Source organism: Catenulispora sp. GP43, assembly GCF_041260665.1.
In the GTDB taxonomy this organism is placed as follows: domain Bacteria; phylum Actinomycetota; class Actinomycetes; order Streptomycetales; family Catenulisporaceae; genus Catenulispora.
In genome coordinates, this window is the sequence record NZ_JBGCCT010000020.1 from 115343 (window position 1) to 230283 (window position 114941).

General features: G+C 71.6%; 105 protein-coding genes and 1 pseudogene (2 of these 106 running past the window's edge). 65 read left to right on the plus strand and 41 right to left on the minus strand.

Annotation, left to right across the window (positions count from 1 at the left end):
- The 3 genes from ABH926_RS33885 to ABH926_RS33895 form a co-directional block, all read right to left on the minus strand.
- Positions 1–299, minus strand: partial view of a hypothetical protein gene (locus tag ABH926_RS33885; RefSeq protein ID WP_370370025.1) — the 5' portion only. It extends 100 nt beyond the left edge of the window; only the first 299 of its 399 coding nucleotides appear in the window; it begins with the start codon at positions 297–299; its stop codon lies beyond the left edge, outside the window.
- A gap of 4 nt (positions 300–303) precedes the next feature.
- On the minus strand, positions 304–462 hold the full coding sequence (locus ABH926_RS33890) for a hypothetical protein (protein ID WP_370334120.1): 159 nt from the start codon (positions 460–462) through the stop codon (positions 304–306).
- A 103-nt stretch (positions 463–565) separates the two neighbouring features.
- Positions 566–976, minus strand: coding sequence for a cytidine deaminase (locus ABH926_RS33895; protein WP_370370026.1), 411 nt, complete (start codon positions 974–976; stop codon positions 566–568).
- Positions 977–1221: 245 nt separating this feature from the next.
- Here ABH926_RS33895 and ABH926_RS33900 point away from each other — a divergent pair, with 245 nt between their 5' ends.
- On the plus strand, positions 1222–4131 hold the full coding sequence (locus ABH926_RS33900) for a hypothetical protein (RefSeq protein ID WP_370370027.1): 2910 nt from the start codon (positions 1222–1224) through the stop codon (positions 4129–4131).
- A gap of 259 nt (positions 4132–4390) precedes the next feature.
- Here the strand turns inward: ABH926_RS33900 and ABH926_RS33905 are convergent, their stop codons facing one another.
- From ABH926_RS33905 to ABH926_RS33920, 4 genes are read right to left on the minus strand one after another with little or no spacing between them, the layout of a single operon-like run.
- The gene (locus ABH926_RS33905) at positions 4391–6799 is read right to left on the minus strand and encodes a glycoside hydrolase (RefSeq protein WP_370370028.1); all 2409 of its coding nucleotides are present in this window, start codon (positions 6797–6799) and stop codon (positions 4391–4393) included.
- A complete protein-coding gene (locus ABH926_RS33910; RefSeq protein ID WP_370370029.1) occupies positions 6796–7740 on the minus strand; it encodes a carbohydrate ABC transporter permease in 945 nt (314 codons plus the stop codon). Before ABH926_RS33910 ends, ABH926_RS33905 begins: the two co-directional genes overlap by 4 nt.
- A complete protein-coding gene (locus ABH926_RS33915) occupies positions 7737–8627 on the minus strand; it encodes a carbohydrate ABC transporter permease (RefSeq protein WP_370370030.1) in 891 nt (296 codons plus the stop codon). Before ABH926_RS33915 ends, ABH926_RS33910 begins: the two co-directional genes overlap by 4 nt.
- A gap of 5 nt (positions 8628–8632) precedes the next feature.
- Complete coding sequence (locus tag ABH926_RS33920) at positions 8633–9952, minus strand: ABC transporter substrate-binding protein (RefSeq protein WP_370370031.1); 1320 nt, start codon at positions 9950–9952, stop codon at positions 8633–8635.
- Positions 9953–10136: 184 nt separating this feature from the next.
- Here ABH926_RS33920 and ABH926_RS33925 point away from each other — a divergent pair, with 184 nt between their 5' ends.
- The 19 genes from ABH926_RS33925 (at position 10137) to ABH926_RS34015 (ending at position 32851) form a co-directional block, all read left to right on the plus strand.
- Positions 10137–11183: a LacI family DNA-binding transcriptional regulator gene (locus ABH926_RS33925; RefSeq protein WP_370370032.1), complete on the plus strand. Its 1047-nt coding sequence runs from the start codon at positions 10137–10139 to the stop codon at positions 11181–11183.
- A gap of 221 nt (positions 11184–11404) precedes the next feature.
- Positions 11405–14185, plus strand: coding sequence for a hypothetical protein (locus tag ABH926_RS33930; RefSeq protein WP_370370033.1), 2781 nt, complete (start codon positions 11405–11407; stop codon positions 14183–14185).
- Position 14186: 1 nt separating this feature from the next.
- Positions 14187–15707 (plus strand): CocE/NonD family hydrolase, encoded by a 1521-nt coding sequence (locus tag ABH926_RS33935; RefSeq protein WP_370370034.1) that lies wholly within the window; start codon positions 14187–14189, stop codon positions 15705–15707.
- Positions 15708–15729: 22 nt separating this feature from the next.
- Entirely contained in the window at positions 15730–17433 is a 1704-nt protein-coding gene (locus ABH926_RS33940; RefSeq protein ID WP_370370148.1) for a class I mannose-6-phosphate isomerase, read from the plus strand.
- A gap of 29 nt (positions 17434–17462) precedes the next feature.
- Positions 17463–18392 (plus strand): ROK family protein, encoded by a 930-nt coding sequence (locus ABH926_RS33945; protein ID WP_370370149.1) that lies wholly within the window; start codon positions 17463–17465, stop codon positions 18390–18392.
- Positions 18389–19480 (plus strand): mandelate racemase/muconate lactonizing enzyme family protein, encoded by a 1092-nt coding sequence (locus ABH926_RS33950; protein ID WP_370370035.1) that lies wholly within the window; start codon positions 18389–18391, stop codon positions 19478–19480. Before ABH926_RS33945 ends, ABH926_RS33950 begins: the two co-directional genes overlap by 4 nt.
- The gene (locus ABH926_RS33955; protein ID WP_370370036.1) at positions 19452–20063 is read left to right on the plus strand and encodes a TetR/AcrR family transcriptional regulator; all 612 of its coding nucleotides are present in this window, start codon (positions 19452–19454) and stop codon (positions 20061–20063) included. The genes ABH926_RS33950 and ABH926_RS33955 overlap by 29 nt, the downstream gene beginning before the upstream one ends.
- A gap of 17 nt (positions 20064–20080) precedes the next feature.
- Positions 20081–20965: an inositol monophosphatase gene (locus ABH926_RS33960; RefSeq protein WP_370370037.1), complete on the plus strand. Its 885-nt coding sequence runs from the start codon at positions 20081–20083 to the stop codon at positions 20963–20965.
- 73 nt (positions 20966–21038) lie between these two features.
- Positions 21039–21350: a hypothetical protein gene (locus ABH926_RS33965; protein WP_370370038.1), complete on the plus strand. Its 312-nt coding sequence runs from the start codon at positions 21039–21041 to the stop codon at positions 21348–21350.
- 143 nt (positions 21351–21493) lie between these two features.
- Positions 21494–22213: a GTP cyclohydrolase II gene (ribA, locus tag ABH926_RS33970; protein ID WP_370370039.1), complete on the plus strand. Its 720-nt coding sequence runs from the start codon at positions 21494–21496 to the stop codon at positions 22211–22213.
- Between the two features lie 3 nt (positions 22214–22216).
- Complete coding sequence (locus tag ABH926_RS33975) at positions 22217–23911, plus strand: hypothetical protein (protein ID WP_370370040.1); 1695 nt, start codon at positions 22217–22219, stop codon at positions 23909–23911.
- A 56-nt stretch (positions 23912–23967) separates the two neighbouring features.
- Positions 23968–24906, plus strand: a complete 939-nt coding sequence (locus ABH926_RS33980) for a formylglycine-generating enzyme family protein (protein WP_370370150.1) — start codon at positions 23968–23970, stop codon at positions 24904–24906.
- Positions 24903–25964 carry a pyridoxal-phosphate dependent enzyme gene (locus ABH926_RS33985; RefSeq protein ID WP_370370041.1) on the plus strand — a complete coding sequence of 354 codons (1062 nt, stop codon included), beginning with the start codon at positions 24903–24905 and terminating at the stop codon, positions 25962–25964. Before ABH926_RS33980 ends, ABH926_RS33985 begins: the two co-directional genes overlap by 4 nt.
- Complete coding sequence (epsC, locus tag ABH926_RS33990) at positions 25961–26590, plus strand: serine O-acetyltransferase EpsC (RefSeq protein WP_370370042.1); 630 nt, start codon at positions 25961–25963, stop codon at positions 26588–26590. Before ABH926_RS33985 ends, epsC begins: the two co-directional genes overlap by 4 nt.
- The gene (locus ABH926_RS33995) at positions 26587–27900 is read left to right on the plus strand and encodes an acetyl-CoA carboxylase biotin carboxylase subunit family protein (protein ID WP_370370043.1); all 1314 of its coding nucleotides are present in this window, start codon (positions 26587–26589) and stop codon (positions 27898–27900) included. The genes epsC and ABH926_RS33995 overlap by 4 nt, the downstream gene beginning before the upstream one ends.
- The gene (locus ABH926_RS34000) at positions 27866–29176 is read left to right on the plus strand and encodes an NAD(P)H-dependent oxidoreductase (RefSeq protein WP_370370044.1); all 1311 of its coding nucleotides are present in this window, start codon (positions 27866–27868) and stop codon (positions 29174–29176) included. Before ABH926_RS33995 ends, ABH926_RS34000 begins: the two co-directional genes overlap by 35 nt.
- Before the next feature lie 11 nt (positions 29177–29187).
- Positions 29188–30078, plus strand: coding sequence for a xanthine dehydrogenase family protein subunit M (locus ABH926_RS34005; protein WP_370370045.1), 891 nt, complete (start codon positions 29188–29190; stop codon positions 30076–30078).
- A complete protein-coding gene (locus tag ABH926_RS34010; RefSeq protein WP_370370046.1) occupies positions 30063–30608 on the plus strand; it encodes a (2Fe-2S)-binding protein in 546 nt (181 codons plus the stop codon). The genes ABH926_RS34005 and ABH926_RS34010 overlap by 16 nt, the downstream gene beginning before the upstream one ends.
- Positions 30605–32851, plus strand: coding sequence for a xanthine dehydrogenase family protein molybdopterin-binding subunit (locus ABH926_RS34015; protein ID WP_370370047.1), 2247 nt, complete (start codon positions 30605–30607; stop codon positions 32849–32851). The genes ABH926_RS34010 and ABH926_RS34015 overlap by 4 nt, the downstream gene beginning before the upstream one ends.
- On the opposite strand, the gene ABH926_RS34020 is transcribed toward ABH926_RS34015, so the two are convergent.
- Entirely contained in the window at positions 32844–33992 is a 1149-nt protein-coding gene (locus tag ABH926_RS34020; RefSeq protein WP_370370048.1) for a GNAT family N-acetyltransferase, read from the minus strand. The two genes, ABH926_RS34015 and ABH926_RS34020, sit on opposite strands and share 8 nt — an antisense overlap.
- Complete coding sequence (locus ABH926_RS34025; protein WP_370370049.1) at positions 33989–35374, minus strand: MFS transporter; 1386 nt, start codon at positions 35372–35374, stop codon at positions 33989–33991. Before ABH926_RS34025 ends, ABH926_RS34020 begins: the two co-directional genes overlap by 4 nt.
- A 129-nt stretch (positions 35375–35503) precedes the next feature.
- On the opposite strand from ABH926_RS34025, the gene ABH926_RS34030 reads away from it, so the two are divergent.
- The gene (locus tag ABH926_RS34030) at positions 35504–35863 is read left to right on the plus strand and encodes an ArsR/SmtB family transcription factor (RefSeq protein WP_370370050.1); all 360 of its coding nucleotides are present in this window, start codon (positions 35504–35506) and stop codon (positions 35861–35863) included.
- Positions 35864–35894: 31 nt separating this feature from the next.
- Here ABH926_RS34030 and ABH926_RS34035 read toward each other — a convergent pair whose 3' ends face one another.
- From ABH926_RS34035 to ABH926_RS34085, 11 genes are all read right to left on the minus strand, one after another.
- The gene (locus tag ABH926_RS34035; RefSeq protein ID WP_370370052.1) at positions 35895–36428 is read right to left on the minus strand and encodes a hypothetical protein; all 534 of its coding nucleotides are present in this window, start codon (positions 36426–36428) and stop codon (positions 35895–35897) included.
- 144 nt (positions 36429–36572) lie between these two features.
- Entirely contained in the window at positions 36573–36740 is a 168-nt protein-coding gene (locus tag ABH926_RS34040) for a hypothetical protein (RefSeq protein ID WP_370370053.1), read from the minus strand.
- Positions 36741–36807: 67 nt separating this feature from the next.
- Positions 36808–37131, minus strand: a complete 324-nt coding sequence (locus ABH926_RS34045; protein WP_370370055.1) for a hypothetical protein — start codon at positions 37129–37131, stop codon at positions 36808–36810.
- A gap of 93 nt (positions 37132–37224) precedes the next feature.
- Positions 37225–38850, minus strand: coding sequence for a SpoIIE family protein phosphatase (locus ABH926_RS34050; protein ID WP_370370056.1), 1626 nt, complete (start codon positions 38848–38850; stop codon positions 37225–37227).
- Entirely contained in the window at positions 38847–40697 is a 1851-nt protein-coding gene (locus ABH926_RS34055; protein ID WP_370370058.1) for a hybrid sensor histidine kinase/response regulator, read from the minus strand. Before ABH926_RS34055 ends, ABH926_RS34050 begins: the two co-directional genes overlap by 4 nt.
- Positions 40690–41757: an ATP-binding SpoIIE family protein phosphatase gene (locus ABH926_RS34060; protein ID WP_370370060.1), complete on the minus strand. Its 1068-nt coding sequence runs from the start codon at positions 41755–41757 to the stop codon at positions 40690–40692. The genes ABH926_RS34055 and ABH926_RS34060 overlap by 8 nt, the downstream gene beginning before the upstream one ends.
- Positions 41745–42173 carry an anti-sigma regulatory factor gene (locus tag ABH926_RS34065; protein WP_370370062.1) on the minus strand — a complete coding sequence of 143 codons (429 nt, stop codon included), beginning with the start codon at positions 42171–42173 and terminating at the stop codon, positions 41745–41747. Before ABH926_RS34065 ends, ABH926_RS34060 begins: the two co-directional genes overlap by 13 nt.
- Positions 42170–42550 carry an STAS domain-containing protein gene (locus ABH926_RS34070; RefSeq protein WP_370370063.1) on the minus strand — a complete coding sequence of 127 codons (381 nt, stop codon included), beginning with the start codon at positions 42548–42550 and terminating at the stop codon, positions 42170–42172. The genes ABH926_RS34065 and ABH926_RS34070 overlap by 4 nt, the downstream gene beginning before the upstream one ends.
- The gene (locus ABH926_RS34075) at positions 42547–43362 is read right to left on the minus strand and encodes an STAS domain-containing protein (RefSeq protein WP_370370064.1); all 816 of its coding nucleotides are present in this window, start codon (positions 43360–43362) and stop codon (positions 42547–42549) included. The genes ABH926_RS34070 and ABH926_RS34075 overlap by 4 nt, the downstream gene beginning before the upstream one ends.
- 114 nt (positions 43363–43476) lie before the next feature.
- Positions 43477–43920 carry an SRPBCC family protein gene (locus tag ABH926_RS34080; protein ID WP_370370065.1) on the minus strand — a complete coding sequence of 148 codons (444 nt, stop codon included), beginning with the start codon at positions 43918–43920 and terminating at the stop codon, positions 43477–43479.
- A gap of 306 nt (positions 43921–44226) precedes the next feature.
- Positions 44227–45390: a PP2C family protein-serine/threonine phosphatase gene (locus ABH926_RS34085; RefSeq protein ID WP_370370066.1), complete on the minus strand. Its 1164-nt coding sequence runs from the start codon at positions 45388–45390 to the stop codon at positions 44227–44229.
- An 89-nt stretch (positions 45391–45479) separates the two neighbouring features.
- Here ABH926_RS34085 and ABH926_RS34090 point away from each other — a divergent pair, with 89 nt between their 5' ends.
- The 11 genes from ABH926_RS34090 to ABH926_RS34140 all read left to right on the plus strand — a co-directional run bounded on the left by ABH926_RS34090 (position 45480) and on the right by ABH926_RS34140 (position 54661).
- Positions 45480–45971: a MarR family winged helix-turn-helix transcriptional regulator gene (locus ABH926_RS34090; RefSeq protein ID WP_370370068.1), complete on the plus strand. Its 492-nt coding sequence runs from the start codon at positions 45480–45482 to the stop codon at positions 45969–45971.
- 236 nt (positions 45972–46207) lie between these two features.
- Positions 46208–46543: an STAS domain-containing protein gene (locus tag ABH926_RS34095; RefSeq protein ID WP_370370069.1), complete on the plus strand. Its 336-nt coding sequence runs from the start codon at positions 46208–46210 to the stop codon at positions 46541–46543.
- Between the two features lie 1130 nt (positions 46544–47673).
- Complete coding sequence (locus tag ABH926_RS34100) at positions 47674–48273, plus strand: PP2C family protein-serine/threonine phosphatase (protein WP_370370070.1); 600 nt, start codon at positions 47674–47676, stop codon at positions 48271–48273.
- A gap of 89 nt (positions 48274–48362) precedes the next feature.
- Complete coding sequence (locus ABH926_RS34105) at positions 48363–49415, plus strand: B12-binding domain-containing protein (RefSeq protein WP_370370151.1); 1053 nt, start codon at positions 48363–48365, stop codon at positions 49413–49415.
- Positions 49412–50167, plus strand: a complete 756-nt coding sequence (locus ABH926_RS34110) for an STAS domain-containing protein (RefSeq protein WP_370370071.1) — start codon at positions 49412–49414, stop codon at positions 50165–50167. The genes ABH926_RS34105 and ABH926_RS34110 overlap by 4 nt, the downstream gene beginning before the upstream one ends.
- On the plus strand, positions 50167–50592 hold the full coding sequence (locus ABH926_RS34115) for an ATP-binding protein (protein WP_370370072.1): 426 nt from the start codon (positions 50167–50169) through the stop codon (positions 50590–50592). The genes ABH926_RS34110 and ABH926_RS34115 overlap by 1 nt, the downstream gene beginning before the upstream one ends.
- Before the next feature lie 12 nt (positions 50593–50604).
- Positions 50605–51009, plus strand: coding sequence for a hypothetical protein (locus tag ABH926_RS34120; RefSeq protein WP_370370073.1), 405 nt, complete (start codon positions 50605–50607; stop codon positions 51007–51009).
- A gap of 144 nt (positions 51010–51153) precedes the next feature.
- Entirely contained in the window at positions 51154–52014 is an 861-nt protein-coding gene (locus ABH926_RS34125) for a DUF1206 domain-containing protein (protein ID WP_370370074.1), read from the plus strand.
- Between the two features lie 160 nt (positions 52015–52174).
- Complete coding sequence (locus tag ABH926_RS34130) at positions 52175–53518, plus strand: diacylglycerol kinase family protein (protein ID WP_370370075.1); 1344 nt, start codon at positions 52175–52177, stop codon at positions 53516–53518.
- Positions 53515–54081, plus strand: coding sequence for a phosphatase PAP2 family protein (locus ABH926_RS34135; RefSeq protein ID WP_370370077.1), 567 nt, complete (start codon positions 53515–53517; stop codon positions 54079–54081). Before ABH926_RS34130 ends, ABH926_RS34135 begins: the two co-directional genes overlap by 4 nt.
- 40 nt (positions 54082–54121) lie before the next feature.
- Positions 54122–54661 carry a hypothetical protein gene (locus tag ABH926_RS34140; protein ID WP_370370078.1) on the plus strand — a complete coding sequence of 180 codons (540 nt, stop codon included), beginning with the start codon at positions 54122–54124 and terminating at the stop codon, positions 54659–54661.
- Here ABH926_RS34140 and ABH926_RS34145 read toward each other — a convergent pair.
- Positions 54658–54987: an STAS domain-containing protein gene (locus tag ABH926_RS34145; RefSeq protein WP_370370079.1), complete on the minus strand. Its 330-nt coding sequence runs from the start codon at positions 54985–54987 to the stop codon at positions 54658–54660. The two genes, ABH926_RS34140 and ABH926_RS34145, sit on opposite strands and share 4 nt — an antisense overlap.
- Positions 54988–55244: 257 nt before the next feature.
- On the opposite strand from ABH926_RS34145, the gene ABH926_RS34150 reads away from it, so the two are divergent.
- Together ABH926_RS34150 and ABH926_RS34155 are read left to right on the plus strand one after the other, a co-directional pair.
- Positions 55245–55691, plus strand: coding sequence for an ATP-binding protein (locus tag ABH926_RS34150; RefSeq protein ID WP_370370080.1), 447 nt, complete (start codon positions 55245–55247; stop codon positions 55689–55691).
- A gap of 2 nt (positions 55692–55693) precedes the next feature.
- Complete coding sequence (locus tag ABH926_RS34155; RefSeq protein WP_370370081.1) at positions 55694–56482, plus strand: SigB/SigF/SigG family RNA polymerase sigma factor; 789 nt, start codon at positions 55694–55696, stop codon at positions 56480–56482.
- 42 nt (positions 56483–56524) lie between these two features.
- On the opposite strand, the gene ABH926_RS34160 is transcribed toward ABH926_RS34155, so the two are convergent.
- Positions 56525–56893, minus strand: coding sequence for an STAS domain-containing protein (locus ABH926_RS34160; RefSeq protein ID WP_370370082.1), 369 nt, complete (start codon positions 56891–56893; stop codon positions 56525–56527).
- 103 nt (positions 56894–56996) lie between these two features.
- Here ABH926_RS34160 and ABH926_RS34165 point away from each other — a divergent pair, with 103 nt between their 5' ends.
- Both ABH926_RS34165 and ABH926_RS34170 read left to right on the plus strand, forming a co-directional pair.
- Complete coding sequence (locus tag ABH926_RS34165; RefSeq protein ID WP_370370152.1) at positions 56997–61223, plus strand: SpoIIE family protein phosphatase; 4227 nt, start codon at positions 56997–56999, stop codon at positions 61221–61223.
- Positions 61220–61507 (plus strand): STAS domain-containing protein, encoded by a 288-nt coding sequence (locus ABH926_RS34170; protein ID WP_370370084.1) that lies wholly within the window; start codon positions 61220–61222, stop codon positions 61505–61507. Before ABH926_RS34165 ends, ABH926_RS34170 begins: the two co-directional genes overlap by 4 nt.
- Positions 61508–61514: 7 nt before the next feature.
- Here the strand turns inward: ABH926_RS34170 and ABH926_RS34175 are convergent, their stop codons facing one another.
- Entirely contained in the window at positions 61515–62087 is a 573-nt protein-coding gene (locus ABH926_RS34175; protein ID WP_370370085.1) for a TetR/AcrR family transcriptional regulator, read from the minus strand.
- Between the two features lie 71 nt (positions 62088–62158).
- Here ABH926_RS34175 and ABH926_RS34180 point away from each other — a divergent pair, with 71 nt between their 5' ends.
- Positions 62159–62659 carry an FBP domain-containing protein gene (locus ABH926_RS34180; RefSeq protein ID WP_370370086.1) on the plus strand — a complete coding sequence of 167 codons (501 nt, stop codon included), beginning with the start codon at positions 62159–62161 and terminating at the stop codon, positions 62657–62659.
- An 18-nt stretch (positions 62660–62677) separates the two neighbouring features.
- Here the strand turns inward: ABH926_RS34180 and ABH926_RS34185 are convergent, their stop codons facing one another.
- Positions 62678–63478, minus strand: coding sequence for an IclR family transcriptional regulator (locus tag ABH926_RS34185; protein ID WP_370370087.1), 801 nt, complete (start codon positions 63476–63478; stop codon positions 62678–62680).
- Between the two features lie 181 nt (positions 63479–63659).
- Between ABH926_RS34185 and ABH926_RS34190 the strand changes: the two genes are divergently transcribed.
- The 10 genes from ABH926_RS34190 (at position 63660) to ABH926_RS34235 (ending at position 72005) form a co-directional block, all read left to right on the plus strand.
- Positions 63660–63782, plus strand: a complete 123-nt coding sequence (locus ABH926_RS34190; protein WP_370370088.1) for a putative leader peptide — start codon at positions 63660–63662, stop codon at positions 63780–63782.
- Positions 63783–63959: 177 nt separating this feature from the next.
- On the plus strand, positions 63960–64964 hold the full coding sequence (locus ABH926_RS34195; protein ID WP_370370089.1) for an ABC transporter substrate-binding protein: 1005 nt from the start codon (positions 63960–63962) through the stop codon (positions 64962–64964).
- Between the two features lie 50 nt (positions 64965–65014).
- Positions 65015–66052, plus strand: coding sequence for an NrtA/SsuA/CpmA family ABC transporter substrate-binding protein (locus ABH926_RS34200; protein WP_370370090.1), 1038 nt, complete (start codon positions 65015–65017; stop codon positions 66050–66052).
- On the plus strand, positions 66052–67050 hold the full coding sequence (locus ABH926_RS34205) for an ABC transporter permease subunit (protein ID WP_370370091.1): 999 nt from the start codon (positions 66052–66054) through the stop codon (positions 67048–67050). The genes ABH926_RS34200 and ABH926_RS34205 overlap by 1 nt, the downstream gene beginning before the upstream one ends.
- Positions 67047–67775, plus strand: a complete 729-nt coding sequence (locus ABH926_RS34210) for an ABC transporter ATP-binding protein (protein WP_370370092.1) — start codon at positions 67047–67049, stop codon at positions 67773–67775. The genes ABH926_RS34205 and ABH926_RS34210 overlap by 4 nt, the downstream gene beginning before the upstream one ends.
- Before the next feature lie 42 nt (positions 67776–67817).
- Positions 67818–68990 carry a M20 family metallopeptidase gene (locus ABH926_RS34215; protein ID WP_370370153.1) on the plus strand — a complete coding sequence of 391 codons (1173 nt, stop codon included), beginning with the start codon at positions 67818–67820 and terminating at the stop codon, positions 68988–68990.
- Positions 68987–69517, plus strand: coding sequence for an LLM class flavin-dependent oxidoreductase (locus ABH926_RS34220; protein WP_370370093.1), 531 nt, complete (start codon positions 68987–68989; stop codon positions 69515–69517). The genes ABH926_RS34215 and ABH926_RS34220 overlap by 4 nt, the downstream gene beginning before the upstream one ends.
- Positions 69507–70622: an LLM class flavin-dependent oxidoreductase gene (locus ABH926_RS34225; protein WP_370370094.1), complete on the plus strand. Its 1116-nt coding sequence runs from the start codon at positions 69507–69509 to the stop codon at positions 70620–70622. The genes ABH926_RS34220 and ABH926_RS34225 overlap by 11 nt, the downstream gene beginning before the upstream one ends.
- Positions 70619–71533: an ABC transporter substrate-binding protein gene (locus ABH926_RS34230; protein WP_370370095.1), complete on the plus strand. Its 915-nt coding sequence runs from the start codon at positions 70619–70621 to the stop codon at positions 71531–71533. Before ABH926_RS34225 ends, ABH926_RS34230 begins: the two co-directional genes overlap by 4 nt.
- A 169-nt stretch (positions 71534–71702) precedes the next feature.
- On the plus strand, positions 71703–72005 hold the full coding sequence (locus ABH926_RS34235; RefSeq protein WP_370370097.1) for a hypothetical protein: 303 nt from the start codon (positions 71703–71705) through the stop codon (positions 72003–72005).
- Positions 72006–72073: 68 nt separating this feature from the next.
- Here the strand turns inward: ABH926_RS34235 and ABH926_RS34240 are convergent, their stop codons facing one another.
- Positions 72074–72247, minus strand: a complete 174-nt coding sequence (locus ABH926_RS34240; RefSeq protein ID WP_370370098.1) for a hypothetical protein — start codon at positions 72245–72247, stop codon at positions 72074–72076.
- A gap of 353 nt (positions 72248–72600) precedes the next feature.
- Between ABH926_RS34240 and ABH926_RS34245 the strand changes: the two genes are divergently transcribed.
- Positions 72601–73386 (plus strand): hypothetical protein, encoded by a 786-nt coding sequence (locus ABH926_RS34245; RefSeq protein ID WP_370370099.1) that lies wholly within the window; start codon positions 72601–72603, stop codon positions 73384–73386.
- Positions 73387–73479: 93 nt separating this feature from the next.
- Here ABH926_RS34245 and ABH926_RS34250 read toward each other — a convergent pair whose 3' ends face one another.
- Entirely contained in the window at positions 73480–74703 is a 1224-nt protein-coding gene (locus ABH926_RS34250) for an aromatic acid exporter family protein (protein WP_370370100.1), read from the minus strand.
- 39 nt (positions 74704–74742) lie between these two features.
- Positions 74743–76230 carry an MFS transporter gene (locus tag ABH926_RS34255; RefSeq protein WP_370370101.1) on the minus strand — a complete coding sequence of 496 codons (1488 nt, stop codon included), beginning with the start codon at positions 76228–76230 and terminating at the stop codon, positions 74743–74745.
- Positions 76231–76678: 448 nt separating this feature from the next.
- Here ABH926_RS34255 and ABH926_RS34260 point away from each other — a divergent pair, with 448 nt between their 5' ends.
- The 3 genes and pseudogenes from ABH926_RS34260 to ABH926_RS34270 all read left to right on the plus strand — a co-directional run bounded on the left by ABH926_RS34260 (position 76679) and on the right by ABH926_RS34270 (position 79942).
- Positions 76679–78139, plus strand: coding sequence for a trehalose-6-phosphate synthase (locus tag ABH926_RS34260; RefSeq protein ID WP_370370102.1), 1461 nt, complete (start codon positions 76679–76681; stop codon positions 78137–78139).
- A pseudogene (gene otsB, locus ABH926_RS34265) lies at positions 78139–78957 on the plus strand (trehalose-phosphatase); the annotation flags it as partial. The gene ABH926_RS34260 and the pseudogene otsB, both read left to right, overlap by 1 nt.
- 85 nt (positions 78958–79042) lie before the next feature.
- Positions 79043–79942, plus strand: a complete 900-nt coding sequence (locus ABH926_RS34270) for a UTP--glucose-1-phosphate uridylyltransferase (protein WP_370370104.1) — start codon at positions 79043–79045, stop codon at positions 79940–79942.
- A 55-nt stretch (positions 79943–79997) separates the two neighbouring features.
- Here ABH926_RS34270 and ABH926_RS34275 read toward each other — a convergent pair whose 3' ends face one another.
- A complete protein-coding gene (locus ABH926_RS34275) occupies positions 79998–82325 on the minus strand; it encodes a PAS domain S-box protein (RefSeq protein ID WP_370370105.1) in 2328 nt (775 codons plus the stop codon).
- Positions 82326–82540: 215 nt separating this feature from the next.
- Here ABH926_RS34275 and ABH926_RS34280 point away from each other — a divergent pair, with 215 nt between their 5' ends.
- The 4 genes from ABH926_RS34280 to ABH926_RS34295 all read left to right on the plus strand — a co-directional run bounded on the left by ABH926_RS34280 (position 82541) and on the right by ABH926_RS34295 (position 86158).
- Positions 82541–82780 carry a hypothetical protein gene (locus ABH926_RS34280; RefSeq protein ID WP_370370106.1) on the plus strand — a complete coding sequence of 80 codons (240 nt, stop codon included), beginning with the start codon at positions 82541–82543 and terminating at the stop codon, positions 82778–82780.
- Positions 82781–82848: 68 nt separating this feature from the next.
- Positions 82849–83439 carry a carboxymuconolactone decarboxylase family protein gene (locus tag ABH926_RS34285; RefSeq protein WP_370370107.1) on the plus strand — a complete coding sequence of 197 codons (591 nt, stop codon included), beginning with the start codon at positions 82849–82851 and terminating at the stop codon, positions 83437–83439.
- A 12-nt stretch (positions 83440–83451) separates the two neighbouring features.
- The gene (cysC, locus tag ABH926_RS34290; RefSeq protein ID WP_370370108.1) at positions 83452–83988 is read left to right on the plus strand and encodes an adenylyl-sulfate kinase; all 537 of its coding nucleotides are present in this window, start codon (positions 83452–83454) and stop codon (positions 83986–83988) included.
- Between the two features lie 40 nt (positions 83989–84028).
- Positions 84029–86158, plus strand: coding sequence for a S9 family peptidase (locus ABH926_RS34295; protein ID WP_370370109.1), 2130 nt, complete (start codon positions 84029–84031; stop codon positions 86156–86158).
- A gap of 98 nt (positions 86159–86256) precedes the next feature.
- Here the strand turns inward: ABH926_RS34295 and ABH926_RS34300 are convergent, their stop codons facing one another.
- Together ABH926_RS34300 and ABH926_RS34305 are read right to left on the minus strand one after the other, a co-directional pair.
- Positions 86257–86841 (minus strand): flavodoxin family protein, encoded by a 585-nt coding sequence (locus tag ABH926_RS34300; protein ID WP_370370111.1) that lies wholly within the window; start codon positions 86839–86841, stop codon positions 86257–86259.
- A 29-nt stretch (positions 86842–86870) separates the two neighbouring features.
- On the minus strand, positions 86871–87875 hold the full coding sequence (locus ABH926_RS34305) for an aldo/keto reductase (RefSeq protein ID WP_370370112.1): 1005 nt from the start codon (positions 87873–87875) through the stop codon (positions 86871–86873).
- Between the two features lie 39 nt (positions 87876–87914).
- Here ABH926_RS34305 and ABH926_RS34310 point away from each other — a divergent pair, with 39 nt between their 5' ends.
- A complete protein-coding gene (locus ABH926_RS34310; protein WP_370370113.1) occupies positions 87915–88796 on the plus strand; it encodes a TetR/AcrR family transcriptional regulator in 882 nt (293 codons plus the stop codon).
- A 58-nt stretch (positions 88797–88854) separates the two neighbouring features.
- Here the strand turns inward: ABH926_RS34310 and ABH926_RS34315 are convergent, their stop codons facing one another.
- From ABH926_RS34315 to ABH926_RS34325, 3 genes are all read right to left on the minus strand, one after another.
- Entirely contained in the window at positions 88855–89652 is a 798-nt protein-coding gene (locus tag ABH926_RS34315) for a hypothetical protein (RefSeq protein ID WP_370370114.1), read from the minus strand.
- A 67-nt stretch (positions 89653–89719) separates the two neighbouring features.
- Positions 89720–93073 (minus strand): BTAD domain-containing putative transcriptional regulator, encoded by a 3354-nt coding sequence (locus tag ABH926_RS34320; RefSeq protein WP_370370115.1) that lies wholly within the window; start codon positions 93071–93073, stop codon positions 89720–89722.
- Positions 93074–93255: 182 nt separating this feature from the next.
- Positions 93256–95457: a hypothetical protein gene (locus ABH926_RS34325; RefSeq protein ID WP_370370116.1), complete on the minus strand. Its 2202-nt coding sequence runs from the start codon at positions 95455–95457 to the stop codon at positions 93256–93258.
- A gap of 241 nt (positions 95458–95698) precedes the next feature.
- Between ABH926_RS34325 and ABH926_RS34330 the strand changes: the two genes are divergently transcribed.
- Entirely contained in the window at positions 95699–96193 is a 495-nt protein-coding gene (locus tag ABH926_RS34330) for a hypothetical protein (RefSeq protein ID WP_370370117.1), read from the plus strand.
- A gap of 22 nt (positions 96194–96215) precedes the next feature.
- Here the strand turns inward: ABH926_RS34330 and ABH926_RS34335 are convergent, their stop codons facing one another.
- The 3 genes from ABH926_RS34335 to ABH926_RS34345 form a co-directional block, all read right to left on the minus strand.
- Positions 96216–97457: a cytochrome P450 gene (locus ABH926_RS34335; protein WP_370370118.1), complete on the minus strand. Its 1242-nt coding sequence runs from the start codon at positions 97455–97457 to the stop codon at positions 96216–96218.
- The gene (locus ABH926_RS34340; protein ID WP_370370154.1) at positions 97454–98434 is read right to left on the minus strand and encodes a cytochrome P450; all 981 of its coding nucleotides are present in this window, start codon (positions 98432–98434) and stop codon (positions 97454–97456) included. The genes ABH926_RS34335 and ABH926_RS34340 overlap by 4 nt, the downstream gene beginning before the upstream one ends.
- 154 nt (positions 98435–98588) lie before the next feature.
- On the minus strand, positions 98589–98726 hold the full coding sequence (locus ABH926_RS34345) for a tryptorubin family RiPP precursor (RefSeq protein ID WP_370370120.1): 138 nt from the start codon (positions 98724–98726) through the stop codon (positions 98589–98591).
- Positions 98727–98923: 197 nt separating this feature from the next.
- Between ABH926_RS34345 and ABH926_RS34350 the strand changes: the two genes are divergently transcribed.
- The 4 genes from ABH926_RS34350 to ABH926_RS34365 all read left to right on the plus strand — a co-directional run bounded on the left by ABH926_RS34350 (position 98924) and on the right by ABH926_RS34365 (position 104096).
- The gene (locus ABH926_RS34350; protein ID WP_370370121.1) at positions 98924–99658 is read left to right on the plus strand and encodes a hypothetical protein; all 735 of its coding nucleotides are present in this window, start codon (positions 98924–98926) and stop codon (positions 99656–99658) included.
- A gap of 49 nt (positions 99659–99707) precedes the next feature.
- Entirely contained in the window at positions 99708–100580 is an 873-nt protein-coding gene (locus ABH926_RS34355) for an LLM class flavin-dependent oxidoreductase (protein WP_370370122.1), read from the plus strand.
- A gap of 346 nt (positions 100581–100926) precedes the next feature.
- Positions 100927–102636 (plus strand): FAD-dependent oxidoreductase, encoded by a 1710-nt coding sequence (locus tag ABH926_RS34360; RefSeq protein WP_370370123.1) that lies wholly within the window; start codon positions 100927–100929, stop codon positions 102634–102636.
- Positions 102633–104096 carry an ATP-binding protein gene (locus ABH926_RS34365; protein WP_370370124.1) on the plus strand — a complete coding sequence of 488 codons (1464 nt, stop codon included), beginning with the start codon at positions 102633–102635 and terminating at the stop codon, positions 104094–104096. Before ABH926_RS34360 ends, ABH926_RS34365 begins: the two co-directional genes overlap by 4 nt.
- Before the next feature lie 31 nt (positions 104097–104127).
- Here ABH926_RS34365 and ABH926_RS34370 read toward each other — a convergent pair whose 3' ends face one another.
- Positions 104128–105666, minus strand: a complete 1539-nt coding sequence (locus tag ABH926_RS34370; protein ID WP_370370125.1) for a PQQ-binding-like beta-propeller repeat protein — start codon at positions 105664–105666, stop codon at positions 104128–104130.
- Positions 105667–105868: 202 nt separating this feature from the next.
- A complete protein-coding gene (locus ABH926_RS34375; RefSeq protein WP_370370126.1) occupies positions 105869–107092 on the minus strand; it encodes a saccharopine dehydrogenase family protein in 1224 nt (407 codons plus the stop codon).
- Positions 107093–107160: 68 nt separating this feature from the next.
- Between ABH926_RS34375 and ABH926_RS34380 the strand changes: the two genes are divergently transcribed.
- From ABH926_RS34380 to ABH926_RS34390, 3 genes are all read left to right on the plus strand, one after another.
- Positions 107161–107862: a TetR/AcrR family transcriptional regulator gene (locus tag ABH926_RS34380; RefSeq protein WP_370370127.1), complete on the plus strand. Its 702-nt coding sequence runs from the start codon at positions 107161–107163 to the stop codon at positions 107860–107862.
- Between the two features lie 193 nt (positions 107863–108055).
- Positions 108056–109549: an MFS transporter gene (locus ABH926_RS34385; protein WP_370370128.1), complete on the plus strand. Its 1494-nt coding sequence runs from the start codon at positions 108056–108058 to the stop codon at positions 109547–109549.
- Positions 109550–109601: 52 nt separating this feature from the next.
- Positions 109602–110150, plus strand: coding sequence for a GNAT family N-acetyltransferase (locus ABH926_RS34390; protein ID WP_370370130.1), 549 nt, complete (start codon positions 109602–109604; stop codon positions 110148–110150).
- Positions 110151–110221: 71 nt separating this feature from the next.
- On the opposite strand, the gene ABH926_RS34395 is transcribed toward ABH926_RS34390, so the two are convergent.
- Together ABH926_RS34395 and ABH926_RS34400 are read right to left on the minus strand one after the other, a co-directional pair.
- On the minus strand, positions 110222–111451 hold the full coding sequence (locus tag ABH926_RS34395; protein WP_370370131.1) for a hypothetical protein: 1230 nt from the start codon (positions 111449–111451) through the stop codon (positions 110222–110224).
- Between the two features lie 55 nt (positions 111452–111506).
- Complete coding sequence (locus tag ABH926_RS34400) at positions 111507–112421, minus strand: hypothetical protein (protein WP_370370132.1); 915 nt, start codon at positions 112419–112421, stop codon at positions 111507–111509.
- A gap of 219 nt (positions 112422–112640) precedes the next feature.
- Here ABH926_RS34400 and ABH926_RS34405 point away from each other — a divergent pair, with 219 nt between their 5' ends.
- Complete coding sequence (locus ABH926_RS34405; protein WP_370370133.1) at positions 112641–113798, plus strand: anion permease; 1158 nt, start codon at positions 112641–112643, stop codon at positions 113796–113798.
- A gap of 115 nt (positions 113799–113913) precedes the next feature.
- On the opposite strand, the gene ABH926_RS34410 is transcribed toward ABH926_RS34405, so the two are convergent.
- On the minus strand, positions 113914–114941 hold the 3' portion of the coding sequence (locus ABH926_RS34410; protein WP_370370134.1) for an APC family permease. It continues 463 nt past the right edge of the window; the window shows 1028 of its 1491 coding nt (coding positions 464–1491); its start codon lies beyond the right edge, outside the window; the stop codon is at positions 113914–113916.

The window sequence follows — 114941 nt, forward strand, 5'->3', positions numbered from 1 at the left end:
TCGGGGTCCAGGGTGAGGACGATGCCGTCGGCGGCCAGCAGGACGTCGGCGACGCGGATCGCGGTCGCGGTATTGGAGATCTCGAAGGTGCGGTAGCGGATCAGGTCGATGACCAGGTGCACGGCGCGGTCCAGCGGATCGGGGTACTCCAGCTCCCAGGCCCGGGTGCGGGGCGACCACACCACCCCGTACGCGACGGACAGCGCGACCGGGAGGATCGCGGGGTCGCGCGGTCTCCCGTCGCCGCCGCAGACCTGGTTCACGCGGCAGATCTGCTCGGGCGTGAGCCGGAAGGTCACGGCGTCACGACCAGGTCGCCTCGGCCTCGGCGATCGCCTGGTACGCCTCGCCGTTGCGCTCGCCGGAGTCCGCCAGCAGGTCCTCGAACAGCGCGTCGGGCATCGGCTCGGCGCCCAGGAGCGGATCCGGGTCGGGCAGACGGCGCACAGCAGCTTCGGCCATGACGACCACGGTAGCGAAGCGGGAGGCGGCTGTCCCGGGATCGGGGGTGGGATGTTCGGGAAGCGGGGCCCTGCGTCGAAGGTGCCGACGGGGCTTGCGCGACTCAGTCGAGCGGGTCGGGCCATTCGTTGGCGGGCAGCAGTTCGCGCAGCGTCGCCGTCCGCCGGCGTCCAAGGATCACCTCGGTGTCGATGTTGTCCCAGTCGATCTGGCGAATGAATTCCCTGCACCGGCCGCAGGGTGGCAGGACGAACCAGACGCCGTCCTCGTCGCGCCAGACGGCGACGATCCGTGCGATGCGGTACTCGCGGGCCGTGACCATGGCGCTGATGGCGGCGTGTTCGGCGCAGAAGCCGGTTCCGGATCCGGTGTCGATGCAGACGCCCGCGTAGGTGTTCCCGTCTTCGGTGAGCAATGCGGCGCCCACGTCGCCGAACAGGCGGTCGCCCACTTTGTGCGGATGGACGACGGCCTGGGCGGCGGCGATGAGTTCGTCGTTCGACACGGTGATCATGCGACGGAAGGTACCGGTGCCGGCTTGCCGGGGCCAGCCGATTTGCACGGTCCGATTTGCACAGTGGCGATAACGTTGTCTACAGGCTTCTGAGATCATTCTGTAACAATGAAGAGGGTTGACCTGGCTCCGCAAAGCTCTAACGTTGCCCACGCGGATAACGTTATCTCGCCTCTCTCCGAAGGTCCGCCCACAGTGCCCGGCACAGCTCTGCAGGGCACTGCCACCCGAAAGGTCACTCCGCAGTGACAAGTCATCCCCGCTCCAGCCGGCGCCTCGCCGGCTTGCTGGCCGCCGTGCTCACGGCCGCCGGCCTCGTCGCGGTCCAGAGTGCGCCGCCGGCCGACGCGCACGCCTCCGCCGACGCACACACCTCAGCCGACGCGCACACCTCCGCCGACGACCCCACCCCGGCCCAGGCCCTGAGCACCGTCGCGCGCTTCCAGGGCGTCTGGAACTCCCCGCCCACCTCCCTGGCCACCGGCGAGACCGTCGACGCCCCGCTGCTCGGCAACGGCGACGTCGGCGTCGCGGTCGGCGGATCGATCGACGATCAGACCTTTTACCTGGGCAAGAACGACTTCTTCTCCACCGCGACCAACGGCATCGAGCCGCTGGGCCGGATCGTCCTGGCGGTGCCCGGTATGGCCGGTTCGAGCTACCACGTCGTGCAGAACATCGCGCAGGCCCAGGTCGAGGGCACCTACACGCTCGGCGCGAGCACGCTGGCGTCGACCAGCTGGATCTCGGCCGACGAGAACCTCTTCGTCACCACGCTTCGCCTGTCCGGGACCAGCACGCAGGCCGCGACCGTCACGCTCCAGGACGGCCAGGGCAAGACGCCGACCACCTCGAGCCGCGGCGCCGTGCTCGACGCCGATGTCCAGGCCGGCACCACGCCCGCGACCGGCAACCCGCAGGCCCGGGTGGCGACCACTGTCCTGGGCGGGCGCGCCGGTATATCGGGCAACCAGATCAGCCTGACCCTGAAGCCGGGCGTGACCTACACCCTGGCGGCGGCGATCCAGAGCAGCCACGACACCGCCGCGTATCAGACCGCTGCCGATTCGATGGCCTCCTCGCTGACGCCCGGCTCGCTGGCGAAGGTCCGCGCGGCCAGCCAGGCCTGGTGGCGGACGTACTGGTCCCAGTCGTTCGTCCAGATCCCCGACCAGGCGGTGGAGAAGAGCTGGTACGGCTCGCTCTACCTGCTCGGCTCCGTGTCCCGGGCCGGCAAGTACGCGCCCGGGCTCTGGGGGAACTGGATCACCGGCGAGATGAACTGGAACGGCGACTACCACGCCAACTACAACTACGAGGCGGCGTTCTACTCCGCGCTGTCCACCAACCACATCGCCCAGATGGGGTCCTATGACGCCCCGGTGCTGGCCTGGATGCCCAACGGGGAGGCGAAGGCGGCCGCGAACGGGTTCAAGGGCGTGCTCTACCCGGTGGGGATCTCGCCCAACGGCACCAGCGCCGTGGACGATCTCTACAACCAGAAGTCCGACGCCGTGAACCTGGCCAGCGACATGGTCATGGAGTACGAGTACTCGCACAGCGCCGCCTACGCGCAGAAGGTCCTGCCCTACCTCGAGCAGGTCGGCCTGTTCTGGCAGAACTACCTCACCTGGGACGCGGCGACCGGGACCTACCAGATCGAGAATGACGCGCCGCAGGAGGGCGACCCCTACCCGCAGACCAACAGCATCCTGTCCCTGGGCCTGGTCCACCTGCTGTTCCAGGGGCTGATCGATATGAGCTCGTCGCTGAAGGTGAACGCCTCGCTCATCCCCACCTGGCAGAACATCGACAGCAAACTCGCCCCGCTGCCGACCATGACCAGGAACGGGCAGACCGTGTTCAGCGAGGCCTCGCAGGGCGCGGGCTGGGTCAGCGACGGCAACGACATCGCGATCCAGGCGGTCTACCCCGGTATGCAGGTGGGCCTGGACAGCTCGGCCGACCTGCTCCAGACCGCGCGGAACACCGTCACCCAGCTCGACAACTGGAACAGCGACAACTCCCCGGCGACGCTCTACGCCGCCGCGGCCATGGTCGGATACAACCCCAGCACCCTGATGGACGAGCTGCACGACGAGGCGACCAACCAGTCGTACCCGAACATGTCCGTGCACCACTACGGCGGCGGCGTCGAGAACCTCAACGTCACCACCTCCGGGCTCGACGAGATGCTGCTCCAGTCCTTCCAGAAGGACGTGAAGGTCTTCCCGGACTGGCCGGCCGGGTCGAACGCGAAGTTCGGCGACCTGCTCGCCTACGGCGACTTCCTGGTCTCCAGCAGCATCAAGGGCGACTCCGTCCAGTACATCCAGGCCACCAGCCAGGCCGGCGGCGACTTCACCTTCACCAACCCCTGGGCCGGCCACGCCGTCGCCTACTACGCGGACGGCGCCTACCGGGGCACCGTCTCCGGCACCAAGATCACCCTGCCCACCGCGGCCGGCGAGACGATCGACCTCGCCCCGGCCGGCACCGCGCTCGCCACGATCCGCACCGAGCTGGCCCAGCCGGCCCAGAGCTCGACCGCCGCTTCGTTCAGCACCGGCTTCGAGGCCGGTCAGCCCCAGCCGACCTGGACCGACACGGTCGACACCGTCGACGCGAAGGGCGGCGGCGACAACGATGTCAGCGGCCTGTGCTGCGGACTGGCCGGGCCGCAGGCCGGCGTGCGCACCGGCGAGCAGGCGCACAGCGGGACCGCCGCGTTGATGTATTCGGGTTCTGCGAACGGTGGTGCGTACGCGCATGCGTACTTGCAGGTGTACGCCTTCAACGGGTCGCCTCTGACCGTCGGGAAGGACACGACCCTGAGCTACTGGATCTTTCCGCAGTCCAACGCCACCACGCCATGGGTGCCGGCGGGCTCGGACGACAGCTCGTGCGTCGCGGCGGACCTGATCTTCACCGACGGCAGCGACCTGCGCGACACGGCGGCCACCGACCAGTCGGGCAACGGCATCCATCCGGCCGACCAGTGCGGCCACCTGACGCTCGACGCCTGGAACCACGTCACCGTGAACCTGGGCGCGGTCAAGGCGGGGGCGGGGATCAGCAAGATCCTGCTCGGCTACGACCAGCCGGGGGCGAGCGGGGGGTACCGGGGGTACGTCGACGACCTCAGTATCGGCTGAGGTCGGGGGCGGGCGGCCCGGCAGGCTGGTTGACCGGCCTGCCGGGCCACCAGCCTGCCGGGCGGTGAGGCCTGCCGAGCCAAGCACCCAGGATCGTCACTCGTCCGCTGTCATTCTCGGTCCGGTAGACCGCCGTGGTCGGGACGCGGTCCAGTACGATGTTGTAGTTCGGGCCGAGTACCAGGGGGTATGGGATCACCCCGGGTGGTGGTGTCGCTGGACCGAACGGCGCAGCGCCGGCCGCAGTTCTCGTGGTCGGCTACAGCCCGCCTTCCGACGGCGCGCGCCCACCGCCGGTCACCGGCCACGTGAGAAGCGGGCTTCTCAGCATCGCGGCATGCCTCGCGATCTCAGCCGCATCATGCTCGGCCAGGGTCAGGAGTCCGTACCGGAGCTTGACCGGTCCGTTCTGCACCTGCGGGAAGTTGGTGTCCCAGTAGTTGTTCGCGATCCAGCTCAGCAGCAGCGGATCCCGGTCGCGGGGGACGGCGTCCGGCGGCGGGCCGAAGTGGAAGCCGCCGAACTGGACCAGCGGGGCGTCGGGGGTGAGCAGTGCGACGGCGCCGTGGTCGTCCCACATGGCGGCCGAGGACTGCGCCGTCACCCAGCCGCGCGAGGCGCCGGGCAGTTGCTCGTCGTCGAGCAGGACGCTCTGGCCGGCCGTGTCGAAGGCGGCGTGCCATCCCGCGTCCAGGGCCAGGGGGAGCGCGAGGTAGATCCCGGTGGGGGAGGTGTCGCCGGCGAGGTCGACCGCGATGTCGATGTGGATGACCGGGTCGGTGGCGTCGAAGCCGATGCGCTGGATCAGGCTCCTGGTTCCCGGGGCGGCGAAGCGGCGGATGAGGGTCACCCGGCCCGGCCGTTCTTCGACCGAGCAGTCCACCACCCGCTCCGCGGGCGCGTGGCGCGGTGTCCACGCCTGCCAGCACGACTCGTCGAGCATCTCGCGGTCCAGGTTCCGCTGGTAGAACGCGCGCCGGCCGCCCTCGACGAGCTCGTCGGGCTGTTCGCGGACGAAGGACAGCAGGTCCGTGCCGGGCCTGGGGCGCAGCACTTCGCGGCCGGTCGCCCGGTCGACCAGGGAGGTGATCCGGCCGGAGGCCGGGTCGTAGGTCAGGTGGTGGAACGGCGACTCGATGTGCGCGGTGGCCGCCACGCGATCGACGGCGGTGGCGAAGTTGAGCTCGCGGGCCGCCTTCTCATGCCGCACGACCGAGTGCGTGGGCTGATGGGCGAAGACCGGCTCGGGCAGGTCTTCGAGCCCGACGACCCGCCAGCTGCGCGGTGCCAGATCGACCGTTCCGAACCGGCGCCGCGCCTCGTCCGGCTCCGGCGTCCGCCACGGCCGGTTCTCGTAAGCCATCCGGCTGGCCCGGTACGTCCGCTCGGTGGCGGGCGTCGTCGCGGTGAACCAGGGTTCGGGCAGGTCAAGGGCCGTGGTGCGAGGGTGCTCGGTGGGGTTGACCAGCAGCACGCCGCTGATGCCCTTGTCCGCGACCGGGTTCCCGGCCAGCTGTTCCAGCGAGTCCAACACCGCGAACGCCGCCAGCTCGTGCCCTTCGTGCGCGCCGGCCAGTTTCATCGTCTCGATGCCCTGGGCCTGCGGATTGCCCGGATCGCTGTTCCAGTGGCTCCACGTGTGCTCGTCGAACAGATCCACGTGCTCGGCGGCTTCAGCGAGCAGAGCCGGGTCGGCGCCCAACACCTCGGCGGCGGCGAGCAGCGGCTTGGACTGCTGGTTCACCGCCGTCGCGGCCGGGGAGGCGCCTACCCCGAAGCTCCAATAGTCGGTCCAGTCGCCCCGCAGCGTCGGGACCTCTTCGGCCGGGACGCGCAGAACTCGTTCCCGGAGATCGTCGAAGGTCGCGTACCGGATGCGGGGTCCGTGCCCGCCTTCGTTCCACCGGCGTATCAGGTCGGGCAGGAACGGGTTCGGCGGCGCGTTGTCCCACATGACCGGGGAGCAGGTGGACGTCAGGTACACGAACGGCAGCCGGTAGCCGTCGCGGGTCAGCCGGTCCTGGAAGGCGGCCCAGCCCTCGGCCATCCGTTCCACCGAGTCGTCCCAGGCGTTCAGGAGCTGGTCGAACATCGTGTAGTGGCTTCCGTTGAACACCCGCAGCGTCCGCCCCGACGGCGCCCGCCACCGGAACAGCCCGGGCCTGGGCGTCACCGGCGCGCCGAGATGCCGGTTGACGGCCGTGACGAACAGGTCGACGCCGGCGTCCAGCAACTCGTCGGCGATCGGCCAGGGGACGCCGTTCACGTCGTGCTGGCACGCGACCTCGATCCGGCGGCCGACCGCGTCCTCCAGCTCCCGCTTGCCGGCCAGCAGCCGGCGCAGGCCCGGCCGGTCGATGGTGGCGCTGACGTGCCAGCGCAGCGCGGACAGCCCGATCCGGCCCTGGTCGCACAGGTCCTTGAACCGGACGGTCTGCTCGGCCGGGGCGTCTGCCAGCCAGCGGCGCACCGGCTCGGCGGCCTCGCAGGTCCACTTCGGCCGGTGGTCCTCCGGCAGGTCGGCGGTCTGCTCGAGCCAGTCCATGGCCTGCGTGATGTATTCGGACTGCAGGCGCCACAGGATCGGCTGGGAGTGCGTGTATCCGACGTCGAGGTGGCTGTGGTGCAGAACGAGGATCTCCTCGATGCCGGGTACGGCGTCGGTCACTTGGTGGCTCCTGTGGTCAGACCGGCGATGAACTGCTTCTGCAGGGCGAGGTAGCCGGCGACCGGGATGATCGCGGCCAGGAACATCACGCCGAACAGCTGCGCGTAGTTGGTGGAGTACTGGCCCAGCGACAGATACAGACCCGTGGTGATGGTCTGGCCGCGCAGCGGGCCGAGGATGAACTGCGGGTTCATGAAGTCGTTCCAGATCCACAGGGACAGGAAGATCGCGACGGTCGCGGTGGCCGGGCGCATCAGCGGCATGATGATCCGCCACCAGATCCGCAGCATCCCGGCGCCGTCCAGGGCGGCCGCCTCGACGATCTCGCCCGGGACGGCCCGCAGGAACCCGGAGTACACGAACACCGCGAACGACAGGTACCCGCCGCCGACGTTGGACAGGATCAGGCCCGGATAGGTGTGGTCCAGGTGCAGGATCGTCAGGATCCTGATGGTGGGCAGCAGTACCACCGCCGGCGGGATCATCAGCCCGGCGGCGAACGCGGCCAGCACGACGCGGCGGAACACCGCCGAGCGCCGGGTCAGCCAGAAGCTGAACGCCGAGCCGAGCGGGACCACCAGCAGCACCGAAGCCAGGACGGTGACCGCCGAGTTGGTCAGCCCGATCTGGATGATCTTGTCCGAGCGGCCCAGCGCGTCGGTGATGTTGTGCAGCGTCGGCGGCGCGGGAGGCGCCGACGGGTTGCGCACGATCTGGTCCTGGGACTTGAAGGCGTTGATGATCGTCAGGTACAGGGGGCTGACGAAGGCCAGCGTCAGCAGCCCGGCCGCGGTCAGGTGACCCCGGGAGGCCCACGCCCGGCGGCGGGCCGGTGCCGCGGCGGGGGAGCGGGAAGGGCCGGCGGGGTCGGCGGGGTCGGCGGGCCCTGTGGTCCGCGACCGGGCGGCCGCGGTCGACGAGGTCGGAGTCAGGGCGGTCACAGGTCCACCTCTCGGCGTCGGAGCAGCCCGGTCACCGTCAGCGCGATGGCCGCCGACACCACCAGCAGCAGCATGGCCACCGCCGAGGCGTAGCCGAACCGGTCGTCGGTGAAGGCCAGGTTGATGATGTACAGCGCGGTGGACTGCGTGGAGTTCGCAGGTCCGCCGGAGGTCAGGGCGGCGATGATGTCGTACAGCTTCAGGGTCGTGATCAGGGAGATGGTCACGCTGATCGTGGTCCCCGGCGCGACCATCGGCAGGGTGATGCGCCGGAAGCGTGCCCAGCGCCCCGCGCCGTCGACGGTCGCGGCCTGGTACAGCTCGACCGGCACCGACTGCAGCGCGGCCAGGTGCACGACCGTGGTGAACCCGGTCAGCACCCAGGCGGCGACCAGCCCGACGGAGAACATCGCCAGGTGCGGGCTGCCCAGCCAGGTGACCGGCCTGCCGATGAGCCCGGTGCTGAGCAGCAGGTGGTTCAGGACGCCGTCCTGGGCCAGGATGTAGCGCCAGACGAAGCCGACGATGACCCCGGAGAGCACCTGCGGCAGGAAGGCCACGGTGCGCATCACCCGGTAGCTCAGCGAGGTCTTGTTCAGCAGCAGCGCGAACCCGATCCCGGCGGCGTTCGCCACGGCGGTCACCGCCAGGGCGGTGACCAGGGTGAAGGTGAGGCTGGACTTCAGGGCGTCGTCGTGCAGCATGTCCGTGTAGTTGGACACCCCGACGAACCGGGCGTGCGCCAGCAGCGGGTTCTCGTCGGTCAGGCTCTTCCACGCGCTCATGAGCACCGGGGTGACGATGAACAGCGCGTACAGGGCCAGGGCCAGCACGGCGATCGCGCCCAGGGCGCTCTCGCCGCGCTGACGGCGTACTCGGCCGGTCATGCCGCTCACCTGGTCGCCGCGTTCCAGGCGGAGTCGAGCTTGGCCATCTGGCCGGCGACGTCGTCGGAGCTGAACAGGGCCTGGCTGGCCGCGTAGTAGGCGTCGTTCAGGCCCGAGGGCATGGCGTCGTCGTTGGACGCCCACCCGATCGAGGACACCTTCGTGTTCTGGTCCGTCACGTAGGCGTAGGAGTCCTTGAACACCTGGGAGACGGTCACGTTGTAGTCGGCCAGGGTCTTGCCCTTGAGCATCGGGAACGCGCCGTCGCCCTCGATCAGGGCCTTGTAGTTCGCCGGGTCCAGCGACCAGGCCTCGGCGAACGCGGTCGCCTTGTCCGGGGCGGGGGTCTTGGCGCTGATCGCCATCGAGCCGCCGACCGCGAACGGCACGACCAGCGAGCCGTCGTCGGTGGGCGTCATGAACGCGCCGAAGTCGTCGGCGTGGTCCTTGGGGACGGAGCCCAGGAACCAGCTGCCCATCATGTACATCGCGGCCTTGCCGGAGGTGAAGTTGGTGATCGAGTCCGCATACTTCACCCCGAGCGCGCCGTCCTCGAAGTACCCGTTCTTGGCCATGGTGCGGTACTTGGCGACCGCGGTCTCGACGTTGGCGTCGGTGAACTTGACCTTGCCGGCGTAGCGCTCCTGCAGCCAGTTCGGGTCCTTGCCCAGCACGTCGGCGGACAGGATCCCGGTCAGCGGCATCGAGGCGGAGAACGGGTCGCCGCCGCCGAGCTCGATCGGGGTGATGCCGGCCTTCTTCAGCGCGGCGCAGTCGGCCATGAAGTCCGCCCAGGTCTTCGGCGGCTGGGAGAGCCCGGCCTTGCCGAACAGCGTCTTGTTGTAGAAGACCATCGGGATGATCTGCGAGTTGGTCGGCGGGATGTAGACCTTGCCCTTGTAGGCGTTGCCCATCGGCAGCAGGAAGTTGGCGTTCACCCAGCTCTGGTCGTACGGCTTGAGCAGCCCGGCCTGCACGAACGTCGACGGCGTGATCGACTGCAGCAGATCCGGGAACTGCCCGGAGGCCTGCAACTGCTTGGCGTAGGCGTCGCGGTCGGTGCTCGGCGCGATGAGCTTCTTGATGCTCAGGCCCGGGACGGCCTTCTCGCCGTCGGCGATCGAGGTGTCCCAGAACGACGTGGTCAGGCTGGGGGTCTCGAACGTCAGGTAGGACAGCGTGGTCGAGCCGCCGCCCTTGGACCCGGCCGACCCGCTCGATCCGCCGGGGGAGGCCGCCGCCGAACACCCGGCCAGAAGGAGTCCTGCGGCCAGGCCCGCCGCGAGCAGCCGGGTCGATCTTGCCGAGGGGAGCTGGTGCCGCATGAGAGTCTCCAGGGGATGCCAGAGGATGGATAGGCCGATCGAGCCGGCGGGCACGTCTCGACGTCGGGCCGGCTTCGAGATAACGTTATCCGGGAGGATGGCCTCCGGCGCTGAGGCGTGTCAAGGGTTCGACCGGATATCGGCGCTGTTACATGATGAGCACTCACACGATGAGGAGTCGCCGATGAGCCCTGCACGGGGCGGGAACGAGGCCGGGGGGCGGGCCAAGCGGCCGACCATGGTCGACGTCGCACGCGAGGCCGGAGTGGCCCTGCGCACGGTGTCGCGCGTGGTCAACGACGACCCGACGGTCGGGCCGGAGTACGTCGCCAAGGTCCAGGCGGCCATCGCCGCGCTGAACTTCCGCCCCGACGAGCGGGCCCGGCAGCTGCGCACCGGCGTCACCGGCACGATCGGCGCCGCGGTCCGCCGGATCGCCGAGGTCAACCCGGCCCTGGCGGCCATCGAGCAGACGGCGCGCGCCTCGCGCCTGACCCTGATGGCCTCCTCCACGGACTTCGACACCGCCCGCGAGCGCGACATCCTGGTCTCCATGTGCCGCCAGCGCCTGGACGGCATCATCGTCGAGCCGTTCGCCGAGAGCCACGCCTACCTGCAGCCGGAGATCGAGGCCGGCATGCCGATGGTGGCCATGGACCGGCCGATGAGCGGCGTGGCGGTGGACTGCGTCATGTCCGACAACGCCTCGGGCATCGGCATGGCCTTCCACCACCTGCACCGGCACGGACACCGCCGCATCGCCTACATCGGCGACAGCGAGCGGGTCTTCTCCGGCCACGAGCGGGCCGCGGCCTTCCGCGCCTCGCTGGTGGCCCACGGCCAGCCGGTGGCCGGCCTGGTGCACCCCGGCGAGATCACCGCCGACCGGGTCGCCGCGGCCCTGGACGCCGCCCTGGGCGGCCCGGATCCGGCCACGGCGCTGGTCACCGGCAACATGGACAGCACCATCGCGGTCCTGCGGCGGCTCGGTCCGCAGGCCGCCTCGCGCCTGGCGATCGTCGGCTTCGACGAGGTCCCGCTGTCCGACCTGCTCCAGCCGGCGCTCACCGTGGTGGCGCAGGACACCGCGAACATCGGGCGCACCGCCGTGGAGCTGCTGCGGGCCCGCATCGCCGATCCCTCGCGGCCGGTGCAGAACGTCGTGGTCCCGGTCTCGCTGACGGTGCGGGGCTCCGGCGAGGTGCCGGGCCCGGCTGTTTCGGCGTCGTGAACGCCCTTTGACAGCCCCCTTGACAGACCCGCGCGGTCGCTCCACTCTTTCGAGATAACGTTATACGGCGGCGCTTCGCAGACGCAGTCCCGCCGAGTCTTGCGCGCGGGCCGGACTCACGGCCCGGCGTCTCCCGTGAAGCGAGTGGTCGATTCATGAAACTCAGCCTGCGGTCCAGAAGGTCCGTCGCCGCGGGGGCGGTCGCAGCCCTCGTGGGTGCCATGCTCACCACCACCTCGACCGTTCCGGCCCGGGCGGACAGCGTCACCGCCAACCAGGCCTGGCGCATCGCCCAGCAGTACACCGGCGTCTGGACGAGCCCGCCCACGAACCTGACCGGCGGGGAGACCGTGGACGCGCCGCTGCTGGGCAACGGCGACATCGGCGTCGCGATCGGCGGGTCGATCGCGGACCAGACGATGTACATCGGCAAGAACGACTTCTTCTCCGGCTCCAGCCACGCCATCAAGCCGTTGGGGCGGATCGTGGTTACCGCAGCTGGGCTGAGCGGCTCGTCCTACAACGTGGTCCAGGACATCGCGCACGCCGAAGTGCGGGGCACCTACACCCTGGGCGGCCAGACGCTGACCACCACGAGCTGGGTCGACGCGAACTCCGGGACGTACGTCACCTCCTTCGCGCTCAGCGGCGGCAGCGCGCAGAGCATCGGCATCACCGTGCAGAACGGCTCCGGCGGCACGCCGACCGTCGGCAGCAGCGGCAACGACCTGGACGCCGACGTGGCCGCGGACACCGGGGCCGGCACCGACCCACACGCCCGGATCGCCGCGCGCACGATCGGCCAGACCCCGTCGATATCCGGCAACGCCATCACCCTGACGATGCAGCCGGGCACCACCTCCACGCTGGTCGCCGGCATCGTCTCCAGCATCGACAGCAGCTCCTGGCAGAGCAGCGCCGACGCGCTGGTCAGTACCCTGACGCAGTCCGACGTCGACACCCGCAAGGCCGCACACCGCAGTTGGTGGCAGGGCTACTGGTCGCAGTCCTACGTCGAGATCCCCGACAAGGCCGTGGAAAAGAGCTGGTACGGCTCGCTGTATCTGCTCGCCTGCGTCTCGCGCTCCGGGAAGTACGCCCCCGGGCTGTGGGGCAACTGGATCACCGGCGCGATGAACTGGAACGGCGACTACCACACCAACTACAACTACGAGGCGCCGTTCTACGCCGCACTGTCCACCAACCACATCGCGCAGATGGACGCCTACGACCAGCCGGTGCTGGACTGGCAGTCCGCCGGCCAGGCCCTGGCCTCGCAGAACGGCTACACCGGGGTGCTCTACCCGGTCGGCCTGTCGCCGAAGGGCACCAGCGCCGACACGAACCTGCACAACCAGAAGTCCGACGCCGCCAACCTCGCCAGCGACATGGTGATGCGCTTCGAGTACACCGGCGACACGTCCTACGCGACCAGGGTCTACCCCTGGCTGAAGCAGGTCGGGCTGTTCTGGCAGAACTACCTGACGTGGGACGCGGCGAACAACCGGTACGTCATCACCGACGACGCACCGCACGAGGACCAGTCCTACCCGCAGACCAACAGCGGCCTGTCGCTCGGCCTGGTCCACCTGCTCTTCCAAGGCCTGATCGACATGAGCACCGCGCTGAACCAGGATGCTTCCACCCGCGCCACCTGGCAGAACATCGAGTCCCATCTCAGCGCCCTGCCGACCATGTCGCTGAACGGCCAGACCATCCTGCGCGAGACCGAGGTCGGCAGCGACTTCGTCAACGACGGCAACGACATCGACGCCCAGGCGATCTATCCCGGCAGCCTGATCGGCCTGGACAGCGACCCGACCGCGCAGCAGACCGCCCGCAACACCATCGGCGCGCTGACCAACGCCTGGGGCGGCGGCAACGCCCCGGCCACCTTCTACGCCGCGGCGGCCCGGGTCGGCTACGCCCCGAGCACGATCCTGAGCAATCTCGACGACGAGGCCGCCAACCAGAGCTATCCGAACATGGCGATCCACCACAACGGCGGCGGGATCGAGAACATCAACGTCACCACCTCCGGGCTGGACGAGATGCTGCTGCAGTCGTTCCAGGACGACATCAAGGTCTTCGCCGACTGGCCGGCGTCCACGAGCGCGAAGTTCGGCGACCTGCTCGCCTACGGCGACTTCCTGATCTCGGCCGGCAAGTCCGGCAGCGCGGTGCAGTACGTCCGGGCCGTCAGTCAGAACGGCGGCCGCCTCACCGTCACCAATCCCTGGTCGGGCAGCGTCGAGGTGTACCGCAACGGTACCGACACCGGCGCCGTGTCCGGGGCGGAGCTCACCATCGCCACCTCCGCCGGCGACACGATCGACCTCGCCCCGGCCGGCACCGCGCTGGCGACCATCCAGTCCGAGCTGACGCAGCCGTTGCAGAGCGGATCCAGCAGCTCGTTCTCGTCCGGCTTCGAATCCACCGACCCGCCTTTGACCTGGAGCGACACCGTCGATACCGGCGGCGGCGGCAGCACCGGGGTCAGCGGGATCTGCTGCGGCGTGACCGGCCCGGAGGCGGGCATCCGCACAGGCGAGACGGCGCACACCGGGAGCGGCGCTTTGATGTACTCCGGATCCGCTCAAGGCGGCAGTAATGACTACGCGTATCTGAAGGTCTACGACCTCAGCGCCGATCCATTGGCCGTCGGGAGCAGCAAGACCCTGAGTTACTGGATCTACCCCCAGGGCAACGCCACCAGCACCTGGGTGTCGGCCGGCTCGACCAACAGCAGTTGTGTCGCCGTCGACATGGTCTTCACCGACGGCAGTACGTTGCGGGACTCCGGCGCTGTGGACCAGAACGGCAACCGCGCGCATCCCGCTTATCAATGCGGCCACCTGACGCTCGACACGTGGAACCACGTCACCGTCGACCTGGCGGCGAACAACGCGAACAAACAGGTCAGCCGGATCCTGGTCGGCTACGACCATCCCGGCTCCACCGGCGGCTATCGCGGCTACATCGACGACCTGGCCATCAGCTGACATGACCGAATTCGAGGTGGCGATGCGTGACGGCACCGTTCTGCGCGCCGATGTCTATTACCCGGTCGGCGCCGGTCCGTGGCCGGTACTGCTTGCTCGGACGCCGTATGGCAAGCAGGACGAAGGGGTTCTGAAGCGCCTGGACCCGTGGGGCGCCACCCGGCGCGGCTACCTGGTCATCGTTCAGGACTGCCGTGGCCGCTTCGCCTCCGACGGGGTGTGGGAGCCGTTGCTCCACGAAGGCGCCGACGGCTTCGACACGATCGCGTGGGCCGCGAGCCTGCCGGATGCTACGGGTCGGGTCGGGATGTACGGGCCCAGCTACCTCGGCCACACGCAGCGTGCGGCGATGGCGACGCAGCCACCGGCGTTGGCTGCTGCCGTCCCGGCGTTCACGTGGTCGGACGCGGACGACGGGCTTCTGCGGCGCGGCGGCGCGTACGAGCTGGGCCTGGTCACGCAGTGGACGTTGAACCTCGGCTTCGACGTCCTGGCACGCCGGTCCGGATCCGAGCTCGCGGTGCTGAACGGTGCGCTGGACGAGTTCGCGGCACGGACGGTGTGGGAGCTTCCTGCTGATGACATGCCCACCCTTCGGCGGCTTGGTTTGTCCACACCGAAGCCGGGGGCCGCGGTGCTTCCGCATGCCGATGTGCCGGCCCTGGCCGTCGGCGGCTGGTTCGACTGCTTCCTGCAAGGCACGCTCGACATGGAACCGTCGGCGCTGATCGTCGGCCCCTGGACGCACGACAACCAGACTCGGCACGTCGGCGAGGTCGATTTCGGGCCCGCCGCCGATGCCGCGCCGTGGCTGGCCCGACGAGAGCTCGACTTTCTCGACACGTTCCTCAAACCGGACCGTGGCGAGCACGACGATCACTTCGCTGCACTGGTGTTCGTCATGGGAATCGATGAGTGGCGCCGTTTTCCCTCCTGGCCCCCGCAGAGTGCTGACACTGCCTGGTATCTGCATCCTGATTCCTCCTTAGCGCCACACGAGGCACCGGAATCAGCGCCGGACACCTTCGACCACGACGCCGACGACCCCGTTCCCACCCACGGTGGCGCGCTCCTCATCGGACCCGATTTCCCACCCGGTCCCCATGACCAGGCGCAGATCGAGAAGCGCGACGACGTGCTCGTCTACACCAGCGAAACTCTCCACTCCCCGCTGGAGGTCATCGGCCGGGTCCGCGTCCACCTGTTCGCCGAGTCCACGGCCGCCGGCGCCGACTGGGTCGCAAGGCTCTGCGACGTTGATCCCGACGGCGTGTCCCGCAACGTCACCGACGGCGTCCTGCGGACCGCTCAGAGCGCCGACCAGCCGGGGGAGTACGTGATCGACCTGTGGTCCACGGCGCACGTGTTCCGTCCCGGCCACCGTATCCGGGTCCAGGTCGCCTCCAGCTGCTTCCCCCGATGGGACCGCCATCCCGCAGCGTCTCAGGCCCGGCACACCGTGCACCACGATCCCACGAGGCCCTCGCGGATCGTCCTTCCGATCGTCCTTCCCGTTGTCTGAGTTCAGAAAGGCCGGCACCACCATGTCGTCAGTCAGGGGCTACGAAGCCGAGCCCTGCCATGTCATCACCGAGCGCGTCGAGACCGGATACCGGTCGGCCGTCGCCGGGCTCGGGCCGGGAACCGTCCTGGCCGTCGACGGTCCGGCGGCCGTCGACTGGGAAGCCGTCGCGGCCGGGATCGGCGAGGCGCTGGGCGCCCGGCGGATCGCGGTCAATCCGGTCGACATGGGTGAGCATCTGGCCGCGTGGCCCGAGATCCTCCAGCGCACCGCCTCCGCCGTTCTGCACGACGACCCGGACTTCGCCCCGCTGTCCGAGGCCGGCCTGGCCGATTTCCTCGCCGCCGTCCCGGAGCCGGACTCGGCGCCCGGGGCGGTGACCGTCGTGCTGGGGCCGGGAGCGGCGCTGGCCGGGCACGACGTGCTCTGGTACGCGGACCTGCCGAAACGCTATGCCGAGGCCGCGATCACCAGCGGGAGCGGTCGCAACCTCGGCCAGCCCGCGGGGACCGGCCCGGGAACGACGCGCCGCTTGTTCTACATCGACTGGCCGGTGCTCGACCGGCACCGCGACGCGGTCATCGGCGATATCGACCTGTGGCTGGACACTCAGGACCCGGAGTCGCCGGCCTGGCTGGCCGGCCCGGTCATGCACGCCGTCCTGGCGGATCTGGCGGCCCGGCCGTTCCGGACCCGGCCGACCTTCAACACGACATCCTGGGGCGGACACTGGGGCCAGGAACAGCTCGGATTCAACCGCGACGCGCCGAACACCGCACTGGGGTACGAACTCATCGCACCGGAGAGCGGGATCCTCGTGGGCCGACCGGACGAGGCACGCGTCGAGATCCCGTTGCAGGCGCTCGTCGCCCGGCACCCCGAGCAGGTCCTCGGTTCGGCCGCGCACGCGACGTTCGGCACCTCGTTCCCGATCCGCTTCGACTACCTCGACACGGTCGGCGGCGGGAACCTGTCCGTCCACTGCCATCCGCAGCCCGACTACATGAGCCGGGTCTTCGGCTGGCCCTACACCCAGCACGAGACTTACTACATGATGCTCGGCGGGCCCGACCGCAAGGTCTTCCTGGGCCTGCGTCAGGACGCCGACATCGAGGCCTTCCAGCGCGACGCCGAACGCGCGGTCCACGACGGGGAGCCGTTCGACGTCGAGCGCTACGTCCAGACCTTCCCGGCCGAGCAGCACCAGCTTTTCCTCATCCCGGCCGGCACGCCGCACGGCAGCGGAGAGGGCAACGTGGTGCTGGAGATCAGCGCGACGCCGTACCTGTACAGCCTCCGGTTCTACGACTGGCTCCGCACGGACGCCGCGGGGCGGCAGCGGCCGGTCCATGTCGGGCACGCCTTCGAGAACCTCAATCGCGGTCGGACCGGCGAGGCGGTCGCTCGCGACCTCGTCCAGCAGCCTCGGGCGGTGCTCGCAGGGCAGGGGTGGAGCGAGGACGTCATCGGCCGGCTGCCGGAGATGTTCTTCGAGGTCCGGCGGGTCGAGCTGGCCTCGGGCGCGGTCGTCGAGGACTCGGCGAGCCGGGGATTCCACGTGCTCAACGTCGTCGAGGGCGATGGCATCGCGGTGCAGACCGACAGTGGACACCGCTACGAACTCGCCTATGCCGAGACCCTGACTATTCCCGCGGCGGCCGGGGACTACCGGGTGAGCGCTTTGGGCACCGGGTCGGTCCGCTATGTCAAAGCCCTGGTTCCGTGAGCAGCGTGCACTCGACCGACATAGCGGCTATGGACGTCGGTGGCACGCATGTCACGGCCGCGATGGTCGAGCCGCGATCGCGTTCGGTCGTCGCGGGCCAGTCGTTCCGCGAGCCCTTGAACGCCGACGGCAGCGCTGAGGAGATCCTTTCGGCGCTCGTTCGCTGCGGCTCGCGCTTGGCGGCTGGGCCCGGAACCCATTGGGCCGTCGCGGTACCCGGGCCGTTCGACTACGAACGTGGCATAGCCCGGTACGCGGCGGTCGGTAAGTTCGACGCTTTGTACGGGGTCGATGTGCGTGCCGCGCTGCTGTCGCATCTGCCGGGTGCCGCAGGCGCCAGTTTCTACAACGACGCGCAAGCTTTTCTCGCTGGGGAATGGTGGGCCGGCGCGGCACGGGGCCACGACCGTGCGGTCGGGATCACGTTGGGGACCGGTGTCGGTTCGAGCTTCTTGCGGGATGGCCGGACGGTGCACGAAGACGAAGGGCCTGGGGTGCCGCCGGAAGGCCGGGTCGATCTGCTGCGCTATGAAGGCCTGCCGTTGGAGGAGACGGTTTCGCGCCGGGCGATCCGGCGGGCCTATTCAGGTGCGGCAAGTGCGCCAGGTGCGGCAGGTGCCGCACATGCGGCTGGCGCGGCTCCCGGCATCGATGTCCGGCAGATCGCGGAGCGGGCCCGTGCCGGCGACCCGATCGCGGTGGACGTCCTCAGCCATGCGTTCCGTGCGCTGGGCACCGTCCTCGGACCGTGCCTCGCCGCGTTCGAACCGACGGTCCTCGTGGTCGGCGGGTCGATCGCAGCCTCCTGGGATCTGGTCGCCGGGCCGCTGCGAGACGGTCTCGCCGGGACTGGATCTTCGACGGCTCCCGCGTGCAAGCTGGAGCGCGCCCATCACTTGGCCGACGCGCCCCTTCTCGGTGCCGCACACCTGGCGGCGGAAAGCAGGACGGCATCATGACCATCACGATCGTCGAGGCGGCCGCGTGGCTGACCGATCTGGAAGTGGAGACCGTGCGGACCGACGCGGTCCAGGCGTTCCTGAAGCAGGAGACCATCTTCGTCAGCGTCACCACCGATGACGGCAACACCGGGATCGGCTACTCGTACACCATCGGGACCGGCGGCAGTTCCGTGCTGGCGATGGTGCGCGACCACCTGCTGCCCCGGCTCGTCGGCGCCGACGCCACGCTGGTGGAGCAGGTGTGGCGCGACCTGTTCGCCTCCACGCGCGCCACGACGGTCGGCGCCATCACCTCCCTGGCCCTGGCCGCCGTGGACACCGCTTTGTGGGACCTGCGGTGCAAGCGGGCCGGCGAGCCGCTGTGGCGCCTGGCCGGAGGCTTCCGTCAGGCCGTCCCCCTGTACGACACCGAAGGCGGCTGGCTGCACCTGTCGGCCGGGGAACTCGTGCGCGGCGCGCTGGCCTCGCAGGCCGCGGGCTGGCCCGGGGTGAAGCTCAAGGTCGGCAAGCCGCGCCTGGAGGAGGACGTCGAGCGGCTGCGGGCGGTGCGCGAGGCGGTCGGGCCGGGCCTGGACATCATGGTGGACGCGAACCAGTCCATGACCTGCGCCGAGGCCCGTCGGCGCGCCGCGGCCCTGGAACCCCTCGGCCTGTCCTGGTTCGAGGAGCCACTGCCGGCCGACGACGTCGCGGGGCACGAGGCACTGGCGCGCTCGACGACCATCCCGGTCGCGGTGGGGGAGTCGATGTACTCGGTCTCGCAGTTCCGCGAGTACCTGCAGCGCGGCGCGGCCGCGATCGTGCAGGCGGACGTCGCGCGCGTCGGCGGCATCACGCCCTGGCTGAAGATCGCCCACCTGGCCGAGGCCTTCAACGTGGACGTGTGCCCGCACTTCCTGATGGAGCTGCACGTCAGCCTGGTGGCCGCCATCCCGAACGGCCGGTACGTGGAGCACATCCCGCAGCTGCGGGCGATCACCCGGAGCCAGATGCGGATCGAGGACGGGCACGCGGTCGCGCCGGATGCTCCGGGGCTGGGGATCGACTGGGATTTCGATGCCATCGACGATCGGCGGGTGGCCTGAGTCGATCGGAACCGGGTTTCGTCGGTACGTCGGCACGCCGGTACGTCGGCACGTCGAGCTCGCCGCGCAGCGTCCGGTCTCCCGGATCACCGTCGCCGAGCTGGCCGGGCGCGCCGGGATCACGCGGGCCACGTTCTACAACCGCTACGGCAGCCCGCTGGACCTGCTCGTCCAGGTGCTCTCCGCGGACCTGGAGCGGGGTCACCGCAGGGAGCAGGAGCTGCGGGACCTGGGCGGGTACACCGGCGCGCAGATGCTGCGCCTGGCCACCGCCGAGGTCGTCGACCACGTCGAGCGGTTCGCGGCCGTGTACCGGCAGGCCATGCCGGACCCGGCGGACCGCGGCGTGTACGAGGCGCTGGTCCGCCACTTCGCCGACTACACGCTGGCCTTCATCGCGCGGTCGGCGCATCCGGCCGCCCCGCGCGCGAACCCCAAGACCGTCGCCTCGTTCCTGGCGCACGGATTCGCCGGGGCCATCGAGGCCTGGCTCGCCGACGGCGCCGCGACGAAGGAGGATCTCATCGACGCGGCGGTGGCGTGCGCACCGGAGTGGTGGGGTTCGGATGACAACAGCCACTGAGGGGGAGTATCGAACCTGTGCCATCCCACGACGCCCAGGCTGATCTGGAACTGGCCCATCAGCTGGCGGACCATGCCGACGCCATCGCCGCAGGCCATTTCAGCCCCGGCGGCGTCGCCTGGCGGGCCAAGGCCGACGGCAGTCCGGTCACCGCCGCCGACTGCGAGATCGAGCAGGCCATCCGCACGCTGATCAAGCAGGCCCGGCCTGGTGACGCCTTCCTCGGCGAGGAGTCCGGCGGCCACGGCGACGCCCGCCGCCGGTGGATCGTCGACGCCATCGACGGCACCGCCAGCTTCGCGGCCGGCGAGGCGGAATGGGGCACGCTGATCGCGCTGGCCGACGGCGGTGCCGTCCGGCTCGGCGTGGTCACCGCGGCGGAGTGCGGCAGGCGATGGTGGGCCGCGCGTGGATCAGGGGCCTGGGTCGCCGGCCTGCCGAGGGTATCGGCCGCGCCGGCCGCCCGGCTCGCCGTCACCGCGGCGGCCGAACTCGGTGACGCCACGATCGGCATCTGGCCGCCGCCGGCACGTCTGAACCCGCGCGACCGGCGACTCGCCGCCGAGCTGGCCGCCCGGGCCCGGACCACCGTCCCGGCGGTGGACTGGCATGACACGACCCCGTCGGCGGCCGTGCGCAAGCCGTCCACCGGATCCGGGACCTGCCATGGCGCCCTGCTTGTGGCCACCGGCCAGATCGATGCGTTCCTGCTCCTGGGGGCGGGCCCTTGGGACGTCGCCGCGCTCGTCCCGATCGTCGAGGAGGCCGGCGGCGCGTACAGTGACTTGTCGGACGGCCGCAGCGGCGACGCCCAGAACACCCAGAACGCGCAGACCGCGCTGTTCTCGGCTTCGGCCCTTCATCAGCAGATTCTGGACGTGGTCGCCGACGGTGCGGAGTGAACCCCCGCAACGCGAAGGCCGTCGAGCATCCCGGCGCCATCATCCCGACACGCACCGTGCGGCCGGCGCGCTGTTGAACGCCGACCTCCCGCCCGAGGCCCGCCGACGGCTCGCCGAGCTGCACCGCCGCACCACCGAACCGCTCGTGGCCGCGGTCCGCGATCTGGGGGTTCCTGAACCCGACCTGACCGCGCGCCTGCTCGGCGGTCTGCTCTCGGCCGCGATGGCCGCCGTCGAGCCCGGTGCGGACCCGCGGCAGACCGGGGAGCGGGTCAAGGCCCTGATCGGTGGCCCGGTGACGCACGCGCCGCACCCGAGTGTGTGCGGAAAGTATAGCGCGAACAATTACCCTGATCCATGTCCGATACCGGACAATACCCTGTGACCTGCGCCCGGTGGCAGGAACCCGTCACATCGGCGCGAATATAAGAATCCTGAGATATTATCCTTATCGCACCAGTTTGACGTGCGGCGCAGGTCCTCACAGCGGAGGACTCTGTGCCCGACGGGTGAACATGGGGGACGAGGATGGTTGAGGACTTCTTCCCGAACCACGACGCTCCGGTCCGGCAGCTCGCCGGAGTCCCGACCGGACCGATCGGACCGATCGCACCGACCGGACCACCGCGGGTACGCGCCAGGGTGAAGATTCCCCTGGAGGTCTGCCCCGGCGTGATCGCCGCCGCGGAGGTCATCACCTTCGACGGCCTCAGCGACGGCGGCGAGCACCTGATGGTGGTCTTCGGCGACGCGCTGTCCCAGACCAGGCCGCTGGTCCGGCTCCACTCGGAGTGCCTGACCGGGGACGTGCTGGGGTCGCGGCGCTGCGACTGCGGGCCGCAGCTGCGCGAGGCGACGCTGCTCATGCAGGACACCGGCGGCCTGCTGCTCTACCTGCGCCAGGAAGGGCGCGGCATCGGCCTGTACAACAAGATCGACGCGTACGTCCTGCAGGACGCCGGGATGGACACCTTCGAGGCCAACCGCGCCCTGAACTTCGGCGACGACCAGCGCACCTACGCCGTGGCGGCGCAGATGCTCATCGCCCTGGACCTGCGGGAGGTCGACATCCTGTCGAACAATCCCGAGAAGGTCAGGCAGCTGCGGGCCGCCGGGGTGCGCGTCCACCGGCAGCGTCTCACCGAGGTTCACGTCACCGAGGCCAACCGCCGTTATCTCACCGCGAAGGTCGAGTACGCCGGACACGCGATCAGCATCGACCGGGCAATCGACCGGGCAGGAGGGTGAAACGTGATCAGCCACAAGAGCCCCATCAGCGGCATCGCCGCCTATCAGGACAAGTACGTCGCCACCGCCGGCTACGACAACCAGGTGATCCTGTGGGATCAGGCCACTGAGCAGCCGGTCACCCGCGTCCTGCACGACCATCTGGCCAACCAGTGCGCGTTCAGTCCCGACGGCACGCTGCTGGTGACCTCCTCCAGTGACTACACGGCCCGGCTCTGGTCGGTCCCGGACCTGCGGCTGCGCGCCGTGCTCAACGACCAGACCGACGACGTCGAGATGTCGGCCTTCCACCCGAGCCGGGAACTGGTCGCCACCGCCTCGCGCGACCACGGGCTGCGGGTCTACGACTTCGCCGGGAACCTGGTGCACCGGTGCGCCGGCCACACCGCGGACGTCATCTCGGTGGACTTCTCCCGCGACGGCGAGCAGGTCGTCACCTCCAGCGACGACGGGACCGTGAAGCGCTGGTCGGCGGCCACCGGCGAGCTGATCGAGGACATCGACCTCGGCGGCGTCGAGACCGACACCGTCGTCTTCGGCTCCGACGGCACCATCTACGCCGGCAACGACGAGGGCCGGATCATCGCGATCAGCGGCCGGCGGCGCACCGAGGTCCGGGGCCACGACGCCGGGATCAAGCGCCTGGTGCTCGACGACGACCGGAACCTGCTGGTCAGCCTGAGCTACGACCGCAAGCTGATCCTCTGGGACACCAGCGGCGAGCAGCCGCGCAGCGTCGGGCAGTCCGACATCCCGGACGACGTCTGGCCCCGCTCGTGCGCGTTCGCCGCCGGATCCACCCTGGTGTTCGGGACGTTCGGGGCCACCTACCGGACGTACGACTACGAGAAGGACGCCTGGAAGAGCGGCGAGGTCCCGCCGACCCCCGGCGTCAACGCCGTCTGCGCCCACGACGGCGGCGTCCTGACCGTCGGCGACGCCGGCATAGTGCTGCGCGACGGCGTCGCGCAGGCGTCGATGGGCAGCCTGTGCAACTTCCTCACCCCGCTCAGCTCCGTGGTCGTCACCGGCGGCCAGCTCGGCCGGCTCATGGACGCCGGCACCGGACGGCTGCTGCACCAGCACCGCTCGCCGCTGAACTGCGGTGTCGCCTTCGTGGTGGACGGGGTCGAGCACCTGCTCGTCGGCGCCTACACCGGGGAGGGCCTGGTGTTCCGGCTCGACCCGGACGGCGTGCTGCGGCACGTCGCGGACCTGCCGCTGCACGCCAACGCGGTCAAGGGCGTGGCCGTCTCCGGCGATCTGCTCTTCTCGGTGTGCGCCGACACCTCAGTGGCCTGGCACGACACCCGGACCCTGGAGCCGGTGCACCGGATCGAGCAGGCGCACGGCCGGATCGCCAACGGCTGCGTCGGCCTGGACGCCGGCCGGTTCGCCAGCGTCGGCCGCGACCTGCGGCTGCGCATCTGGGAGCCGGACTTCACCGCGGCCGTCGTGCCCACGGCGCACCCGAACTCCATCAAGTGCGTCACCGCCGACGACACCGGCCGGCTGGTGGCGACCGGCTCCTACCACGGGCACGTCAAGGTGTACGACCGCCGGAGCCGGACCTGGACCGGCCAGGAGCGGCCGACGACCTCCGGCATCTCCTCCCTGGCCTACGACGCCGGCCGGCGGCTGTTCCTGGCCGGCTCCTACGACGGCTCGGTCTACGAGATCGCCGGGGAGGCGAGGTGACCACCGCTTCGCAGCCGGTTCTGAAGGACCCGAACAAGCTCGGCGACCGGGCGGCCATGGGCCTGCCCGCCTCGCTCGTGGAGCGGCTGCCCCACGACCTGTTCTCTCAGCACCTGGACTTGTTCCAGCTCCCGGCCGAGCACCTGGCGATCGTCTGCGCGAGCCGGACGCAGGAGTTCGACCGGCGCTACGCCGCCGGCACGATCCTGGCGCTGGCCGGCGATCCGCGCATCCGTCCCGACGATCCCGAGCTGGTCGCCGTCCCGGCCGCCCGGGTGCCGATCGGCCTGCCGCCGGAGCAGGTCCGCACGGTCGTGGACCGGTGGTCCGATGTCGGGGTCGTGGACTCCTGGATCCAGAAGGAGTGCCCCAGGCACGAGGTCCAGATCGACGCCTTCCGAATCATGCGCTATCCGGTGACGAACCTGGAGTACCGGGCCTTCCTGGTCGACACCGGCCTGGACGTCCTGCCCACCTCGTGGGAACTCGGCTGCTACCCCGCGCACCGGGCGAACCATCCGGTCTGGACGGTGCGGCCCGAGCACGCCGACGCCTACGCCGCGTGGCTCGCCGCGCGCACCGGCCGCCGGTTCCGGCTGCCCACCGAAGCCGAGTGGGAGTACGCGGCCGGCGGCGGTAAGGCAGACCACGAGTATCCGTGGGGCGAGCAGTTCCGGCCGGACTGCGCGAACACCGTCGAATCCGGTCCCCTGACGACCACCCCGGTCGGGATCTACCCGGCGGGCCGCAGCCCGTTCGGCGCGGACGACATGGCCGGCAACGTCGAGGAGTTCGTCGCCGACGACTACCGGCCCTACCCCGGCGGCGTGTCCGTCGCCGACGACCTGCTGGCCACGGCCGAGGCCTACCGGGTGGCCCGCGGCGGCAGCTTCACCCGCTTCGGGGACCTGGCCCGCTGTACACGACGCCACGGCTGGTTCGACCGGCGCATCTACGCCATCGGATTCCGCCTGGTCGAGGAGGTGGACTCATGACCGCTCAGACCGGCCCCGGGCTCGTCGACGAGTCGGCCCCGGCAGGTGACCAGCTTCAGCTGCCGTTCCGCGCGGCCGACCCGGCCGACGTCCTGGACTTCGCCGAGGTCCACCGCCGCCACCCCGTGCTGGCCGACTTCCGGGCCCGGCTCGGCGCCACCGCGCTGAAGGAGGTGCCCTCCGTCGAGGGCGGCGCGCGGATCCTGGCCAAGTGCGAGTGGGAGAACCCGGTCGGCTCGATCAAGGACCGGATCGCCTACGCCCTGATGGCCGACGCGCTGCGGACCCACGGCGACGGCGACCCGGAAGAGCTGCGCCTGGTCGCGTACTCCGGCGGGGATTTGGCCGAGGCCATGTCCTTCCTGGGGATGCGGACCGGGGTCAAGACCAGGTTCGTGCTCGGATCCTTCGTCCCGAAGAGCCTGATCGACACTCTGGAGAGCCGCGGCTCCCTGGTCGACCTCGTCCCCAAGGAACAGGGGTTCCTGCGGGTCATCCGCAGGTCGCAACGCATCGCCGCCGAGGAGCCCGGCTGGACCCTGGTCTTCCAGCACAGCAACCCGGTCAACGTCGCGATGCACGAGCAGACCACCGGGGCCGAGATCGTCACCCAGCTCGGAGAACGCCGGCCGGATCTGTGGATCGCCTCCATCGGCAGCGGCGGCACCCTGGTCGGCGTGCTCCGGGCGCTGCGCAAGCGGTTCCCCGGGGTCCGGGCCGTCGGCGTCACACCGGAAGAGGCGCCGTACGGGAATCCCGAGGAACCCACCGGCAAACCGACCTACGAGGGCTCCGGCGGCCACGGCTTCGGGATCCGGCAGCCGTTCGTCAAAGCGCACGACGAGTGGATCCACGAACACCGCCACGTGCCGACCCGGCGCGCGTTCGACGCCATGGGAGAGTTCTTCGACGCCACTGGGATGCGCATCGGGAGCTCCGCCGCGGCCAACTGGCTGATCGCCAAGGAGTACGCGGCGCAGATGTCGCCGATGGCGGTCATCGTCACCGTCTTCCCGTGCGCGGGCACCCCCGAGCAGTGGGTGGAGCTCGGCCGGTGAAGGCGCTGCGCAAGGCCGTCATGGGCGCGCGCGAATGCCTGGAGCGCATGCGCGAGGACGTGGCGGTGGTGGTGGAGCGCGACCCGTCGGTGCACAGCACCGCCGAGGCGATGCTGTCCCCGCACCTGGTCGCCCTGTGGACCTACCGCGTCGCGCACGAGGTCCACGGATCCGGGCGGCCGGCTCTGGCGCGGATGATCTCCCTGGTCGGCCGGGGGCTGTCCGGGGGGATCGAGATCCATCCCGGCGCGCGGATCGGCCGCAGGCTGTTCATCGACCACGGCTGCGGCACGGTGATCGGGGAGACGGCGGTCATCGGGGACGATGTGACGCTCTACCACCAGGTCACCCTCGGCGCCCTGGGCTGGCGGCGGGACAACCGCCGGCCCCCGGGCCAGCGCCGGCATCCCGCGCTCGGCTCCGACGTCGTGGTGGGCGCCAACTCCGTGATCCTCGGCCCGGTCGACATCGGCGACGGCGCGCGCATCGGGGCGAAGGCGTACGTGCTCGACGACGTCCCGGCCGGTGCGCTGGTCTCCGCGGTCCGCAGCCAGATCGGGCAGCGTCCGGGCCATGTTCTGCGGGCCAATGGCCGGGCGACATCCTCCAGGGAGGGCACCGTATGACCGACACCGCCACCACGCCGACCCTGCTGATCATGACGTCGCTCAAAATGCTGATCCGCCATCTCCGCCTGGTCGGCTACGCGCGCGAGCTGGGCGTAGCCCCCGTGATGGTCGCCACCGACGGCGCGGACACCGCGCGTCTGCGAGCCCTGATGAAGGACACCGGGCACCCGCTGTCCGCTCTGGCCGGCCTCCGGCTGGTCGCCGACGCCTCGGTGGAATCGGTCCTGGCCGAGGTGGGCGACCTCGCCGGCCGCCGCACTGTGCGGGGCGTGATCTCCTGCGGGGAGTACTTCGTCGAGCCCGCCGCCGCGACGGCCCACCTGCTCGGCCTGCCCGGCTCCGGCTGGAGCGCCGCGACGATCAGTCGGAACAAGCTCTACCAACGCCTCGCGCTGCCCGAGTTCGCACCGCGGTGGCGGGCGGTCCCGCCGGGCGGGCGTTCCCACATCACCGCCGCGGACCTGGACTGGGGCGGCCCGCTGGTCCTGAAGCCGATGTCCCGGATGAGCAGTTCCGGGGTGTGCGAGATCGCCTCGGCGGCCGACCTGGCCGAACTGCCCGCTCTGCTCGCCGGCTATCCGGCCACTGAGACCCTGCTGATCGAGGAGCGCGTCGCCGGCCCGGAGTTCTCGGTGGAGGCCCTCGTCGCCGACGGCGAGGTGCTGTGGTCGGGGATCACGGCCAAGGAGACGAACGAGGGCGGCGGCCGGTTCGTCGAGACCGCCCACACCCTGCCCGCGCCCGGCCTGTCCGCGGAGAGTGCCGCGGAGCTGGAACGGGCGAACACCGAAGTGCTGCGGCGACTGGGATTCCACAGCGGCGTCGCGCACGCCGAATACCGGCTCTCGCCCCGGGGCGTGGTCCTGATGGAGGTGGCTCTGCGGATCCCCGGCGGGGGGATCAGCATCCTGTGGGGCCTGGCCACGGGCAGTTCCCTGGAAGAGCGCATCGTCGACATCGCGCTCGGCCGCCCGGTCGAGTACCCGCGGCCGGTCCGGCGCGCCCGGCACGTCTTCGTCGAGCACCCGCCCGGCCGCCTGGTCGACGTCATCAGCAAGGACGCCCCGGTCAGCTGGACGGTACGGGACGCGCGCTGGCCGCTGCTGGAGCCCTCGCCCCCGGCCGCGCCCGCGCGCTGCCGAGCCGTCCTGGTCGGCAAGGTGCCCGGAGACGGCCTGGCCGCCTTCGTCGACGGCGACGCGCGGGCGGTGTCCGTGCTGGCCGACGCGCCGCTGGACGCGGACATCGCGGACATCGCGGGGGAGGCCGACCGTGTCCGAGCTGGGATCGAGGTCGTGGTCGACTGAGCCGGCGGCGAACGTGGCGGTCATCTACCACTCGCGCAAGGGCACGCAGCACGCCCTGGCCCTGGCCGCCGCGGCCGGGGCCAGGCAAGCCGGCGCGGCCGTGCGCCTGCTGCGGATACCGGCCATCGACGCGGACTCGCAGGACCTGTTCGACGACTCCGGCCGCCGGCCGCCCGCGCCCACCCACGACGACCTGCTCTGGGCCGACGGCATCGTCTGGGGCACCCCGACGCACTACGGGAACGTCTCAGCCTCCTTCAAGCGCTTCATCGACTCCACCAGCGACCTGTGGTCCCGGGGGCTGCTCGCCGACTGCGCGGTCACCGGCATGACCAGCTCGACCAGCCCCAACGGCGGCCAGGAAGCCACGCTGCTGGGCCTGTACCGGAGCATGTACCACTGGGGCGCGCTGGTGATGTCGGCCGATCCCGCCGCCCCCGGCTGGCAGGCCACCGGAGCCAACCCCTTCGGCCTGTCCGTGTGCGCCAGCTACGGCAAGATCCTCGACGTCGAGGAGAACGCGGCGCAGGAGACCGGCCGCCGCGTCGCCCGGCTCGCGAATCGCACCCACGCGCTGCGGGACCGGATTCGGGGACATACCATCAGAAGTCTGCGACACAGCCGCGGTACCCGGGTCGGGGTCCTGTTCCAGGACGGGGACGCGGAGCTGGCGCAGCTCGCCGAGGCGCTCGCCGCCGGGGTGCGGGACGCGGGCGGTGAGGCGCGGGTGCGGCGGATTCCTTGCCTGGCCGGGGACGCGCCGGTTCGAGCTACCACGGCTGCCACGGCTGGCACGGCCGCCACGGCTGGCACGGCTGGCACGGCTGCCACGGTCCCGGCCGAGGCCGAGGCCCTGCCGTTGGCCGATCCCGACGACGTGGCCTGGGCGGACGCCCTGGCCTGGGGTGCGCACCCGGCCGCGGGATCGGCGCCGCCGGAGCTCATGCGCTTCCTGCAGGCGACCGAGGCCGCCCTTCCTGTGGAGCAGTACTCGAACAAGGCCGTGACGGCGTTCGGCACGGCCCTCGACGCGCACTCCGGCGGCGAATCGATGCTGCTGTCCGTCTACACGGCCATGCACACCTGGTCGGCGCTGATCGTCGCCCCCGGCTACACCGATCCGGTGGTGACCGTCGCGGGCGGCAACCCCTACGGCACGCTCCACGTCGCGCGCAACGGACTCCGGAAGGACGACGTCCTGGCCGCGGCCCGGCACCAGGGCTTCCGGCTGGCGACGGTGACCCAGCGGATCGGCCCGGCCGGTCCACCCGACTGAACGGGGAACGAATGCGACTGTATCGGCCGAACACCTGGGACGAGGCGCTGGCCGTGCGCTCCGAGCACGCCGACGCCGTCCCGATCGCCGGCGGCACCGACGTGATGGTCGCCCTGAGCCGGGACCACTTCCGCCCGCCCGCGCTGCTCGACCTCAGCCTGGTCGCCGGGATCGCGGACTGGCAGGAGGACGGCGACCGGACACGCCTGGGCTGCGGGACCACCTACACCGGCTTCAGCGAGCGGCACGCGCTCCGCATGCCCGGCCTGGCCATGGCCGCGCGCGACGTCGGCTCCCGTCAGGTGCGCAACCGCGGCACGATCGGCGGCGCGCTGGGCACCGCCTCGCCGACCGGGGACCTGCACCCGATGATGCTGGCCGCCGACGCGGAGGTCGAACTGCGATCTGTGCGTGGCGCCCGCTGGGTTCCGGCGTGGCAGTTCTACCTGGCCTCCGGATCAGGGCGCACGGCTCTGGCGCGGGACGAACTGATAGCCGGCGTGCGCGTCCCCAAGCCGTCCGGACCGCAGCACTTCGTCAAGATCGGACAGCGCCGGGGCGTGGTGAAGGCGGTGTGCTCCGTCGCCGTCGAACTGGACGTCCGGCGCCGCCGGGCCCGGATCGGGATCGGGGCCGTGGGGGACATGCCCTGCCGGGCGTTCGTCGCGGAGGACTTCCTGGCCGCCGAACTGGATGCGGACGCCTGGGACGCCGACGAGCCGTTGCCCGACGACCTCCTGCGGCGGTTCGGCGACCTGGTGGCCGGCGGCCTGCAGGCCCGGACCGACTTCAGGGCCGGCGCCGCGTATCGCGCGCACGCGGTCGCCGTGCTCGTACGACGGAGCCTTCGCAAAGTGTGGAACGACCGGCGAGGCGAGGAGGTCTCATGCGGATCAGCGTGACCGTCGACGGCAAGACGCACAGCGCCGAGGACGTCTGGGCCGGCGAGAGCCTGCTGCGCCTGCTGCGGGACCGCTGGGGCCTGACAGGCGTCAAGAACGCCTGCGAACAAGGCGAATGTGGATCCTGCACGGTCCGCCTCGACGGTGTTCTGGTGAACGCCTGCCTGGTCCCGGCCATGCAGGCCGACGACCGGGAGGTGGGCACGGTGGCCGGGCTCGGCGCGGCCGGCGACGGACCGGGCCTGCACCCGGTGCAGCGCGCGTTCCTCGAGGCCGGCGCCGTGCAATGCGGCTTCTGCTCGCCGGGCATGGTGATGGCCGCCGAGGACCTGTTGCGCCGGATCCCGGACCCGACCGAGGCCGAGGTCCGGGCCGAGCTGGCCGGCAACCTGTGCCGCTGCACCGGCTATCAGGCGATCGTGGACGCGGTCCGGTCGGCGGCCGGGGGCGACCGAGACCGCGCCAAGGGAGACCGCGCCAAGGGAGATTGCGCCAAGGGAGACCGCGCCGGGGAGGGACGGCTTTCGTGAACGACGTCATCGGCGGCAGCCCGCGGCGCGCGGACGGCGCCGCGAAGATCTCAGGGGTCTTCGAGTACTCCTCCGACCTGGTCTGCGACGGTATGGTGTGGGCCGCGACCCTGCGCAGCCCGCACGCCCACGCGCGGATCCTGGCCATCGACACCGAACCGGCCCGCAAGCTCGCCGGCGTGCGGGACGTGATCACCCACGAAGACATCCCCGGCCGCAAGCTCTACGGCCAGATGATGGTCGACCAGCCGGTCCTGGCCGGTGACGTCGTGCGCTACCACGGCGAGCCGGTCGCGGTCGTCGCGGCCGAGGACCCGGAGACCGCGCGCCTGGCGGCCGAGCTGATCCGGGTCGACTACGAGGTGCTCACGCCGGTCACCGACCCCGTCGCGGCCACGGCACCGGATTCCCCCGCGGTGCACCCGGGCGGGAACGTGTTGGCCCGTAAGGTGATCCGCCGCGGCTCGGCGCAGAACGGCGAGTTCCCGCAGGCCGCCGTCGTCGTGCGCGGCGAGTACACGGTGGGCATGCAGGACCACGTGTTCCTGGGCACCGAGTCGGGGCTGGCCGTGCCCGACGGCGACGGCGGCGTCCGGCTGCACGTGGCGACCCAGTGGCCGCACGTGGACCAGGAACAAGTCGCCGCCTCGCTCGGCCTGGACTCCGACCAGGTGGTGGTGAGCATGGCCGGGGTCGGCGGGGCGTTCGGCGGCCGCGAAGACCTGTCGGTGCACATCCCGGCCTGTCTCATCGCCCTGCGTCTGGGGCGCCCGGTGAAGATGGTCTACTCCCGCACCGAGTCGTTCTTCGGCCACGTGCACCGCCATCCGGCGGTCCTGCGCTACGAGCACGGCGCCGACCCGGACGGCCGGCTGGTCTACGTCAAGGCCGAGATCTTCCTGGACGGCGGGGCCTACGCCTCCAGCTCCCCGGCCATCGCCGGGAACGCGGCCACGCACGCCGTCGGCCCCTATGCCGTGCCCCATGTGCACGCCGAGGCCGTGGCGGTCTACACGAACAACCCGCCGTGCGGCGCGATGCGGGGGTTCGGCACCGTCCAGCCGTGCTTCGGCTTCGAGAGCCAGATGGACCGGCTCGCCGAGGCGGTGGGCATCGATCCGGTGGAGATCAGGCTTCGCAACGCCCTGAGCGAGGGCGGCAGCCTGCCGACCGGCCAGGTGCTGGACAGCGCGGCCCCGGTGGCCGAACTGCTGACCCGGCTGCGCGCGCTGCCGGTCCCGGAGCGGACCTCGGACGATCCGGCGATCGTCCGGGGCGTGGGCTACGCGAGCTGCCTGAAGAACGCGATGTTCTCCGAGGGCTTCGACGACCACTCCACGGCGAACGTCCGGCTCCGCGTGGTCGGCGGGGCGCCGGTCGCGACGGTGACGAGCGCGGCGGCGGAGGTGGGGCAGGGCGTCCTCGGGGTGAAGCGGCAGATCGTCCGGACCGAACTCGGGGTCGCCGAGGTCGAGGTGGTCGGCGCCGACACCCGGTTCCCGTCCGCGGGGCCCGCCTCGGCGTCACGGCAGACCTACATGGTCGGCGGCGCGGTCCGCGCGGCCTGCCTGGAGGTCCGCGAGGAGGTCTTCGCCCTGGCCCGGGCGCGGCTCGGCGGGTCGCTCGCCGAGCATCGGGACCTGGCCGAGCACTGGGATCTGGCCGAGGACTCGGTCGTCGACGCGGCCGGCGAGCCGCTGATCGGCCTGGCGGAACTGCTGGGGGAGACCGTCATCGACCGGACCAGCCGGTTCCACCACCGGACCACCGAGCCGCTGGATCCGGTCAACGGGCAGGGCGACTCCGCGGTGACGTTCGGCTTCGCCGCGCACCGCGCCGTCGTCGACGTGGACCTGGAATTGGGGCTGGTCCAGGTCGTCGAGCTGGCCATCGCTCAGGACGTCGGGCGAGCGGTCAACCCGCTGGCGCTGCGGGGACAGCTGGCCGGCGGGACCGTGCAGGGAGTCGGGCTGGCGTTGATGGAAGAGCTCCAGGTCGCCGACGGGCAGGTGCTCAACCCGTCCCTGTCCGGATACCTGATCCCCACGATGGCCGATGTGCCGTCGGTGAACGTGGACCTTTTGGAACTCGCTGATCCACACGCGCCCTACGGGATCCGGGGCATCGGGGAGCTGCCGGCGATCTCGTCCACGGCCGCGGTGGCCGCGGCCGTGCGCGCGGCGACCGGACGCGCGGTGAGCAGGGTGCCGATCCGGCCGGAGGACCTGGTGGATTTCAGCTGAAGGCGTCCCAGAGCCCGGTGTCGAGCGCCCGGCCGATGATCGGCGAGGAGGCCCTCAGCTTCGCCACGAAACCCGCGTTGTGGGCCCGGATCTCCTCGTCCATGCCGGTCAGGACGCTGCGTTCGCTGAGGTCCAGCAGCCACAGCGGACGCAGCACCGCGCCCCGCGCGGCCTTGACCTCCTGGGAGGAGATGCCGGCGTGCAGCCACCGCACTCCGGGGAGCTGACTGGGCAGGTAGTACGCGAGGTTGAAGTACTCGCCGGCTCCGTCGAGCCGGTCGTAGTCGAAGCCGACCGCACGCAGGTAGACGGTGTCGTCCCGGCGGTAGAACAGACAGAAGGCGACGGGCGGTTGTCCCTCCTTCGAGCACAGCAGGACCCTGCCGTGCTCTCCGGCGACCTCGCCCTGCGCCCGGAAGGACCGGATGAGCGCCTCGACGTCGGGGGAGCGGCCATAGCGCAGCTCGGTGCGGGCCAGCAGGCGTGCCACGTGCTCGTGGGCGTCGCCCAGGCTCATTTCCTCGACCTGGTAGCCGGCCTCCTCGAACATCCGCATCTCCCGGCGGATGCTGGTGCGGCGTCCGGACGAGAGCGTGCGCAGCCACGCCTCCCGGCCGCCCTCCGGAATCGCGATCCAAGCGTCCGAGTTCAGCGCGACCGGGACGGTGTCCACGCCGCAGGCGCGCAGCAGCAGCACGTCCTCGGTGGTCAGGTACATCGCGACCTGAGCCGGCGGGACGTCGGCGCGCGGAGCCGGCAGGGAGCGCACGGCCTTCAGCAGATGCTCCGCGGCCACGGTGCGGTCCGCGCCGGGGGTCGTCATCACGTGGCTGAGATAGCCGCGGCGCGCGCCGACGAGGATTCCCTGGGACGCGGGGCTCGGCAGTCCCCGGGCGGTCAGGAGGTCCTGCCAGCGTGAGTTCGGATTCGGTTCGCGCTCGACCGCGGCGATCGGCAGCGCGGCCCGGCCGCCGCCGGGCAGCTCGACGTGCAGGCCGCCGGAGGTGCTTCCGGCGGGGAGTCCGCACAGGCGCAGCCACAGTGCGGTGGAGTAGAAGCGTTCGCCGGCGATCTCGTCCCAGGCCGCGTCCGGCAGCCCGCCGAGAGGATCGGCGAAGTAGTCGGTCTGGCCACTGGTCATCGCGATGTCTCCTTCTCCGAGGCGGCTTCGTCCGACGGATCCGGTGCTTCCTCCGGCGGCTTGGGCCGCAGGGCCTCGGCGGGCAGGCTGCGTTCCAGCAGCAGCAGGGCGGGGATCGCGCAGGCTGTCAGGATCGCCAGCACGAGCCAGGGCAGACCGGGACCGACCACGAACAGCTGGGTGAACAGGATCGGGGCGATGATCTTCGCGACCTGATAGCCGTACTGGTAGACGGCCATGTAGCGGCCCCGCAGCTCGGTGATGCTGGCCGCCGCGGCCAGCGCGGTCGAGGTCGGCGACTGCATCATCTCGGCGACCGTGAACACCAGCATGCCGGCGATCAGGAACGGGATCAGCGCGGCGTGCGGGACGCGGGGGCCGGCGGCCATCGCCAGGGACCACAGGACCCACAGGACGCCGGCCGCGGCCAGCACCCGGGTGCGCCGGTGGACCGCGACGGTCCTGGTGACCAGGGCCTGGGTCAGGACCAGCACGGCGGTGTTGACGGTGAACAGGGTCCCGGCCAGCCAGCCGGGCCCGGCCAGGCCCTTGACCACGTACACCGGCAGGGCGACGACGACGGTCGTCAGGCACAGGGAGTAGGCGAGGTTGGTGGCGGTGAAGGCCAGGAACGGCCGGTCGCGCAGGACGGTGCGGTAGCCGCCCGCGGCCTGGCCGGCGCTTCCTGTATTGCCCGTCTTGCCTGTCTTGCTGGTTTTCTCTGTCTTGCCGGTCTTCCCCGTGTTCCCGGCCCGACCGGGCCCGTCGGCGGTCCGGTCGCCGGTCCGGTCGTCGGTGACCATCGTGGCCAGCAGGATCGCCGCCACCCCGAAGCTCACGGCGTTGGCGATGATCGCGGCCTCGTACAGCCCGTGGCGTCCCGAGCCGACCACGAGGCCGGCCAGCAGCGCGCCCGACCCGGTCCCCAGGCTCCGGGTCACCGAGATGCGGGCGTACCAGGCGTCGAGCTGGCGGCCGGCGGAGGTCTCGGCGACGAAGGTGAACACGGTGGTCCAGTAGGACCGCTCCCCGATCCCGACCAGCAGGGCCGCGACGAGCAGGGCCGCGATGCCGTGCACGAACAGGTAGCCGCAGAACCCCACGCCCTGCAGCACCTGCGCGGCCACCACGATGCGGCGCGCGCCGAACCGGTCGGCGCAGGCCCCGGCGAGCAGCGGCACCGGGAGCGTCAAGGCGGTCGCGGCACTCAGGGCCAGGCCCACGTCCCGCAGGGGCAGCCCGACCACCAGGGTGAAGTAGAGCAGCGACAACGGCAGATACAGACCGCTGCCCAGCGCGTCGATGCCGAGCGCGACGAGCATCGCCGTCCTGGTCGGACGCCGCTGCCGGGGGACCGCGGCGTGTGGACCTTCCCCGCTCATGGGCTCCTCATCGGTCGGACCGGCGGTGCCGCCGGACTACTATCAGAGCTTTTAGATAGTAGAACCCCTATATAGTCACCGTCAAATATATGCAGGTGATCGGCGTGTCCTGGCGCGATACGATGGGCTATGCCCTCCGCCGATGACCCGCTGAGCATGCTGCGAGCGATCGCCCACCCGACCCGTCTGGGCATGCTGCGCCAGCTCGCGGCCACGCCCGAGACCTGCGCCTGCGACTTCACGGAACTGTTCGCGGTCCGCCAGCCCACGATCTCCCAGCATCTGAAGGTGCTGCGGGAGGCGGGCCTGGTGCGGACCCGGCGTGAGGGTACGAAGATCTGCTATTCGGTCCGGCCGGAAGCCGTCGCGCGGTTGGCGGAGCTCGTCCAGTCGCTCCAGCCGCCGGCGCAGGACCCGCTCGCCGCGCCGCCCTCGCCGGGCCCGGGAACGCGGAGCCGTTCCCGGGCGACGGCCTCACACGGCGCCTAGGTGGCGCGGTACGGCAAGCGTCGGGGCGCGATCACGGATGGTACTTCTCCGCGACCGTCGCCACGTCGCCGGTCTTGCGGTCCATGGTGACCCGGACCTTCACGCTGTTGTCCTTGGCGGCGGTCTCCAACTGCGCCTCGGTGCACTTCGTGGTGCCGTAGTCGTCCCCGCCGATCGTGACGTTGCCGTCGGGGCCGCCGCAGATCGCGGCCGCGCCCAGGATCCGCGTGGCGTCCGAGACGTAGAAACCCTGGTCCGTACTGCCATCGTCGGGATGGACGATGAACTTGCCGGGTGCGAGGTATTGCAGGGTGCCGACGATCGTGACCTCGTTGCCCGCGTTGGCGACGCCGCCGCCGGCCGTCGAGCTGCTCCGGCCGGTGGGCTGGGTGCTCGACTGGGCCGTGGTGGGGTTCGCCGCCGTCGTGCTGGACGTGCCGCTCGCGGGTGTCGTCGTGGCCGAGGATGTCGCCGGGGCCTGGACGGTCGAGGTGACGGTGACCGGTGCCGGCGCCGCTGCCGGTTTCGAACTGCCGGTTCCGCATGCGGCAAGGCTTCCCGCCACTGCGGTGACTGCGACGATCCCAACAAAACGCGCCCGTGCCATGACATGCCTTCCGTGGTCGATATTGCTCACATCGACATGACGGGTCACGCGGGGAGTGGTTGTCATGGGTCTGATAACGAATCGGTCACGCCGGCCTTCGCCTCACCGGCGCCGGTAGTTCCACTTGGCGCCGACGCCGAGCAGGTGCAGGGCCAGGGCCACCAGACCCAGGAGCATCAGGCTCGTGGGGTCGACCCAGACGTTGGTCGACGTGCCGCTTCCGTGGAGGAAGTAGGCGATGCCGAACAGGACTGCTGCGATCAAGCCCATTGATGTGCCGCCTCTCGGTAAAAGGAGTGGAGTTCAGGAGGGCCCCGGGTACCCAAGAGTTCCCGGTTCAACCGCTCGGATGTTCGTAGTCCCGCGTCGTCGGGGGCTCGGCGGCGGTGAGGCGGTCGCGGTCGGAGAGGATCTCCAGGGTGCGGATCCGGCGTGCCTGTTCCCACCGTGTGCGCTCGTGCTCGGCGAACTGCCGCAGCGCGGCGTGTTGCTCGGGGAGGAGCCCCGGAGCCGTGGCGGCCTGTTCCTCGCTCTCGTCCAGCGTCGCCATCCATGCGGTGCCGACGACCTTCTCGGCGGCCCAGACGGCGTCGTGCTCTGATATCTGCCGCAGCACCCGCGAATACGCGGTCTGCCTCTTGCGGGACTTCCACGGCACCATGGCTGCTCCTGATCGTCGTTCGGGAGGCACCGGGTACCCAGCCGGACGGCGGTCTAACAAGCGGTCCTCGCCCGACCCCGCATCGGCCCTGGTTCAGTCCTCTGCCGGGCTCAGATCGGCCACCAGCAGCGCGATGTCGTCGTCCTTGCCCCGGCCGAAGGTGTCGAGCAGCGCGTCACAGAGTTCCTCGATGCCGCCTTCGCGCCCGACCGCGGCGTCCTTGAAGGCGATGAGGTTCTCGGTGATGTCCGTGCCGCGGCTCTCGACCAGGCCGTCGGTGCACAGGACGAGCCGGGCCGGGCCGGTCAGCTCTACGTCGGTCGTGGTGAAGCGGGCCCGGCCGATGCCGAGCAGCTGGCCGTGCTCGGTGATGAAGCGGCCTGATGGGTCCGCGGCGCTCCCGGTCAGCAGCAGTGGCGGGATGTGGCCGGCGTTCGCGATGCGCAGCCGCCGCCGCCCCGGCTCGACCAGCACCAGGCAGACCGTGGCCGTGACCACCGGGCGGTCGCGGCTGAGCAGGGTGTCCAGCAGTTCCAGGATCGTCTCCGGCGGGTGCCCCTCGATGGCGTAGGCGCGCAGGGCGTGGCGCACCTCGCCCATCAGGATCGCCGCTTCCACGGAGTGCCCGACGACGTCGCCGATCGCCAGCAGCAGGCCGTCGCCGGTGGAGATGGCCTCGTAGAAGTCGCCGCCGATCTCGGCCTGGGCGCTGGCCGGGACGTAGCGCACCGCCAGCTCCACGCCCGCCGGCCGGGGCAGACGCGCCGGCAGGAACGACCGCTGTAGTTGCAGGGCGAGGGCGTGTTCCTCGGCGTAGCTGCGCAAGGACTCCAGCGACAGGGAACAGGCCTGCGCGATCTGCAGCAGCAGCCGGCGGTCGTCCTCGGACGGCGGCTCCTCGACCGAGACCGCGACACAGACCGGGGGCCGGCCGCGATGCGCGCGGACGGCGGCGACCAGGACGTCCCCGGACAGCTTCGGCCCGGGCACCAGGGCGCGCCATTCATGGACCGGCACGAACATCGTCCGGGCCCCGATCCGGGCGCCCAGGACGGTGTCGGTGATCTCTTCGAGCAGGTCGGCCTTGATGGGTTCGGAGACCAGGGGCGAGGCGTCGTCGAGCTGGAAGGTCCGCACCGGCCGCCCGGACAGGCTCAGGTAGACGCTGGCGGCCCCGGCCCCCAGGACGCTGAGGGTGCCGTGGACCGCGGCGGCGGCGAACTGCGTGAACTCGGTGGCCCCGTGCAGCCGGAGCGTGGCCTCGTTGAGCAGGAGCAGCCGCTCGGCCAAGGTCTGTGCCGCGCGGCGGGCGCGGGTGTAGCGCAGGACCGCGGTGATGGTGGCCAGCAGCTCGTCGGGGTCGACGGGCTTGGTCAGGTACGCGTCGGCGCCGCCTTGCAGGCCCTGGGCGCGGTCGCTGACCGAGACGGCCGAGGCCGAGACGTGCACCACCGGGATGTCAGAGGTCTCCTTCGTGCCCTTGATGGTCTGGCAGAGCTCGAAACCGGTCATGTCGGGCAGGACCACGTCCAGCACCGCGACCTCCGGCAGGGGTCCGTTGTCGGCCAGCAGCTCCAGCGCCTCGGCGCCGTCGGAGGCCTCCAGCACCTCGTGCCCGGCCCGGCGCAGCCACTGGGCGAAGACGTACCGGCCGGCCGCGCTGTCGTCGACGACCAGCAGCCGGCCGGGGGAGTCCTCGGAGATCGTCGGGACGCTCACGGCGAGCCGTCCTCGAGGGCCCGGCGCAGGGCGTCGGCGTCCACGGTGTCCTTGCTCAGCATCGCGCGCACGTGCTCCAACCGGGCACGGTCGACCTGCTCGGCCGGGAAGCCGGTGACGACCACGACCGGGATGACGGCGGTCCGGGCATCGGCGGCGAGCACGCGCACCACCTCGTAGCCGTCCACGTCGGGCATGTCCAGGTCGACGACGATCGCCGAGGGCTGCTCGCGCGCGACGAACTCCAGCAGTTCCAGGCCGCCCGGCAGTTGCACCACCCGCTCGGCTACGGCCTCCAGCACCGGACGGACCACGGCCGCGAAACCCGGATCATCGTCGGCGGCGGCGATCAGCGGCAGCCGGGTCGGCTGCGCGGTCTGCGCGGCTTGGGCGACCTGCCCGACCTGCCCGACCTGCCCGACCTGCCCGACCTGCCCGACCTGCCCGACCTGCCCGACCTGCGCGGCCTCCGGTTCCGGTTCCCGTTCCAGCTCCGGTTCCGGTTCGGCGGCGGCCGGCAGGGCCGCGACCACCGTGGTTCCCACGCCGACCGTGCTGGTCAGTTCGATGGTGCCGCCCAGAAGCGTGACCAGGCTGCGCGCGTAGGGCAGCCCGAGCCCGGTGCCGGACTTGCCACGCTGGTGCGTGCCGCGCACCTGGTGGAACTCCTCGAAGACCTTCGTCAGCTCGGCCGGCGGGATGCCGATGCCGGTGTCCTCGACCACGAACTCGATCATGTCCCGCGCCGGCCGGACGCTGAGCCGGACATGGCCGTGTTCGGTGAACTTCAGGCTGTTGCCGATGAGGTTGCGCAGGATCCGGGTGAGCATGGTCTGGTCGGTGACCAGCGTGGGCAGCGCGTCCGGCGCGGGGAAGAGCAGCTGGACGGCGGGGTTCGGGGCGGCGGGCCGCATGACGGCCTCGATCTGCGCCAGCAGCAGCGCCACGTCCACCGGGGCCGGCTGCGGGGTGAGCTGCCCGGCCTCGGCCTTGGCCACGTCGAGCAGATCGTCGACCAGGGACAGCAGCGTCTGCCCGGAGGCGGCGATCAGCGCGACCTGCTCGCGCTGCTGCTCCCCGAGCTCGGCCGGGTCCGATTCGGCCAGCAGCCGGCTCAGCCCGATCACCGAGTTCAGAGGGCTGCGAAGCTCATGGCTGACGTTGGCCCAGAAGCGCGTCTTGGACTCGCTGGCCTCCCGCAGTTGACGGCTCTTGGCCTCCAGCTCGGCGTGCAGCGCGACCACACCTGAGTTGGTCTGCTCCAGCTCGCTGGAGATCTCCGCGTACAGCGCCATGACGCCCGCGTTGGTCTTCTCGAGTTCCTCGTTGAGGAGCCGGAGCTCCTCGCTGTGTGCGCGCGCTTCTTCCAGCGCGATGATCAGGTCCCGGGTCTGGGCGCGCAAGTCGTCCTCGCGATCTGCGGATTCGTCATCGGTCAGGAGTGCCGCCAGCCGGTCGGCGGCTCCCGCGAAGCCGTCCGGCGCCAGCGGCACCGGCAGGCGCAGCCGCACGTGGCCTTGCCGGCCCCGCGTATGGCTGGACACCTCGCGGAGGAGGCGGTGTGCGGATTCCAGCGCCTCGGCGCCCGGGGGCGGACCGTCGCTCCACCGGACGGTCACCTCCAGGGCGGGCGCCGGGTGGGCGGCCAGGGCGAAGCGGACCGTCACGCCGGTGCCGGCCAGACGGTCCCGGCCCAGTTCGCTCAGTGCGGTGGCGAGCCGTATGCGGTCCTGGCGGTCGGCGCCCACGACCTCGGCGATCGTGCGCGCGTCGCGCCGCAGCGCGAAGACGTCTTGCTCGCCGGTCACCGCGACCAGCCGCAGATCCCTCACACCGTCCTCAGCCATGGTCCGGCTCCGCGGTCGCGGGGTCCTTGACCACGACGATGCTCGCGTCGTCCCGGCGCACGCCGGCTTCGCGCAGCAGGTGCGCGGCGATCACCGTGCTGGAGGCGGTGAACAGCCCCGGCATGGCCGCCGGGCTCCAGCGTTCGGTGAGTCCGTCGGAGTGGAACACGATGCCGGCGCCCGGTGGCAGTTCCGCCTCGTGGGCGCGCAGCCGCGGCAGGTGGTGGCCGACGATGCCGGGTGCGGACAGCAGGGCGGAGCGGGCCTGGTCGGCCACGACGAAGGCGCTGATGTTGCCGATGCCGCAGAAGGCGATCCGGCGGCGGTGCCAGTCGATCGCGGCCACCGCGGCCGCGCCGCCGCGGGTGCCGGCCAAAGCGCGGTGCAGCTCGGCGATGATGTCCTTGGGGTCCTCGGAGGTGGTGCGGTGGAAGGCGGCCAGCGCCTGTTCGCTGGCCCGTGCGGCCAGCGGGCCGTGGCCGAGCCCGTCGCAGACCATCACCAGCCAGGGCCCCCGGCCGTCGCCGGAGGCGACCGGCCTGGCACCCCACGCGTCCCCGCACACCTGCTCCCCGCTCAGCGGCCGCGTCAGACCGGTGATGGTCGGCTCGGGCAGGGCTCTGCCGGGCTCCCCCGACTCCGCGCGGCCGTGGAACCGGGCCACCAGCACCGTGCCCCGGCCCATCAGCGAGTGCACGTCCAGGGAGTCCGCCATGCGCTGCACGACGCCCAGGCCCAGCCCCGGGGTCCCGGCGGTGGAGACCCCGGCGCGGCGCGCGTGATCGAGGTCGGCGATCCCCGGGCCGTGGTCGATGGCCAGCAGTTCCACCGCGGCCACCGGTCCGGCCTCGATGAGCCGCAGCAGCAGCGCCCCGTCGTCGGCGTGGTGGGCGAGGTTGACCGCGACCTCGGTGACCGCCAGCTCGATCTGGCCGATCCGGTCGGCGGACATGCCCACCCGGCGGGCCAGCTCCGCAGCGCTGCGCCGGGCGCGGGCGGTCAGCGAGACGTCCTGGCGGATCCAGACCTGGTCGGCGGCCGCGGTGGTCAGTGGGTCCACTTGACCACCGTCACCGTGGTGCCCTCACCGGGTGCGGTGACCAGGCTGAAGTCGTCCACGAGGCGGCGGGCGCCGGACAGGCCCAGGCCCATGCCGGTGCCGGAGGACCAGCCGTCGCGCAGGGCCAGGTCGGTGTCGGGGATGCCGGGGCCCTGGTCGGTGAAGGCCAGGCGGACGCCGCGGGCGCCGGCGCGCTGCAGCAGCCAGCCCTCCATCCGACCGCCGCCGCCGTAGACCAGGGTGTTGCGGGCCAGCTCGCTGGCGGCGGTGACCAGCTTGGTCTGCTCCACGAGCGAGAGCCCGCAGTCCACGGCCAGCGTGCGGGCCAACTGCCGCGCCCGCACCACGTCGTCGGAGGAGACGATGGGCTGTGTGTGGAGTGCTCCGGCGGTCGTGTCCCGCTGCGGATCGGTCACGCCGTGGCCGTTCGTCGGGCTCTGGCGCTCTCTGCCAGGATGGCCAGGCCCTGCTCCAGGTTCAGCGCGGTGCGCACGCCGCCCAGGGACAGGCCCAGCTCGACCAGGGTGATGGCCACGGCCGGGCGCATGCCGACCACGACGGTCTCGGCGTCCAGCAGCCTGCTGATGGCGGCGATGGTGGCCAGCATCCGGCCGACGAAGGAGTCGACGATCTCCGCGGCGGTGATGTCGATGACCACCCCGCGGGCGCTGTGCTTGACCACCTGCTCGGCCAGGTCGTCCTGCAGGTTCAGCACGGTCTGGTCGTCCAGGTCGACCTGGATCGACACCAGCAGGTTCTCGCCGATGCGCAGGATCGGCAGCCTCTCGCTCACGCTCCCGGTACCCCCTCGGAACGGACGGCGCCGTTGGCCAGCCCGCGCAGCGCGTGCCGCAAGGCGTCGGCCAGAGTCGCCTTGGTGACGATGTCGCCGAACTCGATGCCCAGGGCCACGATGGTCTGCGCGATCTGCGGCCGGATCCCGGACACGATGCACTCCGCACCCATCAGCCGCGCCGCGACCACGGTCTTGAGCAGGTGCTGCGCGACTTCGGTGTCGACCGCCGGCACCCCGGTGATGTCGATGATCGCGCGCGCCGACCCGGTGTCGACCAGGGCCTGCAGCAGCTTCTCCATCACCACCTGGGTCCGCGCCGAGTCCAGCGTGCCCACCAGCGGCACACCGATCACCCCGTCCCACAGCTTCACCACCGGCGTTGACAGCTCCAGCAGTTCCTCGCCCTGGGAGCTGATGATCTGCTCCCGGGTCGCCGTGTAGCTGTCCACCGTGAACATGCCCAGGGCGTCGGTCAGCCGGGACAAGGCGAGGTAGGCCGCCACGTCCGCGGTCGACCCCTCATCCAGCAGCCGCTCCAGGCCGGCCTTCAGCGCGAACACGCTGACCGCCGTCTCCGTCGGGCTGAAACCCTGCCGGGCCCGGTTGCGTGACAGCTCCGTCAACAGCGCGCGCACCTCGGTCCAGGCCTCGGCGTCGGGATCGAGCACGCCGCCCCGAAGGGCGTCGACGATCGCGCTGTAGAGCTCGTGCAGCTCGCGGTCCAACTCGGCGCGGCTGACGCGGGCCGCCAGGGTCCGCGACACCATCTCGATCCAGCCCGCCGCGAGCTCGTCACGGCGGTCGGTCATCAAGTCCAGCAGATGACCCGCAGAATCCTGCTCCACTGATTTCCTCACTTCCTCACGGCGTCCTCACGCTCCCGGCGCGGTGAGTCTATGGCAGTCCCCGAGGTCGCGGGGTTGTCACGGGGTGTACGCAAGGGAGGCACCGCTGTCCGCCTCGACGTGCAGTTTGAACCGCTCCACGTCGACCGCGATCTGCAGGTCGTCCAGGCCCAGCACGCCGGCGGCCTTCTCGATGAGGCCGTCGGGCTCCCAGGCGATGTCGACGGTAACGCGCGTGCCGCCGGCGTCGATCGCGGCGAAGGTCACGGCGCCGGAGTGGTAGAGATCACCGTCGACGCTCTCCCAGGCGATGCGCTCGCCCGGGCGCTCGTCGGTGATGCGGGCTTCGAACTCGCGCGTGACGCCGCCGAGTTCGGTCGTCCAGCGCGAGCGGCCGCCGCCGAGCGTCTCGACCTTCCGCACGCCGCTCATGAAATGCGGGAAGGACTCGAAACGCGACCAGCAGCCGTAGGCGGCGCCGATCGGGACGTCCACGTCGATGGAATGGCTCACCAGGTTCATGCTCAGTCCTTTGACCATGTCGATTCGGGGCGGATCCGGTGCGGGGGGCGCGGGCCGGGCACTACCGCCGCCGCATCATCATCACCACGACGAGGACCAGCAGGATGAGCACGATGGCGCTGACGCTGATGTACACGGGGTCTCCTATCCCTGGTCCGGCTTCGGGGCCGGGCTGGCGAGTCGGCCCCTTGTAGCCAGGAAAGCGATAGGCAAACTTGGGAATTGAACGGAAGCCCGGTCAGTCCCGGGTCTGTATCAGTCGCCGGTCTGCGTTAGTGCTGGGTTTGCGTCAGTCGCGGGTCTGCGTCAGTCGTCGGTCTGCGGGCCGTACCAGTCCAGGCACACCACGACCGCGTCGTCGTCGGCGTCGGCCGACCTGTGGTCGGACACCTCGCGCAGGATCGCGATCGGCACCTCGGCCGGCGGCAGCAGGGCCGAGTCGTTGATGCCCCGGTGCAGAGCCTTCTCGACATAGGCCTCGCCCAGCGGCGAGCGGGCGGTGTGGACGCCGTCGCTGACGATGACCAGCCGGTCGCCGGGGAGCACCTGGAAGCTCTGCGGTTTGTAGGCGGTCTCCTCGAACATGCCCAGCGGCAGCTGGGCCTCGACGGTGATCTGCTCGATGGAGCGGCCGCGGCGCCGCCAGATCTGCGGCGACCCGGCGTCCACGACCGTCACCTCGCCGGTGTCGTAGGCGAAGGACATCAACAGGGCCGCGACGTAGAGCTCGCCGCGGTGCTGCGCGAACACGGCCTGGTCGGCCAGCGCCGCCTGGTCGGCCAGGGCCAGGCCGGCGCGGCGGGCGTTGCGCAGGGCGTTCACGGCCAGGGACGTCAGCAGCGCCGCCGTGATGCCCTCTCCCATGCCGTTGACGACGGCCAGGCTCAGGCTGGTGTCGTCGGCGGCCCAGTCGTAGCCGTCGCCGCGGATCGCGTAGGCCGGCTCCAGTTGGGCGCCGAGGGCGTATTCACGGCGCCGGCTGGAGCGGCCGGGCAGCAGTTCCCACTGGGTCTCCGCGGCCAGCGTGAGCCGGGCGGCGCGGCGGGCCCGCTGGTATCGGTCGGTGTCCCGGTCGGCGACCACGATCTCGTGCCCGAGCAGGCGGGCGACCGACTCCAGCGCCTCGATCTCGGCGGCGTCGGCGTCATCGGCCGGCAGGCGCGCGGTCAGGGTTCCGTGCCGGTCGCCGCGCACGGTCATCGGCACAGTCACCACGGCGATGTCCTCGTCCGGCTGGTGCACGAGCGGCTGCTGGCCGGCGAACACCCGGCCCTCGATGCTGTCCCGGACCGGCAGCGGGGCCGCGTCCGGCGGACCGGCGACCGGGATGAGCACCCGCAGCCCGTAGTCGACCAGGTGCACCTGGACGTCACTGATACCCATGGTGAGCAGGACGGCCCGCAGTGTCTCCGGCAGCGCCTCGGGGGCGGCGGAGTGCAGCGCCCGCTGCACCGCTGGATAGTCGATCACTTCGTTTCCTGATTCTCTGCGCTCCCCGTCGCGGCGGTCCCGCGGGCGGGCGGGTGGTTGCCTCGGCTAAGGAGTGGCACAGTGGTGGCGTGCCCCAGGATCCGCCGCTGTTCGAGACGGTCGCTGGGACGGCTGCCGCCGTCGTGGAACTGCTGGACGCTTTGCAGGGGCGGGGCCTGGAATCGCTGCCAGGGGGTCCGGTTCCACCTTCTCAGTTGCGGGCCCTGCGCGCCATCGAGCGCTCCGAGGGCATCAACCTGCGCGCCCTGGCGAACGTCCTGGGAACCCGGCCCCCGGCCGTCAGCCGCTTGTGCGACCGCATGGAGGCCGACGGCCTCATCCAGCGCACCCCGAGCACCAACAGCCGCCGCGAGGTCGAACTGCGGCTGAGCCCGCGGACCCGCCGGGTGCTCGCCGACGTCCGCTCCGCCCGACTGCGGGAGCTGCAGGAGGTCGTCCGGACGCTGCCGCCGGATTCCCTGGCGGGGCTGTCGATCCATCTGGGCCGGCTGCAGGCGGCGATCGAGAAGCGCCTGCGCGCCGGCGGGCCGGACGGCGGCCGGGAGAGCGGTGTGGCTTGACGGCGGTGGCTTGACGGCCGGGCGGCACATGCGATGCTCTGGACCGCGGTGACCTCGCGCGACGGGCGACGGCGGTGGTTCGGGGGCCGACGGAATGTTGCCATATGTAAACGATTGATTCTACAGTTCGGTGCGAGCGGCACCCGCCGCCCGGGTCGATCGCGCCGCCGCAGGGCGGATCGCGCCGATCCGCCGCCGACCAGGGGTTCCCGTGCCCCCGCACGCAGGATCGTGAGATGAACAGTATCCGCTATACGGTCACCGACCACCGGGACCACGCACTCCTCACCCTGACCGGCGATCTGGACTTCGCGGCGCACGCCGACCTGGAGGCCCGGGTGGTCGAACTGGTCGGGGCCGGACGCCCGGTCGTCGTCGACTGCGCGGGGATCACGTTCATGGACTCGATGGGCCTGCGCGCCCTGGTCGCCGGTCTGCTCGCGGCCGAGGACGCGGGCGTGGGCTTCGCGTTGGCCGCGCCCTCGCCGCCGGTCCTGCGCGTGCTGGAGCTGTCCGGCACCCTCGAGCGCTTCTCGGTGCGGGAGCCGGATCCGGAGCGGCCGCAGGGCTGAGACCGCGATGTGGCCGGCGACGAACACGGCGATGAACACGGCGATCGGTGAATCGAGACGGCGGGGCGGGGTATCGGCGTCGGACATGCGCGGTACTCCGGTCCCGTCGCGGAAGGGAGCCCCGACGTGCCCGTCGAATCCGTGACGGAAAGCCTCGACCCGACCGCCGCGGCCTCGATACTCGCCCTGGCCCCGTTCCCCGTCGTCGTGGTGGACGGCGACGGCCGGGTCGCCGAGGCCAATCCCGCGGCGGTGCGGAGCGTCCCGGGCATGCGGGTCGAGGCCGACTTCCAGGACTGCGTCCCCTCCTGGCTGGCCGACGCGCACGCCTGCGGCCGCTCGCGGGCCAGCGGCTGGATCGGGAACCGGCGCGTGCACGGCACGGCCGGCCGGTGGCCCGGGGGCCGGATGGCCTGGTGGCTGGCCGGCGACGGCGGGCCCGAGGCCGCGGCGGCCGGCTCGGCGCTGGACCCGGGCGGCACGGCCTTCCTGGTCGAGGCGTCGAACCAGCTGATGTCCTCGCTCAACGTCGAGCGGTCCCTGGAGATCACGGCCACCCTGGCGGCCCGGCACCTGGCCGAGGTCGCCGTGGTCGTCGCGCCGCCGGCCCGGCGCCGCGTCTCCATCACGCGCGTCACCCGCGCCGGCGCCGTCGAGCGGCGGGTGCTGCGGGTCGACCCGGCCGAGGTGCCCGGACTGTCCGAGGCGCTGCAGGGCTTCCCGCCGGTGCCCTCGCGCTGGATCGATCCGGCCACCGCCCCGGACTGGCTGGTGCCGGACGGTCTGGCGGAGCTGGGTTCGCTGATCGTGACCCCGCTGCCGGGCAACGGGATCCCGGCCGGCGCCCTCATCCTGCTGCGCGGCCGGGGCCAGGAGCGGTTCACCGAGCCCGAGGAGGCGCTGGCCCGGGTGTTCGCCGCGCGCGCCGGCGCCGCGATCAGCGCGGCGCTGCTGTTCACCCGGCAGTCCACGCTGGCCCGCACGCTCGCCGAGGACCTCATGCCGCCGAGCCTGACCCCGACGAGCAGCGGCTCGGCGGCGACTTCTACGACTTCCACGGGCCCGTGCCCGCCGATCCCGGGATCCTGGTGGTCTTCGGCGACGTCTGCGGCAAGGGCGTGGCGGCCGCGATGCTCGCCGGGAAGATCCGGACCAGCATCGGCGCGCTGCGGATGGTGGAGAGCGACCACGAACGCATGCTCCAGCTGCTCAACCGCGCGCTGCTCAGCTCCCGGCACACCCGCTTCGCGACGCTGGTGCTGGCCTCGGCCCGGCGCGTCGAAGACGGCGTGGCGGTCCGGGTGACCTGCGGCGGACACCCGCCGCCGCTGGTGGTGCGGACCGACGGGACCGTGGAGCGCACCGCGACCCGCGGCACGCTCATCGGGGCGGTGGAGTCGGTGCGGGCCACCGGCACCGAGCTCGTGCTGGCCCCGGGGGAGACCTGTCTGCTGTACTCCGACGGCATCACCGACGCCGTCGGAGGCCTCACCGGGACCGAGCTGTACGGCTCCGAGCGTCTCGAGCAGGCGCTGGCCGGTTGCGCGGGACTGCCCGCCGAGGCCGTCGTCGAACGCGTCCAGATGCTGGCGGAGCAGTGGCTGTCCTCGAACCGGCGCGACGACATGGCCGTCGTGGCCATCACCGCGCCGATGACGCCGATCACACCGCCGGTTTCGAATGCCGCGGCGGTGGACATCCAGGCAGCCCAAAACCCGTACGACAGCTGAAAGTGGAGAGAACGCGAGTGGCTGAGTACTCCGACTGGTTCAGCGGAGCGGACACCGGCAGGGAGGCGGCCGGCGGTGTTCCCACCGCCGTGAGGGCACAGGCCGTCAGCGCACAAGCCGTCAGCGACTATTGGAACGCCCTGATGGCCCGGGACGAGTCGGCGGCGCTGGCCGCGGCCTGGGCCGCGCTGGACCACGGCGTCCCGCCGGAGAGCGTGGTGCTGGACCTCGTGGGTGCCGCGCAGTCCCGGGTGGGCGCCGAATGGGCCGCCAACCGTCTCAGCGTCGCGCAGGAACACGCCGCGACCGCGCTGGGCGACCGCGTCCTGGCCGCCCTGGGCGGACATCCCGGCTACCGGCGCGGGGCCCCCGAGCCGCGAGGCCGGGTCACGGTGGCTTGCGTGGACGGCGAGTGGCACGCGATGCCGGCCCGGCTGCTGGCCGAAGTGCTCTCGCTGAGCGGCTGGCGGGTGGACTTCCTGGGCGCCCACGTCCCGGGACCGCACCTGATCGCGCATCTGCACGAAAGCGGACCGGACGTCGTCGCCCTGTCGGCGAGCCTGGCGCTGCGGCTGCCCGACGCGCACGCCGCGATCACCGCGTGCCAGGCGGCCTCGGTCCCGGTCCTGGCCGGCGGCGCCGCCTTCGGCCCGAACGGGGAGTACGCACGCCTGCTCGGCGCGGACGCCTGGGCCCGCGACGCGCGCTCGGCGCTGGCCGTGCTCGACCGGCCCATGCCGCGCCCGCGCCCGCCGCACCAGGCCGTCGACGACCTCCCGCATCTGGCCGACCAGGAGTACACGCACGTCGCGACCAACCGGCCGCGGATCGTCGCCGCGATCGTGTCCGCGCTGGGGGAGCGGAACCCGATGATGCGCGAGTACACCCCGCAGCAGATGCAGTACACCATCGAGGACATCGACCATGTCGTACGGTTTCTGGCCTGCGCGCTGTACGTCGACGACGCTTCCCTGTTCGCGGCGTTCATCGCCTGGACGCGGGCGATCCTCACCGATCGCGGCGTCCCGGCACAGGCCCTGACCAGCGCGCTGGATCTGCTCGGAACACAGCTGCGGGACTTCCCCCGGGCCGTGGGCCTGAACGCCGCCGGGCACGCCGCGATGGAGGCGCAGGCGGCATGACCGAGCTCGCGGTGGAACCGATCCTCGGCGACGACGGCGCCACGGTGCTGGGGCTGAGCGTGCGCGGCGTCCTCGACCACGACAACGCTGAGGAGTTCCTGGAGGCCTTTCGCGCGGCCCTGCCACACCTGCGTGAGGCGGGCGGTGATGTCCGGATCGACTGCGCGGACGTGCACTCCTGCGACTATGCCGGCCTGTCGGCGCTGCTGATGGCACGGCGCGAAGCCGCGGAGACCGGCGCGCAGCTGATCCTGGAGCGGCAGAGCCCGCAGTTGGCGGCCCTGCTCGCGGTCGGCGGTGTCAGCGACCTGTTGTCGCCCGGGGAAGCGGCGGACGCCGAGGACGGCGAACAAGACTTCGGAAGTGACCAAGCCTTCGGAAGCGACCCCGGCGGCGGCGACCCCGGCGACGAACCGCCCGAGGTGGCGGTGACCTGGCACGGCCCGGTCCCGGTGATCACCCTGGCCGGCCAGGTCGACCTGGACAGGGTCGAGGACATCACCGCCGCGTTCGCCGAGGCCCGCGAGGGGGCGCCGCAGGGGCGGACCGTCGTGGACCTGTCCCGCCTGGAGTTCGCGGACTCGACCACGCTCCACGTCCTGCTGCAAGCCCGGGCGGCGAGCGAGCTGGTGCTGGTCGGTCCGCTGCGTCCCCAGGTGCGCCTGCTGTTCCAGGTCACGGATCTGATCGAGGTGTTCCACTTCGCCGACGGTCTCGACCCGGCGATCGGCTCCCTGGGTCTGGCCCCGTGATGAGCGAGCAGGAGACCCCGGAGCACGCCGCGCCCGACGACGGGCGGCTGGTCATCACCTCCGACCAGTCCGACCTGGCCGGCGCGCGCCAGATCACGGCGGGCCACCTGCGCGAATGCTGTGACTGGGTCGACCGCGACGCGGTCCTGCTCGTGGTCTCGGAGCTGTTGAGCAACGCGGTGCTCCACGGCGGGGGCTGGTGGCGGCTGACCGTGACCGCCTCGCCGGGGCAGCTGCGGATCGAGGTCGAGGACAAGGAGAGCCTGGTCCCCTCCATCCGCCAGGTCGACATGAAGGGCGCCCCCGGCGGTCTGGGAATGCATATCATCAGCAAACTCGTCACCAGCTACGAGGCGGCGGTGCACCCCGCCGGTACCGGGAAGACCGTCCGCGCCTTGTGGAGCCGGCCCGGGCTGCCCGCCTAGCTAGGAGAACCAGTGCCAAACCCGCGACTGCTCACCCCTGAGGAGACGCTCGCCGAGGAGAAGCTCGCCGAGGCGAAGAAGCTGTTGAGCCTCCCGCGTATCGTCGTGATCTGCGGCTCCACCCGCTTCATGGCCGAGATGGCCGAGGCCGATCTGCGGGAGACCAAAGCCGGAAAGATCGTCGTCAAACCGGGCTGTGACCTGAAGTCGCCGCACGCACTCTGGTCCGATCCCCTCGAGGCCGAGGCGCTGAAGGCCCGACTCGACGATCTGCACCGGGCGAAGATCCGGCTCGCCGATGAGGTGCTCATCGTCGGCGACTACGTCGGGGACAGCACCCGAGCCGAAATCGCCTACGCCCGGTCGCTGGGCCGGCCCGTGCGGTTCACGCACCCCGACGTCGACCCAGAAGCCTGACCCGCCGCCGGATCCCCGTGCGCGACCCGTTCCTCGCACATCTGTGTGTCCGATCTCGTTTGCCTTCGTCGGGCAGGGGCATGCGGAGCCGACGCCGGCCGGTCGCGTCGAATACGCGCCGGCTGCTGAGGAAAAGGAGCCGGGATGAGTACACGCGCCGTATCGCGAACCCGTCGTCAGGGTTCGTGGACCCGGCACCGCGGCTCGTGGTCCGCGGTGTCGCACTCGCACAAGGGGGCCCTGGACGCCCTCGGCCGCGCCGGCTTCGTCGCCCGCGGCGTGGTCTACCTGCTGGTCGGCTGGATCGCGCTGCTCATCGCGCTGGACCGCCGGGCCGGTGAGGCCGACCGCACCGGCGCCCTGGAGCTCATCGCCGGCAAGCCGTTCGGCTTCGTCGTGCTCTGGTTCCTGGTCGTCGGGTTCGCCGGGATGGCGGCGTGGCGGACGATGCTGGCGGTGCGGCCGCACCGGCCCGACAAGGACGGAGCCGGTTCCCGGCTCGCCTCCGCCGGCAAAGCGGTGCTGTACATCGTCGCGGCGTACACCACGGCCCGGTTCGCGGCCACCGGCCATGCGAGCGGTTCCTCGAACCAGCAGTCCACCGACTTCACCACCGACCTGATGCGCCACGGCGGCGGCCGGTGGCTCGTCGGCGCGGTCGGGGCGGCCCTGGTGATCGGCGGCGGCTTCATGATCAAGAACGCGCTGGAGAAGAAGTTCGCGAAGGAACTGCGGACCGGCTCGCTGTCCGGTCCCGCCCGGCGCCGGGTGCTGATGCTGGGCGCCGTCGGCAAGACCGCGCGCGGCGCGATCGTGGTGGGCGCGGGCGGCTTCCTGATCGACGCGGCCGTCCGGTTCGATCCCTCGCGCGCCCGCGGCGTCGACGGCACTCTGCGGGCGCTGGCCGCCGCTCCGCTCGGCGTGCTCGCCCTGATCGCGATGGCCCTGGGCCTGGCCGCGTTCGGCGCCTACTCGTTCTGCGAGGCGCGGTGGCGGCGTCTGTAGCGGTGTCTGTGTCTGTAGCGGCGTCTGCGGCGGCGGGCCGATCCGGGTTCGGTCCCCCGCCGTCCGCACCGGGCTCGCGAGCGTGCCGCCGATGAGCCGAGCTGTCGATCAAGGTCGTGTTCGCCCGCAGTGCGTGCGGGCGTCCGCAGGGAGGAACCGGGTGAGCGTCGACCGTCGGAGCCGCACCTTGGCCCAGATCGCGGTGCTCTGTCTGCTCGCGGCCCTGGCCGCGCTGGTGGTCACCGTCATCTTCTTCCACGGCCTGATCATGGTCGCGGCGGTGCTGGCCACGGTGCTGCTGACCGGGGTCGGCGCCTGGTGGTTCATCGCCCGCCGCGGAGTTCTGAGATGGCTGGGAGCGGCGCTGGCGGCGGCCGCGCCGGTGGTGCTGATCGTGCTGTCCGCGGTGGCCGGCTTCTGGCTCGACGGCGTCGCCGTCGCGCTGCTGGGGGCCGCCGGGCTGCTCTGCGCGCGGGCCGCGGTGCGGGGGCTGGACCGGCCGCCGGAGTTCGAGCGGCCGCGCTACCGGCGCACCGCCCGGCCCCGCAAGCCGGTGCTGATCATGAACCCGGCCTCCGGGGGCGGCAAGGTCGGCGAGTTCGGCCTGGTGGCCAGGGCCGAGTCCCTCGGCGCCCGGGTGCTCCTGCTGGATCCCGACGCCGACCAGGACGTCGCCGCGATGGCGCGCCGGGCCGTGGCCGAGGGCGCGGACCTGCTCGGCGTGGCCGGCGGCGACGGTACGCAGGCCCTGGTGGCGGCGGTCGCGGCCGAACACGGTCTGCCGTTCCTGGTGCTGTCCGCCGGCACCCGCAACCACTTCGCGATGGACCTGGGCCTGGACCGCGACGATCCGGCCGCCGGCCTGGACGCCCTGCGCGACGGGGTGGAGCTGCGGGTGGACCTCGGGACGGTGGGCGACAGGCCGTTCGTCAACACGGCGTCGTTCGGCGCCTATGCCGAGATCGTCCAAGACCCGCGATACCGGGACTCCAAGGCCGGAACGGCGCTGGACAGCCTGCCCGACCTGCTCCCCGCCGACGGGGCGTCGCTCGCCGTGGACGCCGACGGCGACCGGCTGCCCTCCCCGCACGTGCTTCTGGTGAGCAACAACCCTTATCTGGAGTCCGGCACCCTCGGTGGCGGGCGCCGTCCGCGCCTGGACCGAGGGCTCCTGGGCGTGGTGGCCGTCCGGGTGGAAGGCGCGCTCAGCGCGGCGCAGACGGCGCTGCTGGGGGCCGGGTCCGCAGCGGTGACCGTGCGCGAAGCCCGCGAGGTGCGGGTCGAGGCGGCCCAGCCGCGGATCCCGGTCGCCGTGGACGGCGAGGCCCTGAGCCTGGAAGCGCCGGTGGTCTGCACGATCCGCCCCGGTGCGCTGCGCGTCCGCGTGCCGCGCAACCGGCCGCACAGCGCACCGCACCGGCCGTTGCGGACCGAGTGGCGCACCGTGCTGGGCCTGGCGCTCGGCCGTCTCGGGACCGCTCCGCACGCCGGAGGCCAGCGGTGAGCGGCCGGTCGCTGGTGCGCCGGCTCGGGGACCTCGACGCGCAGGCGTACGCCGCCGTGGCCCGCACGCCGACCTCCGACGCCGTCGACGTGGCGCTGCGCAGGCTCTCGCGGGCCGCGAACCACTCGAAGATCTCGTTCGCCGTCGCCGCGGTGCTGGCCATCCGGCCCGCGGCGCCCCGCCTGGCCGCCGAGGCCGGGGTGGGCGCCGTCGCGGTCGCGTCGGTGAGCGCGAACCTGCTGGCGAAGCGGTTGGCGCGCAGGCCCCGTCCGGCGCGCGCCGAGCCGGGGCTGTTCCCGAGACGGTACGTCGTGATGCCGCGCTCGGCGTCGTTCCCGTCCGGGCACACGGCCTCCGCCGTCGCGTTCGCGGTCGCCGTCGGGCGGATCCTGCCGGCCGCGGCGGCGCCGTTGGGGGCGCTGGCCGCGACGGTCGGATACTCGCGGGTCCACACCGGCGTGCACTATCCCGGTGACGTGGCCGGGGGAGCGGTGCTCGGTGCGGGCAGCGCCGCGCTGGTGCTCGGCGTGATGCGAGCCAGGCGGCGGGCCGTTCACAGGTAGCGCGGCACAGGTGGTCAGGGTGGAGGAATCGGAGGGGGCCGTGAGTGCTGAATCAGTGCACAGCGAAGACCAGGGGAGCGGTACCGCCGCCGACGGGACAGTGGTCAACCCGCCGCGCAACGTCCCGCACTGGACCGGGTGGCTTCTGCTCGCCCTGGGCGTGCTCACGCTGCCCTGGACGGCGAACCTGGCCGTCTACCTGCCGGACAAGTCCGAGGCCGCGCACTACAACGCCTCGTGGGTCGGCTTCGACCTGCTGCTGTGCGCGCTGCTGATCCGGACCGGCTGGTCGTTGCTGCGCCACCGGGCCTATGTGGAGGTCACGGCGGCGATGACGGCGGTGGTGCTGTTCATCGACGCCTGGTTCGACGTGCTGTCCGCGCCCACCGCGAAGGAATTCGCGGTGGCCTTGGCGCTGGCGCTGTGTGTGGAGGTGCCCTTGGGCTGTTTCTGCCTCTGGGTATCCGTCCGGGCCGAGTACGAGCGCCGGCGCCGCGAGGAGCTGATGAGCACCTTGGTCCAGCGCCTTGTGGCCCTCAACCGTCGAAGTCCCGCCCGCAAAAAAAGCCGGCTGCCCTAGCCTTCGGTCCCCGGTACCGACTCCACGATGGTGAACATCTCCGTGATCCCGGCGAGGTCCAGGATGCGGGTCACCGGGGCCGAGGGCGCGGCGAGCGTGACGCGGCGGTCGTACTCGGCGGCGCGCTGGAGCGTGTGGACCAGCACGCGCAGGCCCATGGAGTCCAGGAACGTGACCTGTGCGCAGTCGATGACGAGGTCGCTCGAGCCGTCCCAGGCCTGCTCGATGTCCGCCTGGAAGAGGCGGTGGGCCGCGAGGTCCACGTCGCCGGCGACCGCGAGCACCACGTGGTGTGGTGTCTGCGTCACGGTGGAGGAGAATTCCATGGGCGGCTCCTGTGCTCGATGGTGCAAGGCACGCTGCCGCCGCTGGTGGCGGACACCGGTTCGGGGGTTCGCCCTGACTCTACCAACGAGACCGCGAACGGTTTCCCGTGCCCCGTTCCGGCGGGACCGGCGCATGATGTGACCCGGGCCACGGTCGGCGACACCGTTTGGTTCCCATCGGCTGGGGCATAGCGGCTCCTCGCCCACCGGATGCACCGGCAGTGGCCCGAGCAATGAGACATCGCCGGAGAACAGACATGGATGCTGAAACACAGCCCGCGGGGACAGCCCGCGTTGCCGAGGCCGCTGCTGAGACCGTCCTGATCGAGGTCCCGGCCCACGCCGACTACCTGCCGGTCATCCGCTCGGCCAGCGCGCACGTGGCGACCAGGGCCGGGTTCACCCTGCCGGAGGTCGCCGACCTGCGCCTGGCCGTCGACGAGGCCTGCGGGCTGCTGCTGCGGCACACGGTGCGCGACGAGCAGGCGGGCCTGTCCGGTCTGGGGGACCTGGCGTGCCGGTTCGTCCTCGAGGCCTCCGAGCTGCGCGTCATCCTCAGCCGGGACGCGCGCAACGCCGCCCGGCCGCAGGACGACGAGTTCGGCTGGACCATCCTCAGCGCGCTGGTGGACGACATCCAGTGGAAGGTGGAGGGTCCCACGGTGCACGTGGAGATCCTGAAGCGCCGCACGGCGGGAGAGTGACCGTGAACGCGCCCGCCAAGCAAGAGGACTATGCCCGGGAACGGGCCGCGGCCCGAGCCGCACTGGTCCGGCTGCGCAAGATGCCGCCTGGTGATCCCGAGTACGGGAGCCTGCGCGACTACGTCATCGGCGAGTACATGTCCTACGCCCGGTACATCGCGGGCAAGTTCCGCCAGCGCGGCGAGGCGCAGTCGGACCTGGAACAGGTGGCCTACCTCGGCCTGGTCAAGGCCGTCGACAACTTCGACCCGGACTACGGCGCGGCGTTCCTCACCTACGCCACCCCGATGATCGCCGGCGAGGTCCGGCGGCACTTCCGGGACACCACCTGGGACGTGCACGTCCCCCGCCGGGTGCAGGAGAACGCCCTGGCGGTCCGCGCCGCCGAACGCGAACTGTCCCAGCAGCTCGGCCACCCGCCGACCGCCGCCGAGATCGCCGAGCGCCTGGAGCTGACGGCCGACGAGGTGGCCGAGGCCTACGAGGCCAGCGCCGCGCACCACACCGCCTCGCTGGACGTCCCGGTGTCCATGGCCGACGGCGATGGCGCCAGCATGGGCGAACTGATGGGCGACGTCGACCCCGGCTTCGACCTGGTCGTCGACCGCGAGGCGCTCAAACCGCTGCTGGCCGAGCTGAGCACCCGGGACAAGAAGATCCTGCTGATGAAGTTCTTCCGCAACATGTCCCAGGCCCAGATCGGCGCCGAGCTCGGCGTCTCGCAGATGCAGGTGTCGCGGCTGCTGTCGCAGATCCTGGGACGGCTGCGGGAGAAGGTCGAGGCCGGATAGCGGGACGGAGGTGGCCACGTGTTTGGCCCGCCGCGAACCGGCTCAGGGTCCGACAGCCGGCTTCAGCAAGCTGACGGCCTCGGCGACCGTGGGCGCGAAAGTGAGGATCTGATCCAGCCCCGCGATGTGGAAGACCCGCGTCAGCCCCCGGTTCAGCCCCGCGACCACCAGCCCGCTGTTCTGCGCCTTGGCGCGCTGGTACGCGGCGACCAGGACGGTTATGCCGGTGGAGTCGCAGTAGGCGAGCTCGGTCAGGTCCACGACCGTCGGGGTGTCCGTGGTGCACGGAACGCCGCGCAATGCCATCGTCAGCTCCGGAGCCGTGTGGTGATCGAGCTCGCCGCTCACCGCCACCACGGCGGCTCCGGAGGCGTCATCGTGGCGCAGGACGGTCAGAGTGCTGTCGGTCACCTGTGCTCCTGGGCGGCTGAGGGGTACCTTTACACGTCCCCCAAGGATAGAAGGCCATGGCGTCGCGTGTTGCCATGGAGCTTCGGTGAACGAAGGGCTTGCGGTGGTGCGTCACGATGACGGCGGACCCGCGGGGCCGCCGGCGGGCTGGGCCGAGGTCTTCGCCGCCGACCCGGAAGTCGGCGCCGACCTGGCCCGCGTGGACTGGGCGGGGACACCGCTGGGCCCGCCGGACGGCTGGCCGGTGAGCCTGCAGACGGCGGTGAGCATCCTGCTGGCCTCCAAATTCCCCATGTGGATGGCCTGGGGCGAGGAACTGACCTTCTTCTGCAACGACGCCTACCGGCGGGACACGCTGGGGCAGAAATACCCGTGGGCGCTGGGCCGGCCCTCCCGGCAGGTGTGGGAGGAGATCTGGGACGCCATCGGCCCCCGGATCCAGACCGTGCTCGCCACCGGCCAGGCGACCTGGGACGAGGCGCTCCTGCTCTTCCTCGAGCGGTCCGGCTACCCCGAGGAGAGCTATCACACCTTCTCCTACAGCCCGCTGCGGGACGACGACGGCGCGATCGTGGGCATGCTGTGCGTGGTCAGCGAGGACACCGAACGGGTCATCGGCGAGCGCCGGATGGCCACCCTGCGCGATCTCGGCTCCGACCTCAGCGTGGTGCGCACGGAGCGGGAGTTGCTCGACTTCGCGGTGGCCCAGCTCGACCGCAACCCGTACGACCTGCCGTTCACGCTGACCTACCTGTACCAGGAAGACGGCTCGGCGCACCTGACCGCCGCCACCGGCATCTCGGACCGCCATCCGGCCGCCGCCGAACTGCTGGGCGCCGAATCCGCCACGATCTGGCCGGTGGCCGCGGCCGCCCGCGGCGAGTCGGTGGTGATGCCGCTGGACGGCGCGGCGTTCGCCGGCCTGCCCACCGGCGCCGGGGACCTGCCGCCGCTTCAGGCGATGGTGGTGCCGCTGCGGCAGCAGGGCGGGCAGCCCTACGGGTTCCTGGCGGCGGGGCTGAACCGGTACCGCGTCCTGGACGAGGGCTACAGCGCCTTCGTGGAGCTGGTCGCCGGCCACCTGGCCGCCGGCATCGGCAGCGCCCGCAGCTACCGCGACCAGCAGCGCCGGGCCGAGGAGTTGGCCGAGCTGGACCGGGCCAAGACCACGTTCTTCTCCAACATCAGCCACGAGTTCCGCACGCCGCTCACCCTGATCATGGGCCCGGTCCAGGAGCTGCAGACCAAGCTCTCCGACGCCGACCCGCAGATCCGCGAGGAGCTGGAGGTCGTGCGCCGCAACGGCATGCGGCTGGGCAAGCTGGTCAACACCCTGCTGGACTTCTCCCGCATCGAGGCGGGCCGGATGCGGGCCGTCTACGAACGCGTCGACCTCGCCGCGGTGACCCGGGAGCTGGCCAGCGTGTTCCGCTCCGCGGTCGCCAAGGCCGGCCTGGACTTCGACGTCGACTGCCAGACCCTGCCCGAGCCGGTCTACGTCGACCGCGACATGTGGGAGAAGGTCGTCCTCAACCTGCTGAGCAACGCGCTGAAATTCACCTTCGAGGGCTCGATCCGGGTGACGGTGCGCGCCGTCGACGGCCAGGCGCAGGTCGAGGTGGCCGACACCGGGATCGGCGTGGCCCCCGACCAGATGCCCCGGCTGTTCGAACGTTTCCACCGCATCCAGAGCGCACGCTCCCGCTCCACCGAGGGCAGCGGCATCGGGCTGGCCCTGGCCAAGGAGCTCATCGCCCTGCACGGCGGCTCCATCACCGCGGCGTCGGTGGTCGGCGAAGGCACCAGCCTCACCATCCGCCTGCCGTTCGGCTCGGCGCATCTGCCCGCTGACGCCGTCTTCTCGGAGCCCTCGGAGCCCTCGGAGCCGGGGCAGGACGCGGCGCGCGCCGGCGCCGATCCGTTCGTGCAGGAGGCGCTGCGCTGGCTGCCCGGGGACTCGGCGCAGTCGGGGGCCGGAGCGGGCGAACACATCGTGGAGACGGCGGCCGGCCTGGAACCGGCGAGGCCCTCGGAGTCCGGACGGGTCCTGATCGCCGACGACAACGCCGACATGCGCGAGTACCTCGCGCGGCTGCTGCACGGTGCGGGCTATGACCTCACCGTGGTCCCGGACGGCCTGGCGGCCCTGCGAGCCGTCGACGCCGAGGTGCCCGACCTGGTCATCAGCGACGTGATGATGCCGCGCCTGGACGGCCTGGCCCTGGTCGCGGCGCTGCGGGCGGACCCGCGCACCGCCTCGATCCCGGTGCTGCTGCTGTCGGCCCGGGCCGGCCAGGAGGCGTCCATCGAGGGCCTGCAGGCCGGTGCCGACGACTACCTGGTGAAACCGTTCGCGGCCGCCGAACTCCTGGCGCGGGTCCGCGCGAACATCGAACTGGCGCGGCTGCGCAGCCACCACGTCCGGTGGCGCAACGCGCTGGTCGACTCGCTGCAGGAGGCGTTCTTCGTCGGCGAGCAGGACGGCACGGTCATCGAGGCGAACGCGGCCTTCGACGCCATCCTCGGCTACGGGCCCGAGGGCCTGCCCTACCACCCGCCCCACCCCTGGTGGCCGGACGCCGCCACGGAGCCGGAGGCGCACCGGCGCGCCGCCGAGGCCTTCACCGCGCGGCCGGGCTGGGACGCGGGTGCGCAGACCGTCGCCGTCACCCATCGCGACGGGCGCCGGCTGTGGATCAGCGTGGCCAGCAACCAGGTCCGCGATCCCGATTCGGACCGCACCGTGATCGTCGGGACCTTCCGCGACGTGACCGCCGACCATTACGCGGTCCAGCGGGAAAGCGCGCTGGCCGCCCTGGCCGGATGCCTGGCGCGGGCCACCAGCCTGCGTGAGGCGGTGAGCGGGGCCCTGGCGGAGCTGAAGAGCCTGTGGCACGCCCGATGTGTCGTGGCCGCCGTTTTCGGGCCCGGGGACGAGCCCGCCCTCACGGCCACCGACGCCACCTTGGCCTGGCAGCACCTGCCGGCCGAGCGCCGCCGGGTGCTCACCGAGCTGCGCGGCCAGCCCGCGTTGACCACCGTCGCCGACGACGGCGGGGCCAGCGTCGCCCTGGAGCACCCGGACGGCCCGCTGGTCCTGTGGATCGACCTGGGCGAGCAGCGGCCCTTCTCGGTCCAGGACCTGCTCCTGCTGTCCCTGCTGGGCAGCCACCTGGCCCAGGGGCTGGCGCGGGTGCACCAGATCGACCAGCAGCGCCAGACCGCCATAGCCCTGCAGCGCGCCATCCTGGGCCCGTCCCTGCTGCCCGACGGGTTCGCGGTCCGCTACGAGCCGGCCACCCGGCCGCTGGAGGTCGGCGGCGACTGGTACGACACCGTCCGGTTGTCCGACGAACGGATCGGCATCGTCGTCGGCGACTGTGTGGGGCGCGGGCTCGGCGCCGCCAGCGTCATGGGGCAACTGCGCAGTGCCTGCCGTGCGCTGCTGCTTCAGGAGGCGAGTCCGTCGCGGGTGCTGAAGGCCCTGGACGACTTCGCCCTGAGCGTGCCCGGGGCGGTGTGCACCACAGTGTTCTGCGGCGTCCTGGACCCCGGGACCGGCACCCTGACCTACTCCAGCGCCGGCCATCCGCCCGGCATCCTCGTCCACGCCGACGGCGACACCCATCTGTTGGAGCAGGGCCGCTCGCTGCCCCTGGCGGTCCGGCCGGACCTGCCCCGGGCCGAAGGGGTCTGCGCCATCCCGGCCCGCTCCACGCTGCTGCTGTACACCGACGGCCTGGTCGAGCGCCGCCGCCGTTCGATCAGCGCGGGCATCGACGCGGCCGGCGCGGTGCTCCGGGCCGGCCGTGACGAAACCGTCGACGACCTCGCCACCGACCTCATGACCAGCCTGGCCCCGGCCGGCGGCTACGTCGACGACGTCGCCGTCCTGCTGTACCGGCACCCGGCCCCGCTGCAGATCTCCTTCGCCGCCGAGTCCTCGCAGCTCGCCCCGGTCCGCAAGGCGCTGCGCGGCTGGCTCGGCCAGTGCGACCTGCCGCCGGGCACCGCGCAGAACATCCTGGTGGCCGCCGGCGAGGCCTGCGCCAACGCGATCGAGCACGGCCACCGCGACGCGCTCGGCGACACCGTCTTCTTCCTGGCCGAGGCCCACGTCGACGGCCTGTACCTGACCATCACCGACACCGGCAGCTGGAAGCCTCCGCGGGAGGAGAGCGGCGAGGGCGGCGGGGGCGGCGAGGGCGGCGAGGGCGGCATCGACCGCGGCCGCGGCCTGAAGCTGATGCGTGCCCTGATGAACAACGTCGTCGTCACGCCGGGACCCACCGGGACCACCGTCCGCATGCATAAGAGGATCGACCCATGACCACAGCCCTAGCCCTGACCTCCAGCCGGCGGCCGGACGGCGTGACCGTGCTGACGGCGGTCGGTGAGATCGACATGAGCAACACCGGGGTCCTGGCCACCGCCCTGGAGCAGGAGTCCGGGACGGTCGTCGTGGACCTCACGGGCATCGAGTACCTGGACAGCGCGGGTCTGAGCGTGCTGTTCTCGCACGCCGACCGCATCGAGCTGATCGCCAATGACCTGCTGGAACCGGTGCTGACCATCTCCGGGCTCGCCGATCTGGCTCCCGTTCACCGCGGATGAGCGGGGACTATTCCTCCTCCGGCCAGTTCCGCAGCGCTACGTCCAACGCGTCCACCGTGCGGACCCACGACTTGGCCACGGACCGCGAGTGGTGCTCGAAGCCGCCGGCCGCCTCCACCCGCACGAAGCCGTGCAGGGTCGCGTGCAGCATCCGCACGGCGTCCGTCTCGTCCGGCTCGCGCAGGGCGTAGCCGCGCAGCAGGGCGCGGGTCAGCTCCGAGTGCCGCCGGTTCACGCCGACGACCGCCGTCTCGGCCTCCAGCATCAGCCACGACGCGGAGTAGCGGCCGGGATGCTGCCTGGCATAAGTCCGGTAGGCATCGGCGTAGGCCCGCAGCGCCTCCTTGCCGGACCGGCCGGCCAGCGCCTCGCCGGCCCGGTCGGCGAGCTCGGTCAGGGCCAGCGCGGCGACGCCGGCCCGCAGTTCCTGCGCGTTCTTGACGTGCGAGTACAGGCTCGCGTCCTTCACGCCGAACCGGCGGGCCAGCGCGGACACCGTCACCTTCTCGAACCCGACCTCGTCGGCCAGATCCGCGGCCGCGCGCACCAGGCGCTCCGCGGTCAGTCCCGCCCGTGCCATGCGCAGCCCTCCGTCGGTCGAGACCCTTTAACCAATTGCCTAGAGGCTCTAGGAAAGTTACGGTCCCCTCTATGAAACCACTCGCAGAGCGCCAGGTCCGGGGATCGTTCATCAATCTCTCCAAGGGCGAGTCCCAGCGCCTGAACCTGCCCCGGGACTTCGACGAGCGCCCGTGGGAGGACCTGGACTTCCTGGGCTGGCGTGACCCGGGCGCCCTGGACCGCGCGTACCTGGTCGCCGAGCGCGACGGCGGCTTGGTCGGCGTCGCCCTGCGCGTCGCCGGCTCGGGCGCCTCGCGCGGCTTCACCACGACCGGCATCTGCTCCCTGTGCCAGACCGCGCGCACCGGCGGCGACGTCGCGCTGATGACCGCGCGGCGCACCGGCGAAGCCGGCCGCCAGGGCAACTCGGTCGGCCAGCACATGTGCGTGGACCTGGCGTGCTCGCTGTTCCTGCGCGGCGCCAAGGTGGCGGCCACCGATCCGGACTACTACGAGACGCTGACGCTGGAGGACAAGATCGAGCGGATGAACGCCGCCATCGATGCCTTCCTGGCGCGCGTCAGGAAGTGACGCCGACACCGGGCGCCGCTATGGCAGGGCGATCGGCGGACGCGGCTGCGTGCGCCGCTGCCCGGGCGGCAACAACAGCACCTCCAACGCGGTCGCGCACGCCGCGGCCTGCTCGGCGAACCAGCCGAGCCGGGCGCTGGCCATCGCCTCGGGGGAGGAGCGCAGAGCCAGGGCGAAGCGCGCCCGGTTCGCCTGGTCCAGGACCGGCACGGCCACGGTGCGCACGCCCGCCGTGGACTCGCCTTCGTTGAGGGCGAAGCCCGCGGTGCGCACGCGCGCCAGCTCGTCGCGCAGCTCGTGCGGATCGGTGATGGTGCGCTGGGTCAGCTGCTCCAGCGGCAGCGCGGCCAGGTCGGCGTCCTCGCCCCAGGCCAGCAGGACCTTGCCGAGCGCGGTGGAGTGCAACGGACGGCGCAGGGCCCGTGCCCCGTCGCGGTCCAGCGAGCCCCCGGCCAGGATCATGGCGTGCTCCCCGACCCGGGCGGCCAGGTCCGCGGTCGCGCCGGTGCGGGCGGCGAGGTCGGCGAGTTCGGGTTCGGCGCGGTGCAGGCCGCGCCGGTGGTAGGCCAGGCGGCCGAGTTCGGCCAGGGCCGGGCCGAGGCGGTAGCGGGACGTCGCAGGGTCCTGTTCCAGCAGGGCCTCGTTCGTCAGGACCTTGAGCAGGCGATGCGCCGTCGACAGGGCCAGGCCGGTGCGCCGTGCCAGGTCGGACGCGGACAGGTCCTGCGGGCTGTCGGAGAAGCACTGGAGCAGCGCCAGCGTCCGGTGCACCGCCTGCGCACCTTCGCGGGGCGGCGTCGGCGGGGAATCTCGGTCCATGCGCTGGAGTATTCCACACTATGGAAGATGGCGCCGCCAATCATGTGTCTGGCACCGAACTAATCCCGCAGTGTGGACGATTCTCGTGCGGTGATTGTCTTCGCCCGCCTCCTCCCGGATAGTGGAAGCCAGGCGCCCGGTCGGCGCCACACCGGGATGGGGAGCTGAGGGGAGGACCGCGATGTGCGAGTACGGAACCGGCCCTCTGCGTCCGCGGCCTGCCTGCCCGCCGGTCCGGCTCGTCCTGACCGTGCGCCGCCACGTCGATCTGGTGCGCGTCTCCAGCGCCATCTGTCCGGTCTGATCTCTTCAGCGGGCTCTGAGTCCCGCGCCGATCCATCTCCGCCGCGCCGGTGCTGATACCGGTCTTCGCCGCACTCGCGCACCTGTCGCGTTTCTTCTTCTCCGCCTTCCGGCGCCGCCCTGCGTTCTTCAGTGCTGCGCCGGTGCGTCCACCGCGTCCACCTGTGAGGACACCGCCATGCCCGCACCCGCCACCTCGCTCGACACACTGTGGTTCACCCGCTGCCCGGTCCCGACCGCCACCGGCATCGCCGCCGACCGGGGCTGGCTGGCCGCCGAGTTCGCCGCCGACGGCCTGGTGGTCCGCTCGCTCCAGGATGCCGGCGGCGACGTGCCGCGCGAGCGCCACTTCACCCACGCGCTGACCGGGCTGTTCCGGGAGGGCGGGAACGTCCCGGCGCTGTGGGCGCGGGCGGCGGGGGAGCGGACCCGGCTGATCGGGCTCACCTGGATCGAGGAACGGCAGGCGATCCTGATACGCGCCGCGGACCGCGGGCGCGTGGCCGAACCGGCCGACCTGGCCGGGCTCCGGATCGCGATCCCGCGCCGCGACATCGCGATCGACTTCTGGCGCGCGATGGCGCTGGCCGGGTTCCACGGCGCGCTGGCCGCCGCCGGGCTCGGCCTTCCCGATGTCGTACCGGTCGAGGTCGTCGCGGCGCCGTCGGCGGGGCAGTGGATCGCCGAGTTGGAGGCGCTGCGCGACGGCCGGGTCGACGCCGTGTACGTCAAGGGCGCGCTGGCGGTGGAGGCCGCGGCGGCGCACGGCGCGGTCATCGGCATCGACCTGGACACCTTCGACGACCCGACGGTGCGGATCAACAACGGGACGCCGCGGCCCGTCACCGTGCACCAGGACCTGCTGGACCGGCATCCCGACCTGGTCGTGCGCTTCCTTCGGGTGCTGGTCGAGGCCGCCGACTGGGCCGGCTCGCACCCCGACGACCTGGCCCGGATCCTGGCCGCCGAGACCGGCGCGGGACCCGCGGGGGTGGCCGGGGCCTACCGCGGCGCCGGTTCCTCGGACCTGCACCTGGACCTGTCCGACCACCGCCTGGAACTGCTGGCACGGCAGGAAGGCTTCCTGCGCGGGCAGGGCTTCCTGGCCGGCCCGGTGGACGTCGCGGCCTGGGCCGCACCCGAGCCGCTGGCCGCCGCCCGATCGCTGGCCGTCGCGCGCTGACCCGCATCCCGCGCCGCCCTTCCATTTCCCATCCTGACAAGGAACCCCTGATGAATGCTCCGATCCGCCGGATATCCGTCGTCCTGACCGCAGCCGTCCTCGCCGTCTCGGCGGCCGCCTGCTCCTCCTCGAAGTCCGCCTCCTCGCAGGACTCGCACAACGGCGCCGCCGCGCTCGCCGGCTCGGGCAGCGTCACGATCCGCATCCCGGACCCCGGCAACTCCGGCGCGCTCGCGCTCGGCAAGAAGGACGGCAGCCTGGCCGCCGCGCTGGCCGAGGTCGGCGCCAAGGTCGCCTGGACCGGCAGCGCCGGCGCGTTCGCCCCCGCCGCGCAGGAACTGGACGGGGATCAGCTGGACGTCGCTCAGGGCTCCATCACCTCCGCGGTGGCCGCGCTCGCCCAGAAGCCCGGCTTCAAGCTGTTCGCCGCCGTCGCCCCGGACAAGGTCGGCGAGGGCATCCTGGTGAAGGACGACTCCGGCATCACCAGCGTCGCGGACCTGGCTGGCAAGAAGGTCGTGGTCTGGCACGGCGGCTCCAGCGAGTACCTGCTGCTCAAGGCACTGGCGCAGAACCACGTGCCGGACTCCTCGGTCCAGCGGGTGTATCTGCAGCCGAACCAGAGCGCGGCGGTGCTGCACTCCGGCCAGGTCGACGCCTGGGCCACCTGGGCCACGTTCTCGATCTCCGAGCGGGCCAACGCCGGCGAGCACTTCCTGGTCACCGGCGGGGACATCGGGTCGCAGAACTACGCGGTGTGGGCTGTGCGGAACGAGTTCGCGAGCGCGCATCCCGCGGTGGTGAAGGCGCTCTACGGCTACCTGCACGACGCCGAGACCAAACAGGCGCAGAACCCTGAGGCGTACGTCAACGTGTTCCACAACTCCGGTCCGGACGCGGTGTCCGGCAAGGAGAAGGACCTGACGATCGCGGACTACAAGGCGGGGAGCCCGACCTCGCCGATCACCGCCGCGGACCTGGCGAACTTCAAGGAGGTCGCGCAGTTCTTCGCCGATGAGAAGGTGACGCCCGGTGTGGTCGACCTCGCGCCGAACGTGATCGACGTGACGACGCTGGCGGGGTCGTGATGACGGCGCTGGACACCGCGGCTGAGACCGAGCCGACCGTGCCGACCGAAGCCGAGCCGGCCGTGCCGACCGAAGCCGAGCCGACCGTGCCGACCGAAGCCGAGCCGGCCGTGCCGGCTGGGCCCTCATCCCCCGAGCCGGAGCTCACCGCCCCGCTGGACCCCGTCAACCCTCCGGACCCCGCCCCGCTGGACCTCGTCACCCCGCACGTCCGCCGCGCCCGCCGCCGTCCCCGCGGCCTGGCCTTCATCCTGCGCGCGCTGGGCCCGCTGGCCATCCTCGCCGGCTGGTGGACCGCCTCGGCGACCGGCGTGTTGACCAAGGACCTGCTCGCCTCGCCGCTGGATGTGTTCCGTCAGGCCGTCGACCTGTGGCGCAGCGGCCAACTCTCGCAAGCGCTCACCGTCTCCCTGGCCCGCGCCGGGACCGGCCTGCTGCTGGGCGTCACCGCCGGGCTCGTCCTCGGTGTCGCGGCCGGCTTCTCGCGCATCGGCGACGACCTGCTCGACTCCGCCATGCAGACACTCCGGGCCCTGCCGTTCCTGTCCCTGGTGCCGCTGTTCATGGTCTGGTTCGGCATCGGCGAGGCCGCCCGCATCATCCTGATCGCGGTGGCCACGACGTTCCCGATGTACGTGTCCACCTCCGGTGCGGTCCGCAGCGCCGATCCCAAGCTGGTGGAGGCGGCGCGCACCTTCGGGCTGGGGCGGCTGGCCACGGTCCGCCGGATCGTGCTGCCCGGCGCGCTGCCCGCGATCCTGTCGGGGCTGCGGCTGTCCACCACGCTGAGCGTCATCGCCCTGATCGCCGCCGAGGAGATCAACTCCACCGCGGGCCTGGGCTACCTGATGGCGCAGGCGCAGGACTTCTCCCGCACCGACATCCTGACCGTCTGCATCCTCATCTACGGTCTGCTCGGCCTGACCGCCGACGTCCTCATCAGGGCCCTGGAACGGGTCCTGATGCCCTGGCGCGGCGCGGTGGGAGGGGCCCGATGAGCACCGCGGTCAAGACGACGGGGATCCGGCGCGAGTTCGGCGGCCGGACCGTGCTCGACGGCGTGGACCTGGAGATCCGGCGCGGGGAGTTCGTGGCGCTGCTCGGCGCCAGCGGCTCGGGCAAGACCACGCTGCTGCGGCTCCTGGCCGGGCTCGACCGGCCCGACGCCGGCGAGGTCCTCGTGCCCCGGCAGCGGACCGTGGTGTTCCAGGAGCCGCGCCTGATCCCCTCGCAACGGGTGCTGGGCAACGTCGCGCTCGGTCTGCCGCGCGGGGCCGTCACCCGGGCCACCGCCGTGGCGGCGCTGGCCGAGGTGGGCCTGGCCCGCCACGCCCGGGCCTGGCCGGCGACCCTGTCCGGCGGCGAGGCCCAGCGGGTGGCGCTGGCCCGGGCCCTGGTGCGCGAACCCGGGCTGCTGCTGCTCGACGAGCCGTTCGCGGCGCTGGACGCGCTGACCCGCCTGAAGATGCAGGACCTGGTGGCCGATCTGGTGGCCCGGCACCGTCCGGCGGTGCTGCTGGTGACCCACGACGTGGACGAGGCGATCCGGCTCGCGGACCGCGTCGTGGTCCTCGGCGGGGGAGGGCGGCTGATCCTGGACGAGCCGGTCGCCCTCACCCGGCCCCGCGACGACGCCGACCCGGCGTTCCCCGCGCTGCGCCGCCGGCTGCTCGCCGAGCTCGGCGTGAGTCCGACGCGGTCTGGTCTGGAGAACGCCGCATGACAGTCCTGGGACGCCCGGGAGCTGCAACCGGGCCTCACCCGCCTGCGCCGCGACCTGCACGCGCACCCCGAGATCGGCCTGCACCTGCCGCGCACTCAGGAGAAGGTCCTGGCCGCGCTGGACGGTCTCGGCCTGGAGATCGCCCTGGGCAAAGCCCTGACCTCGGTCACCGCGGTGGTGCGCGCCTCGAAACCGGCGCCGATCTCCGCACCGGTCCTCCTCCGGGCCGACCTCGACGCGCTCCCGCTGACCGAAGCCACCGGCCTGGACCACGCCTCCCGGAACCCCGGCACGGCCCACGCCTGCGGCCACGACCTGCACGCCGCGATGCTCGTCGGCGCGGCCCGGCTGCTCGCCGCGCGCCGGGACCGCCTGCCCGGCGACGTGATCCTGATGTTCCAACCCGGCGAGGAAGGGCACGACGGTGCCCGGCTGATGCTGGAGGAAGGACTGCTCGACGCCGCCGGCGCCCGGCCCGCAGCTGCCTACGCGCTGCACGCGTCCTCCTCGGCCCCGCTCGGCCACTTCGGCGCCCGGCCCGGACCGGCCCTTGCCGCGTCCGGAACCGTCGAGGTGGTGTTCCGCGGCAGCGGCGGGCACGGTGCCTGGCCGCACGCCGCCCGCGACCCGATCCCGGCGCTGGGCGCGGCGATCGGCGCGCTGCAGACCATGGTCACCCGCCGCTTCGACGCCCTGGAACCGGTGCTGGTCTCGGTCGGCCGGGTGTCGGCGGGCAGCGCGCCGAACATCGTCCCGGACACCGCGCACCTGGCCGCCACGCTGCGGGCCTTCGGCGACGACGCGCACCGGCGCCTGGCCGCCGAGATCGAGCGCGTCGTGCACGGCATCGCCGCCGCGCACGGCGTCGAAGCCGAGGTCGTGCACAGCGAGGGCTACCCGGTGACGGTCAACGATCCGGCCGCCACGGACTTCGTCGGCGGCATCTGCGCCGACGTGTTCGGCCCCGGACGCTACGCCGCCGCCGAACGCCCGGCTCTGGTCTCCGACGACATCGGGCGCGTCCTGGCCGAGGTGCCCGGCGTCATGGTGTCGCTCGGGGCCCGCCCGCCGGCTCTGGACGCCGAGCACGCCGCGCCCAACCACTCGCCGCGCGCCGTCTTCGACGACAGCGTCCTGTCCGACGGTGCCGCGCTGCTGGCCGAACTCGCTTTGCGATCGCCCCGAGAGAACTCAGAAGAAAGACCCCTGATATGAGCCGCATCCATATAGTCCTGCCCCCGGCAGCCCAGGCCCCGCCGCCGGTCGAGCTGCCGGGCTTCATCACCGACCTGCGCCCCGGCGCGACCGATCCCTTCTTGGCTCTGGCCAAGGCGGCCGACCTAGCCGGGCTGGCCGGCGTTGTTGTGCCCTACGACCCCGAAGGTCCCGAACCGCTGGTCACCGCCGCGGGATTGCTGCGGGCGACTCGGCACATCACCGTCTTCGCCGGAATCCAGCCGTGGATCGCGACACCGCAGTACACGGCGAAGCTGTCGGCCACGCTGCAACGTTTCTCCGGCGGACGCCTCGGCTGGTACCTGGACGACGACGCCGGATCCGCCGCGTTCGTCGAGACCGCGCGCGACTTCTGGCAGCGTCCCGACGGCCTGCCCGAAGTGCTGTCCGAGCACGCGTTTCCGCGTGTCGCCTTCGCAGGTGTCGAAGAGTTCTTCCTCGCCGTGAGCCACGACCCCGGCGAGGTCTACCGGATCGGCGAAAGGGAGCCGGCCAATGTCGGTTGACATCTATTGGCGCATCGCCATGGAGGGCGACCAGAAGTCGCTGTACGAGCCGGGCAGCACCCGGGGTGGATTCGCCCCGCATCTGTCCGGCGGCGTGGCCCCCGGCCGCAACCGCGGCGCGGACGACGGCTTCACCCACGCCGACTACATGGCCGAGGTGGTCCGGGCCTCGGAGGAATCAGGCTTCGTCGGCGGGCTGCTGCCCTCGTTCCCGCACACCGACGACCCCTGGGCCGCCGCCGCGACGCTGGCCGCCGAATCGCGCGGCTACCGGTTCATGGTCGCCTTCCAGCCCGGCTTCCTGCATCCGGTGCAGGCCGCGCGGATGTCGGCGACGCTGCAGAAGGCGACCGGGGGGCGTCTGGTCTACAACATCATCTCCGGCGGCGGCGGGCCCGCGCAGCTGTGGTGGGGCGACACCACCGGGCACGACGAGCGCTACGCGCGCACCTCGGAGTTCCTCGACGTCCTCAAGGGCGTGTGGACCGGCGACGGCCTCTTCCAGCACGACGGGCGCTTCTACCAGGTCGCCGACGGCGGACTGCCGGCGGCGCTGGCCGGGCAGCCGTTCCCGGAGATCTTCTTCTCCGGCTCCTCGCCGGCGGCGATCGAGGCCGCCGGCCGTCATGCCGACTACTACCTGTCGTGGCTGGAGCCGTTCGAGGCACTGGCCGCGAAGTTCGCGGCGGTGCGCGAGCGCAGCCCGAAGCCGCCGAAATTCGCCGTCCGGATCGACATCCTGGCCCGCGAGACCGAAGAAGAAGCCTGGGACGTCATCCGGCGCGGCTGGGCCGGGCTGCCCGAGGAGGCTGCCGGTGAGGGCGGCGACTCGGTCGGCTGGCGGCGCAGCCAGGACTTCACCGCCGGCGCCGACGGCTCGTACCGCGCACTGGAGGTGGCGCCGAACGTCTGGGGCGGCTTCCACCGGCTGCGCCCGGGGCCGGCCTTCGGCCTGGTCGGCGACTACCGCCAGGTCGCCGACCGGCTCAACGAACTGATCTCGCTCGGCGTGGACGCCTTCATCCTCGCCGGGGTCCCGCACCTGGAAGAGGCGCGCCGCGTGGGCCGCCACGTCCTGCCCCTGTTGAAAGGAAGCCCGCAATGACCGTCCGCGTCGGTTATTTCCCGCAGAACAACTCGCTGTTCGTCCTGCGCCACCTGGGCCTGCTGGAGCAGCGGCTCCCCGGCGTCGAGTGGGTCGACCTGCGCAGCCTGGAGCACGGCCCGCGCGTCGACCCGACCCGCGCACTGCCCTCGGCGCACGGCGACCACCTGTTCGACGGCGGCTACGACTTCATCGGCACCGGCTCCACCCCGCCGGTCACCGCGCAGGCCAAGGGACACGACATCGTCTACGTCGCGGTCTCCGGCCCCCGCGTGGAGAACGGCCGGCTGGTCGTGCACGCCGACTCCGACATCGCCGACCCCGGCGGCCTCAAGGGCGAGCGCGTCGCCCTCGGCCACGGATCCTGGCAGACCACCCTGCTGCTGCTCGCGCTGGAGAAGGCGGGCCTCACTTGGTCCGACATCACGCCGGTGGACGTCTACGGCGACGCCGCCGAACGCTTCCTGGCGCGCGAGGTCGACGCCTGGGTCGGCTCGTACCCGTACCTGACGAAGGTCGAGGAGCAGGCCGAGATCAGGGAACTGATCCCCACCGACGGCCTGTTCAGCCACCGCTCACTGTGGTTCACCACCCGCGCCTTCGCCACCGACCGCCGCGCCGACCTCGCCGCGATCGTCGCCGCCCTTCAGGAGGCCGACGCCTGGACGGCAGCGCACCCGGCCCAGGCGGCGGAGTTCTTCGCCGCCGACGACGGCCGCCCCGCCGCCGAATGGGAGCACGCGCTGCGCACCCGGCCCTGGGGTCTGCTCCCGCTCGACGCCGACTTCGTCGCCGAGCAGCAGCACGCCGCGGACCTGTTCTTCGCCAACGGCCTGATCGAGCGGTCGGTGACGGTGGCCGACGCGGTGTCGGAGGAGATCGGCGAGATCGTGCGGGAGTCGGCCGGCTAGAGCTGCCGGCCCGCCGGCCCGCCGTCCTGTCGTCCTGTCGGCCTGCCGCAGCCACCAAGTGCCCGAGTCGCATGCCATTCCCGTTTGCCCGCACGCGACTTGGGCACGAGGCGCCCAGCCGGCCGTGGCGCCGGCGACCGTCGGGGCGACCGGGATGAGGTGATCGGCCATGATGTGGTTTCCGCGCAGGCCTGCGAACAAAGCACAGAAACGGCTGACCGCCCTCGCCGAGCTGCACGCGCGCGCATCGGTGCGCGAGGCCGAGGAGATCGTGGCCAGCGCCTGGGCTGATCAGTTGATTGACGCGGTCCAGGCTCATCCGGGCAACCAGCAGCCGTTGGAGTACCAGCAGCTGCGCCTGATCAAAGCGGCCCGCAAGCGGGCGAAGGCCGCTGAGCGAGATCGCCGAAGGCTGCTCGACCTCGGCGTGGACCCTTCTGTGGTGCGGCATTCAGTCTGGCCGCGCTACTGACGCCTTCAACCCGAAGGCGTCAGTAGCATGATCGACGGACCGACAGACCGCCGCGCGACCAGCCGGACTCACGCCGATTCAGACGCCGATTCAGAGTCCGCCGACGCTGAGGATGTCCCCTCCTCGGCGTCCGTTCCGACGGTGTCCGGGAGATCGGAAAGGATCTGATCGTGCAAGGTCGCCTTCGCCCGGGCCACATCGCGCCTCGCGGAGGCCATCGTCTCGGCGGTCTGCTCCGTCATCTCTTCAAGGTGTTCCCTGGATGGCGGGGGTGTCTTCTGGGGACCGTTCGTCTCCGGTCGGGAATCCATCGCCGGCTCCCTTCGTGGTAGGCGGCCGTATCCCGCCCCTGGTGACCCCGATCCGGGGCGGTAAACCCGGTGGGCCCGTGACCACGTCCCGGGCCAGGTCGGCGGGCCGGTACACCGATGTGATGTCAATCTCAGAATTGTCACCCGTTTGTGTCATCGGTCGGTGCGGTCGACGGGTCGGGGATATATACATGATCTGTGATAACTCTGCGTGCCGACGACCCAGACCCTGCTGACGCCGGTCCGGACCCCGCGGTGCGCCGCGCGGCGTTCGGGGTGCCCCGGTGACGCTCCCGGGTGCGGATGCCGGCCGCGCCGCCGTGGTCATCGTCGGCGGCCATGAGGGCGGGGCCACCGTGGAGGTGGAGCCGCTGGCCGAGCGTGGGCCGCTGTTCCGCTCGGCGTCGGCCCGCCAGCAGCTGGACGAGGTGGTGCGTCAGGCCCTTGACAGCACCGACCTGCCGGTGTGCGTGGTGCCGATGACGCTGGGCCGGGATCCGCAGCTGGTGGCCGATGCCGCCCGGACGCTGATGGTGGTGGCCGACGGCGCGGCCGCGGGCCGGGTCGTCCTGGCCGAGCCGTTCGGCACCGCGACCCTGCTGACCGGCTGGCTCCGGGTCGCCGTGGCGCAGGTCGCCGACCCGCTCGACGCGGCGGAGCTGGCGGTGGTGCTGACCGCGAACGCCGCCAACAAGTTCGACGACGCCGAGCTGTACCGGATCGCCCACCTGGTCAGGGTGCAGGCCGAGGTCCCGTGGGTGGAGGTCGCCTTCCGCGGCGGCGACCCGGGCCTGGACGAGGTCCTGGAGCGCTGCGAGCAGCTCGGCGCGGCCCACAGCGCGGTGATCGCCGCCGACTTCGGATCCGGGATCGGCGCCCCCAGGCCCGGGGTCATCGACGGCGGGCCGCTGCTGAGCCCTTCGATGATCTCCGGCATGCTGGCCACGCGGGTCGGTGAGGCGCTGGTCAAGATCAGCCGGGGCGACGACGGGATCGTCGCCGGGATGGACGCCGACCACGACCACGGACACGGCGGCAGCCAGTGGCACGAGTCGGACGCCGACGGCTGACGGCGCGGCGGGCGATTAAGCCCGAGCTCAGCGCGTGTGACGACGGCCCCGCCCGGTCCACGCGACACCAGCCAGACGGCGCGGCGGGCGACTTCAGCCCGCCTCACGACCCAGCCGCCCCGTCCGCACGAACCGCTTGACCCTCGCCAGCCGCTCCTTCCGCGCGTGGCGTTCCGCCGCGGCCCGGTCCAGCTCCTCCATCAACCGCTGGGACCGGTGCTCCAGGTCCATCTCGTCCAGCATCCGGTCGATCTCGGCCAGCAGCGATCCGTACAGCTGCCACGCGTAAGGGTGCTCCTGGACACTTTCCAGCAGTAGCCGGGCCACCGGCTCCCGGTGGTCCCAAGCCGCCGACAGCTCCGCGGCCAGCCGGTTCTCCGCCTGCTCGGCGTCGCCGCTGACCTGGGTCGTCACCAGCACCGCGTAGCTGACCAGGGCCGCTCCGACGTCGGCCAGCAGTTCCTGCAGCGCCTGCGCCGTGTCGGCGGGGAACAGCGCCTCGTCCTCCTCGCGCCGCTTGGCCAGGTCCGTCATCGAGCGGGCCAGGACCCGCACCACGACCACGCAGATCTCCAGCGTGTCCAGCCCCGTGCGCAGCACGAGGCGGGTCAGCAGGCCCTCGCTGATCCGCGGATTCAGGCGCAGGCTGTCCTCGGCCTGGCGCAGCGCGGCGTCCACGTCGGCGACGGCCTGGTCGAGCCGGCGGGCCTCGTGGAGCCGGTCGGCGGCCCGGTGGACCGGGACCGGGTTGTCCAGCTCCTCGCCGATGCTCAGCAGCAGGTTCCGGGTACGGCGGGCCAGCCCGACGATCGACTCGGCGGCCGGGTCCACCCAGACCGGCGGGGCGAGCAGGACGTTGAACAGCAGTCCCACCCCCGCGCCGATCAGGGTCTCCAGCACCCGGTCCCAGGCCTGGGACGCCAGCTGCGTCACGCCCAGGACCAGCATCGCGCTGATCGCGACCTCGTTGACGAACTCGCCGACGTGGATGAACTGGCCGATGGTGAGCGCGGCCAGGATGATCAGGCCCAGGCTCCACCAGGACAGCCCGACCACGACGCTGAACCCGATGGCGATCAGCACGCCGGCCACCACCGCGATCACCCGCCGGATCCCGGTGGTGATCGTCGAGTACAGGGTCACCTGGACGACGAGCAGCGCCGTCAGCGGCGCGGTCAGCGGGCCCGGCTGCGAGCTGAGCTCCACCGCCACCGCATAGGCGATCACCGCCGCGGCGGTGGCGCGAAGCGTCCACATCACCACCGGGTCGTTGCGGTATGGCGCCAACGACGCCGCCCAGCCCCGGATCCGCGCCATCGGCTGCCGCCCCTTACCCTTCGCTGCCCGGCCCGCGGCCTACGCGGCTGCCGCGGACGCGGCACCGCTGTTCGCGCCGCGAGCCGAGATCGGCGGTGCGACGTTCTCCAACGACTGACGCTCGGCGTCCACCCCGAGGAACCAGCCGACCGCGCCGCCGATCATCATCACCACCGCCCCGATGACGTAGCCCCAGAACAGCGGCACGCGATCCGGATGCGGGTTGTTCTGGCCGCCGATGAGGTGGCCGAACAAGAACGGGGCGACGACGCCGCCTGCGCCTTGGGAGATGGCGAAGAAGAAGGAAATCGCCTGCGCGCGAAGTTCCAGCGGGAAGATCTCGCTGACCGTCAGATAGGCCGAGGAGGCGCCGGCGGAGGCGAAGAAGAACGTCACGCACCAGAACGCCGTCTGCGTGGTGGCGTTCAGCACGCCGGCGCGGAAGAAGAAGGCTGACACCAGCAGCAGCAAACCGGAGAACCCGTAACTCAGCAGGATCATCTTGCGCCGGCCGATGGTGTCGAACAGGTTCCCCAGCAGGAGTGGCCCGGCCAGGTTGCCCAGGGCGAAGGGGAAGAAGTAGTAGCTGGTGTGAGCCTTCGATACGCCGTAGAAGTGCTGGAGTACCAGGGCGTAGGTGAAGAAGATCGCGTTGTAGAGGAACGCCTGGGTCACCATCATCGAGAAGCCCAGGATCGACCGCCGGGGGTACTGCCCGAAGAACACCTTCGCCATCTGCGGGTAGCTGATGCTCTTCTCGGGGACGATCTCCAGCGCCTGGCTGTCCGGCACCTCTTCCAGGCGCACTCCCTGGGCCCGCACCCGGGCCTCGATGTCGTCGACGACCTGCTCTGCCTCCTCCTGGCGGCCGTGGGTCATCAGCCAACGGGGACTCTCCGGGATGTGGCGTCGCAGGAAGATGATCGCCACACCGATCGCCGGGCCGATCAGGAACCCGATCCGCCAGCCGATGTTCTGCGGCACCTGGTCGGACAGCAGGAACAGGTTCGCTGCGGCGCCCAGTGCCGCACCGCCCCAGTAGGTGCCGTTCACGGCGATGTCGACACGTCCGCGGTAGTGGGAGGGGATGAGTTCGTCGATGGCGGAGTTGATGGCGGTGTATTCGCCGCCGATGCCGGTGCCGGCGATGAAGCGCAGGACCAGCAGCGACCACAGGTCCCAGGAGAAGCCTGCCAGGCCGCTGGCGACCAGGTAGATGCCCAGGGTGATCATGAAGAGCTTGCGGCGTCCCAGCCGGTCGGTGATGCGGCCGAAGACCAGGGCCCCGACCACCTCGCCGGCCAGATACACCGAGCCGACCGCGCCGACTTCGGCGGTGGTCAGGCCCAGCGAGCTCTGATACCCGGCCTGGGACACGATCTGGATTTCCAGGCCGTCCAGAATCCAAGACACGCCGAGTCCGACGATGACCATCCAGTGAAATCTGCTCCACGGCAGCCGGTCCATGCGCGCGGGCACCAGGCTGCGATGGCCTGTTCCGGTCGATCCTCTCGCGACGGTACTCATAAGCTGACCTCTCGATCGACCCGGTGGTGGCGGCAATGACCGACAGATGCCCGGCTTCGCTGAACCGAATCGGGAGGGTCACCCATTTGTCACGCCGTGGCGAACGCATGATCCACTCGGTTTGAAGTCGCCGGTGCCGGGCACATTGAGCCCTTACCGCAGCGGTGGCCATCAGCCGGCTGCCGCGCCGCGGAAGAAGGGGATGCGTGAGATCTGTGAGCACTGGCGTGGTTCCATGCCCTGCCACCGCACCGAACGGCCGAACCGCCGACGACCGGACGCCCGGCTCCCGGGCGCTGCGGATGCGGGTCGTGCGGGGGTTGCCGAGAATCGGTTCCGGAGTCCGGAACCTGCGGAAGACCGACATCGGCCCGAGCCTTGCCGGCAGTGACTCGCCACCTCGCGGCGCGAGCCGGGGGCGAGCAGCGATTGATGAGGCGATTGGCGCGTGGGAGTGACTACGGTGCGCGGTGCGGAGTTCCTGGTGGTCGCCAACCGGCTGCCGGTCGATCTGGAGCGGCTCGAGGACGGGACCGAGCGCTGGCGGGCGAGCCCCGGCGGCCTGGTCAGCGCGCTGGAGCCGTTCCTGCGCAGCCGCAAGGGGGCCTGGGTCGGCTGGTCCGGCCAGCCCGATCTGGACGTCGAGCCGTTCGAGGACGAGGGCCTGTCGATGCACCCGGTGCGGCTGTCCGCCGCCGACATCCGGGACTACTACGAGGGTTTCTCCAACGCCACGCTCTGGCCGCTCTACCACGATGTCGTGGTCAAGCCGGTGTTCGAGCGGGCCTGGTGGGACCGGTACGTCGAGGTCAACCAGCGCTTCGCCGACGCCGCCGCGGCCGCCGCGGGCAAGGGCGCCACGGTGTGGGTGCAGGACTACCAGCTCCAGCTGGTCCCGGCCATGCTCCGGGAGCAGCGTCCGGACCTGCGCATCGGCTTCTTCCTGCACATACCGTTTCCGCCGGTGGAGCTGTTCATGCAGCTGCCCTGGCGCAGCGAGATCGTGCGCGGGCTGCTGGGCGCCGACCTCGTCGGGTTCCAGATGCCGCTGGGAGCCCAGAACTTCTTGTGGCTGACCAGACGCCTGCTCGACCTGGAGCCGACCAGGGCCGCGGTGAAGATGCGCAGCCATCCCGGGTCGGTGCCGTTCGAGGGCCGCCAGATCCGGGTCGGGGCCTTCCCCATCTCCATCGACGCCGCGTCTTTCGACGCGATGTCGCGGCAGCCTCACATCACCGAGCGCGCCCGGCAGATGCGCGCGGACATGGGGGACCCGAAGCACCTGCTGCTCGGCGTGGACCGGCTGGACTACACCAAGGGCATCGATGTTCGGCTGCGGGCCCTGCGCGAGCTGCTGGTCGCCAAGCGGGTGGATCCGGAGAGCGTGGCCATGGTCCAGCTGGCCACCCCGAGCCGGGAGCGCGTCGACCAGTACAAGGTGATGCGGCGCAGCATCGAGGAGCAGGTCGGAGGGCTCAACGGCGAGTTCGGCCGGGTCGGCCGCCCGGTCGTGCACTACCTGCACCAGCCGGTGGACCGGGAGGAGCTCGTCGCGCTGTACTGCGCGGCCGACGTCATGGTGGTCACGCCGCTGCGCGACGGGATGAACCTGGTCTGCAAGGAGTACGTCGCCACCCGGCGCGGGCTCGACGGGGTGCTGGTGCTGTCCGAGTTCGCCGGCGCGGCGAACGAGCTGACCGGCGCCGTGCTCGTCAATCCGCACGACCCCGACGGCGTCGCCCGCGGCCTGGAGCAGGCGCTGACGATGGACCCGATGGAGGAGCGGTCGCGGATGCGGACCATGCACCGGCAGGTGATGACCCACGACGTGGACCGGTGGGCGCGCTCGTTCCTGGACTTCCTGGATCCCGACTCGGCCGGGACCGGCGGCGCGGAGGCGGCGCACTGATGACCGCCGAGTCGCTGTCGGGTTCGCTTCCGGAGCCGCCGCCGGCGCCGCTTCCCGAGCCGCTGCGGCAGGCGGTCGCCGCCCTGGCCCGCACGCCGCGGCTGCTCGTGGTGTGCGACTACGACGGGACGCTCGCGCCGATCGTCGAGGATCCGGCCAAGGCCTATCCGCGGCCGGAGGCGGTGCGGGCCCTGCGATCCCTGGCCGAGCTGCCCGAGACCACCGTCGGACTGATCTCCGGCCGGGCGCTGCGCGACCTGTCCGCACTGTCCGGGCTGTCGGCCGGGGTGCGCCTGGTCGGCAGCCACGGCGCGGAGTTCGACGCCGGATTCGGCGACGCGCTGGACGACCGGGCACAGGCGTTGCGCCGCCGGTTGGAGGCGGGCCTGGAGGAACTCGTCGGGCAGACGCCGGGGGTGTTCCTGGAGGCGAAGCCGGCGAGCATCGCGGTGCATGTGCGGCGCGCCGAGCCGTCGGTGGGGGAGTCGGTCCTGGAAGCGGTCCGCTCCGGCCCCGCCCGGTGGGAGGGCATCCACGTCACCGAGGGCAAGGCGGTCATCGAGCTGGCGGTCCTGGACACCGACAAGGGCGCGGCCCTGGACATGCTGCGCCGCCAGGCCGACGCCACGGCGGCGCTGTTCGTCGGCGACGACGTCACGGACGAGAAGGCGTTCGCCCGCCTGACCGGGGCGGACGTGGGGGTGAAGGTCGGCCGCGGCGAGAGCCTGGCCGAGTACTCCGTGCCGGACACCCGGGACGTCGCGGTGATGCTGGCCGACCTGCTGGCCCGGCGGCGGGCCGGGCTGGGCGGCGACCGGACCGTTTGACCGCTTGACCGTTTGACATGCCCCGCGCGGGACATGCGGCGGACCTGAACCGCACTGACGCTACCGGAGGTATTCGATGACGCAGGCGATCCGAAGAGCCGTGATTCCCGCGGCCGGCATCGGCTCCCGCCTCCTGCCGCTCACCAAGGCCATCCCCAAGGAGATGCTGCCGGTCGGCGACCGGCCGGTGATCGAGCACACCGTCCGCGAACTGGTCGCATCCGGCATCACCGACATCACCATCGTGGTGTCCGGCGGCAAGGACCTCATCCAGCAGCACTTCCGGCCGAACCCGGCCCTGGTCGACCAGCTCCACGCGGAGAACAAGCACGCGTACGCCAAGGCCGTGCAGGACGTCGCGGAGCTGGCGCTCGCCGGCCACATCACGTACCTGGACCAGCAGGGTCCCTACGGCAACGGCACCCCCGTCCTGAACGCCGCGCGCGGCACCGGCGACGAGCCGATGCTCGTCCTGTGGCCCGACGACGTGTTCGTGGCCAAGATCCCGCGCGCCCAGCAGCTGATCGCCGCCTACGAGCAGACCGGCTGCCCGGTGTTGGCGTTGATGCCCATGAAGCGGGAGGACTCCGGGCGCTATGGAGTGCCCGAGGTGAAGGAGGACCTCGGCGACGGCCTCCTGCGGATCAGCAGGCTGCTGGAGAAGCCCGAACCCGAGATCGCGCCGTCGGAGTACGCGGCCATCGGCGGATACGTCGTCACGCCCCCGATCGTCGAGGAGATCCAGGTTCTGACAGAGCGCTGGGCCCAGCACCAGACCGGCGAGGTCTACCTGACCGACGCGATCAACGCCTACGCCGCCACCAGGGCCGTCTACGGCCAGGTCATCGCCGGCCACTGGTACGACACGGGCAACCCCACGGACTACCTGGTCGCGCAGTTCGCCTCCGCGCTCGCACACCCCGAATACGGGCCGGTGCTGCGGGATATGGTGCGCGACCACGAGAGCAGGTCGTAGTCGTCCGAACCCGGGCCGGGATGGTGACCCGGGCCGGGATGGTTCGGCCGCCCGGTCAAGCGCTCGACACCGAGAACCACACCGTCTTCCCGTTGTTCGTCGGCCGCACGCCCCAGTCCGCGGCGATGGCGTCGACCAGGCTCAGCCCGCGGCCGGACTCGGCGTCGACCCCGGCGTTCAGGCACCGGGGTCTTCGGGTGCTGTGATCGGTGACCTCCACGGTGAGGTGGGCGGGGGTGCGCAGGAGGCGCAGCCGGATCGGGCCGTGGCCGTGCCGGACCGCGTTGGCCAGCACCTCGGAGGCCAGCAGCACGGTGGCGTCGCAGGTGTCGGGGTCCGTGCAGTTCCAGGAGCGCAGGGTGGCCTCGACGTAGCGGCGTCCGGCCGGGACCGCGTCGGCGGCCGAGGGCAGGTCCACGGCGGCCGAGGCCGTCGGCGTCGGCGGGGTCCGGATCAGCACCAGGGTGACGTCGTCGCCGGGGTCGCCGACGTCGTCGAGCAGTTCGGCGACGACGGCCTCGGCGGTCTTGTCCAGGGGCAGGCCCTCGGCGGCGCAGGCGGCCAGGGTGCGGGTCAGGGCGCCGATCTGGTGCTCGATGTCGCTGCGGGGCGTCTCGATCAGCCCGTCGGTGTACAGCGCCAGCACCGCGCCGGAGGGGATGGTGACCTGCGACTCGCGGTGCGTGATGTCGCCGACGCCCAGCGGCACCGAGACCGGAGCCGGGAGCCAGTAGCCGTCGGCTCCGTCCGGGTCGATGACCAGGACCGGCAGGTGGCCCGCCGAGGACAGGACCGTCTGGCCGGTGTCCGGGTCGATGACCAGGTAGCAGCACGTCGCCATCTGGTCGGGCAGGTCGGCCACCACCGCGTCCAGGTACCCCAGCAGCTGCCCGGGCGGCATCCCGGTGCGGGCCAGGGCGTTGGCGGCCGAGCGCAGCTGGCCCATCACCGCGGCGGCGTCCAGGCCGCGGCCCATGACGTCGCCGATGAGCACCCCGGCCCGGCCGTCGGTCAGCGGGATCAGGTCGAACCAGTCCCCGCCGACGCCGGCGCCGACGGTGGCCGGCAGGTAGCGGCTGGCGGTCTCCAGGCCCGGGATCGGCGTCGGGGTGCCCATCAGACTGCGCTGCAGGGTGAGGGCTATGTGCTGCTGCTGTTCGTACAGGGTCCTGAGCTGCAACTGGGTGCGCTTGATCTCCGAGACGTCCCGCACGATGGCCGACGCGCCGACGATCGTCCCCTCCGGCTCGCGGACCGGCCACAGCGTGGTGTCCACGTGCAGCATCCGGCCGTCCTTGGCCATCCGCATGGCCTCGAAGTGCTCGATCTTCTCGCCCGCGGCCAGGCGCCGCAGCAGGTCGGCGATCTCCGGCTCGCGCCCGGGCGGGGCGAGCAGCGAGATGTGCCGGCCGATCGCCTCGGCACCGGAGTAGCCGTAGAGGCGTTCGGCGGCGTCGTTCCAGAAGGTGATCCGGCCGTCCAGTGTCTTGGTGATGATCGCGTCCTGGGAAGACGAGGCGATGGCGGCCAACTCGTGGACCTTCTTCTCGGCGGCCTTGCGGTCCGAGACGTCGCGGACGGCGGCGGAGTACAGGCGGCCGCCGTCGGCTTGCAGTGGCGACAGCGAGATCTCCACCGGGAACTCGGTCCCGTCCTTGCGAAGCCCGTACAGGTCCAGCCCGGCGCCCATCGGCCGCGGTTGCGGGCCCTCGGCGAAGCCCGAGCGGTGCGCGGTGTGCCGCTCGCGGAAGCGGTCGGGGACCAGCACCTCGACGGGACGGCCCAGCAGTTCGATGCGGTCATACCCGAACAGCTGCTCGGTCTGGGCGTTGACCAGCTGGATCAGTCCTATGCCGTCGACGATGACCATGGCGTCCGGCGCGGACTCCAGCAACTCCCGGAACCGCTGCTCGGCGGCTTTGCGGTCGGAGACGTCGCGGACGGCGGCGGAGTACAGGCGGCCGCCGTCGGCTTGCAGTGGCGACAGCGAGATCTCCACCGGGAACTCGGTGCCGTTCTTGCGCAGGCCGTACAGGTCCAGGCCGGCACCCATCGGCCGTGCCTGGGGACCTTCGGCGAAGTCCGAGCGGTGCGCGGTGTGCCGTTCGCGAAAGCGGTTGGGGACCAGCAGCTCCACCGGCTGCCCCAGCAGTTCGGCGCGCGCGTAGCCGAACAGCTGCTCGGTCTGGGCGTTGACCAGCTGGATCAGCCCCGTGCCGTCGACGATCACCATGGCGTCCGGTGCGGACTCCAGCAGCTCCCGGAACCGCTTCTCGTCCCAGGCCCCGTGGTCGTGGGTGACATCAGTGGCACCACAGGTACAACGACTGCTGCGATCCGGGCGCGCCTGAGGTAATTCGGCCTCCGCGGGGACTGCATTCATGGAACTCCTCAAAAAGCCCTATATCTCCTTGGAATGGCAGGTGGCGATCGCCGCATCGCAACGCTACCGTGTTCGACCGGTTACGGTGCGCGTTCCGGCCAATCAGCTCGGACGGGGCCTTCGTGAGAACTCTTAAGGGACATCCCTCGATCTTTCGCACCAATCCGGGGGAGCCGCAGCCTCGTATGTCAGGAGACGAGTGTTCAATTCTTGGTGTGGAGGAGGACCACGCGATGGCCTTGGAACACGGATCCGTGCGCGCTGAGCAGGTCACCGCCGGCATGGACCTGCTGTGCCGCGGTGCCTGGCGGCCGGTGCTGGCCGACGCCGACGTGATGGCGGCGAGGAACGGCAAGCGGGCCCGGATCGTCGTCGGCAGAGCCGGCACCGACGCCACGGACACCGTCGACCTGGTCGCGCACTCCATGGTCCGGGTCCGGCCCCGGCAACCGTAGGCCGTATCGTTGGTCAAGATCCTGACCCGCCGGGGTCGGGAAGTTCCGAGCACTTGGGGGCCGCCGCGATGACCGAGTCCACCCGCCCGCTCGGCGGACGGCTGCCGCTGGCCGACCCGGCGGCGCTCGCCCCGGCCCAGCGCGAGCTCTACGACCAGCTGATCGGCACGTGGGTGGCGTTCACCGACAAGCTGGGCATCCGGTCCACGACCGAGGACGGCCGGCTGATCGGCCCGTTCAACGCGCTGCTGCTGCATCCCGAGGTGACCGCGAAGCTGCTGGAGTTCCAGGCCGCCGAGTCGGCGAACACCGGCCTGTCGCCGAGCGTGCGCGAAGTGGTGATCATCGTCCTGGGTTTCGTCTACGCCGCGGACTACGAGCTGTACGCGCACAAGATCGTCGCCCGGACCGCCGGACTGGCCGACGACCACGTCGTGGCCCTGGCCGGCGGGGACATCCCGGAGGGCCTGGGCGAGCACGAGAAGCTCGCCGCGCGGCTCACCCTGGCTATGGCGACGCGCCGCCACATCGACGAGGAGCTGTATCAGGAGGCCGAGTCGGCGTTCGGGGCGAAGGGCCTGTTCGACATCGCCGCCGTGATGGGCGTCTACCACACGGTGTGCACCATGCTCACCCTGTTCGAGGTCCCGGCGCCGTAGGTGTTGTCCGCCATGCACGTCACCGGGGGCACCGTGTGGCTGACCGGACTCCCGAGCGCGGGCAAGAGCACGATCGCCGACGCCGTGGCCGAGCGACTGCGCGCCGAGGGGCGCCGGGTGGAGGTCCTGGACGGGGACGAGATGCGCCGGGTGCTCTCCTCCGGGCTCGGATTCAGCCGCGCCGACCGGGACACCAACGTCGAGCGCATCGGGCTGGTGGCGGAGCTCCTGTCCCGCAACGGGGTCCTCACCCTCGTCCCCGTCATCGCGCCCTACTCGGCCGCGCGCGACGCGGTGCGCCTCCGGCACGAGTCCTGCGGGCTCACCTTCCTTGAGGTGTATGTCGCCACCCCGCTGGCCGTGTGCAGGAAGCGGGATGTGAAGGGCCTTTACGCGCGCAGCGAGGCCGGTGAGCTCGTCGGGTTGACCGGGGTCGACGACCCCTATGAGCCGCCGGAGCGCCCGGATCTGGTCGTCGAGACCCAGCATCAGAGCGTTGAGGACTCCGTGACGGAAGTGATGACGCTGCTGGGCAAGCACGGACTGTAAATGACGGCCCGGCCAGCTCACCGCCACCTAGACTTCTCATATGAAACCGCCAGTAGCTGCCCGCCGTGACCATGAGCGTTCCCGCCACGGCGATGTCGTCAACGATCCCTACGCCTGGCTGATCGACCGGGAAGACGACGAGGTGCTGGCCTACCTCAAGGACGAGAACGCCTTCACCGAGGCCGGGACCGCCGATCAGGCGGAGCTCCGCGAGACGATCTTCCAGGAGATCAAGTCCCGGACGAAGGAGACGGACTTGTCCGTCCCCACCCGCAAGGGCGACTGGTGGTACTACTCCCGCAGCGTCGAGGGGCTGCAGTACTCGATCCACTGCCGGGTCGCCGCCGACGGTCCGACGCCGCCCAGCCTCCCCGAGGACGGCTCCGCGCTGCCCGGCGAGCACGTCCTGCTCGACGGCAACGTGCTCGCCGAGGGGCACGACTTCTTCTCCCTCGGCGGATTCGACATCTCCCCGGACGGCAGGTTCCTGGCGTACTCCTTCGACTTCGCCGGCGACGAGCGCTACACGCTGAAGGTGCGCGATCTGTCCACCGGCGAGGACCTGGCCGACGAGGTCGAGAACACCTATGTCTCGATCGCCTGGTCGCGCGACGCCTCCACGCTCTTCTACACCACGATCAACGACTCCTTCCGCGCCTACCGCGTACACCGGCACGTGCTCGGGACGCCGGCCGCGCAGGACGTGATCGTCCTGCAGGAGGACGACGAGCGCTTCTACGTCGACGTCCTGCTCACCCGCAGCGAGCGGTTCCTGCAGATCACCAGCCGGTCGGAGATCACCAGCGACGTGCGGCTGCTGGACGCCGACGACCCGGCCGGGTCCTTTCAGATCGTCGCGCCGCGCCGCAACGGCGTCGAGTACTCGGTGGAGCACTGGGCCCATCCCGGCGACCCGGCGCGCGACCTGCTCCTCGTCCTGCACAACGCGGACGGCAAGGTGGACTTCGAAATCGCCTCGATGCCGGCTGCCGCCCTCGGCGAGCACGCGGCGTGGACCCCGCTCGTCGCGCACCGGCAGGGCGTCCGTCTGAACTCCGTCGAGGCCTTCGCCGGCCACCTCGTCGTCGGCTACCGCCGCGAGGGGCTCACCGGGCTCGCCGTCCATCCCGTCGACGCCGCCACCGGAACGCCGGCCGCGCAGGGCACGCCGATCGAGTTCCCCGAGCAGGTCCATTCGGTCGGCCCGGACGAGAACGACGAGTACGACACCACCCGCTACCGTCTGGGCTACACCTCGATGGTCACCCCGCAGAGCGTCTACGACTACGACGTCGCGACCGGCGAGCTGACGCTGCTCAAGCGCAAGCCGGTGCTCGGCGGCTACGACCCCGACGACTACGTGCAGGAACGCGTCTGGGCCACGGCGGACGACGGGGCGCGCGTCCCGGTGACGCTGGTGCACAAGAAGGGTGTCGAGGCGGACGGCTCGAATCCCTGCGTGCTGTACGGATACGGCTCGTACGAGACCTCCATCGACCCGTACTTCGCCATCCCGCGCCTGAGCCTGCTCGACCGCGGCTTCGTCTACGCGATCGCCCACATCCGCGGCGGCGGCGAGATGGGCCGCCAGTGGTACGAGGACGGCAAGCTCCTCCACAAGCGCAACACCTTCACCGACTTCATCGCCGCCGCCCGCCACCTGGTCGCCGCCGGCTGGACCACCAAGGACCGCCTCGTCGCCCGCGGCGCGAGCGCCGGCGGCCTGCTGATGGGCGCCGTCGCCAACCTCGCGCCGGACGACTTCCGCGCCATCGTCGCCGGGGTCCCGTTCGTGGACGCGCTGAACACGATCCTGGACCCGGACCTGCCGCTGACCGTCATGGAGTGGGAGGAGTGGGGCAACCCGGTGGAGGACCCCGAGGTCTACGCCTACATGAAGGGCTACAGCCCCTACGAGAACATCGCGGAGGCGCAGTACCCCTCGATCCTGGCCATCACCAGCCTCAACGACACCCGCGTCGGCTTCCACGAGCCGGCCAAGTGGATCGCGCGGCTGCGCGCCGAAGCCGGCGGCGAGCAGGACTTCCTGCTCAAGACCGAGATGGAGGCCGGGCACGGCGGACGCTCCGGGCGCTACAGCGCCTGGCAGGAGGAGGCGTTCAAACTGGCCTGGATCATCGGCAAGGCGGCGGGGCCGGCGGCGGGCTGAGGGCAGCCTCTGGAGCGTGGATGACAGTCGGCCCGGCGGCCGTCATCCACGCTCCTACCGATCGCCGGAAGCCCTTGCCGGCCTAGGCCATGGTCGTGCTAGGACGCGACCGGATGCCGGTAGCGCAGCGCTTGGGTCGCGACTCGCGTGCCGAGGTGGCTCGCCGTGGTCATGTCGGCGGCGTGGACGGCGTCCGGGCCCTGGTCGTTCCAGGTCTGGGCGCCCGCGCCGAGGTAGAACCCGAGCCGGTTGTCGTCGTGTTCGCTGCTGGTGGTGGTGTTCCAGCCGGGCATGAGGCCCAGGCTGACCCAGTGCATGCCGTGTTGGGCGGCCAGCAGGGCGAGGTACTGCAGCGTGTGCAGTTTGTCGCCGCTCATCGATCCGGAGTTGGTGAACCCGGAGGCGAGTTTGTCCAGCCAGCGCTGGTCCATCCAGCGCTTGGAGGTGGCTTCGGCGAAGGCGTGGAAGGCCCCGGACGCCGATCCCATGTAGGTCGGTGTCCCGAAGATGATCGCGTCGGCGGCGTCGAGGACGTCCCACTTCGCGTCGGTCATGTCGGCCACGTCGACCAGGTCGGCGCGGGCTCCGGGTACCGATTCGACACCGTCGCGGACGGCCTTGGCGAGCTCCAGGGTGTGTCCGTAGCCGGAGTAGTAGGCGATGGCGACGTGAATGGTCGTCATGTCAGGTCCTTTCGTTGTGGGGGGCTTGCTCAGGACTCGCGGGAGTCCGCGGTCTCGGTCATGTCCGGGTAGCGGTCGCCGGCCACCTGCGCGGCGATCGGGTCCAGACGGGCCAGTTCGTCGTCGGTGAGGGAGATCTCGAGGGCGGCCAGGTTCTCCGCCAGCCGCGCCGGGTCGCGGGTGCCGGGGATCGGCACCACTGTCAGGTTCCGTACGACGGCCTGCTGATGCAGCCAGGCCAGGGCGATCTGGGCCATCGACGCCCCTCGGGCCTCGGCGATCCCGGCCACCGGTGCCAGCAGTTCGGCGTTGCGCTGGGCGTTCTCGCCGGTGAACCGGGGGAACACCGAGCGGACGTCATCGCTTCGCAGTTGGGCGGGCATCGCCCCGGTCAGGAATCCCCGCCCCAGTGGGGAGTAGGGCACCACGCCGACGCCCAGTTCAGCGGCGGTCGGCACCAGCGTGCCCTCGATGTCACGCGTGAACAGCGACCATTCCGACTGGACGGCGGCGATGGGGTGCACGGCGTCGGCTTCGCGGAGCTCGTCGCCGGTGACCTCGCTCAGGCCCAGGTGCCGCACTTTGCCTTGGGTGACCAGTTCGGCCATCGCCCCGACCGATTCGGCCAGCGGTATTCGCGGGTCGCGGCGGTGCATGTAGTAGAGGTCGATCTCGTCGAGTCCGAGCCGGGACAGGCTGCCGTCGACGGCTTGCCGGATGTAGCCGGGATCGTTGCTGACCGACATCGAGCCGCCGGCGCCGCGGACGCTGCCGAACTTGGTGGCGATGACGACCCGCTCGCGGTGTGCCCGCACGAACGGGGCGAGGAAGCGTTCGTTCTCGCCCCGGCCGTACATGTCGGCGGTGTCGAACAGCGTCACGCCCCGTTCGAGGGCCGCTTCCAGTGTGGCGTGGGCGGCCGAGGTGTCGGTGTCGCCGTAGAACTCGCTCATCCCCATGCAGCCGAGGCCCTGTGCTCCCACCGTCGGACCCCGACGGCCGAGCCGGACGTGCTCCAGCCTGCTGTCTGTCACGTGTGCTCCTTCGTTGTTGACGTTGGTAACGCTAAAGTGATGACAGCGTCAGTGTCAACGTCAACAGTTTCGCGCTATCATCGTCACGTGAAAGCGGACGAGCGACGGCCAGGGGCGGACGACCAGCGCGAGCAGATCCTGGGCGCGGCGGTGAAACTGCTCGCCGAAGCCGGGCCGTCCGGGCTCTCCACCCGGGCCGTCGCGGCGGCGGCTGGAGTCCAGACACCGGCTCTGTACCGGCTGTTCACGGACAAGGACGGACTCCTCGACGCCGTGGCCAGCTTCGGCTTCGAGAGCTACCTGGCCGACAAGCGCGCGTTCGAGCCCGGCGAGGACCCGGTCGAGGACCTGCGCCGAGGCTGGGACCTGCACGTCGAGTTCGGACTGGCCAATCCGGCCGTCTACACGCTGATGTACGGCAACGCCCGACCGGACCGCCAGCCCGCGGCAGCCGCGGAGAACCGCGCCATCCTGCGCGCCATGCTCGAACGCGCCAACCAGCAGGGCCTGCTGCGGGTATCCGTCGACGCGGCCACTGTGGCCATCGAGGCCTCCACGACAGGCGCGGTCCTTCTGCTGCTGGCCCAGCCCGAACACGCGCGCGACGCCGAGGTGATCAGGCCGCTGCGGGACATCGTGCTCGACGCCGTGACGGAGCAGCGGGCATCGCGCGCCGCCGACCGGTCCCCGATCGCCGACCGCGCGCAGTCGCTACTGGGGATCATCGCCCCCGCCGGCGACGCCGACCCCGTGACTGAGGCGGGCTTCAGCGTCTCCGAAGCCGGCCTGTTGCGGGAATGGCTCGCGCGACTCGACGGGGCGCACCGATCCATCGGCAACGGCGACGGCAATGGCACAGGCGGCAACAGCGGCGGCGGCCCCGGCAGCAGCAGCGGCGGCGGCAACTCGGCATCTCGATAGCCGCAGCAGCGGCGCCTGCGATGCGTCCTGGGATGCGGCCTGCGATGTCGCAGGAATGTCAGCCGATTCCGTCGTCACCCCGGCTGAGCTTGAGCAGTGCCGCCGAGGTACGCGTGGCGAGTACGCCGGACACGGCCGCGGGGGACAGGAGCGGTGCGCCGTCGATGACCCCGGGCCCGGTGCCGGTCGCGGAACCGAAGTCCGCGGGGATCAAGGCGATCCGGCGCGCGCCGAGCATTTCGCAGCGGGCGATGCCCTCGGCGAGGCCGGGGTCGCCGCCGCGCAAGGCGACTTCCACCCACGGCAGGCCTCCCTGGGTCCTGACCAGATGGGCGATCCGGAAGAGCTCCGCGTCGTCGAACCGGTTGGCGGCGTTCGCGATCACCAACGCCGCGAGGTCGGTCGCGCGGGGCGAGCCGGCGGCCTGGGCCACCGCCACTCGGAGCCAGCCGGTCAGCAGGGTCGCGGTGCCGAACGGTTCGGCCAGCACGATCCGGCCGGCGGCCGCGCCGACCGGCACCGACATCAGCGTCCGGGCGGCGTCCGCGACCAGCCTCGGATCACGTCCCAGCGTCATCGGCACCACGCACACCGGCAGATCGGTGGTCTCCAATGCCTCCCGGACAACCTCGCCCAATTCCCGGCGTGCCGACGCCGCGCGGAACAGCGCCCCACGCTCGGCCGACGGCTCCACCTCCACGTCGGCGCCACCCTCGTGGCCTCCGACGATGACCACCGCAGCACGCGCGGTACCCGCCGCCGGCATGACTGGTGTGCCGACTGGCGTCCCGACTACTGTGACGCGGACCACGTTGTGCGGATCGTTCAGGGCTGACTGTCTGATCAGTGCGTTCATACGTCCTCGCCGACATTGCCCAGGGGTGAGCGAGCGCCGTATGCCCCGAGTTTCTTGAAGCAAACGTTCAGATTGTCCGCTGAATGAGATCCGTCCACATCAGGCATTGGCGCTCCAGGACTGGCGAGGCGACCAGCCGCGCCACGCGCCGCGCGTCCTCAACGTACAGCGCGGCGTCTTCGTACCGGCCCAGCGCGACGCAGGTGTCCGCACCCATGAGGTAAATCCGCGCGGCCAGTGTCGGGTGGTCGACCGAGTCCACCAACGCGTTCGCCCGGGCGATGTGCTCCAGAGCGGACCGTTCGTCGCCCAGGCGTGAGGACACCGTGGCCACCATGCCTTCGGCCGTCGCCTCGAAGCGCAGGTCCTCCGCGGAACGCGCCGCCTCCATGGCCTCCCGTGCCAGCTCCAACGCCGTGCCGAGATCCCCGGCGTCGCGGTGGGCCTGGGCGAGCCGGGTCAGCGTGTCGGCCTCGTTGCGGCGGTCGCCGATCCGCCGGTGCATCGTCAGCGCCTCCGTGAGAAGGGCTCGTGCGGCGGCCAGCCGCTCTTCTCGGGCGTCGTCGGGCTCGGCCGAGTCCATCAGGGCGCCGCGATCGATGTGGGCCGTGCCGAGGTTCGCCAGACTCACCGCCTCGCCGGCCGCCCGACCGCAGGCCCGGTGCAGCTGGAGGGCTTGGTCGAGGGCGCTCACCGCTTCGTCCGCGCGCCCCGCGGTCCACAACGCGCTGCCGAGGTTGTTCAGGGCGACCGCCTGACACTCGGTCCATCCGGCCCGCTCGGCCAGCGCCGTCGTACGGCCGAAACGCCGTACCGCCGAAGCATGGCGTCCCTGCGACAGATCCACCATCGCCGTGGACAGTTCCGCGGCGGCCACGGCCCGGGGATCGTCGCCGCGACGTGCCGCGCCCCGCGCCGCCTGCGCCACCGCGGCCCAGTCGGCCGTCCCCGAGCGCATCATGAAGTACCCGCTCATCAGGTCGGCCATCTCCCACGCGGGCGCGAGGTGTCCCTGGCCGGCCAGGTGCGGGATCAGCGCGACGAGGTTGGCCCGCTCGGCGTCGATCCAGGCCAGCGCGGCGGCCGGATCGGCGAAGGCGGGCACGTCGTCGGCGGGCAGGCGGGTGCGGCCTCCGTGGGCCGGCAGGTGGAGCAGGTGCGGGTAGAGGATGCCCGCGACCGACTCCAGATGTGCCAGATGGTGTTCTGCCAGCCGCGCCGTGGCCTCGGCGCCCTCGGCGTCGCCGTCCGCCAGCTCCGAGGCGAACAGCCGGACGAGATCGTGCATGGCGAAGCGGTCCGCGCCGTGTTCCTGCAGCAGGTGCCGGTCGGCCAGCCGGTTGAGGGCCTGAGCCGCGCGGGGGCGGCTGATGCCCGCGACCGCCGCCGCCGTCCCGACCGCCACGTCGAAGCCGGGGACGGCGCCCAGCAGGCGGAACATCCGGGCCTCCGGCGGCGGCAGGGCGTCGACCGACAGGGCGAACGCGGCCCGCACCGCGCCGTCGGGATCGTCGGCGCTCTCCAGTGCGTCGAGCCGGTTGTCCATCTTCATCGCGGTCGCATAGCCGGCCAGGCTCAGCTGCGGCCGGGCGGCCAGGTTCGCCGCGGCGATGCTCAGGGCCAACGGCAGCCGCGCGCACAGCTGGATCAGCTCCCTGGCGGCCTCGGGTTCCTGCGCGGTCCGCCGTGGGCCGACCATGTCCTCCAGCAGTTCCAGAGCCTCCGGGGACGACAGCGCGTCCAGCGAGACCACCTGTGCCCCGTCGCGGGCGACCAGCCCGGTCATCCGATGCCGCGAGGTGACGAGCACGAGCGAACCGCCGGCGGGCAGCAGCGGACGGACCTGGTCGGCCCGCCCGGCGTTGTCCAGCAGGACCAGGACCCGCTTCCCCGTCAGAAGGCTGCGATACAGGGCGGCGGCCTGGGCCACGTCCTCGGGCACCTGGGCCGGCGGCACGCCGAGCGCGGTCAGGAACCCGGTCAGTGCGGCGTGCGGCCGGACCGGGTCGGTGCCGCTGTGGCCGCGCAGATCGACGTAGAGCTGCCCGTCGGGGAACAAGTCGAGCACGCGGTGCGCCCACCGCAGTGCCAGCACGGTCTTGCCGAGGCCGCCCATCCCGGTCAGGACGATCAGGCCCGCCGCGGGTCCGCCCGACCGGTGCCGGGCCATCGCCGCGTCCAGCAGGTCCAGCTGCTCTTGGCGTCCAACGAACTCGAACGGCTCGGCGGGGAGCTGGGCCGGAGTCGGGACGGCCAGGACCGGCCGTTCCACCCGGCCCGGCAGCCGGTCACGCAGGATCCTGAGCTGCGAGGCCCGCAGTTCGACCCCCGGCGACACCCCTAGCTCGGTGTCCAACAGAACACGGACTTCCTCGAACAGGGCCAGCGCCGCGGCCTGCCGCCCGGTGCCCGCCAGGGCCAGCATCAACCGCGCGGCCACCCCCTCGTGCAGCGGCTCGGCGCCGTGCACGGCCCGCAGCGGCTCGGCGACCTGGGCGTAGCGCCCCACCGAGAACGCCGCGTCCGACCAGTCCAGGACCAGGGAGGTCCGGTGCGCCTGCACCGCGACGACGGCCGGATGCCCGCCGAGGCGCGCGTCACCCTCCAGCACCCGGGACCCGTGCCAGCACGCCCACGCCTCGCTGAACAACTGGCACGCCGAGGCCGCCGCGCCCCGCTCCCACGCGCGCCGGCCCTGCTCGGCCAGCCGGTCGAAGGCGGCCAGATCGAGCTGCTCCGGCTCCACGGTGAGCAGGTATCCGCCGGCGGCGCTGCGCAGCAGCCGGCTGCGCTCGCCCACCCGCGCTCCCGGTTCGAGGACCCGGCGTACGTGGGCGACGTAGGTGTGGACGAGTTCCCGGCAGGTCCGAGGAGGATCCTCGCGCCACAAGGCGTCCACGAGTTCGGGCACGGTGACGACCCGCCCGTGCTGGACCGCGAGCAGGCTCAGCACCGCCTGCTGCAAGGGCGAACCGATTTCGACGACGCCATCACCGCGGAGGATCGCGAACCGGCCGAGCACCCGAAACCGGACCCGGCCGGTCGGACCCGAACCCGACCCCGAGCCTGAACTAGAACTAGAACTAGAACTAGAACCGGAGGTAGAACTAGAACCAGAAGTAGAAGCGGAACCAGGCCCCGGACCCCGGCGGCTCTCGCCGGATCGCAGGCGAACCCCGGCAGGCCCGGCAGGCCCGGCAAGTCGCTCGGCAAGCTCCTCGGCCGCCATGTCCAAGGCCCGCGCCAGCCGGTGGATCGACGCCGCCCGGGGCCTGGCGACCTGCCCGTCCTCGAGGTAACGCAGCGCTCGGACACTCATCCCGGCGCGCCCCGCGAGCTCCTTCTGGCTGATGCCCGCCGCCTCGCGGGCACGGCGCAGCGGACTGTCGCCGTCCCGGACGGTGTGCGCGTTGCTGACCATGGTGGTGACTTCGCCCCCTGGGATCCGTGTCGTGGATCCTCGGGAGGATTGGCGCACCGCCGGAGTGCCTTGTAAGGCGCCGGTAATCGGACGGTAAGAACCGGCGACAGCCGCGGCGGCCGCGCGTGGCATCCCACGCGCGGCCGCCCCCGTTCGTCAGCCCCCCGTTCGTCAGCTCCCGGTCACCCTGCGGCGGTGATGTCGAGGACGTTCTGGCCCACCGGCACCCAAGCGGTCCACAACGCGCCGGCCTTCACCGAGGCCGCGCCGCCGCTGGTCAGGGCGAAGATCAGCGGACCGTTGCCGGGATCGCTGCCGACCGCGATCGTGGCGGCCTGGGCGTGCTCGTCGACCCAGTTCGTCGACAGCCCGCCCTCCTTCGCCAGGACTTCGCCGTCGCCGCGGATCGCGGTGATCAGCGGGCCGTCGAGCGGGTCGCTGGCGACCGCGATCTGCGTCATGCCGCCGGCCTCGTCGACCCAGTTCGTGGACAGGCCGCCCGCCTTGGACCAGACCTCGCCGGTCGAGCTCAGGGCCGTGATCAGCGGGCCGTTCGCGGCGTCGCTGGCCGCTGCCACGCGGGTCATGTCCCCCGCTTCGCCGACCCAGTTGGTCGAAAGGCCGCCCTCCTTGGCCCAGACGTTGCCGTTGGACTGCACGATCACCAGCAGCGGACCGTGCGCCGGGTCGCTGGCGACGGCGACCTGGGCGACGTCACCGGCCTCGTCCACCCACCCGGCGGACAGGCTGCCCTCCTTCGCGTACAGCTCCCCGCCGAAGCCGATGTACGCCAGCAGCGGACCGTTCGTCGGGTCGCTCGCGGCCGCGACCTGCGTCGCCGGGCCTCCCTCGTCGACCCATCCGGCGCCCAGGCCGCCTTCCTTCGCGTACACCTCGGCGTTGCCGCTGGTCGTGACGAGCAGCGGTCCGTTCGTGGAGTCGCTGGCCTCGGCCAGGTGCCCCACACCGGATATCTCGAGGTCCCACGGCACACCGCTCAGCGCGCCCTGCGAGGCGTACATGTTGCCGTCGGTGCTCCTGGCGCCGAGCACCAGGTTCGGGTTCGAGAACACCGTGTCCGGCACGAACCCGGCCGTCCCCACCGGAGTGCCGTTGCCGGTGGGACCGTCGTAGCCGGTCTGCGCGGAGCAGAAGTAGGACGGGCTGCAGCTGCCGTTGCTGCCGCTGGTGACGTCGTTGAGCTCGCCGATGTGCGCGTACGGATACGACGCCGGATTCCCGCCGGCGGTGATGGTGTTCGCCTGGGCGTAGACCGCGGCGATGATCGGCGAGGACTCGCTGGTGCCGCCGACCTGTTCCCAGCCGCCCGCGTTGTAGCTGTCGTAGACGGCGACGCCGGTGTTCGGGTCGGCGTCCGCCGACACGTCGGCCACGGTGCGCCGGGAGCAGCCGGTGTCCGACTGCCACACGGGCTTCGCCTCGTAGGCCGAGCAGCCGGAGCCGGTGCCGGACCAGGCGTTCTCGGTCCAGCCGCGGGCGTTGCCGCTGCTGTACAGGGAGGTGCCGCCGACGGCGGTCACGTCGGGGGAGGCCGCCGGGTACATGACGCCGTAGCCGCTGTCGCCGGCCGAGGCGGTGACCACGACGCCGGGGTGGTTGTAGTAGGCGGTGTCGAGCGCAGTCTCCCCGCTGAACTCGGCCCCGCCGTAGCTGTTGGAGATGTACTTGACGCCCTCGGCGGCCGCCGAGTTCACACCGGCTCCGAGATCGCCGTAGCCCGCGGAGTTCGCCTCGACCAGCATGATGTGGCACTGCTGGCACAGCGCGGACACCATGTCCACGTCCAGCGCCTCCTCGGTGGCCCATCCCGCGTTCGCCCCGGTGGCCGGGGCGGGCAGCGGTCCGGGGGCGCCGAGCTCGTTGACCTTGGTCACGCAGCCGGACAGCGTCGTGGCGTTGCAGGCGGCCAGGCCGAACTGGGCCCGGTAGGCCGCGTCGTCGGCGACGATGGCGGGATCGTCGTAGGCGTCGACGATGGCCACCGTGACCTGCGGACCGTTGGCACCGGCCCCGACGCGGTAGGCGCTTTGCAGGTCGGAGGGGAAGTAGCCGTAGCCCCAGGGCGTGTTGAAGGGCGCGACCGCTCCGCGCGCCAGCGGTTTGAGGTCGGTGCGCCGCTGCGCGAGGCACGCCGCGGCCCCGGGCTTGGGAGTGGCGCAGACGTTCTGCGCAGCGGCTTTGGCCGTGGAGCGCGCGGCCATGGTGGTCGCATCGCTGGGGCCCTTGGGCTTGGTCGGGGTGGTTCTGGTCGCGGTTGTGCTGCCGGAGGCGGCATCGGCCGGCGCCGTGCTGGCGAGCCCGGCGGCGAGCACCACGGCTATCGCGGCCAGTGCGGCCGCGACCGTGTGGCGTTTCCTGGACAAAGTTCCCTCCCTGTGTCGTGCGCGAAGGTTCCGCGCCTGGAACACGACAAAGGTAGGAAGCAGTGCCGGGCAGCAGGCTAGAGCCGCTGGCATGCGCTGGCAGTGCTGTGACCTGGCCTTGAGCTGTCGACCCGCGAACAGGCGGCAGAAAGAGGCAAGACCGGCCGGCTCCGGCGGGCCCTTCGGGTGACCATCGGACGGGAAATGGTGTGAAATCACCCTTCCGGGGCAGATCGCTCAAATGGACACACCTGGCCTCGCCGGTCTGAACCGGGAGATCCACGCCGCCTACCTGGAGGAGCTCACCCCGGCCGAACGGTCGGCGCTGATGTCCTGGACCGGGTTCTCCGCGACCTTCGCCGCCGTGCGGGCGATCACGTACAGCATCCGCAGCGGGAAGGGCCCGTTCCACAACGTCTCCGCCGGCAGCACCCACCTGCACCACTACCTGTGGGGGATCGCCATGGTGAGCGGAGTCGGCGCGGTCGCGGTGCACGGCACGGAGGAGAACCGCCGGCATCCGGGCGTCGCGCTCGGCTACGGCACCGGGCTCGCACTGATCGTCGACGAGTTCGCGCTGCTGCTGGACCTCAAGGACGTGTACTGGGCCAAGCAGGGGCGCGTGTCGGTGGACGTCGGCGTCGGAGGCATCGCGATCGGCGGGACCATTCTGGCCGCGTTGCCGATTCTGAAGCGGCTCGTCGCCAACCGCGCCTCCCGGGCTCGCAACCGCTGAGGGTCGCTACCGCTGAGGCCGGCTACCGCAGCCGTACCACCAGGGTCTCCAGGCCCCGATGCCGTGGATTGGCCTGCCACCGGGCCCGGCCCCGTTCCCCGCGAGCGGTCCGCAGCTTGGGGAAGCGTGCGAACAGCCGGGCGAGGGCGATCTCGGCCTGTACCACCGCCAGCTGCGCCCCGAGGCAGCGATGGATGCCGTGGCCGAACGCGAGGTGCCCGCCGGGTGCGCGCGTGATGTCGAAGCGTTCCGGATCCTCGAACACGGCCGGGTCGTGGTTCGCCGCCATCAGCGCCACGTGCACGAACTCGCCCGCGGGGATCTCGGTGTCGGCCAGGGTGACCGGTTCGGTGGTGTAGCGCAGGGAGGCCAGCGCGGAGGAGCTTTCGTACCGCAGCGTCTCCTGGACCGCGCCGTGGATCAGCGTCGGGTCGGCGCGGAGCTTGTCGAGCTGGTCCGGGTGCGCGAGCAGGGTGTGGACCGCGTTGGCGATGAGGTTGACCGTGGTCTGATGACCGGCGACCACCAGCAGGAAGGCCATCGAGGTGATCTCGTCCACGCTCAGCCGGTCGCCGTCCTCCTCGGCGGCCAGCAGCGCCGACAGCAGGTCATCCCCGGGGCGCTCACGCTTGTGGGCGACCAGCTGCTCGATGCGATCGCGGGTGTCCTCGGCACTGGTCACCGAGACCTCGCCGTCGCCGTGGCCGCCGTCGACGGACTTGCCGCGCACGGCGAACCGCGAGGGGTCGAAGCCGGTGCCGCCGAACAGTTCGAAAGCCACCGCGATCGGCAGCGGGAGGGCGAAGCGGCTGATGAGATCGGCTTCCCGCGCGCCGGACAGGTCGTCGAGCAGAGTGTCGACGAGCTCTGCGATACGTGGCCGAAGCTCCTCGATACGCCGGGTTGTATAAGCCTTCTGAACCAGTCTGCGCAGCCGTGTGTGCTCCGGCGGATCGGCGTTGAGCATGTGCGCGGTCAACGCCTTGCCCGGACCACCCGAGGTCTCGCCGATGTACGCCGCGTAGCGCTCGGTCGCGGATTCCTTGGCCAGGCGCGGGTCGGCCAGGGCCGCTTTCGCGTCGGCGTGGCCGGTGATGACCCAGCCCTGGAGCGGTAGCGGTCCGGGGAAGCGGATCGGCTGGGCTCCGCCGCGCCGGCGCCACTGCGCGTAATGCGTGTGCTGGTCGCGGAAGAAGGCTTCGCCGACGTCTTCGAACTCGAACCTGGGGGCGTCCGTCGGCGACTCAGCGTTCGTCTCCGTCACGCCCGGCGCCCTCGGACCAGCCGCACCTCGTCGACGCCGAGCAGGCCCAGCAGCGGCACCTTCGCGCTCCGCTGCCGGGGGTCCACGACGAGCCCGTCCCGCCGGATCCGGTCCAGCAGCAGCTCGGCCAGCGGCATCACCATGTGCCGGCCCCAGCAGCGTTCCGAGACGTGCCCGAAGGGCAGGAACCCCGGTGCGGTGTCAGGGTCCAGATGATCCCAGCGCTCGGGGCGGAAGGTGTCGGGGTCGTCGAACAGCGCCGGGTCGCGGTGTGAGAGCAGCGGCAGCACGAGCACGTCGTCCCGTTCGCCGATCCGCGCGTCGATCGCCGGGTATTCCGGGCTCGCGCGCCGCAATATGTTCCACGACGGCGGCAACAATCGCAGCGACTCCATGATGACGTTCTTGTTACTGACTTCCGCGTCGAAAGGCGCGCCGAGCCACACCGCGTTCGCGACCAGAGTCGAGACCGTGAAACAAAGCGGTGCGGCGGCCCGTCGGTATATGCCCATCGCGTAACGCCGGTCCTGATATCCCTTGGCGTCGGCGAACAATCCGGCCAGGCCCGTGGCGCCCCGCCGCCCGCGCGGCAGCGCCGCCCCGACGGTGATCACCGACCAGGTGAGCTTCGGGGTGAGCTCCAGGTTGCGGCTCATCAGCATCCGCAGCCGGCGCGGATCCCCGGCCAGGATCATGTCCCGCAGGTAGGTGTGCCCGGTGATCGGCCAGGGGCCGGCCAGGTCGGCCTCCGGCGCCGGCCGGCCGAGCGCGGCCTTCACGTCGGTGCCGGTGACGTGCATGACCGATGCGGCCTCGGGCCGGGCGATCGAGCGCCCGTGCAGCGGCTTGAACGTCGGCCGCTCCACCTCCGTGGCCCGCCGGGCGCCCAGGATCCGGTCGGCGATGCCGGGGTCGGCGACCCCGATGGTGTCGTGGTCGATGCGGAACAGGTCCTCGCCGGTCCGTTCCCGCAGCATCGCGGCCAGCCGCGGCGAGAACACCGTCGTGCGGGCTCCGGCGATCGAGGAGATGGTCACGGCGAGTCGCCCTTTCTGGGGAGGAAAAGCGGCGCCCCGGCCGGGGCCCGCGTGTCGCGGGTCCGGCCGGGAACCTTTTGTCACCGGGCTCGGCTTAGTACCAGAAGTACCAAGCGCTGGCCTTCATGCTCTTCCGTGCGGCGACGGAATTGCGCAGAGCGAACAGGACCTTCATGGGTGTCCTCCCTCCGGTGGTGAAGTGCTGACGGATCGCGTCAACAGGTGTCAGCATCGCACTTTCCAGAGATTCGGCAATGCTTGTCGATCAACGTTGAGGATCAGTTGAGGATCACGCTTTTCTGGGGGAATTCACAGGGCCGGCCGGGTTTTACGGGATGTCCGATGGGGAAATCGGCGCGGACGCCGTCCCCCTCCGGCGCCGCGGATACGGCACTATCGACCCGTGCTCACCACGAAAGGGGCCCGCCAGTGCTGAGCCGGCTGCGCCGTCGCTCGTCCGTCATCGCCATGGCGGCCACCGTGCTGGTCGTCGTCGCGGTCCTGGTCGCCGACGTCGCGATCAAGCACGTCGCCGAGGGGCGCATCGCCAAGGTGGCGGGCTGCCGCCTGCAGGCCGCCGGCCCGGTCGGGGCCTCGCTGCCCGGGACGTTCGCCGGCCTGGGCGCGGTGTTCGGCAGCGTCGGGGACGTGCGCGTCCAGGCCGACGGGGTGTCGCGCGACGGGGTCGCGGCCCACGTCGACACGGTGCTGCACGGTGTGACCACGGGCGGTGCGACCAGCGGCGGCACGGCCGTCGCGACCGCCCCCTACAGCGCCATGAGGCAGCAGCTGGTGCAGATGTCAGGGCTGACCGATCCGGTGCTGTCGGCCGACGGCGCCGGGCTGGTCATCGCCGGCAGCCGTTCCGGGATCCCGGTCACCGTCCACGCGTCGATCAGCACCGGCCCGGACGCCCTCACCATCACCCCGACCACGGTCAGGGTCCTGGGGCGGGACATCCCGGTGGCGTCGCTGACCTCGATACCGCTGATCAAGGACCTGGCGCGGCAGCTGGACCCCAAGGTGTTCGCGCTGCCGGATCTGCCGGACGGCGCGGTCCTCACCGCGGCGCGGCCGGGCCCGTCCGGGCTGAGCCTGGACTTCTCGATCCCGGAGCACGGCGCGAGCAAGGCCGATACCGAGTGCCGGCCGGCGACCGGCTGATCGCATCCTGACCACCTCGGACGCCCGCGATCCGGTACCGTCCTTGCCCGTGACGAGTCTTCGAATCGGTGTCATGTACGACCGCGCCTGGGCCCCCGAGGAGCTGCCGGCGTTCGCGCGCGAGGCCGAGCGGCTCGGCGCCGACGAACTGTGGGTCGTGGAAGACCTCGGATGGGGCGGCGGCATGTCCGCCTCGGCAGTGGCTCTGGCCGCGACCTCGCGGATGCGCGTCGGCCTCGGAATCGCCCCGGCCCCGCTGCGCAACTCGGCGCTGCTGGCCATGGAGGCGGCCTTCCTGGCACGCGTGTACCCCGGCCGGTTCGTCGCTGGCATCGGCCACGGCGTCGGTGACTGGATGGCCTCGGTCGGAGCGGCCCCGTCGTCACCGCTGACCCTGCTTCAGGAGTCGACCGAAGCAGTCCGCGCCCTGCTGCACGGCGAGCGGGTCCAGACGCGGGGGAGCGAGGTCCGCATCGACGACCTCCAGCTCGTGCACCCGCCGACGGAGGTCCCCCCGGTCGTGCTGGGCGTGGTGCGCCCCCGATCACTGGAACTGGCCGGCCGCGTCGCGGACGGCACGGTGATCGCCGAAGGCCAAGGCCCCGCCGACCTGGAGGCGGCACTCGCGCTGATCCGCAAGGGCGGAGCCACGCAGGAGCACGAGCTCATCGTGTTCGCCTTCGCCGCCGTGGCCGCCGACAGCGAGCAGGCCGCAGCGGCGCTGCGCCCCGCGATCGAAGGCCAGGCCGCCTGGCTCGGCCGCACTCCGGAGGAACTATTCACGGTCAGCGGAACCCCCGCGCAGGCCGCCGCCCGGATCGCAGAGCTCGAAGCGGCCGGGGCGACGAGCGTCGTGCTGCGGTTCAGCGGGGAGGATCCGGCCATGCAACTCGGCGCAGTGCTCGCGGCTGTTAAGGGCTGAATACCTACGAGTCGGCCATTTTCCGCAGCTTGGCCCGCGAGACCTGCTCCAGGTCGATGGTGACCGACACGTGATCCGGCAGTTGAGCGAGCAGCTGACAGGTGACCGGCAGCTGAGCCCCGGATAGCACGGTTCGCGACGGCGTCGGCCAGGTGCAGGATGGCTACCACGGCTGCCATCGTACGGATTCTGATTCCGTTGCCCGGCATCGCGTCCGCCGCGTCCGCCGCGTCCGGCTCCCCCGACGGCGCTCGTCGCCACGCGGCCCCGGCGCACCCGAAGTAGGGTGGGAGTCGGCACACGGGCATCGCCCGGGAGAACCAGGAAAGAGGTCCGGAAGACCGTCATGACCGAGGCACCCAGCGAGGCACCCTCCGCACCCCGCACCGTGATCCTCACGGTCGACGACGACCCGGGTGTCTCCCGCGCCGTCGCCCGGGACCTGCGCCGCCGCTACGGCGGCGACTACCGGATCGTTCGCACCGAGTCCGGCGCCGCCGCGCTCGAGGCGCTCCAGGAGCTCAAGCTGCGCGGGGACCTGGTGTCCCTGCTGATCGCCGATCACCGGATGCCGGAGATGAACGGCGTGGAGTTCCTGGGACGGGCCCTGGAGGTCTTCCCGGCCGCGCGCAGCATCCTGCTGACCGCCTACGCCGACACCGACGCCGCCATCGACGCGATCAACATCGTCGACCTCGACCACTACCTGCTCAAGCCCTGGGACCCGCCGGAGACCAAGCTCTACCCGGTGGTCGACAGCCTGCTCGACGCCTGGCTGGCCGAGGACCACCGCGCGGTGCTGGAGACCCGGGTCGTCGGCCACCGCTGGTCGGCGCGCTCGACCCAGGTGCGCGAGTTCCTGGCCCGCAACCAGGTCCCCTACCGCTGGTACGCCTCCGACGAGCCGGAGGGCCAGCGGCTGCTGGCGGCCGCGGGGCAGGACCCGGACGCGACCGGCCCGGCCGCGGCCCGGCTGCCGCTGGTGATCGCCCCCGACGGCGGCATCCTGCTGGAACCCGACGACCAGGAGCTCGCCGACCACGTCGGCCTGCGCACGACGCCGGCCGGCGAGTTCTACGACCTGATCGTCGTCGGCGGCGGACCGGCGGGCCTGAGCGCCTCGGTCTACGGCGCCTCCGAAGGGCTGCGGACCGTCCTGGTGGAGCGCCTGGCCACCGGCGGCCAGGCCGGCCAGAGCTCGCGGATCGAGAACTACCTCGGCTTCCCCGAGGGCGTCTCCGGCGCGCAGCTGACCGGCCGCGCCCGCCGCCAGGCGGCCAAGTTCGGCGCCGAGATCCTCACCGCGCGCGAGGTCGCGGGGCTGGAGACCTGCGGGTCCTCGCGCCTGGTGCGGTTCGCCGACGGGACGTCCATCGGCGCGCACACGGTCATCCTGGCGTTGGGCGTGGAGTACCGGCGGCTGCTGGCCCCGGGCGTCGAGGACCTCACCGGCAAGGGCATCTCCTACGGCTCCTCGCTGTCCGAGGCGGTGAACTGCGAGGGCAAGGACGTCTTCATCGTCGGCGGCGCGAACTCGGCCGGGCAGGCCGCGGTGTACCTGTCGCGGTTCGCAAAGTCGGTGACGCTGGTCGTACGTGCCGAGTCGCTGGAAGCCTCGATGTCGTACTACCTGATCCAGCAGATCGCGCAGATCCCCTCGATCGTCGTGCGGACCCAGACCGAGGTCGTCCAGGCCCACGGCGAGGAGCACCTGGAGCGGCTCACGCTGCGGAACTCGGCCGCCGGCACGACCGAGGACGTGGACGCGCAGTGGATGTTCGTGTTCATCGGCGCCGCCCCGACCACCGACTGGCTCGACGGCGTCGTGGACCGGGACCCGCGCGGGTTCGTGCTCACCGGCCCGGACCTGGTCGCCGGCACCGAGTCGATCAAGGGCTGGACCCTGGATCGCACGCCCTACCTGCTGGAGACGAACGTGCCGGGGGTGTTCGCGATCGGCGACGTCCGGTCGGAGTCCACCAAGCGGGTCGCCTCGGCGGTGGGAGAGGGCGCGATGGCCGTCATGCTCGTGCACCGGTACGTGGAGAAGCTGTGAGCGCGCCATGCAGCGTTGAGGAACTGCGCACCCTGTTCCTGTTCGAGAAGCTCACCGAGGAACAGCTGGACTGGCTGTGCGAGCACGGGACCGTCGAGGCCTTCGAACCCGGCCAGGTGTATGCCGAGGGCGACGCGGCGCAGTGGTTCTTTGTCCTGCTTGAGGGGACGGTCGTGCTGTCGCGGCGGGTCGGGGTCGACAACGTCGAGGTGAACCGGACCTCCCAGCGCGGCGTCTACACCGGCGCCTTCCAGGCCTACCTCGGCGACCGGGTCCCGCAGATCTACCGGAACTCGCTGTCGGTCACCGTGCCGTCCCGGTTCTTCGTGGTGTCGGCCGAACTGTTCTCGACCGTGATGCACGAGTGGTTCCCGATGGCGGTGCACTTGTTGGAGGGCCTGTTCTTCGGCACCCAGATCCAGCAGCAGATCGTCGGCGGCCGGGAGCGGCTGCTCGCGCTCGGCGCCCTGTCCGCCGGGCTCACCCACGAGCTGAACAACCCGGCGGGGGCCGCTCTGCGCGCCGCCTCCTCCCTGCGTGAGGACGTGGCCGGCGCGCGCTCGGACCTGGCCGCGATCGCCGCCCACGGCGACCGCGCCCCGAGCCTGGACACCCTGGTCACGCTGCTGAACTGCGCGACGGAGAAGGCGGCGGGGGCGAACGCCTCGGCCCTGGGCCCGCTGGAGATCTCCGACCGCGAGGACGCGATGGGCGACTGGCTCGACGACCGGGGCGTGGCCAACGGCTGGCAGCTGGCCTCGACGTTCGTGCAGGCCGGCCTGGAGGCCGACGACCTGGACCGGATCACCGGCACCGTCGAGGACGACGTCCTGCCGGCGGTGCTGTCCTGGCTGAGCCGCACCCTGGAGACCGAGGCCCTGACCGCCGAGATCGAGGAGGCGACCGACCGCGTCTCGACGCTGGTCGGCGCCGCGAAGCAGTACTCGCAGCTCGACCGCGCCGCGCAGCAGGACGTGGACGTGCACGACCTGCTGGACAGCACCGTGACCATGCTCGCCGGGAAGATCCCCGACGGCGTGCGCGTGCTGAAGGAGTACGGAACCGGCCTGCCGAAGGTCCCCGCCTACCCGGCCGAGCTGAACCAGGTCTGGACGAACCTCATCGACAACGCCGTCGCCGCGATGGACGAGGCCGGAACGCTGACCATCAGCACCGGCCTGGACCGCGACGCCCTGGTCGTCGAGTTCCGCGACACCGGTCCCGGCGTGCCCGAGGAGATCAAGGAGCGGATCTTCGAACCCTTCTTCACGACCAAGCCCGTCGGCAAGGGGACCGGTTTGGGCCTGGACATCTCTTGGCGGATCGTGGTCGGCAGGCACCACGGGGATCTGAGCGTGGAGTCGGTGCCGGGCGACACGCGGTTCCGGGTGCGGTTGCCGCTGACGTGGAACGGACAGGCCGAGGCGGAGCAGGGCGCGTCCCCAGCCGCTGCAAGCTGAGGACGCACCGTACCCGATACCCGATCCGTATCTACTTCGGGGTCATCACCGTCAGGCCCGGCCCCACCTGAGGGTTCTGCGGCGCGAGCACGTAGGTCCCGGCGGCCGTCTGGACCAGCGTCCCGGAGTCGGGGTCGACGTTGTCCGCGAGCACGTACTGCTGGCTCGGCTTGCCGGTGGCCGGGTCCAGCTTCTCCACGGGGCAGGCGTTGCCCAGGGAGTGCAGGTCGATCACGACCAGCGGCGAGGAGTCCGGCGCGAGGCCGGTCAGCCAGAGGTCGGTCAGCGCCATGCTCTCGAACGTGGCCTGATACGACCACAGCTTCGCACCGGTGGTGACGTTGTACGCCGTCACCCCCTCGCTGCCGTTGGCGCTCTTGGCGTCGGCGTACAGCGTGGTGCCGGCCACCAGGGCGTTGGGATGCGGCGTGGTGAGCGTGGTGCCGGCCTGGTTGTCGTCGGCCGGGATGGTCGCGGTCTGCTTGCCGCCGCCGTCGAAGGCCAGGAACTCGGCGCCGTCCTTCAGGTCGTTGCCGACCAGGGTGCTCTTCGAGGACGCGGCCAGGATCACCACCGGGTTCGTCGAGATCACCGCGCGCATGCGGTAGTCGGGCGCGGTCGGGGTCTGCCACAGGTGCTTGCCGGTGGCGGCGTCGACGGCCACGTAGTTTCCGACGCCGGTCTGGCCGCCGCCCTCGCAGTGCTCCTGGACGATGACCACGCTCCCCATCCCGCCGGTGTTCTGCGGGGAGCAGTTCTTGGCGGTCGCGCTGTAGGTCCAGACCGTGTTGCCGGTGGCGGCGTCCACACCGGCCACCGCGTCGCTGTCGCTGGCGACCACGACGACGGAGCCGTCGACGAACGTGCTGCCGGTGGCGGCGTCGGCCACCTTGTTCTCCGAGTGCAGCACCCACAGCTGCTTGCCGGTGTTCGCATCGACACCGATCACCGAGTCACAGCTGAAGTTCCCGTCCTTGCTGTAGAAGATCGCGCCGACCCCGCCGGGCGCCAGCGTCGGCGACGCCGAGCACGGCACGAGCCCGGCCGCCGGCGGGGCGATCGTGAACAGCTTCCTGCCGCTGGACAGGTCGTAGCCGGCGGCCCCGCTGTCGCCGATGCGGACGACGCTGTGCGCGGTCTGCCAGAGGCCGACCAGGTTGTCATGGGTGTCGGAGGTGCTCCAGGCCTGCTTGAGCGTGGCCGTCGGCATGTTCCCGCCCGAACCGGCCTGGTCGTTCTTGCTCGACGACTTGTGCAGGACGAAGTACCCGGCGCCGGCCGCGATCAGGACCACGACGAGAAGGCCGCTGATGATCCAACCAGCCTTGCTCTTCTTCTTCGGCGGCGTCGGATACGGGTTCTGCGGTATGGGATTTCCGTACTGTGGCGGCGGCGCGTACCCCTGGTTCGGGTAGTTCGCTTGGCCCGGGTAGCCCCCTTGGCCCGGGAAGCCCCCTTGCCCCGGGTAGTTCGCCTGACCCTGATAGTTCGGCGGATATCCGGGCGGTGGAGCGGTGGTTCCCTGCGCAGGCCAATTGGCCGGCCCCTCGTTGCCGGGTCCCGTTGTCATCCTGTCGTCACCTCACGTGCTGGTTGAGTGCTGCCGCCATATGGCGATCACGCGACGGGCAGTGTACCGAGCGCCCTCGCATCAGCCCGCGCGCCCCAGCCCGACCGTGATACCGCCGGCACCCTCCGGCGCCTCGACGATCGTTGTCAGCCGTCCCCCTGGCTGATCATCAGGGTGCGAACTATAGCGCGAGAATTTCCGGCTACTGAGTCCCCTCCCGCATCCCCCACGGGGACCCGTACTCCACCAGCAGATCCAGGAACGGCCGCGGCGCGAACGCCTCCGGCCCCAGCACCCCGGACCCGCTCCACACCCCGCTCGCCAGCAGCTCCAGCGCCACCACCGGGTTGATCGCGGTCTGCCAGACCACGGCCTGCGAGCCGTACTCGCGCATCGACCACTCGTTGTCGACCACGTGGTACAGGTACACCTCGCGGGGCACGCCGTCCTTGGTGCCGCTCACCCAGGTCCCGGCGCAGGTCTTGCCGCGCATGCGGTCGCCGAGCGTGGCCGGGTCCGGGAGCGCGGCGGCGACCACGTCGCGCGGGGACACCGCCGCCGGCCCCCGGTCGCTGGCGACCACGAGCGGCTCGGTGCGGTCCAGGCCCAGCTCGTGCAGGGTCTTCAGCTTGCCGATGAAGTCGTCGCCGAGCCCGTACTTGAACGTCACGCGCTTGGCGTCGACCCAGCGCGGGACCAGCAGGACCTCCTCGTGCTCGACGTTCACGCACTCCACCGGCCCGATGCCCTCCGGGAAGTCGAACACCTCCGGCTCGCTGAACGGAGCCGTGGTGAACCAGCCGCGGTCGCGCTCGTAGACCACCGGCGGGTTCAGGCACTCCTCGATCGTGGTCCAGATGCTGAACGACGGGGCGAAGTCGTAGCCCTCGACGGTCAGGTTCGCGCCGTCGCGGATGCCGATCTCGTCGATCTCGTCGAACAGCTCGTCGGCGGCGTAGCGCGCGAAGACGTCCGACAGCCCCGGCTCGACGCCCATCCCGACCAGCGCCAGCACACCGGCCTTCTCCCACTCCGGGGCGCGGGCGAACTGCGCGTCGCCGAGCTTCTCGCCGCACTCCTGGTAGGGCCGCTCGGGGTGCGGGTGGGACAGCGACATCGCCATGTCCAGGTAGCCGGCGCCGGCGGCCAGGGCGGCGTCGAACAGCGGCAGCACGAAGCGCGGGTCGGTGGCGTTCAGCAGGACGTCGCAGCGGTGCTCGGCGAGCAGCGCGAGCACGGCGTCGCGGTCGGAGGCGTCGACGCGGGCCGCGCCGAACCGGGCGTCGCCGCCGAGCGCGGCCACCGCCGCCTCGGCGCGCGCCGGGTCGTAGTCGGCGACCACGAAGTGCTCGAAGAAGGAACGGCGGGCGGCGATACGGGTCACGGCGGTGCCCACACCGCCGGCGCCCACGAGAAGGATTCGCATACGCAGAGCGAACCGCCCCGGTGTTCTTAACGTCAATGGCGTTGGCATAAGCGCGCTAGGCTGCCGGCATGCCCCCGAAACCCGTGACCCCCGAGACCGCGCGCCGCCGCCGGCGTCCTACCAAGGCCGGGACGGTCCTGACCCACGACATGATCGTCGCCACCGCGCTGCGGATGCTGGCCGAGCACGGCGCCGAAGGGCTGTCCGCGCGGCGTCTCGGGCTGGCCCTGGGCGCCGACCCCAGCGCCGTCTACCGCTACTTCGCCGGCATGGACGACCTGGTGCTGGCCATCGCCGACGAGCTGATCCACCAGGCGCTGACCGACTGGGAGCCGACCGGCCGCTGGCAGGCGGACCTGCGGGCGCTGGGCACCGGCATCCACCGCGCCTACCTCGCCCACCCGCAGGCCGCGCAGCTCACCGCGAACCGGGTGTCGGGCCGCACCCACGAGATCGCCGCCGACGAGACCATCCTGGGGATCCTGCACGGCGCCGGCTTCCGCGGCCCCGCCGCCGCCCGGATCTACCACGCCTTCATCGACCAGACGCTGGCCTTCGCGGCCCTGGACGCGGCCTCCCTCGCACTCCCGGAGGCGGCGCGCGAAGCCGACGAGCGGCAGTGGCAGGCCACGTACGCGCGGCTGCCGGCCACCACGCACCCGCACATCGCGGCCGCAGCGCCGTTGCTGGTGGCGCGGATGAACGACAGCGCCTACCCCGCAGCGCTCGATCTCTTGCTGGCCGGCGCCGCCGCCGAACTCGAAGCCTGATACGCGCCGCGCCCGAGTGGCGCCGCCCGCCCCGAAACAGGCTCACCGCACCGTTCGCGGCATACGGTTCCTTGCTCCTTGCTCCTTGCTCCTTGCTCCTTGCTCCGTCCCCGCAATCTCGACGAAGCCCGTCCGGCAGCCGGATTCCCATGATGAACCTGCTACCCGACGTCGCTTCGAAGGAGACGGCACCGTGAACGTCGACAAGTCCGCAGGCCTGTCCCCGGGCGGGACACGCCTGGATCCCCGCGCCTGGACGGCGCTCATCCTGCTGTGCGCGGCCAACTTCATGGTGATCCTCGACTCGCAGGCCGTGATCCTCGCCGCGCCGACGATCGCCCGGTCGCTGAAGATGACCCCCGGCGCCGCCCAGTGGGTGATCAGCGCCAACCTGATCACCTTCGGCGGACTGCTGCTGCTCGGCGGGCGGGCCGCGGACCTGCTCGGCCGGCGGCGGCTGTTCCTCATCGGCACGGCGCTGTACCTGGCCGTGTCGCTGCTGTCCGGCTTCGCCTCGAACGGCGACGTCCTGATCACCGCCCGGGCGCTGCACGGCGTGGCCACGGCGATGATGGCGCCGACCGCGCTGTCGATCCTCACCACCATGTTCCCCGAGGGGCGGGGCCGGACCAAGGCGCTGGCCGCGTGGCAGGGCATCGCCGGGCTGGGCGCGACGGCCGCGCTGATCATCGGCGGCGAGCTCGTCTCCCACTTCGGCTGGCGCTGGATCTTCCTGATGAACGTGCCGGTCGGGGTCGCGATGCTGGTCGCCGGGCCGCTGCTGCTCACCGAGAGCCGGGACCTGTCGGCGGGCCGGCGCTACGACCTGGCCGGCGCCCTGACCAGCACCTCTGCGCTGCTGCTGATCGTGTACGCGGTCACCAAGGCGCCGGACAACGGCTGGACCGGTTCCAAGACGCTGGGGATGTTCGGCGGTGCCGTCGCGCTGTTCGTGCTGTTCGCGATCATCGAGAGCCGGGTGGACAGCCCGCTGGTGCCGTTGCGGATCCTGCGCTCCGGCTCGCTGGTCGGCGGGAACCTGGCCACGGTCGCGATGGGCATGGGGGTGTGGGGCCTGTCGCTGTGCGCCGCGGAGTACGCCCAAGGCGGTCTCGGCTACACCACGCTGCAGTACGGCGTGAAGGGCTCGCCGCTGCCGGCGATGGCACTGGTCGCCGCGTTCGCCGGACAGCGGCTGATCGGCCGCTTCGGCCCCCGGCGGGTGACCGCGGTGTGCTCGGTCCTGCTCATAGGCGGCAGCCTGCTGCTGGTCCACGCGGTCGAGAACGGCGGCGGCTACGGCTCCGTCTTCGCCGGCCTCGCGGTCTTCGGCGCCGGCCTCGGCCTGGCCACGACCGCCTGCTCCACCGCGGCCCTGTCCGGCATCGCCCGCCGCGACGCGGGCCTGGCCTCCGGCTTCAACGCCGCCGCGTTCCAGATCGGCGGCAGCTTCGGCATCGCGACCGTCACCACCGTGATCGTCTCGCACTCCGTCGGGGCGTCGCAGCAGGCTGCCATGACGGCGGGCTTCAAGGCCGGGTTCGTGGCCACCGCCTACTTCGGCGCCGCCGCCCTGGCCCTGGCGCTCGTCGTCATGCCCGGCCGCCGGCGCAGCCGGGAGGCGGAACAGGCCGCCATGGCCGCCGCGGCCGCGCAGGACTCCGGGGCCGTCCCGGTCGATATTTGATCGAGTCGATATCTGATTGATCGGAAACCGAATGCGGGAGTGAATAGAGAGCATGTCGCTGCCGGCCCCCTCGTTGCCCACCGACCGCCTTCTGTTGCGTGCCTTCGACGACACGGACGCGGACGCCCTCTACGCGCTGCACAGCGACGCCTTCGTCCTGCGCTACTGGGACTCCCCGCCGTGGAGCGAACCCGGCCGCGCCGAGAAGTTCCTCGCGGGATGTCGGCAGATGGCGCAGGAGGGCACCGGGGCACGGCTGGCCGTGGAACGCCTCGCCGACGGCGCGTTCCTCGGCTGGTGCAGCTTGAGCGGGTGGAACCCGGATTTCCGCAGTGCCGCCCTGGGTTACTGCTACAACGCTGCGGCATGGGGCCACGGCTACGCGACCGAGGCGGCGCGCGCTTTGCTGGGGTGGGCTTTCGACACGCTGGACCTGAACCGGGTGCAGTCCGAGACTGATACGCGCAACGTGGCGTCGGCCCGCGTGCTGGAGAAGCTCGGCTTCGTGCGTGAGGGGACGCTGCGGGAGGACTGCGTCGTCAACGGCGACGTCTCGGACTCGTGGGTGTACGGGCTGCTCAGACGAGAGTGGCGGGGGTAGCGGGGGCAACCTTCGCGAGCGCGGCGCGAAGGGGCGCCACCGAGATGAGCGGGTGAACCCGGCCCGGCTCCCTACCTCAGGCTCGATCCGCTGACTGCGGGCTTGCCGGCCCCGAGGAAGAAGATCCCGGGGTAGCCGGCCGTGGAGAACTTGTCGTTGACGTTGCCCTCCAGGACCGAATCGCGGATCGTCAGGGTGCCGGTGCGGTTGTTGCTGACGTAGAACAGCGCGCCGCCGCCCTCGTGCGCGTCGTTGTGCTCGATGCGGGTGCCGGCGATCGTCACGGTGTAGTCGTCGCCGTCGGTGTAGATCGCGCCCCCGCTGCCGCCGCCGGGCGTGCCGGCCTCGGCGGGGTTGGCGCCGGTGCCGATCGCCTGGTTGTAGGACATGACGCAGTCGATGACGTCCCAGGACACGCCGATACTGCTCAGCGCCCCGCCGTTGGAGCACACCCCGCCCTGGCCCGGACTGCCGCCGAAGGTGCTGTCCACGACGTAGACCGGCAGGTTCTGCCACTGCTGCAACGCCCGCACCGCCGCGCCGCCGAGGTCGGGCCCGGTGCCGTCGCACCGGTTCCCGACGAAGCGGGCGTTGACGATCGCCAGCCGGCCCCCGCTGGCGAACACCGCGCCCCCGCCGCCGCCGAAGGCCTGCTGCCCGGTGGAGTCGCCGTCGGCGAAGGTGATGTTCTGCAACGTCAGCTGCGGCTGGGACTGGTTCTGGCAGTGCGACGTCGTCCAGGTCTGCGCCTGGTCGCAGGTGTTCATGTACAGGATGCGGCGCCGCCCGCCGCCGCTGAGCGTGACCCTGCCGCCGCCGTCGAGCACGACGCGCGCGGAGGAGTTGACCACCTTGGCGGTGGCGGCCATGGTGATCACGACCGGCGCCGGACCGCACGAGAACGTGACCACCCCGCCCTTGGCGACAGCCGCGACCACGGACGCCGAGGTACAGCTCGCCGCCGTGCCGTCACCGACGACGGTGGTGGGGTGCGAGGTGTCGACCGGCTGTCCCGCCGCCGGAATCGGGGCGTGGCCGTCGGGATTGCCGAACGACGACGGCGACGCGGCGGGGGCGGTGGTGGCGCTCGTCGTCGCAGCCGCCGAGGAGGACGTGCGAGACGGAGCGGCGCTGCTACTGGTGGCGCCGGCCGGTGTGGCAGAAGGTGAAGGCACCGAACTCGCCGCCGGCCGGCCCTGCGCGGCGGCCGAGGCGCCGGAACCGCAGGCCGCAGTACTCACCGACAGGGCGACGGCGATGAGCGCGAACGATGTTCGAACGAGTGGTCGCTTGGAGGACACCCGCAGAGACTAGCCCCTGGGCTCAGCGCATCAGGGCGCTTTGGCGGGGTCGGAGTCAGTGGCCCTGCTCGTCCGGCAACGCCCACCGCCACACGCACGTCCGGATCCCCTTGCCGCCCTCAGCCAGATACGGCACCTCCTGCGCCGCGCTGCCGTCCTGCAGAGCGCTGTCATAAACCAGGCAGGCGTGCCGGGCCAAGTCGACGGCGTCGCCGGACACGGTGACCATCTCGGGGCAGCCGGTGCCCTGCGCGTGAGTGGGGGCGGGGAGTCCGTCGGGCCAGAACTGCGTCGCGGAGCTCGTGCTGACCGGGCACTCGTAGGCGAGGCGGACAGCGGTCCCGACGTAGGGCGCCTGGGACTGGGATGCGCTCGACGTCTTGAGCGCTGCGAGCGCATTGTAGGCGGCGACGACCGGCGCGGGGTACGCGCCCCCGGACAGCCTACGCGGCAGGGCATTGGCACGCACCGTCTGGTACCCGCCGCCGGCGCGCTGCACGCCGAGGACCGTGTCGCCGACGTCGGGCATCGGCGCGCCGCCGCTGGGGGTGAGGGCGGCAGGCTGTCCCGCCAGATCCTTCTGCAGCCCGGACACCAGCGTCTGCAGGTCCGCCGAGCCCAGGTGGAACCAGAAGTCCGAGCCGAGGACGACGCTGCCGTCGGCATAGACCGCGATCTCCGGCGCCAGATAGCCCAAGGAGCCGAAGGGGCTGTTGCCGCCGACGGTGCTCAGCTCGGCGACCCGTGCGCCGTGGATGCTGACGGGCGGGATCGTACCGACGATCAGCGGCGGCGACATCACGCCGCCGCCCGCGGGTGTCGTCGTGGTCGAGGTTGCGGTCGAGGTCGAGGTCGAGGTCGAGGGGGACAGGGGCGGGGTCGGCGAGCTCGTCGAGCTCGTCGCGGACCCGGCAGCCGACGGCTTCGCCGCCCCCGAGCCGCAAGCAGCCGCCAGGCAGGCGACTGCCATCAGACACAGCGCAGCCCGAACTCTTGAAGCCATAACGATCCCCGTCCCCTAGCGACCAGTCTCAGGGCTCGAATTCCCCGGACCGTCCTCCCCACGATGCATTGGACACTATCCCAACACAAGGCGATACCCGGGTGAAACAAGATGAATAGAGCGTGCGCCCCGTGTCAACCTCCTCCATCAGCGTTTCCGCGGGCTCGTTGCGGTTAACCGACCGGTGTGACTGGCAACAGCGTCCTGCTCGCGCTCGTGGTGGCCACAGCGCTGGGCTTCGACTTCACCAACGGTTTCCATGACACCGGCAACGCGATGGCCACCTCCATCGCCACCGGCGCGCTCCCGCCGCGGGTCGCCGTCGCCGTGTCCAGCGTGCTGAACCTGGTCGGCGCGTTCTTGTCGTTCAGCGTCGCGGCGACCATCGCCAGCGGGCTGGTGCAGACGCATCTGGTGACGCTTCCGATGGTGTTCGCCGGACTGGCCGGCGGCATCCTGTGGAACCTCGCCACGTGGTACCTCGGGCTGCCCTCCAGTTCCTCGCACGCCCTGATCGGCGGGGTCGTCGGGGCGAGCCTGGCCGCGGCCGGCGGCCACGCCGTGCAGTGGCACGGCATCACCTCCAAGGTCATCCTGCCCGCGATCCTGTCGCCGGTGATCGCCGGGATGATCGCCGCCGTCGGGACCTTCCTGGTCTACCGGATCACCCGCGGTGTGCCGGACGGCCTGCGGGGCCGCGGCTTCCGGCTCGGGCAGATCGGCTCGGCGTCCATGGTCTCCCTGGCGCACGGCACCAACGACGCGCAGAAGACCATGGGCATCATCACCCTGGCGCTCATCGCCAACGGCTCGCTCGGCGCCCACGCCAAGGCCCCGGTGTGGGTCATCGTCTCCTGCGCGCTGGCGATCAGCCTGGGCACCTACGTCGGCGGCTGGCGGGTGATCAGGACCCTGGGCAAGGGCCTGGTGGAGATCGAGTCGCCGCAGGGCATGGCCGCCGAGTCGGCCTCCGCCGCGGTGATCCTGCTGTCCAGCAGCTTCGGCTACTCGCTGTCCACCACGCACGTCGCCACCGGCTCGATCCTGGGCTCCGGCGTCGGCAAGACCGGCGCCGAGGTGCGCTGGTCGGTCGCCGGCCGGATGGCGGTGGCCTGGGTGCTGACGCTGCCGGCCGCCGGCCTGGTCGGCGCCGTGGCCTACGCGACGTCCCACGGCATCGGCGGGACCGCCGGCACCTCCACCATCTTCGTGGTGCTCGCGGCCTGCGTGACGGGCATCTACCTCGCCTCGCGCCGCACCGCGGTGACGGCGTCGAACGTCAACAGCCAGTGGTCCGGCTCGGTGGTGCCGGCCGGCCCGGTCCCGGCCGGCGCGGCCGCGTGAGGACGGAAGGGAACCGGTGAGCGTGAACTCCTGGATCAATCTGAACGCGCTGTGGAAGATCGTCGTGATCGGCCTGCTCGCCGGCGCCGGGCTGCCCGTACTGTTCGCCGTCGGGCTACGGGTCTTGGCGCCCCGCGCCGGCGAGCAGGCCGGCTCGCAGACCGTCGTCGAGACGACGCGGGACGTGCGCGCCAGACTGGCCGCGGGGCTCTGCTTCGTCGGCGTGCTGGCCGCCATGGCCTGGGGCGTCTACAGCATCGTCCACAACAGCTGACGGGCTGCGCCGACTGCGCTGCGCGAGCATCCCGCCGATGCCGGCCAGGCAGGCCAGGAGCGCCGAGATCCCGGCGAATCCGAGGACTGCCATCGAGGCCGCGCAGGCGATCGCCGCCGCGAGGCGCGTCCGGCCGGTCAGCACCCGCGTCGCCGAGGCCATGGAGGCCACGTAGACGACCAGGAACAGGGCGGTCGTCAGGGTGATCATCCGGGTCGCGTCGACGAGGCCGAAGGCTTCGGCGGTCAGCTCGACGCAGCCGGCCAGGGCGATCCAGGCGAAGAAGCCGCGGGTGCTGGTGCCTTGGGCGGCCCGGGCGGTCTCAGGACTCTGCTGCGGCTGCGGCTGGCGCTCTGCGCGCAAGTGCGTCACCAACGCGGCCGCCCCGGTCATGTAGGCGTTCACCGCCGCCAGCGTCAGAAGCACCGCCGCTCCCGCCGCGATGGCCGGTCCCCCAGAACCGACAGCGACCCGCAGCAGGTCGGCGGCCGGGACCGTTCCGGCGGCACCGGCTCCGAGCACTGCGACCACGGCCACGGCCAGGGCCAGGTAGACGATCGCGGTCACAGCGAAGGCGATCCCGGTGATGCGCGGCAGGGAGCGTGCGGGGTCGGCGAGCCGGCGGGTCAGCGGCGCGGCCGCCTCCCAGCCGACGAACGAGAGCATCAGCACCGACGCCGCCGAGCCGACCGCCGTCCAGCCGTGCGGGGCGAAGGGCGTCCAGTGCGAGGCTCGCGCATGCGGCAGCGAACCGGCGACGGCGACGACGACCACCGCGAGCAGCAGCCCGACCAGCACCATCTGCACGGCGGTACCCGCGCGGGCCCCCGCGGTGGTCAGGACCGTGACCGCCGCGAGCAGGACCGCGG

Bases quoted from the DNA above. Each gene is read 5' to 3' on its own strand.
- ABH926_RS33945 (WP_370370149.1), top strand. From the start codon at position 17,463: ATGGACGTCGGTGGCACGCATGTCACGGCCGCGATGGTCGAGCCGCGA.
- ABH926_RS34400 (WP_370370132.1), bottom strand. From the start codon at position 112,421: ATGGCAGTCGCCTGCCTGGCGGCTGCTTGCGGCTCGGGGGCGGCGAAG.
- ABH926_RS34110 (WP_370370071.1), top strand. From the start codon at position 49,412: ATGACCGAGCTCGCGGTGGAACCGATCCTCGGCGACGACGGCGCCACG.
- ABH926_RS34095 (WP_370370069.1), top strand. From the start codon at position 46,208: ATGAACAGTATCCGCTATACGGTCACCGACCACCGGGACCACGCACTC.
- ABH926_RS34125 (WP_370370074.1), top strand. From the start codon at position 51,154: ATGAGTACACGCGCCGTATCGCGAACCCGTCGTCAGGGTTCGTGGACC.
- ABH926_RS34320 (WP_370370115.1), bottom strand. From the start codon at position 93,073: ATGGTCAGCAACGCGCACACCGTCCGGGACGGCGACAGTCCGCTGCGC.
- ribA (WP_370370039.1), top strand. From the start codon at position 21,494: ATGGTTGAGGACTTCTTCCCGAACCACGACGCTCCGGTCCGGCAGCTC.
- ABH926_RS33940 (WP_370370148.1), top strand. From the start codon at position 15,730: ATGTCGTCAGTCAGGGGCTACGAAGCCGAGCCCTGCCATGTCATCACC.
- ABH926_RS34295 (WP_370370109.1), top strand. From the start codon at position 84,029: ATGAAACCGCCAGTAGCTGCCCGCCGTGACCATGAGCGTTCCCGCCAC.
- ABH926_RS34235 (WP_370370097.1), top strand. From the start codon at position 71,703: ATGATGTGGTTTCCGCGCAGGCCTGCGAACAAAGCACAGAAACGGCTG.
- ABH926_RS33930 (WP_370370033.1), top strand. From the start codon at position 11,405: ATGCTCACCACCACCTCGACCGTTCCGGCCCGGGCGGACAGCGTCACC.
- ABH926_RS33935 (WP_370370034.1), top strand. From the start codon at position 14,187: ATGACCGAATTCGAGGTGGCGATGCGTGACGGCACCGTTCTGCGCGCC.
- ABH926_RS34020 (WP_370370048.1), bottom strand. From the start codon at position 33,992: ATGACCAGTGGCCAGACCGACTACTTCGCCGATCCTCTCGGCGGGCTG.
- ABH926_RS34330 (WP_370370117.1), top strand. From the start codon at position 95,699: ATGGACACACCTGGCCTCGCCGGTCTGAACCGGGAGATCCACGCCGCC.
- ABH926_RS33890 (WP_370334120.1), bottom strand. From the start codon at position 462: ATGGCCGAAGCTGCTGTGCGCCGTCTGCCCGACCCGGATCCGCTCCTG.
- ABH926_RS34010 (WP_370370046.1), top strand. From the start codon at position 30,063: ATGCGGATCAGCGTGACCGTCGACGGCAAGACGCACAGCGCCGAGGAC.
- ABH926_RS34300 (WP_370370111.1), bottom strand. From the start codon at position 86,841: ATGACGACCATTCACGTCGCCATCGCCTACTACTCCGGCTACGGACAC.
- ABH926_RS33925 (WP_370370032.1), top strand. From the start codon at position 10,137: ATGAGCCCTGCACGGGGCGGGAACGAGGCCGGGGGGCGGGCCAAGCGG.
- ABH926_RS34315 (WP_370370114.1), bottom strand. From the start codon at position 89,652: ATGAACGCACTGATCAGACAGTCAGCCCTGAACGATCCGCACAACGTG.
- cysC (WP_370370108.1), top strand. From the start codon at position 83,452: ATGCACGTCACCGGGGGCACCGTGTGGCTGACCGGACTCCCGAGCGCG.
- ABH926_RS34190 (WP_370370088.1), top strand. From the start codon at position 63,660: ATGTGCGAGTACGGAACCGGCCCTCTGCGTCCGCGGCCTGCCTGCCCG.
- ABH926_RS33995 (WP_370370043.1), top strand. From the start codon at position 26,587: ATGACCGACACCGCCACCACGCCGACCCTGCTGATCATGACGTCGCTC.
- ABH926_RS34170 (WP_370370084.1), top strand. From the start codon at position 61,220: ATGACCACAGCCCTAGCCCTGACCTCCAGCCGGCGGCCGGACGGCGTG.
- ABH926_RS34230 (WP_370370095.1), top strand. From the start codon at position 70,619: ATGACCGTCCGCGTCGGTTATTTCCCGCAGAACAACTCGCTGTTCGTC.
- ABH926_RS34225 (WP_370370094.1), top strand. From the start codon at position 69,507: ATGTCGGTTGACATCTATTGGCGCATCGCCATGGAGGGCGACCAGAAG.
- ABH926_RS34040 (WP_370370053.1), bottom strand. From the start codon at position 36,740: ATGGGCTTGATCGCAGCAGTCCTGTTCGGCATCGCCTACTTCCTCCAC.
- ABH926_RS34205 (WP_370370091.1), top strand. From the start codon at position 66,052: ATGACGGCGCTGGACACCGCGGCTGAGACCGAGCCGACCGTGCCGACC.
- ABH926_RS34310 (WP_370370113.1), top strand. From the start codon at position 87,915: ATGACAGCGTCAGTGTCAACGTCAACAGTTTCGCGCTATCATCGTCAC.
- ABH926_RS34195 (WP_370370089.1), top strand. From the start codon at position 63,960: ATGCCCGCACCCGCCACCTCGCTCGACACACTGTGGTTCACCCGCTGC.
- ABH926_RS34075 (WP_370370064.1), bottom strand. From the start codon at position 43,362: ATGACCGACCGCCGTGACGAGCTCGCGGCGGGCTGGATCGAGATGGTG.
- ABH926_RS34080 (WP_370370065.1), bottom strand. From the start codon at position 43,920: ATGAACCTGGTGAGCCATTCCATCGACGTGGACGTCCCGATCGGCGCC.
- ABH926_RS34390 (WP_370370130.1), top strand. From the start codon at position 109,602: ATGTCGCTGCCGGCCCCCTCGTTGCCCACCGACCGCCTTCTGTTGCGT.
- ABH926_RS33895 (WP_370370026.1), bottom strand. From the start codon at position 976: ATGATCACCGTGTCGAACGACGAACTCATCGCCGCCGCCCAGGCCGTC.
- ABH926_RS34185 (WP_370370087.1), bottom strand. From the start codon at position 63,478: ATGGACCGAGATTCCCCGCCGACGCCGCCCCGCGAAGGTGCGCAGGCG.
- ABH926_RS34250 (WP_370370100.1), bottom strand. From the start codon at position 74,703: ATGGCGCGGATCCGGGGCTGGGCGGCGTCGTTGGCGCCATACCGCAAC.
- ABH926_RS34370 (WP_370370125.1), bottom strand. From the start codon at position 105,666: ATGACAACGGGACCCGGCAACGAGGGGCCGGCCAATTGGCCTGCGCAG.
- ABH926_RS34340 (WP_370370154.1), bottom strand. From the start codon at position 98,434: ATGCTGCGGGAACGGACCGGCGAGGACCTGTTCCGCATCGACCACGAC.
- ABH926_RS34345 (WP_370370120.1), bottom strand. From the start codon at position 98,726: ATGCTGACACCTGTTGACGCGATCCGTCAGCACTTCACCACCGGAGGG.
- ABH926_RS34275 (WP_370370105.1), bottom strand. From the start codon at position 82,325: ATGAATGCAGTCCCCGCGGAGGCCGAATTACCTCAGGCGCGCCCGGAT.
- ABH926_RS34150 (WP_370370080.1), top strand. From the start codon at position 55,245: ATGGATGCTGAAACACAGCCCGCGGGGACAGCCCGCGTTGCCGAGGCC.
- ABH926_RS34240 (WP_370370098.1), bottom strand. From the start codon at position 72,247: ATGACGGAGCAGACCGCCGAGACGATGGCCTCCGCGAGGCGCGATGTG.
- ABH926_RS34270 (WP_370370104.1), top strand. From the start codon at position 79,043: ATGACGCAGGCGATCCGAAGAGCCGTGATTCCCGCGGCCGGCATCGGC.
- ABH926_RS34115 (WP_370370072.1), top strand. From the start codon at position 50,167: ATGAGCGAGCAGGAGACCCCGGAGCACGCCGCGCCCGACGACGGGCGG.
- ABH926_RS34025 (WP_370370049.1), bottom strand. From the start codon at position 35,374: ATGAGCGGGGAAGGTCCACACGCCGCGGTCCCCCGGCAGCGGCGTCCG.
- ABH926_RS34175 (WP_370370085.1), bottom strand. From the start codon at position 62,087: ATGGCACGGGCGGGACTGACCGCGGAGCGCCTGGTGCGCGCGGCCGCG.
- ABH926_RS34255 (WP_370370101.1), bottom strand. From the start codon at position 76,230: ATGAGTACCGTCGCGAGAGGATCGACCGGAACAGGCCATCGCAGCCTG.
- ABH926_RS33920 (WP_370370031.1), bottom strand. From the start codon at position 9,952: ATGCGGCACCAGCTCCCCTCGGCAAGATCGACCCGGCTGCTCGCGGCG.
- ABH926_RS34180 (WP_370370086.1), top strand. From the start codon at position 62,159: ATGAAACCACTCGCAGAGCGCCAGGTCCGGGGATCGTTCATCAATCTC.
- ABH926_RS34210 (WP_370370092.1), top strand. From the start codon at position 67,047: ATGAGCACCGCGGTCAAGACGACGGGGATCCGGCGCGAGTTCGGCGGC.
- ABH926_RS34145 (WP_370370079.1), bottom strand. From the start codon at position 54,987: ATGGAATTCTCCTCCACCGTGACGCAGACACCACACCACGTGGTGCTC.
- ABH926_RS34045 (WP_370370055.1), bottom strand. From the start codon at position 37,131: ATGGTGCCGTGGAAGTCCCGCAAGAGGCAGACCGCGTATTCGCGGGTG.
- ABH926_RS33955 (WP_370370036.1), top strand. From the start codon at position 19,452: ATGCCATCGACGATCGGCGGGTGGCCTGAGTCGATCGGAACCGGGTTT.
- ABH926_RS33985 (WP_370370041.1), top strand. From the start codon at position 24,903: ATGACCGCTCAGACCGGCCCCGGGCTCGTCGACGAGTCGGCCCCGGCA.
- ABH926_RS33950 (WP_370370035.1), top strand. From the start codon at position 18,389: ATGACCATCACGATCGTCGAGGCGGCCGCGTGGCTGACCGATCTGGAA.
- ABH926_RS34055 (WP_370370058.1), bottom strand. From the start codon at position 40,697: ATGGCTGAGGACGGTGTGAGGGATCTGCGGCTGGTCGCGGTGACCGGC.
- ABH926_RS34380 (WP_370370127.1), top strand. From the start codon at position 107,161: ATGCCCCCGAAACCCGTGACCCCCGAGACCGCGCGCCGCCGCCGGCGT.
- ABH926_RS34360 (WP_370370123.1), top strand. From the start codon at position 100,927: ATGACCGAGGCACCCAGCGAGGCACCCTCCGCACCCCGCACCGTGATC.
- ABH926_RS33915 (WP_370370030.1), bottom strand. From the start codon at position 8,627: ATGACCGGCCGAGTACGCCGTCAGCGCGGCGAGAGCGCCCTGGGCGCG.
- ABH926_RS34285 (WP_370370107.1), top strand. From the start codon at position 82,849: ATGACCGAGTCCACCCGCCCGCTCGGCGGACGGCTGCCGCTGGCCGAC.
- ABH926_RS34030 (WP_370370050.1), top strand. From the start codon at position 35,504: ATGCCCTCCGCCGATGACCCGCTGAGCATGCTGCGAGCGATCGCCCAC.
- ABH926_RS34375 (WP_370370126.1), bottom strand. From the start codon at position 107,092: ATGCGAATCCTTCTCGTGGGCGCCGGCGGTGTGGGCACCGCCGTGACC.
- ABH926_RS33980 (WP_370370150.1), top strand. From the start codon at position 23,968: ATGGGCCTGCCCGCCTCGCTCGTGGAGCGGCTGCCCCACGACCTGTTC.
- ABH926_RS34200 (WP_370370090.1), top strand. From the start codon at position 65,015: ATGAATGCTCCGATCCGCCGGATATCCGTCGTCCTGACCGCAGCCGTC.
- ABH926_RS34220 (WP_370370093.1), top strand. From the start codon at position 68,987: ATGAGCCGCATCCATATAGTCCTGCCCCCGGCAGCCCAGGCCCCGCCG.
- ABH926_RS34100 (WP_370370070.1), top strand. From the start codon at position 47,674: ATGCTCGCCGGGAAGATCCGGACCAGCATCGGCGCGCTGCGGATGGTG.
- ABH926_RS34005 (WP_370370045.1), top strand. From the start codon at position 29,188: ATGCGACTGTATCGGCCGAACACCTGGGACGAGGCGCTGGCCGTGCGC.